105 protein-coding genes (1 of these 105 cut by a window edge) are annotated in these 114,481 nt (G+C 72.0%); 63 read left to right on the top strand and 42 right to left on the bottom strand.

The window, feature by feature from the left end; translation table 11 throughout:
* On the bottom strand, positions 1–34 hold the 5' portion of the coding sequence (locus TAE01_RS05700) for a sulfurtransferase TusA family protein (protein WP_147064314.1). The gene continues 230 nt to the left of window position 1, outside the view; only the first 34 of its 264 coding nucleotides appear in the window; the start codon lies at positions 32–34; the stop codon falls past the left edge of the window.
* The gene (locus TAE01_RS05695) at positions 31–1,143 is read right to left on the bottom strand and encodes a cysteine desulfurase family protein (protein ID WP_246111163.1); all 1,113 of its coding nucleotides are present in this window, start codon (positions 1,141–1,143) and stop codon (positions 31–33) included. Before TAE01_RS05695 ends, TAE01_RS05700 begins: the two co-directional genes overlap by 4 nt.
* A 303-nt stretch (positions 1,144–1,446) precedes the next feature.
* Here TAE01_RS05695 and ctaC point away from each other — a divergent pair, with 303 nt between their 5' ends.
* Genes ctaC through TAE01_RS05680 form a run of 3 tightly spaced genes read left to right on the top strand, consistent with a single transcriptional unit; the run spans position 1,447 to position 4,546 of the window.
* A complete protein-coding gene (gene ctaC, locus TAE01_RS05690; protein ID WP_307723825.1) occupies positions 1,447–2,373 on the top strand; it encodes an aa3-type cytochrome oxidase subunit II in 927 nt (308 codons plus the stop codon).
* 41 nt (positions 2,374–2,414) lie between these two features.
* Complete coding sequence (gene ctaD / locus TAE01_RS05685) at positions 2,415–4,139, top strand: aa3-type cytochrome oxidase subunit I (protein WP_246111174.1); 1,725 nt, start codon at positions 2,415–2,417, stop codon at positions 4,137–4,139.
* A gap of 5 nt (positions 4,140–4,144) precedes the next feature.
* Positions 4,145–4,546 carry a cytochrome c oxidase subunit 4 gene (locus TAE01_RS05680; protein ID WP_147064311.1) on the top strand — a complete coding sequence of 134 codons (402 nt, stop codon included), beginning with the start codon at positions 4,145–4,147 and terminating at the stop codon, positions 4,544–4,546.
* A gap of 94 nt (positions 4,547–4,640) precedes the next feature.
* On the opposite strand, the gene TAE01_RS05675 is transcribed toward TAE01_RS05680, so the two are convergent.
* The 6 genes from TAE01_RS05675 to ctaE form a co-directional block, all read right to left on the bottom strand.
* Entirely contained in the window at positions 4,641–5,498 is an 858-nt protein-coding gene (locus tag TAE01_RS05675) for an NAD-dependent epimerase/dehydratase family protein (RefSeq protein ID WP_246111161.1), read from the bottom strand.
* 305 nt (positions 5,499–5,803) lie between these two features.
* A complete protein-coding gene (locus TAE01_RS05670) occupies positions 5,804–6,157 on the bottom strand; it encodes a metallopeptidase family protein (protein WP_147064309.1) in 354 nt (117 codons plus the stop codon).
* Between the two features lie 111 nt (positions 6,158–6,268).
* Positions 6,269–8,032: a cytochrome bc1 complex cytochrome b subunit gene (qcrB, locus tag TAE01_RS05665; RefSeq protein ID WP_147064307.1), complete on the bottom strand. Its 1,764-nt coding sequence runs from the start codon at positions 8,030–8,032 to the stop codon at positions 6,269–6,271.
* On the bottom strand, positions 8,029–9,138 hold the full coding sequence (qcrA, locus tag TAE01_RS05660) for a cytochrome bc1 complex Rieske iron-sulfur subunit (RefSeq protein WP_147064305.1): 1,110 nt from the start codon (positions 9,136–9,138) through the stop codon (positions 8,029–8,031). Before qcrA ends, qcrB begins: the two co-directional genes overlap by 4 nt.
* A gap of 49 nt (positions 9,139–9,187) precedes the next feature.
* Positions 9,188–9,997, bottom strand: a complete 810-nt coding sequence (gene qcrC / locus TAE01_RS05655; protein ID WP_147064303.1) for a cytochrome bc1 complex diheme cytochrome c subunit — start codon at positions 9,995–9,997, stop codon at positions 9,188–9,190.
* Positions 9,998–10,058: 61 nt separating this feature from the next.
* A complete protein-coding gene (gene ctaE, locus TAE01_RS05650) occupies positions 10,059–10,721 on the bottom strand; it encodes an aa3-type cytochrome oxidase subunit III (protein ID WP_186815055.1) in 663 nt (220 codons plus the stop codon).
* 214 nt (positions 10,722–10,935) lie between these two features.
* Between ctaE and TAE01_RS05645 the strand changes: the two genes are divergently transcribed.
* Complete coding sequence (locus TAE01_RS05645; protein WP_147064301.1) at positions 10,936–11,406, top strand: PleD family two-component system response regulator; 471 nt, start codon at positions 10,936–10,938, stop codon at positions 11,404–11,406.
* 3 nt (positions 11,407–11,409) lie between these two features.
* Positions 11,410–12,459: an anthranilate phosphoribosyltransferase gene (gene trpD / locus TAE01_RS05640; protein ID WP_147064299.1), complete on the top strand. Its 1,050-nt coding sequence runs from the start codon at positions 11,410–11,412 to the stop codon at positions 12,457–12,459.
* Positions 12,460–12,579: 120 nt separating this feature from the next.
* On the opposite strand, the gene TAE01_RS05635 is transcribed toward trpD, so the two are convergent.
* A complete protein-coding gene (locus TAE01_RS05635; RefSeq protein ID WP_147064297.1) occupies positions 12,580–12,864 on the bottom strand; it encodes an Lrp/AsnC family transcriptional regulator in 285 nt (94 codons plus the stop codon).
* A gap of 4 nt (positions 12,865–12,868) precedes the next feature.
* Complete coding sequence (locus TAE01_RS05630; RefSeq protein ID WP_147064295.1) at positions 12,869–14,713, bottom strand: DEDD exonuclease domain-containing protein; 1,845 nt, start codon at positions 14,711–14,713, stop codon at positions 12,869–12,871.
* Positions 14,714–14,985: 272 nt separating this feature from the next.
* On the opposite strand from TAE01_RS05630, the gene TAE01_RS20455 reads away from it, so the two are divergent.
* Complete coding sequence (locus tag TAE01_RS20455) at positions 14,986–15,264, top strand: hypothetical protein (RefSeq protein WP_186815054.1); 279 nt, start codon at positions 14,986–14,988, stop codon at positions 15,262–15,264.
* Positions 15,265–15,310: 46 nt separating this feature from the next.
* Positions 15,311–16,660 carry a hypothetical protein gene (locus TAE01_RS05620; protein WP_147064293.1) on the top strand — a complete coding sequence of 450 codons (1,350 nt, stop codon included), beginning with the start codon at positions 15,311–15,313 and terminating at the stop codon, positions 16,658–16,660.
* A 4-nt stretch (positions 16,661–16,664) separates the two neighbouring features.
* Here the strand turns inward: TAE01_RS05620 and TAE01_RS05615 are convergent, their stop codons facing one another.
* Positions 16,665–18,455: an AMP-dependent synthetase/ligase gene (locus tag TAE01_RS05615; RefSeq protein ID WP_147064291.1), complete on the bottom strand. Its 1,791-nt coding sequence runs from the start codon at positions 18,453–18,455 to the stop codon at positions 16,665–16,667.
* Positions 18,456–18,675: 220 nt separating this feature from the next.
* Between TAE01_RS05615 and TAE01_RS05610 the strand changes: the two genes are divergently transcribed.
* Genes TAE01_RS05610 through TAE01_RS05595 form a run of 4 tightly spaced genes read left to right on the top strand, consistent with a single transcriptional unit; the run spans position 18,676 to position 21,395 of the window.
* A complete protein-coding gene (locus TAE01_RS05610) occupies positions 18,676–19,119 on the top strand; it encodes an SRPBCC family protein (protein WP_147064288.1) in 444 nt (147 codons plus the stop codon).
* A gap of 6 nt (positions 19,120–19,125) precedes the next feature.
* Positions 19,126–19,716: a hypothetical protein gene (locus TAE01_RS05605; protein WP_147064286.1), complete on the top strand. Its 591-nt coding sequence runs from the start codon at positions 19,126–19,128 to the stop codon at positions 19,714–19,716.
* Entirely contained in the window at positions 19,713–20,681 is a 969-nt protein-coding gene (locus TAE01_RS05600; protein ID WP_147064284.1) for an ROK family glucokinase, read from the top strand. The genes TAE01_RS05605 and TAE01_RS05600 overlap by 4 nt, the downstream gene beginning before the upstream one ends.
* Before the next feature lie 39 nt (positions 20,682–20,720).
* Entirely contained in the window at positions 20,721–21,395 is a 675-nt protein-coding gene (locus TAE01_RS05595; protein WP_147064282.1) for an endonuclease/exonuclease/phosphatase family protein, read from the top strand.
* On the opposite strand, the gene TAE01_RS20450 is transcribed toward TAE01_RS05595, so the two are convergent.
* A complete protein-coding gene (locus TAE01_RS20450; protein ID WP_186815053.1) occupies positions 21,392–22,102 on the bottom strand; it encodes a hypothetical protein in 711 nt (236 codons plus the stop codon). The genes TAE01_RS05595 and TAE01_RS20450 overlap by 4 nt on opposite strands.
* Before the next feature lie 177 nt (positions 22,103–22,279).
* Here TAE01_RS20450 and TAE01_RS05585 point away from each other — a divergent pair, with 177 nt between their 5' ends.
* The 5 genes from TAE01_RS05585 to TAE01_RS05565 all read left to right on the top strand — a co-directional run bounded on the left by TAE01_RS05585 (position 22,280) and on the right by TAE01_RS05565 (position 27,723).
* A complete protein-coding gene (locus TAE01_RS05585) occupies positions 22,280–23,161 on the top strand; it encodes a lysophospholipid acyltransferase family protein (protein WP_147064280.1) in 882 nt (293 codons plus the stop codon).
* A 4-nt stretch (positions 23,162–23,165) separates the two neighbouring features.
* Positions 23,166–24,428: a MacS family sensor histidine kinase gene (macS, locus tag TAE01_RS05580; RefSeq protein ID WP_147064277.1), complete on the top strand. Its 1,263-nt coding sequence runs from the start codon at positions 23,166–23,168 to the stop codon at positions 24,426–24,428.
* Positions 24,429–24,442: 14 nt separating this feature from the next.
* Positions 24,443–25,135, top strand: coding sequence for a response regulator (locus tag TAE01_RS05575; RefSeq protein WP_147064520.1), 693 nt, complete (start codon positions 24,443–24,445; stop codon positions 25,133–25,135).
* A gap of 191 nt (positions 25,136–25,326) precedes the next feature.
* The gene (locus tag TAE01_RS05570; RefSeq protein WP_147064518.1) at positions 25,327–26,655 is read left to right on the top strand and encodes a class II 3-deoxy-7-phosphoheptulonate synthase; all 1,329 of its coding nucleotides are present in this window, start codon (positions 25,327–25,329) and stop codon (positions 26,653–26,655) included.
* Between the two features lie 3 nt (positions 26,656–26,658).
* Positions 26,659–27,723, top strand: coding sequence for a threonine aldolase family protein (locus TAE01_RS05565; RefSeq protein ID WP_147064275.1), 1,065 nt, complete (start codon positions 26,659–26,661; stop codon positions 27,721–27,723).
* 67 nt (positions 27,724–27,790) lie between these two features.
* On the opposite strand, the gene TAE01_RS05560 is transcribed toward TAE01_RS05565, so the two are convergent.
* From TAE01_RS05560 to TAE01_RS05550, 3 genes are all read right to left on the bottom strand, one after another.
* A complete protein-coding gene (locus TAE01_RS05560) occupies positions 27,791–28,690 on the bottom strand; it encodes a DMT family transporter (RefSeq protein ID WP_147064272.1) in 900 nt (299 codons plus the stop codon).
* Between the two features lie 7 nt (positions 28,691–28,697).
* Positions 28,698–30,638, bottom strand: a complete 1,941-nt coding sequence (gene pknB, locus TAE01_RS05555) for a Stk1 family PASTA domain-containing Ser/Thr kinase (protein ID WP_246111160.1) — start codon at positions 30,636–30,638, stop codon at positions 28,698–28,700.
* A gap of 172 nt (positions 30,639–30,810) precedes the next feature.
* On the bottom strand, positions 30,811–31,755 hold the full coding sequence (locus tag TAE01_RS05550; protein WP_147064270.1) for a lytic transglycosylase domain-containing protein: 945 nt from the start codon (positions 31,753–31,755) through the stop codon (positions 30,811–30,813).
* Positions 31,756–32,176: 421 nt separating this feature from the next.
* Between TAE01_RS05550 and TAE01_RS05545 the strand changes: the two genes are divergently transcribed.
* Positions 32,177–32,593 (top strand): Rv2175c family DNA-binding protein, encoded by a 417-nt coding sequence (locus tag TAE01_RS05545; RefSeq protein ID WP_371860825.1) that lies wholly within the window; start codon positions 32,177–32,179, stop codon positions 32,591–32,593.
* 70 nt (positions 32,594–32,663) lie between these two features.
* Here the strand turns inward: TAE01_RS05545 and TAE01_RS05540 are convergent, their stop codons facing one another.
* Positions 32,664–33,758, bottom strand: a complete 1,095-nt coding sequence (locus TAE01_RS05540; RefSeq protein WP_246111159.1) for a polyprenyl synthetase family protein — start codon at positions 33,756–33,758, stop codon at positions 32,664–32,666.
* Between the two features lie 107 nt (positions 33,759–33,865).
* Between TAE01_RS05540 and metF the strand changes: the two genes are divergently transcribed.
* A complete protein-coding gene (gene metF, locus TAE01_RS05535; RefSeq protein WP_147064266.1) occupies positions 33,866–34,774 on the top strand; it encodes a methylenetetrahydrofolate reductase [NAD(P)H] in 909 nt (302 codons plus the stop codon).
* A 170-nt stretch (positions 34,775–34,944) separates the two neighbouring features.
* Here metF and TAE01_RS05530 read toward each other — a convergent pair whose 3' ends face one another.
* Positions 34,945–35,460 (bottom strand): hypothetical protein, encoded by a 516-nt coding sequence (locus TAE01_RS05530; RefSeq protein ID WP_186815052.1) that lies wholly within the window; start codon positions 35,458–35,460, stop codon positions 34,945–34,947.
* Positions 35,461–35,597: 137 nt separating this feature from the next.
* On the bottom strand, positions 35,598–36,395 hold the full coding sequence (locus TAE01_RS05525) for a DUF4126 domain-containing protein (RefSeq protein WP_147064264.1): 798 nt from the start codon (positions 36,393–36,395) through the stop codon (positions 35,598–35,600).
* Between the two features lie 535 nt (positions 36,396–36,930).
* Here TAE01_RS05525 and TAE01_RS05520 point away from each other — a divergent pair.
* The 6 genes from TAE01_RS05520 (at position 36,931) to TAE01_RS05495 (ending at position 44,413) form a co-directional block, all read left to right on the top strand.
* A complete protein-coding gene (locus tag TAE01_RS05520) occupies positions 36,931–37,272 on the top strand; it encodes a DUF6504 family protein (RefSeq protein WP_147064261.1) in 342 nt (113 codons plus the stop codon).
* A 33-nt stretch (positions 37,273–37,305) separates the two neighbouring features.
* Positions 37,306–37,758, top strand: a complete 453-nt coding sequence (locus tag TAE01_RS05515) for an SAV_6107 family HEPN domain-containing protein (protein ID WP_147064258.1) — start codon at positions 37,306–37,308, stop codon at positions 37,756–37,758.
* 8 nt (positions 37,759–37,766) lie between these two features.
* On the top strand, positions 37,767–41,768 hold the full coding sequence (locus TAE01_RS05510) for a DNA polymerase III subunit alpha (RefSeq protein WP_147064256.1): 4,002 nt from the start codon (positions 37,767–37,769) through the stop codon (positions 41,766–41,768).
* Between the two features lie 63 nt (positions 41,769–41,831).
* Entirely contained in the window at positions 41,832–42,596 is a 765-nt protein-coding gene (locus tag TAE01_RS05505) for a class I SAM-dependent methyltransferase (protein WP_147064254.1), read from the top strand.
* Between the two features lie 84 nt (positions 42,597–42,680).
* On the top strand, positions 42,681–43,940 hold the full coding sequence (gene dinB / locus TAE01_RS05500; protein WP_147064252.1) for a DNA polymerase IV: 1,260 nt from the start codon (positions 42,681–42,683) through the stop codon (positions 43,938–43,940).
* Between the two features lie 74 nt (positions 43,941–44,014).
* Entirely contained in the window at positions 44,015–44,413 is a 399-nt protein-coding gene (locus TAE01_RS05495) for an SCO2097 family morphological protein (RefSeq protein WP_147064250.1), read from the top strand.
* A 45-nt stretch (positions 44,414–44,458) separates the two neighbouring features.
* On the opposite strand, the gene TAE01_RS05490 is transcribed toward TAE01_RS05495, so the two are convergent.
* Both TAE01_RS05490 and TAE01_RS05485 read right to left on the bottom strand, forming a co-directional pair.
* Positions 44,459–44,947: a DUF456 domain-containing protein gene (locus TAE01_RS05490; RefSeq protein ID WP_147064248.1), complete on the bottom strand. Its 489-nt coding sequence runs from the start codon at positions 44,945–44,947 to the stop codon at positions 44,459–44,461.
* A 72-nt stretch (positions 44,948–45,019) separates the two neighbouring features.
* The gene (locus tag TAE01_RS05485; RefSeq protein ID WP_147064246.1) at positions 45,020–45,244 is read right to left on the bottom strand and encodes a DUF7455 domain-containing protein; all 225 of its coding nucleotides are present in this window, start codon (positions 45,242–45,244) and stop codon (positions 45,020–45,022) included.
* Between the two features lie 337 nt (positions 45,245–45,581).
* Here TAE01_RS05485 and TAE01_RS05480 point away from each other — a divergent pair, with 337 nt between their 5' ends.
* From TAE01_RS05480 to TAE01_RS05450, 7 genes are all read left to right on the top strand, one after another.
* On the top strand, positions 45,582–47,717 hold the full coding sequence (locus tag TAE01_RS05480) for a DNA gyrase/topoisomerase IV subunit B (protein WP_147064244.1): 2,136 nt from the start codon (positions 45,582–45,584) through the stop codon (positions 47,715–47,717).
* A gap of 454 nt (positions 47,718–48,171) precedes the next feature.
* On the top strand, positions 48,172–49,146 hold the full coding sequence (locus TAE01_RS05475; protein ID WP_147064512.1) for an AAA family ATPase: 975 nt from the start codon (positions 48,172–48,174) through the stop codon (positions 49,144–49,146).
* A gap of 25 nt (positions 49,147–49,171) precedes the next feature.
* Entirely contained in the window at positions 49,172–50,059 is an 888-nt protein-coding gene (locus TAE01_RS05470) for a DUF58 domain-containing protein (RefSeq protein ID WP_147064242.1), read from the top strand.
* Positions 50,046–50,528, top strand: a complete 483-nt coding sequence (locus TAE01_RS05465; RefSeq protein ID WP_147064240.1) for a hypothetical protein — start codon at positions 50,046–50,048, stop codon at positions 50,526–50,528. Before TAE01_RS05470 ends, TAE01_RS05465 begins: the two co-directional genes overlap by 14 nt.
* A complete protein-coding gene (locus tag TAE01_RS05460; RefSeq protein ID WP_147064238.1) occupies positions 50,519–51,508 on the top strand; it encodes a VWA domain-containing protein in 990 nt (329 codons plus the stop codon). Before TAE01_RS05465 ends, TAE01_RS05460 begins: the two co-directional genes overlap by 10 nt.
* On the top strand, positions 51,505–52,515 hold the full coding sequence (locus TAE01_RS05455) for a vWA domain-containing protein (protein ID WP_246111157.1): 1,011 nt from the start codon (positions 51,505–51,507) through the stop codon (positions 52,513–52,515). Before TAE01_RS05460 ends, TAE01_RS05455 begins: the two co-directional genes overlap by 4 nt.
* Positions 52,512–53,351, top strand: a complete 840-nt coding sequence (locus tag TAE01_RS05450) for a tetratricopeptide repeat protein (RefSeq protein WP_147064236.1) — start codon at positions 52,512–52,514, stop codon at positions 53,349–53,351. The genes TAE01_RS05455 and TAE01_RS05450 overlap by 4 nt, the downstream gene beginning before the upstream one ends.
* A 19-nt stretch (positions 53,352–53,370) precedes the next feature.
* On the opposite strand, the gene TAE01_RS05445 is transcribed toward TAE01_RS05450, so the two are convergent.
* The 3 genes from TAE01_RS05445 to TAE01_RS05435 are packed head-to-tail and all read right to left on the bottom strand — an operon-like array spanning position 53,371 to position 57,838.
* Positions 53,371–54,621, bottom strand: coding sequence for a ferredoxin family protein (locus TAE01_RS05445; protein WP_246111156.1), 1,251 nt, complete (start codon positions 54,619–54,621; stop codon positions 53,371–53,373).
* On the bottom strand, positions 54,618–57,161 hold the full coding sequence (locus TAE01_RS05440) for a DNA gyrase/topoisomerase IV subunit A (RefSeq protein ID WP_147064234.1): 2,544 nt from the start codon (positions 57,159–57,161) through the stop codon (positions 54,618–54,620). Before TAE01_RS05440 ends, TAE01_RS05445 begins: the two co-directional genes overlap by 4 nt.
* A gap of 56 nt (positions 57,162–57,217) precedes the next feature.
* Positions 57,218–57,838, bottom strand: coding sequence for a nitroreductase family protein (locus TAE01_RS05435; RefSeq protein ID WP_147064231.1), 621 nt, complete (start codon positions 57,836–57,838; stop codon positions 57,218–57,220).
* A 55-nt stretch (positions 57,839–57,893) separates the two neighbouring features.
* On the opposite strand from TAE01_RS05435, the gene TAE01_RS05430 reads away from it, so the two are divergent.
* The 4 genes from TAE01_RS05430 to TAE01_RS05415 are packed head-to-tail and all read left to right on the top strand — an operon-like array spanning position 57,894 to position 63,123.
* Positions 57,894–60,593: a bifunctional acetate--CoA ligase family protein/GNAT family N-acetyltransferase gene (locus TAE01_RS05430; RefSeq protein WP_147064229.1), complete on the top strand. Its 2,700-nt coding sequence runs from the start codon at positions 57,894–57,896 to the stop codon at positions 60,591–60,593.
* 58 nt (positions 60,594–60,651) lie between these two features.
* Positions 60,652–61,251, top strand: a complete 600-nt coding sequence (locus tag TAE01_RS05425; protein ID WP_147064227.1) for a DUF5998 family protein — start codon at positions 60,652–60,654, stop codon at positions 61,249–61,251.
* 10 nt (positions 61,252–61,261) lie between these two features.
* Positions 61,262–62,419, top strand: a complete 1,158-nt coding sequence (locus tag TAE01_RS05420) for an alkaline phosphatase family protein (RefSeq protein ID WP_147064225.1) — start codon at positions 61,262–61,264, stop codon at positions 62,417–62,419.
* An 11-nt stretch (positions 62,420–62,430) separates the two neighbouring features.
* Complete coding sequence (locus tag TAE01_RS05415) at positions 62,431–63,123, top strand: thymidine kinase (RefSeq protein WP_147064223.1); 693 nt, start codon at positions 62,431–62,433, stop codon at positions 63,121–63,123.
* A gap of 109 nt (positions 63,124–63,232) precedes the next feature.
* On the opposite strand, the gene sepH is transcribed toward TAE01_RS05415, so the two are convergent.
* Positions 63,233–65,005 carry a septation protein SepH gene (gene sepH, locus TAE01_RS05410; protein ID WP_147064222.1) on the bottom strand — a complete coding sequence of 591 codons (1,773 nt, stop codon included), beginning with the start codon at positions 65,003–65,005 and terminating at the stop codon, positions 63,233–63,235.
* A gap of 162 nt (positions 65,006–65,167) precedes the next feature.
* Between sepH and TAE01_RS05405 the strand changes: the two genes are divergently transcribed.
* The 3 genes from TAE01_RS05405 to TAE01_RS05395 all read left to right on the top strand — a co-directional run bounded on the left by TAE01_RS05405 (position 65,168) and on the right by TAE01_RS05395 (position 67,915).
* Positions 65,168–65,803 (top strand): trimeric intracellular cation channel family protein, encoded by a 636-nt coding sequence (locus tag TAE01_RS05405; RefSeq protein WP_147064220.1) that lies wholly within the window; start codon positions 65,168–65,170, stop codon positions 65,801–65,803.
* A 77-nt stretch (positions 65,804–65,880) separates the two neighbouring features.
* Positions 65,881–67,020 carry a ferrochelatase gene (locus tag TAE01_RS05400; RefSeq protein ID WP_147064218.1) on the top strand — a complete coding sequence of 380 codons (1,140 nt, stop codon included), beginning with the start codon at positions 65,881–65,883 and terminating at the stop codon, positions 67,018–67,020.
* A 7-nt stretch (positions 67,021–67,027) separates the two neighbouring features.
* Positions 67,028–67,915: an inositol monophosphatase family protein gene (locus TAE01_RS05395; RefSeq protein WP_147064216.1), complete on the top strand. Its 888-nt coding sequence runs from the start codon at positions 67,028–67,030 to the stop codon at positions 67,913–67,915.
* Positions 67,916–68,032: 117 nt separating this feature from the next.
* On the opposite strand, the gene TAE01_RS05390 is transcribed toward TAE01_RS05395, so the two are convergent.
* Positions 68,033–68,218 (bottom strand): hypothetical protein, encoded by a 186-nt coding sequence (locus TAE01_RS05390; protein ID WP_147064215.1) that lies wholly within the window; start codon positions 68,216–68,218, stop codon positions 68,033–68,035.
* 346 nt (positions 68,219–68,564) lie between these two features.
* Between TAE01_RS05390 and TAE01_RS05385 the strand changes: the two genes are divergently transcribed.
* The 5 genes from TAE01_RS05385 to TAE01_RS05365 all read left to right on the top strand — a co-directional run bounded on the left by TAE01_RS05385 (position 68,565) and on the right by TAE01_RS05365 (position 71,512).
* Positions 68,565–68,864, top strand: coding sequence for a DUF4193 domain-containing protein (locus TAE01_RS05385; protein WP_030146251.1), 300 nt, complete (start codon positions 68,565–68,567; stop codon positions 68,862–68,864).
* Between the two features lie 53 nt (positions 68,865–68,917).
* The gene (gene dut, locus TAE01_RS05380; RefSeq protein ID WP_186815051.1) at positions 68,918–69,415 is read left to right on the top strand and encodes a dUTP diphosphatase; all 498 of its coding nucleotides are present in this window, start codon (positions 68,918–68,920) and stop codon (positions 69,413–69,415) included.
* A gap of 100 nt (positions 69,416–69,515) precedes the next feature.
* Positions 69,516–70,310 carry a DUF3710 domain-containing protein gene (locus TAE01_RS05375; protein WP_147064213.1) on the top strand — a complete coding sequence of 265 codons (795 nt, stop codon included), beginning with the start codon at positions 69,516–69,518 and terminating at the stop codon, positions 70,308–70,310.
* Positions 70,311–70,401: 91 nt separating this feature from the next.
* Positions 70,402–70,797, top strand: coding sequence for an OB-fold nucleic acid binding domain-containing protein (locus TAE01_RS05370; RefSeq protein WP_147064211.1), 396 nt, complete (start codon positions 70,402–70,404; stop codon positions 70,795–70,797).
* The gene (locus TAE01_RS05365) at positions 70,790–71,512 is read left to right on the top strand and encodes a DUF3159 domain-containing protein (RefSeq protein ID WP_147064209.1); all 723 of its coding nucleotides are present in this window, start codon (positions 70,790–70,792) and stop codon (positions 71,510–71,512) included. Before TAE01_RS05370 ends, TAE01_RS05365 begins: the two co-directional genes overlap by 8 nt.
* Before the next feature lie 62 nt (positions 71,513–71,574).
* Here the strand turns inward: TAE01_RS05365 and TAE01_RS05360 are convergent, their stop codons facing one another.
* Both TAE01_RS05360 and TAE01_RS05355 read right to left on the bottom strand, forming a co-directional pair.
* Positions 71,575–72,264: a potassium channel family protein gene (locus TAE01_RS05360; protein ID WP_147064207.1), complete on the bottom strand. Its 690-nt coding sequence runs from the start codon at positions 72,262–72,264 to the stop codon at positions 71,575–71,577.
* 23 nt (positions 72,265–72,287) lie between these two features.
* Positions 72,288–72,950 (bottom strand): potassium channel family protein, encoded by a 663-nt coding sequence (locus TAE01_RS05355; protein WP_147064205.1) that lies wholly within the window; start codon positions 72,948–72,950, stop codon positions 72,288–72,290.
* Positions 72,951–73,154: 204 nt separating this feature from the next.
* Here TAE01_RS05355 and TAE01_RS05350 point away from each other — a divergent pair, with 204 nt between their 5' ends.
* The 6 genes from TAE01_RS05350 to TAE01_RS05325 all read left to right on the top strand — a co-directional run bounded on the left by TAE01_RS05350 (position 73,155) and on the right by TAE01_RS05325 (position 82,642).
* Positions 73,155–75,116: an APC family permease gene (locus tag TAE01_RS05350; protein WP_186815066.1), complete on the top strand. Its 1,962-nt coding sequence runs from the start codon at positions 73,155–73,157 to the stop codon at positions 75,114–75,116.
* Positions 75,113–76,372 carry a class I SAM-dependent RNA methyltransferase gene (locus TAE01_RS05345; RefSeq protein WP_147064201.1) on the top strand — a complete coding sequence of 420 codons (1,260 nt, stop codon included), beginning with the start codon at positions 75,113–75,115 and terminating at the stop codon, positions 76,370–76,372. Before TAE01_RS05350 ends, TAE01_RS05345 begins: the two co-directional genes overlap by 4 nt.
* Before the next feature lie 49 nt (positions 76,373–76,421).
* A complete protein-coding gene (locus TAE01_RS05340; protein WP_147064199.1) occupies positions 76,422–76,847 on the top strand; it encodes an acyl-CoA thioesterase in 426 nt (141 codons plus the stop codon).
* Positions 76,848–76,992: 145 nt separating this feature from the next.
* Entirely contained in the window at positions 76,993–79,797 is a 2,805-nt protein-coding gene (gene acnA / locus TAE01_RS05335; RefSeq protein ID WP_147064197.1) for an aconitate hydratase AcnA, read from the top strand.
* Positions 79,798–80,020: 223 nt separating this feature from the next.
* Positions 80,021–81,172, top strand: coding sequence for a C39 family peptidase (locus tag TAE01_RS05330; RefSeq protein WP_147064195.1), 1,152 nt, complete (start codon positions 80,021–80,023; stop codon positions 81,170–81,172).
* A gap of 129 nt (positions 81,173–81,301) precedes the next feature.
* Positions 81,302–82,642: a C39 family peptidase gene (locus TAE01_RS05325; RefSeq protein ID WP_147064193.1), complete on the top strand. Its 1,341-nt coding sequence runs from the start codon at positions 81,302–81,304 to the stop codon at positions 82,640–82,642.
* A gap of 72 nt (positions 82,643–82,714) precedes the next feature.
* Here the strand turns inward: TAE01_RS05325 and TAE01_RS05320 are convergent, their stop codons facing one another.
* Complete coding sequence (locus tag TAE01_RS05320; protein ID WP_147064191.1) at positions 82,715–83,482, bottom strand: VOC family protein; 768 nt, start codon at positions 83,480–83,482, stop codon at positions 82,715–82,717.
* A gap of 31 nt (positions 83,483–83,513) precedes the next feature.
* Here TAE01_RS05320 and TAE01_RS05315 point away from each other — a divergent pair, with 31 nt between their 5' ends.
* The 3 genes from TAE01_RS05315 (at position 83,514) to TAE01_RS05305 (ending at position 86,281) form a co-directional block, all read left to right on the top strand.
* Positions 83,514–83,903, top strand: a complete 390-nt coding sequence (locus TAE01_RS05315) for a hypothetical protein (RefSeq protein ID WP_246111155.1) — start codon at positions 83,514–83,516, stop codon at positions 83,901–83,903.
* Positions 83,904–84,024: 121 nt separating this feature from the next.
* Complete coding sequence (gene dxs / locus TAE01_RS05310) at positions 84,025–85,890, top strand: 1-deoxy-D-xylulose-5-phosphate synthase (protein WP_147064189.1); 1,866 nt, start codon at positions 84,025–84,027, stop codon at positions 85,888–85,890.
* A gap of 100 nt (positions 85,891–85,990) precedes the next feature.
* Complete coding sequence (locus TAE01_RS05305) at positions 85,991–86,281, top strand: hypothetical protein (protein ID WP_147064186.1); 291 nt, start codon at positions 85,991–85,993, stop codon at positions 86,279–86,281.
* A 107-nt stretch (positions 86,282–86,388) separates the two neighbouring features.
* On the opposite strand, the gene sigJ is transcribed toward TAE01_RS05305, so the two are convergent.
* Together sigJ and TAE01_RS05295 are read right to left on the bottom strand one after the other, a co-directional pair.
* On the bottom strand, positions 86,389–87,366 hold the full coding sequence (gene sigJ / locus TAE01_RS05300) for an RNA polymerase sigma factor SigJ (protein ID WP_147064184.1): 978 nt from the start codon (positions 87,364–87,366) through the stop codon (positions 86,389–86,391).
* Positions 87,363–88,328, bottom strand: coding sequence for an NAD-dependent epimerase/dehydratase family protein (locus TAE01_RS05295; RefSeq protein ID WP_147064182.1), 966 nt, complete (start codon positions 88,326–88,328; stop codon positions 87,363–87,365). The genes sigJ and TAE01_RS05295 overlap by 4 nt, the downstream gene beginning before the upstream one ends.
* Positions 88,329–88,586: 258 nt before the next feature.
* On the opposite strand from TAE01_RS05295, the gene TAE01_RS05290 reads away from it, so the two are divergent.
* From TAE01_RS05290 to TAE01_RS05265, 6 genes are read left to right on the top strand one after another with little or no spacing between them, the layout of a single operon-like run.
* Positions 88,587–89,807: a substrate-binding domain-containing protein gene (locus TAE01_RS05290; RefSeq protein WP_147064180.1), complete on the top strand. Its 1,221-nt coding sequence runs from the start codon at positions 88,587–88,589 to the stop codon at positions 89,805–89,807.
* A 16-nt stretch (positions 89,808–89,823) separates the two neighbouring features.
* The gene (locus TAE01_RS05285) at positions 89,824–90,558 is read left to right on the top strand and encodes an ABC transporter ATP-binding protein (RefSeq protein WP_147064178.1); all 735 of its coding nucleotides are present in this window, start codon (positions 89,824–89,826) and stop codon (positions 90,556–90,558) included.
* A complete protein-coding gene (locus TAE01_RS05280; protein WP_222594070.1) occupies positions 90,555–91,307 on the top strand; it encodes an ABC transporter ATP-binding protein in 753 nt (250 codons plus the stop codon). The genes TAE01_RS05285 and TAE01_RS05280 overlap by 4 nt, the downstream gene beginning before the upstream one ends.
* Entirely contained in the window at positions 91,304–92,188 is an 885-nt protein-coding gene (locus TAE01_RS05275; RefSeq protein ID WP_147064176.1) for a branched-chain amino acid ABC transporter permease, read from the top strand. Before TAE01_RS05280 ends, TAE01_RS05275 begins: the two co-directional genes overlap by 4 nt.
* The gene (locus TAE01_RS05270) at positions 92,185–93,321 is read left to right on the top strand and encodes a branched-chain amino acid ABC transporter permease (protein WP_246111154.1); all 1,137 of its coding nucleotides are present in this window, start codon (positions 92,185–92,187) and stop codon (positions 93,319–93,321) included. The genes TAE01_RS05275 and TAE01_RS05270 overlap by 4 nt, the downstream gene beginning before the upstream one ends.
* A 40-nt stretch (positions 93,322–93,361) precedes the next feature.
* Entirely contained in the window at positions 93,362–94,291 is a 930-nt protein-coding gene (locus tag TAE01_RS05265; RefSeq protein WP_147064173.1) for an alpha/beta fold hydrolase, read from the top strand.
* 46 nt (positions 94,292–94,337) lie between these two features.
* On the opposite strand, the gene TAE01_RS05260 is transcribed toward TAE01_RS05265, so the two are convergent.
* From TAE01_RS05260 to TAE01_RS05230, 7 genes are all read right to left on the bottom strand, one after another.
* Positions 94,338–96,200, bottom strand: a complete 1,863-nt coding sequence (locus tag TAE01_RS05260; RefSeq protein WP_246111153.1) for a helix-turn-helix domain-containing protein — start codon at positions 96,198–96,200, stop codon at positions 94,338–94,340.
* Positions 96,201–96,252: 52 nt separating this feature from the next.
* Positions 96,253–97,074 (bottom strand): 3-hydroxybutyrate dehydrogenase, encoded by an 822-nt coding sequence (locus TAE01_RS05255; RefSeq protein WP_147064168.1) that lies wholly within the window; start codon positions 97,072–97,074, stop codon positions 96,253–96,255.
* A gap of 217 nt (positions 97,075–97,291) precedes the next feature.
* Positions 97,292–98,821, bottom strand: a complete 1,530-nt coding sequence (locus tag TAE01_RS05250; RefSeq protein ID WP_147064166.1) for a helix-turn-helix domain-containing protein — start codon at positions 98,819–98,821, stop codon at positions 97,292–97,294.
* A 140-nt stretch (positions 98,822–98,961) separates the two neighbouring features.
* Entirely contained in the window at positions 98,962–101,091 is a 2,130-nt protein-coding gene (locus tag TAE01_RS05245) for a 3-hydroxyacyl-CoA dehydrogenase NAD-binding domain-containing protein (protein WP_147064164.1), read from the bottom strand.
* Positions 101,088–102,317 carry a thiolase family protein gene (locus tag TAE01_RS05240; RefSeq protein WP_147064162.1) on the bottom strand — a complete coding sequence of 410 codons (1,230 nt, stop codon included), beginning with the start codon at positions 102,315–102,317 and terminating at the stop codon, positions 101,088–101,090. The genes TAE01_RS05245 and TAE01_RS05240 overlap by 4 nt, the downstream gene beginning before the upstream one ends.
* 157 nt (positions 102,318–102,474) lie before the next feature.
* Positions 102,475–103,782, bottom strand: coding sequence for an HRDC domain-containing protein (locus tag TAE01_RS05235; protein ID WP_147064160.1), 1,308 nt, complete (start codon positions 103,780–103,782; stop codon positions 102,475–102,477).
* A complete protein-coding gene (locus TAE01_RS05230) occupies positions 103,779–104,363 on the bottom strand; it encodes a DUF3000 domain-containing protein (RefSeq protein WP_147064158.1) in 585 nt (194 codons plus the stop codon). The genes TAE01_RS05235 and TAE01_RS05230 overlap by 4 nt, the downstream gene beginning before the upstream one ends.
* A gap of 95 nt (positions 104,364–104,458) precedes the next feature.
* Between TAE01_RS05230 and hemE the strand changes: the two genes are divergently transcribed.
* Both hemE and murJ read left to right on the top strand, forming a co-directional pair.
* The gene (hemE, locus tag TAE01_RS05225) at positions 104,459–105,511 is read left to right on the top strand and encodes a uroporphyrinogen decarboxylase (RefSeq protein ID WP_147064156.1); all 1,053 of its coding nucleotides are present in this window, start codon (positions 104,459–104,461) and stop codon (positions 105,509–105,511) included.
* Positions 105,508–107,190 (top strand): murein biosynthesis integral membrane protein MurJ, encoded by a 1,683-nt coding sequence (murJ, locus tag TAE01_RS05220; RefSeq protein ID WP_246111152.1) that lies wholly within the window; start codon positions 105,508–105,510, stop codon positions 107,188–107,190. The genes hemE and murJ overlap by 4 nt, the downstream gene beginning before the upstream one ends.
* Positions 107,191–107,216: 26 nt before the next feature.
* Here the strand turns inward: murJ and TAE01_RS05215 are convergent, their stop codons facing one another.
* Positions 107,217–108,476, bottom strand: coding sequence for a DUF4349 domain-containing protein (locus tag TAE01_RS05215; RefSeq protein WP_186815050.1), 1,260 nt, complete (start codon positions 108,474–108,476; stop codon positions 107,217–107,219).
* A gap of 153 nt (positions 108,477–108,629) precedes the next feature.
* Entirely contained in the window at positions 108,630–109,289 is a 660-nt protein-coding gene (locus TAE01_RS05210) for a DedA family protein (protein WP_186815049.1), read from the bottom strand.
* 67 nt (positions 109,290–109,356) lie between these two features.
* Here TAE01_RS05210 and hemG point away from each other — a divergent pair, with 67 nt between their 5' ends.
* Both hemG and hemQ read left to right on the top strand, forming a co-directional pair.
* On the top strand, positions 109,357–110,739 hold the full coding sequence (gene hemG, locus TAE01_RS05205; protein WP_147064150.1) for a protoporphyrinogen oxidase: 1,383 nt from the start codon (positions 109,357–109,359) through the stop codon (positions 110,737–110,739).
* Between the two features lie 31 nt (positions 110,740–110,770).
* Positions 110,771–111,472 (top strand): hydrogen peroxide-dependent heme synthase, encoded by a 702-nt coding sequence (gene hemQ, locus TAE01_RS05200; protein ID WP_147064148.1) that lies wholly within the window; start codon positions 110,771–110,773, stop codon positions 111,470–111,472.
* A 25-nt stretch (positions 111,473–111,497) separates the two neighbouring features.
* Here the strand turns inward: hemQ and TAE01_RS05195 are convergent, their stop codons facing one another.
* Both TAE01_RS05195 and msrB read right to left on the bottom strand, forming a co-directional pair.
* Positions 111,498–111,902 (bottom strand): DUF1707 SHOCT-like domain-containing protein, encoded by a 405-nt coding sequence (locus TAE01_RS05195; RefSeq protein WP_147064146.1) that lies wholly within the window; start codon positions 111,900–111,902, stop codon positions 111,498–111,500.
* 75 nt (positions 111,903–111,977) lie between these two features.
* A complete protein-coding gene (gene msrB, locus TAE01_RS05190) occupies positions 111,978–112,433 on the bottom strand; it encodes a peptide-methionine (R)-S-oxide reductase MsrB (protein ID WP_147064143.1) in 456 nt (151 codons plus the stop codon).
* Positions 112,434–112,516: 83 nt separating this feature from the next.
* Here msrB and TAE01_RS05185 point away from each other — a divergent pair, with 83 nt between their 5' ends.
* Positions 112,517–113,686, top strand: a complete 1,170-nt coding sequence (locus TAE01_RS05185) for an alpha/beta hydrolase family protein (RefSeq protein ID WP_147064141.1) — start codon at positions 112,517–112,519, stop codon at positions 113,684–113,686.
* Between the two features lie 20 nt (positions 113,687–113,706).
* On the opposite strand, the gene TAE01_RS05180 is transcribed toward TAE01_RS05185, so the two are convergent.
* The coding region (locus tag TAE01_RS05180) for a dihydrofolate reductase family protein (protein WP_307723824.1) at positions 113,707–114,481 on the bottom strand (775 nt) is incomplete at its 5' end.

The raw sequence follows: 114,481 nt of genomic DNA, 5'->3' as shown, positions 1-114,481 counted from the left end.
CGTCGACGACCTCCGACTCGTCCGCCCCGCTCACAGGTCGGCCACGCCGAGCTGGTCGCGGACGCCCCGGACCGTGGGCCCGATGGCCGCGGTGAACGCGGCGACGTCGTCGGCGAGGGCGGGGGAGACGGCGGGAAGGGGCAGGGTGACGCGCACGTTGCCGTGCGTCAGGACCCCCATCGCGGCCAGCACGTGGCTCGGTTCGAGCGTGCTCGACGTGCAGGCCGAACCGCTCGCGACCGCGAAGCCGGCGGCGTCGAAGGCCCCGACGACGGCCTCACCGTCGACGTACAGGCTCGAGAAGGTCACGACGTGGGGGAGCCGGTCGTCCGGGTCGCCGACGACCTCGGTGTCCGGGACCGCCGCGGCCGCTGCCCGGATCTCGTCGACGAGCGCGTGAGCGGTCCGCGCGTCGTCGTCGCGCGTGGCCGCCGACTGCTGCCACGCCTCGGCGGCTGCGAGCGCTAGTGGCACCCACGGCGTGACGTCGGAGCGTCCGTGCTCGACGTCGGCCCGGGCCTGCGACCACTGCCACCGCACGCCCTCGCGCACGACGAGGATCCCGAGCGGGGGGCCGCCCCACGACCGCGCGTCGCCGACGAGGACGTCCCAGGCGGCCGGCACGTCGTCGCGTCCCAGCGACGCCATCGCGTCGACGACGAGGGGAGTCCCGTGCGCCGCCGCTGCGTCGCGGGCCGTGGCGAGCGGCTGTCGGGTGCCGACCTCGCCGTTGGCGCTCTGCAGCACGGCCACGACGCTGCCGGGCACCGCCAGGGCGGCACGCCACGCGTCGAGGTCGAGCCGGCCGGCCCGGTCCACGCCGACCTCGGCCAGGAGTGCCGGGTCCTCGGCCGCGGCCGCCCGTGCGCGGCCCGGGACGAGCACCGCGGAGTGCTCCACCGCGGAGGCCACGGTGCGGGCGCCACGTCGACGGGCGGCATACGACACCCCGTCGACAGCCCGGGCGAGCGCGGTGGGTCCGCTGGGCAGGAAGCTCACCTCGGACGGGCGGACGCCGAGGCCGGCCGCCACCACCTCTCGCGAGCGGTCGAGCAGGGCCCGCGCCTGGCGCCCCTCGGCGTGGAGGCGTGCGGGGTCGGCCCAGCCGACCTCGGCGGCGGCCAGCAGGGTGTCACGGGCCACGGGATGGAGGGGCCCCGCGGCCGCGTCGAGCAGGCGCCGGGCACCTGTTCGGGGGAGCGGTCGGTGGCCCGTCGGCCGGTCGCCCGACGCCGGGCGGGAGCCTCCTGAGGGGACCTGAGGGGCAGGTCCAACGTTCGTGCCCGGATCGTGACTGACCACTCCGCAACGTTAGCCGCCCCCTGCGGACAGCGTGACAAGTGGGACGGTAGGGTTGCGCCGTGGGCCTTGCTGCCCAGACGGTTTGACGTGAACACGTTCGACGCGCGCCCTGCGCGCCCACGTACGGAACGAAAGGTGCACCTGGTGCCTGAGCACGAAGACACCCCAGCGGCGTCGCCGGTGGTGACGACGGTGGGAGGCGGGACCGGGCGGCGACGCACGGGTCTGCGCATCGCCGGGGTCGCCGGCCTCGCCGCACTGGCCCTCAGCGGTTGCCAGGGACAGGTGTCCAACGGATACCTGCCCCCCGTGGTGTCCGACAGCGGCCAGCGGGTGACCGACCTCTGGGTCGGCAGCTGGATCGCCGTCCTCGCCGTGGGTGCCATCACGTGGGGCCTGATGCTCTACGCCGCCATCCGCTTCCGCAAGCGCAAGGGTGACGAGACCCTTCCCGTCCAGCTGCGCTACAACGTGCCGATGGAGCTGCTCTACACCGTCATCCCGGTGTTCATGGTGGCCGTCTTCTTCTACTACACCGCGCGTGACGAGGCCGCCCTCGTGGACACGAGCACGAAGAAGGACCTCACGGTCAGCGTCGTCGCCAAGCAGTGGAGCTGGGACTTCAACTACGTCGACTCCGACGTCCACGAGACGGGCGTCCACACCGAGCTCGACGGCACCTACGGCAAGCGCGCCCAGATGCCGGTGCTCTACCTGCCCGTCAACAAGCGCGTCGAGTTCGTCCTCAACTCCCGTGACGTCATCCACAGCTTCTGGGTGCCGGCGTTCATGATGAAGATGGACATGCTCCCGGGCAAGACGAACAAGTTCCAGCTCACCCCGACCCAGGTCGGCACCTTCCAGGGCAAGTGCGCCGAGCTCTGCGGCGCCTACCACTCGCAGATGCTCTTCATGGTCAAGGTCGTCCCGCAGGCCGAGTACGACCAGGAGATGGTCCACCTCAAGGACATCGGTCAGGGTGGCCTCATCCCCGTCGACGCCAGCCGCGAGCACATGGTCCCCGGCGACGCCCAGAAGATCCCCGCACCAGCTCGCACCGGGAGCAACTGATGACATCCGCAACGCTCAACCGTGAGGCGCACGCGCCGGGCATGACGGCTGCACGGCCGCGCCTGGCCAAGGGCCAGACGTTCGTCAAGTGGGTGACGACGACCGACCACAAGGTCATCGGCAACCTCTACTTCATCACCTCGTTCGTCTTCTTCCTCTTCGGCGGCGTCATGGCCCTGCTGATCCGCGCCGAGCTCATGGCGCCGGGACTGCAGATCGTCGACAACCCGGAGCAGTACAACCAGCTCTTCACGATGCACGGCACGATCATGCTGCTGCTCTTCGCGACGCCGCTGTTCGCCGGCTTCGCCAACGCCGTGATGCCGCTGCAGATCGGGGCGCCCGACGTGGCGTTCCCGCGCCTCAACATGTTCGCGTACTGGCTCTACCTCTTCGGTGGCCTCATCGCGTCCATCGGCTTCCTGACCCCGCAGGGTGCGGCGGCCTTCGGCTGGTTCGCCTACGCGCCGCTGTCCGACGTCAGCTACTCGCCCGGCGTCGGCGGCGACCTGTGGGTCTTCGGTCTCGCGCTCGGTGGTTTCGGCACGATCCTCGGTGCCGTCAACTTCATCACGACGATCATCTGCCTCCGCGCTCCCGGCATGACGATGTTCCGCATGCCGATCTTCACGTGGACCGTGCTGATCACCTCGCTCCTGGCGATCCTCGTCTTCCCGATCCTCGCGGCCGCGCTCTTCGCCCTCGGCGGTGACCGGCGCTTCGGGATGCACATCTTCGACCCGGAGAACAACGGGGCGATGCTCTGGCAACACCTGTTCTGGTTCTTCGGGCACCCAGAGGTCTACATCATCGCGCTGCCGTTCTTCGGCATCATCAGCGAGGTCCTGCCGGTCTTCTCGCGCAAGCCGATCTTCGGCTACAAGACCCTCGTCTTCGCCACCATCGCCATCGCGGCGCTGTCGGCGAGCGTCTGGGCGCACCACATGTACGTCACCGGTCAGGTCCTGCTGCCCTTCTTCGCGGTGATGACGATGCTCATCGCCGTGCCCACCGGCGTGAAGTTCTTCAACTGGATCGGCACGATGTGGGGCGGCAAGGTCGTCATGGCCACGCCGATGCTGTGGGCCCTGGGCTTCCTCGTCACCTTCCTCTTCGGTGGTCTGACCGGCGTCATCCTGTCCAGCCCCGCCCTCGACTTCCACCTCTCCGACAGCTACTTCGTCGTCGCCCACTTCCACTACACCGTCTTCGGCACCGTGGTCTTCGCGATGTTCTCGGGCTACTACTTCTGGTGGCCCAAGCTGACGGGACGCATGCTCGACGAGCGGCTCGGCAAGATCCACTTCTGGATGCTCTTCATCGGCTTCCACATGACCTTCCTCATCCAGCACTGGCTCGGCATCGAGGGCATGGCCCGTCGCTACGCCGACTACCTGCCGGAGGAGGGGTTCCAGGCGGCCAACATCGTCTCGAGCCTCGGCTCGTTCCTGCTGGGCGCCTCGATGATCCCGTTCGTCTACAACGTCTGGAAGACGTGGCGCAAGGCTCCGCTCGTGGAGTCCGACGACCCGTGGGGCTACGGCGCCTCGCTCGAGTGGGCGACCTCCTGCCCGCCGCCGCGGCACAACTTCACGTCGCTGCCCCGTATCCGCTCAGAGCGCCCCGCCTTCGACCTGCACCACCCGGAAGCGGCTGCCGGGGTCGCACCCGTCGCCGACCAGGGCACCCTCGTGCAGGTCATGGGTCCGGCCGACGTCGCCGGGTCCGAGCGGTCCACCACCACCACCGAGAAGCGTGAGGACTGATCCCGATGCGCGTCGAGACCAAGCTCTTCCTCTACCTGTTCGTATTCTTCATCCCCGTGGTGCTCATCTACGGCTTCTGGTCCAAGTGGGAGGAGCCGATCGGCGTCACCGCGCTGATCCTGACGGCCCTGCTGTTCGCGCTCAGCGGGTTCTACCTCTACATGACCGGCAAGAAGCTCCCGCTGCGTCCCGAGGACAACGCGGCCGGTGAGATCGAGGACGCCGAGGGCAACTACGGCTACTTCGTCGCCAGCTCCTGGACGCCCCTGTGGCTCGCGGGTTCCGCGGCCGTCATGTTCGCCGGTCTCGCGATCGGCTGGTGGCTCTTCATCATCGGAGCCGTCTTCGCCATCGTGGCCGTGTGCCTCTGGGTCTTCGAGTCCTTCTCGGGCGAGTACTCCATCTGACCCACCGTCCGCTCGGACGAGCAGAGGGCCCCGGTCGTCGACCGGGGCCCTCTGTCGTGCTCAGGCGTGGCGCGCCCGCACCTGCAGGTCCGGCTCAGGCGGGCCGTCCCTGCCGCCACCCGTGCTGCGGCTCGAAGCCGATGAGCCGGCGCGCCCGGGCGTTGGACAGCAGCGTCTGGTGCCCGGTGACGTCCCCGCGCACCTCGACGTCCGGGAAGACCTCCGAGAGCAGGTCGGCGCTCGGGCGCTCCATGATCGTGTCGTCGTTGGCGATGATGAGGTTGAGCGAGCCCGTCGTGTCGGCCTCCAGGGCGTTGCGGCACGAGGCCGCCGCGTCACGCACGTCGATGTAGCCCCAGAGGTTCCACATGCGGGCCGTGGCGTCGTCCTGGAAGCTCGCCACCCGGCGGTAGTCCTCGTCCGTGAAGATGTTGGAGAAGCGCAGCCCCACGAAGGGGATGCCGCTCCAGGTGCTGATGTGCTCGGCCATCGTCTCGGAGAGCACCTTGGACAGGGCGTACGTCGACTCGGGGTGGGGGTAGTGGTCCTCGTCGACGGGTGCGTAGCGCGGGGGAGCGTCGGGACCGAAGGCGAGCCCGAGCGTCGTCTCGCTCGAGGCCCACACGACCTTCCGGAGCCCGAGCGTCTGGGCCGCGAGGAAGACGTGCGCGTTCATCGTCGTGTTCTCGGTGAGCGTGCGGGCCGCGGGGCGCAGACCGGGGGCGGGGATGTTGGCCAGGTGCACGACCGCGTCGGCCCCGGTCAGGACGTCGACGACCTGCCCGTGGTCGGTGAGGTCGGCCCTGAGGTATGCCGTGTCGAGGCCCTCGGGGGCCTGCGTGAGGTCGGTGGCGAGGACGTCGTAGCCGTGCTCGAGCAGGTGGGCCACGGCGGCCCTGCCGGCCTTACCGGCCGCTCCGGTCACGACGATGGGTGCGTTGGTGGTGGTCACTCCAGCACCCTAGTCGCGCCACCTCCGGCGCCGGACAGCGCGAAGGGGAAGGCCATCCGGCCTTCCCCTTCGATCCGTCATGGGCCTTCACGGCCCGTGCGGCTCGCAGTGCGATCGTGTGGGAGAGAACATCGGGGCGCACCTCCATCCGATCGGTTGAACGGTATCTCGACCGTAGCTCCGGTGCGGATCGACGTAAAGGGGCGCTCCGCCCGCACCCGACAAACCGTCCCGGATGCGAGACGCCGGAACGGGTGGGGTCGAGCCGGGTGTCGCGACGGACGAGCGCGCGAGAGCGCCGGACCTCAACCCCAGCCGAGCTCGTGCAGGTGGGCGTCGTCGATGCCGAAGTGGTGGGCTATCTCGTGCACGACCGTGATGGCGATCTCCTCGCGCAGCTCCTCTGCGGTGGCGCACAGCCGCTCCAAGGGGCCCTGGAAGATCGTGATGCGGTCGGGCAGGGCCCCGGCGCCCCACCAGCCGTCCCGCTCGGTCAGGGGAGTCCCGTCGTAGACACCGAGCAGGTCGGGGTCGTCGGCCGGAGGCTCCGTCTCCACGAGGACGACGACGTTGTCCATGGCCTGGGCGAGCTCCGGTGGGATCGAGTCGAGGGCGTCGCCGACCGCCTCCTCGAACTCGGCCTCGGACAGGTGGTGCATGGTCACGAGTCTGTCATGAGCTCGGCGACCGACCGTGAGCCCCGCATGCCGAGAGGGACCCCCTGCTCAAAGGAGGTCCCTCTCGGTGGTGCTGCGAGTGTCCGCTGCTCGTCAGTCGAGCTGCTTGTCCGCCTTGATCGTCTCGCGCTCCCGGCCCGCGCCGGCTGCCTCGATGGCCTCGTGCGCACCGTCAGGGGCGCTGCCGTGGTCGTGCTCGTGGTGGGCGGCCTCGAGCTCGGACGGCGTCGGGGGCGCCACGCGGTCACGGAAGTAGAAGTTCGAGAACTTCGCGCGCAGCTGCTCCTTGCGGGCGATCGGGCTGTCCACGCCGTTGGCGTCCTTGGCGGACGTGAGCTGGAGGGGCTCGCGGGACTCGTGCTGGACGAGGACCCAGCGCTCCTCCGGCGTCAGGGGTGCGTGCACCTCTTCGAAGCGGCCGTCGGCGTAGCGCCAGATGGTGCCCGTCTCGCGTCCGTGCAGGACCTTCTGGCGGTCGGCGCGCTGCAGGCTGAGGCAGATGCGCTTGGTGATCCAGAAGGCGACCGGGGGAGCGACGAAGAAGAGCACCCGCAGCGTCTGCGTGATGTCGTTGATCGACAGGTGCAGCTTGATCGCCATGAGGTCGTTGCCGGCGGCGAGGAAGAGCACGACGTACATCGAGATGCCGGCGATGCCGATCGCGGTGCGGGTCGGCGCGTTGCGCGGGCGGTCGAGCAGGTGGTGCTCGCGCTTGTCGCCGGTCACCCAGGACTCGACGAACGGGTAGGCGCCGATGATCGTCCACATCACGGGGAGCAGCACGAGCGAGCCCGGGAAGATGTTCATGCTCCACGTGAAGTTGCCCCACGAGACGAACTCGAGGAAGCCGGGCAGCAGTCGCAGTGCACCGTCGGCGAAGCCCATGTACCAGTCGGGCTGCGAGCCGGCCGTGATGGGGGACGGGTCGTAGGGACCGTAGGCCCAGATCGGGTTGATCGTCACGACGGCCGAGATGAGCGCGATGACGCCGAACACGATGAAGAAGAAGCCACCGGCCTTGGCGATGTAGACCGGCAGGAGCGGGTAGCCCACGACGTTCTTGTTCGTGCGGCCCGGGCCGGGGAACTGGGTGTGCTTGTGCAGGAACACGAGCAGGATGTGCGCCGTGAAGAGGCCGACGAGGATGGCCGGGATGAGCAGCACGTGCGCCGAGTAGAGGCGCGGGATGATCGCCTCGCCCGGGAACGCCCCGCCGAAGATGAAGTACGACATGTACGAGCCGATGATCGGCGCGGACTGCATGAAGCCGTTCATGGCGCGGATGCCGGTGCCGGAGAGCAGGTCGTCGGGCAGCGAGTAGCCGGCGAAGCCCTCGACGCAGGCCAGCAGCGACAGGATGGTGCCGAAGACCCAGTTGATCTCACGCGGCTTGCGGAACGCACCGGTGAAGAAGACGCGGGCCATGTGCACGAAGACCGAGACGACGAAGATCAGCGCGGCCCAGTGGTGGATCTGCCGGATGAGCAGCCCGCCGCGGATGTCGAAGGAGATCGCCAGCGTCGACCGGTAGGCGTCCGACATCGTGACGCCCTGGAGCGGCACGTAGGAGCCGTCGTAGACGACCTGGGTGGCGCTCGGGACGAACCAGAAGGTGAGGAACGCGCCGGTCAGCAGGCAGACGATCATCGAGTACATGGCGATCTCGCCGAGCATGAACGACCAGTGGTCCGGGAAGACCTTCTTCGCGAGGAAGGAGACGCCCTTGGCGCCACCGAGACGGTCGTCCATCCACCCGGCGATACCGCCGAGCGGCTTGGTCGACGAGGCTCGCTCGTCGGCCTGGCGGTCGCCGGCGCGGAGCGCGTCGGCAGGTCGAGTCTCGTTGATGGTGCTCATCGCGCACGCTCCCAGAAGCTCGGTCCCACGGGCTCGGCAAAGCCCTGGGGGGCGACGAGGTAGCCCGCGTCGTCGACGGTGATCTTGAGTTGCGGCAGCGGCCGCTTGGCCGGACCGAAGATGACGGCGCAGTCCTCGGTGAGGTCGAAGGTCGACTGGTGGCACGGGCAGAGCAGGTGGTGCGTCTGCTGCTCGTACAGGCCGACCGCGCAGCCGACGTGGGTGCAGATCTTGGAGTAGGCGACGACACCGTCGATGCCCCAGTCCTTGGCCTTCTGCACCTTGATCAGATCAGGGTCGAGGCGGATGAGGATGACGGCCGCCTTGGCCTTGGCCTCGAGGACGTGCTTGCCCTCGTCGATGTACTTCTGGAGCGTCTCGGGCATCACGTGGAAGACCGAGCCGTTGGTGACCTCGTCGAAGCGGATCGGCGTCATCTCCGGGTCACGCATGAGCCGGATCGGCTTGCCGCCGTTGTCCTTCGGGTCCCAGATCGTGTGCTTGAGCTCCTCGACGTTCACGGGGCCGAGGGAGCCGGCGACCTGGAGCCCCAGGGGGAGCGCGAACAGGCCGAGCGCACCACCGAGGGAGTACTTGATGAGGGGACGTCGCGGCAGCTGCGTCGAGGCGACGCCCGCGCTGACGACGGCCACGGCCTTGGCGCGCTCCTCGGCCGTCGAGGCCTGCTCGTGACGCTCCTCGACGATCTCCTCGTCGGACATGAGGGTCTTGGCCCAGTGCACGGCTCCGATGCCGATGAAGAAGATGGCGAAGCCGAGGGACAGGCCCAGCACGACGTTCTGCGTCTTGGCGATGCCGATGCCGGGGAAGAAGAAGGTCGCCTCGTCGGGCACCGCGAAGTAGCTGACGATGAAGACGAGCGTGCCGAGCATCGACAGGCCGAACATCGTCGCGACCTGGCGCTCGGCCCGCTTCGCGGCGGCGGGGTCGTCGTCGGCCGCACGGTGGACGTGCGGCGGCAGACCCGGGTTCTCGAACTGGTCGACGCCGGTGATCAGCGACGCCGGCAGCAGGTCGTGGCCGTCTCCGGACGCAGGGACGAGCGCGCGGTTCGTGCCCTGGTCCGTGGTCTCGTTGTCGTTCATCGGGTCGTGGTCCTGTCGTCGTTCGTGAGCGTGTCGGTGCAGCGCGTGGTCATGCGGCCTTCTTGCCGAGCCAGACCGCACAGCCGATGAGGATGCCGAGCGCGAACACCCAGGCGAAGAGACCCTCGGACACCGGTCCCAGGTTGCCGAGCGTCAGGCCACCGACGTTGGTCTCGTTCTCCTGCGCCTTGAGGTAGGAGATGACCTTCTGCTTGGCCTCGGGCGTCAGGTTCATGTCGTTGAAGACGGGCATCGACTGGGGTCCCGTGACCATGGCCTCGTAGATGTGCTTGGGCGTCGTGCCCTCGAGCGCGGGAGCGAACTTGCCTCGCGTCAGGGCGCCGCCGGCGCCGGCGAAGTTGTGGCACATGGCGCAGTTGACGCGGAAGATCTGTCCGCCCTCGGCGATCGCCTTGTTGTTCTCGGGGGTGCCGGGCTGGATGACCGTCGTGTACTTGTCCTCCGGGACGGACGGGCCGGGGCCGAGGGACGCGACATAGGCGGCGAGCGCGGCGATCTGCGTGTCGTCGAACTTCACCTTGTTCTGGGGGGCCTGGATGTTCGGCCCGGCCAGCGGCATACGACCCGTGCCGACCTGGAAGTCGACCGACGCGGCGCCGACACCGACGAGCGAGGGGCCGGACTTGGTGCCCTGCGCGGCGACGCCGTGGCACGAGGCGCAGTTGGCGATGAAGAGGTCCTTGCCCTTGGCGACGTCGTCGGCGGCGACGGTGGTCGCGGCGGCGTTGGCGTCCTTGGGGGCGAGGAAGGAGTAGGCGCCACCGGTCACGAGGAGGCCGAGCAGCAGCAGCACCGCGATCGCGGCGGGGTGTCGGCGTCGGGCGGCCAAGGCGTTCACTGTGGGTTCCTGTCGTCCATGGAGGTGGGGTTCGGGTGGGGGCGTGAGCTCATGCCGGAGGTCAGCGCAGGATGTAGATGGTCGCGAAGAGTGCGATCCACACGACGTCGACGAAGTGCCAGTAGTACGACGTCACGACGGCGCCGGTGGCGTTCGCGTGGGTGTAGCGGCGCGTCGTGAAGGTGCGGGCGATGATGAGCAGGAAGGCGATGAGGCCACCCGTGACGTGCAGGCCGTGGAAGCCGGTCGCCATGTAGAAGACCGAGCCGTACGCGTCGGAGCTCAGCGTGATGTTCTCGTGGACGAGCTCGGAGTACTCCATGACCTGGCCGGAGATGAAGAAGGCGCCGAAGAGGTAGGTCAGGACGTACCACTCACGCATGCCCCAGCTCTTGAGGTCGAGGAGCTTGCCGGTGCGGGCCTTCTGGCCACGCTCGGCCTTCCAGACGCCGAGCTGGCACCACACGGAGGAGATGACGAGCACGAGGCAGTTGACGCTCGCGAAGGGGAGGTTGAGCTTCTCGGTCTGCATGGCCCAGAGGTCGCCACGGACCGACCGGAGCTGGAAGTAGACCGCGAAGAGACCCGCGAAGAACATGAGCTCGCTGGAGAGCCACACGATGGTGCCGACGGCAACCATGTTGGGGCGGGTCGCCGGGCCGTGATGGGCCGGGCTCGCCACGGTGCTTGAAGGAACTGCCGATGCTGTCGCCACGTTGGACATTATTCCCACATTCCTGTCCGGCTGTGCGAGGGACCCCCCGCTACGGGGCCCTTTCTCGCGCGGGTGTAGAGGATTCGTGACCATACCGACACGAACCCTGAACAGCCGTGCCGCAGGCCGTCCGGGAACACCCTCCCACGACCCTCGTCACCGCTGTCCTGCGGGTGGGAGGTCGGTGCGCTGCGCCGCGCTCGACCCCGGTAGCATCGGGCGCATGACCGCCTCGAACGACAGCGCAGCGCAGGCCCCGTCCACCGCCATCTCGACGACCTCGGGGTCGCAGCGTCCGGTGGCACGGGTCAGCGTGCTGCTCTACAGCGACGACTTCACGACCCGCGACGCGGTGCGCGCAGCAGTCGGCCGTCGTCCCGCCAAGGACGTCGAGGTGGTCCGCTGGCACGAGTGCGCTACCGCGGACGCCGTCATCAGCTCCGTCGAGGCCGAGCGCTTCGACATCCTCGTCCTCGACGGAGAGGCGGCCAAGGTCGGGGGCCTGGGCCTGGCCCGCCAGCTCAAGAACGAGATCTTCGAGTGCCCGCCGATCATCGTGCTGACCGGTCGCCCGCAGGACAGCTGGCTCGCCGCCTGGTCCCAGGCCGACCTGGCCGTCCCGCACCCGCTCGACCCGATCGCGCTGACGTCGGCCATCGCCACGCTCGCGCGTTCGGGCGTGCCGACGGCCTGACGCATGGCGTCGCAGACGACGACCTGGCCCTCGGTCCTCAGCGACCTCATCTCCGGTCACGACCTCGACCGAGCCACGGCTGAGTGGTGCATGGGTCAGATCATGAGCGGCGAGGCCACCCCCTCCCAGGTCGCCGGGTTCCTCATCGGCCTGCGCGCCAAGGGCGAGAGCGTCGAGGAGATGACCGGCCTCGCCGAGCAGATGCTGGCGCACGCGAAGCGCATCGAGGTCCCCGGCCCCAGCCTCGACATCGTCGGCACCGGTGGCGACCGGGCGCACACCGTCAACATCTCGACGATGTCCTCGATGGTCGCCGCGGCCGCCGGCGTCCGTGTCGTCAAGCACGGCAACCGTGCGGCGTCGTCGTCCTCCGGCTCGGCCGACGTGCTCGAGGCGCTCGGCGTCGACCTGTCGTTGCCGCCCGAGCGTGTCGTCGAGGTGGCGTCGCAGGCCGGCATCACCTTCTGCTTCGCGCAGACCTTCCACCCGTCCTTCCGGCACACGGCCGTCCCCCGGCGTGACCTCGGCATCGGGACGGCGTTCAACTTCCTCGGGCCCCTGACCAACCCGGCCCAGCCGACGTATGCCGCTGTCGGCTGCGCCGACGCGCGCATGGCGCCGCTCCTCGCCGGCGTCTTCGCCGACCGGGGCAAGGACGCCGCGGTCTTCCGCGGCGACGACGGACTCGACGAGGTCACGGTCTCGACGACGACGCACGTGTGGTGGGTGCGGGACGGGGTCGTCTCGGAACGCTCGCTCGACCCCACGCGGCTCGGGCTGGAGCGCCACCCCTTGGAGGAGCTGCGGGGCGGCGACGCGGCGCACAACGCGGGGGTCGTCACCGACGTCTTCGCCGGCGCCACGGGCGCGGTGCGCGACGCCGTCCTGCTCAACGCCGGCATCGCGCTGGCCGTCACCCAGCCGGACTCGGGTCCGTCGGAGGCCGACTTCGACGCCGACCTCCGGGCGGGCATGGCGCGGGCGGCTCAGGCGATCGACAGCGGCGCCGCCACGGCCCTCGTCGAGCGCTGGGTGACCGCCACCCGCGGCTGACCGGTCGCCAGGGCCCGACGGGTCGCCCGGTCCTGCCGGTCACCAGGGGCGCAGGTCGCCCTCAGCTGAGTGTTCACTCGAGCGGGCCCCGGCAGGTGCCCGCTGCGGACCGCTCTCGGGCTACTCGCCCTCGAGGCCTAGGCTGAAGGCCGCCTCGAGGTCGTGGGAGGAGTAGGTGCGGAAGGCGATGTGCGTCGAGGTGCCGACGACGCCCTCCACCTTGTTGAGCCGGCCGGCGATGACGTCGGCGAACTCCTCGTGCGCCTTGACCCGCACCATGGCGATGAGATCGGCGTCGCCCGTCACCGAGTAGACCTCGGACACGGCCGCGATGTCGGCGACGGCCTCGGCGACCTCGGGGATCCGGTCGACCTCGCAGCTGATCATGACGATGGCGGTGATCACGGGGTCAGCCTAGCCGGGGCTCGCCCGTCCGACGCAGGCCGCCGCCCCGACGGCCGGTCCCCGGCCGGCCGCCGTGTCGACCGGGTCCGACACCGGCAGGAGTCCCGACGGCAGCGCCTGCGCGTCCGGCCGGGCTCGGCACGTCGTGGTCGAAGCCGATGACGTCGTGGGCCGACGCCACTGCCGGCTCGAGCTCGCTGCGCACCGAGCCTGCGCCACCGACCGGGCACGTCCAGGAGCCGTCGAGCTCGACGATGCGCACGCCCGGCGCCTCGAGCCACCGCAACAGGATCTCCGTCTCCTCGGTGAGAGCGGACGGGCGTTCCGGGGTGGGCGCCGGGACCACCTCGGCCGTCGCCTGCAGGGACCGGACGAAGGGCATGGGGTCGGCTCCCCGGGGGCTCACGGCCGTGCCCGCAAGGCGTCCGTGGCGGATGGAGACGAGCTCCCAGCCGCCGACGTCGCTGCGCCGTGCGGCGACGATCTCGGGGGAGCGGACGAGGGGAGCGAGCCGTTGGGCCCGCGCCGCGCCCCGGACGAGCTGGAGGAAGCGGTCCCGCACGCGGGCGGCGTCCTCGAAGCGTTCCTGCGAGGCGAGCTCCTCGAGCCGCGACCGCAGCAGCTCGGCGCCGGGACGGGCGTCTCCGGTGAAGATCGCTTGGCACTCGGCGACGACCACGGCGTAGTCGTCCTCCGACTGGGCACCGGTGCACGGGGCGCCGCAGCGACCCATGTCGGCCAGCGCGCAGGCGGTGCCGTGACCGGTGAGCCGTCCGGTGCACTGACGCAGGGGCACCACCTCGTGGACCGCGTCGATGGCCGACTGGGCCGTGACGCGCGAGCGGAACGGGCCGATGTGGTGCGCCGCGTCGTCCTTGACCTGCTTGACGATCGACAGGCGCGGGAAGCGCTCCTGCGTCAGCTTGACCCACACGAGCTTGCGGGCGTTCTTGGATCGGCGGTTGAACCGCGGCTTGTGCTCGTCGATGAGCCGCAGCTCGCGGACCTGGGCCTCGAGGGAGGTCTGGCACACGACCGGGTGGACCACGTGGGCGAGACGCACCATCTCGGCCATGCGACTGCGCTGCTCGGACGCCGTGAAGTAGCTGCGCACGCGCGTGCGGATGTCGCGGCTCGTGCCGACGTAGAGGACGCGGTCGCTGCCGTCCTTGAAGAGGTAGACCCCCGGCGCGCTCGGCAGCGGGTCGGCGAGGAACCGCTTGCGGCGCTGGGACGGCGTCACCCGCGAGCTGTAGCTGGAGAGCTCCTCGAGCGTGTGGACCCCGAGGTTGCCCACGCGCTCGATGAGGCCGTGGAGCACGTCGACGGTGGCGCGGGCGTCGTGCAGGGCGCGGTGGTCGGGCGTGGTCGGCGAGCCGAACACCTGGGCCAGGGAGGAGAGCCGGTGGTTGGGCGACTCGTCCCGGACGACGAGCTGGCGGGCCAGCTGCAGGGTGTCGAGGACCGGGAAGCCGGGCCACCCCGCCCCGGTGCGTGCCGCGGCCGCCTTGAGGAAGCCGATGTCGAAGCCGGCGTTGTGCGCGACGAGCACGCTGCCTGCGGCGAACTCGAGGAAGGCGGGGAGCGCGCTGTCGATGCGAGGTGCGTCGCGGACCATGGTGTCGGTGATGCCGGTCAGCACGGAGATGAACGCCGGGATGGGCTCCGAGGGGTTGACGAGGGTCTGGAACTCGCCGAGCACCTCGCCACCGCGGACCTTGACGGCGCCGATCTCGGTGATGCCGCACTGCGCCGGTGTGCCGCCGGTCGTCTCGAGGTCCACGACGACGAACGTGACGCCGGCAAGGGGGGTGCCGAGGTCGTCGAACGTGGACTGGATGGCTTGCATGACCCCGACGCTATGCCGGGCCGCCGACAAGGCCGCGAAGGCGCGCGACGGGGCCGAGGTGGTGCCCCGATCAGGCATCCGTTCTGCCGCAAGGGCGCTCGGGATGCCGGGGGCCGGTCCGGTCGCGTCCGCGGCGTCGGGCGGAGGGACTGTCGGTGGGGGCACCTAGCGTCTTTCACGACAGATCGCAACGAGAGACGAAGGGTTGGACCGAGATGATGCTCGTCGACTGCCAGACCTGCCCGGTGCGGGACGTCCACTGCGCAGACTGCATGGTGACCGCCCTGAACATCGCGACCACGATCCCCCTGCGGGCCGTCACGCACCGACTCGACGCCGACGGCGGTGAGCCTGCGACCGCCGCGCTCGACCGCGCCGAGCGGCGTGCCGTGTCGGCCTTCCTGGCCGCTGGACTCGTGACGACGGCGACGGCCAACGCCGCCCGGGCCGAGCTCGACCCGGCCGAGGCCCGCCCGGTGGTCCCTGCTGCCCACCGGGCCGACCCTGCCCACCGGGCCCAGGCGTCGCACCGGGCCCGCAGGGCCGTCTGACCCGCGAGCCGGGCCTGCTGCCACGGACGCATGGCACGATGACGCCGTGTCCAGCCCGAGTCGTCGCGCCGCTGCACGGCTGACGGTCGTCGCGTGCGCGACGACGGTGGCGATCGGCCTGGGGGCGTGCACCGGGGAGCAGGCTCCTGTCTCCGGGACCCGCGGGACGGTCTCGGCGGACGCCGCGCGCACCGTCCCGACCGTCGCCGACCTCGCGCCGCAGGCATGGGCCGCCGCCCGCACCGATGCGGTGACGCGGCTGCTCCGGGACCGCGTGGGCGCGGCGGACCGGGGCGACGAGGCCGGTTGGCTGGCGCCCCTGGGAGGGGCCTCCGTCACGTCGCTGCGCACCACCCAGTCCGCCGTCTTCGCCCGGATGCGCGCCATGCAGGCCGGGGACCTCGAGGTGACTGGTGTCCGTGAGGTGACCGAGCCGGTGGCGGCCCCGCGTGGAACGCAGGTCGAGTGGGACGTGAGGGCGAGCTTCACCTATCGCCTTCGGGGGTTCGACCGGGGGGCGCGGACCTTCGACCTCGACCTCACCTTCAGGGCCGACCCGGCGCATCCCGGTGATCTCGCCATCACGGCCTCCGCCCCGTCGGACCGCCCGCAGCCCTGGGACCTGGCCGGGCTCGTCGTGCGCCGGTCGGCCACCGCGCTCGCGCTCGTCGTCGGCACGCCCTCCCGGGTCGCCGAGGTGGTGGCGCGGGCGCGGACGGCGGCGTCGCGCGTCGCGGCCGTCTGGGGGGACTCCCGGCCGGCCGTGTGGGTCTCGCCGGCGACGGACGCCGACGCCGCGCGCCTGCTCGGGCGCTCCGCCGACGACCTCCGGGGCGTGGCCGCCGCGACGGACGGCCCGCTGACCCCCGGTCAGCCGGCTGGAGCCGACCGCATCGTCCTCGTCCCGGGCGCGTGGACGTCGCTGCGCCCTGACGGCCGGGACGTCGTCATGACCCACGAGCTGACCCACGTCACGGTCCGGGCCTCGACGACCCGCGCCGTGCCGGTGTGGCTGTCCGAGGGCTTTGCCGAGCTCGTCGCCTACGACCCGATCGACCTGCCGGAGGCCACCGTCGTCGCGCCGGCGCTCGAGCGCGTCAGGACATCGGGGCTGCCGGCAGCCCTGCCGGCCGACGCGGACTTCGAGCCCGGCACCCAGACCCTGGCTGCGGCATACGGCCTGTCACTGCTGGCCCTGCGCACCCTGGCCGACCGGTACGGCACCCAGGCCGTCGTCCGGCTCTACCGTGCCGCCGCGGGCGGGCTCGTCGAGCCGACCGACCGAGTCGACGACCGTGAAGGGGCTGTCGACGACGCCCTGCGCTCGACCGTGGGGACCACCCGTGCCGCACTCGTGCAGCAGTGGCAGGCGCGGCTGCGTGGCCTCGTGCGATGACGCCTCAGGCGTAGAGCTTCTCGACCTCGTCGCCGAAGTCCTTCATGACGACGTTGCGCTTGAGCTTGAGCGACGGTGTCAGGTAGCCGTTGGCCTCGGTGAAGTCCCCGGGAAGCACCGCGAACTTGCGGATCGACTCGGCCTTGGACACGGCGTCGTTGGCCCGGTCGACGGCCTCCTGGAGGGCCTCGAGCACCTTCGGGTGGGTGCGCGCCTGCTCGAGCGTGACGCCCTCGACGCCGTGGGTCTTGGCCCAGAGCGGCCACATCTCCTCGTCGAGCGTCACGAGCACCGCGACGAACGGCTTCTGGTCGCCGACGACGATGCACTGCGACACGAGCGGGTGCGAGCGCAGGCGGTCCTCGAGCACGGCGGGGGCGACGTTCTTGCCGCCGGCCGTCACGAGGATCTCCTTCTTGCGACCCGTGATGCGCAGGTAGCCGTCGTCGTCGAGCTCGCCGATGTCGCCGGTGTGGAACCACCCGTCGACGATGGCGTCGGACGTCGCGGTCGGGTTGTCGTGGTAGCGGGTGAAGACGCCGACGCCCTTGAGCAGGATCTCGCCGTCGTCGGCGATCCGGATGCCGGTGCCCGGCAGGGGCGGGCCCACGGTGCCGATCTTGATCCGGTCGGGGGTGTTCACCGCGACGGGGGCGGTGGTCTCGGTGAGGCCGTAGCCCTCGAGGATGACGACCCCGATGCCGCGGTAGAAGTGCCCGAGGCGCGTCCCCAGGGGCGCGCCTCCGGACACGGCATAGCGCACCTGGCCGCCCATCGCCGCGCGCAGCTTGCCGTAGACGAGCCGGTCGAAGACGGCGTGCTGGACCCGCAGCGCCAGGCCGGGACCTCCGGCGTCGAGGGCCTCGCTGTAGGCGATCGCGACCGTCGCGGCCCGGAGGAAGATCTTGCCCTTGCCCTCGGCCGACGCCTTGGCCTCCGCGGAGTTGAAGATCTTCTCGAAGACGCGCGGGACCGCGAGCACGAAGGTGGGCTGGAAGCCGGCGAAGTCGTCGAGCAGGTTCTTGATGTCGGCCGAGTGCCCCATCCGGGCCCGGCCGGCGACGCAGAGCACCTCGATGAAGCGTGCGAAGACGTGGGCGAGCGGCAGGAAGAGCAGGGTCGAGGCGTTGTCGGTCAGCACGACCTGGCCGAGCTTCTCGATGGCGTTCTCGGCGAGGTCGAGGAAGTTGCCGTGCGTCAGCTCGCAGCCCTTGGGACGGCCGGTGGTGCCCGAGGTGTAGATGATCGTCGCGACGGACCGGCGGTCGAGGCCCGCTCGGCGGGCGGCGAGGTCGGCGTCCGGGACCGAGCGGCCCTTCTCGCGCAGCGCGTCGAGTCCTGCGCCGTCGATGGTGACGATCTCGCGGAGCGAGGGCAGCTCGTCACGGATCTGCTCGACGGTGGCGCGGTGGGCGTCGGTCTCGACGACGGCGACGTGGGCGTCGGAGTCGGAGAGGATCCACTGCACCTGCTCGGCGGAGGAGGTCTCGTAGATCGGCACGACGACGGCGCCTGCCGTCCACGCGGCGAAGTCGACGAGGGTCCACTCGTAACGCGTGCGCGACATGAGGGCCACCCGGTCCCCGGGCTCGACGCCCGAGGCGAGCAGGCCTCGGGCCACCGCGGCGACGTCGTCCGCGAACTGGGTCCACGTCACGTGGGTCCAGCCGCCGGAGGGGGTCTTGCGCGAGAACGCCGTCTCGGCGGCGTTCTCCTTCGCGTTGCGCACGGGGAGGTCCGCGAGGCTTCCCTCCGTCGTGACGGGGGCAAGTGGTGCGACGACGTTGTCCTTCACTGTCACTCCTGATCGCGGGGGTCGGGACTCTGCTGCACCTTACCGATCGGTAACCGTGACGGCCACGTCACGATGATCACAGGCCGTGTGCCGCCGACCGGGCTCGTCGCGCGTCGCGCAGGGGGTGCCCTCGCCACCATCTTGGCACGCAGCCGACGCGCGTCGGCGTCGGCCGGACGATGGGCCGTCCGTACGGGGTCGACGCGATAGCCTTCGGCGCATGGCCGATCGCACCGAGTCCTCCATCGTCATCGACGCCCCTCCCGGCGAGGTGCTCGACGTCATCGCGGACTTCGAGGCCTACCCCGAGTGGGCGGGCGAGGTGAAGGACGTCGCCGTCCTCGCCGAGGAGGGTGACGGATGGGCCGACCAGGTCCAGTTCACCCTCGACGCCGGCGCCATCAAGGACACGTACGTGCTCGACTACGAGTGGGACGTCGTCGAGGACGGCACCGGGGTCGTCTCGTGGTCGCTCGTCTCGGCCCAGGTCCTCAAGGCGATGAACGGCTCCTACACCCTGAGCTCGGACGGCGCCGGCACCAAGGTGACCTACCGCCTCGCGGTCGACGTCAAGATCCCCATGATCGGGCTGCTCAAGCGCAAGGCGGAGAAGGTCATCGTCGACACCGCGCTCAAGGAGCTGAAGAAGCGCGTCGAGGCCTGACCGCCCGTGACCCCGACCGACGGTCCCGCCGCGCCCTCCGACCGGGCCGAGCCCACTCCCGCCGCCCCACCTCCGGGGAGCGTCGCCGAGGAGGCCGCCCTCCTCGTGGACCTGCTCTCCCGGCGGAGCTGGGCGGGCTCCTCCGGTATGCCGTCACCCGCGTCCCACGGGGACGGGTCCGACGGCGCCCCTCACGGTCACGACAGCGCTGCCGGCCAGGGCCCGCACGCCGGTCACGGTGGCGACTCCGGCGGGCGGACCCGCTCGAGCGGCCGTCCGGACGCGAGTCCCGGGGAGTGCACGTGCGGAGGGACGACACCGGCGGCGTGCCGGGTGTGCCCGGTCTGCCAGCTCATCGCCTTCGTGCAGCAGGTCAACCCCGACACGATCGACCGGGTCGCCGACTTCATCGGCTTCGCGGCCACGGCCCTGCGCGACCTGGCCACGACGCAGCGCGAGCGGCGCGCGGAGCCCCGTCCGGAACCCGCCGAGGCTCCGGCCGGGGCTGCCGACGAGCCCGCCGACGAGCCCGCCCGGCAGGCGGCACCCCCCACCGCATCCGCCTCGGACCGAGCCCGACCGGGAGACAGCGCATGACCAGACGACTCGCCATCGGCATCGACATCGGGGGCACGAAGGTCGCCGGCGGCGTCGTCGACGAGGCAGGGGCGATCACGCACCGCACGCGTCGCGACACCCCGCACCGCTCGACCTCACCACGCGTGGTCGAGGACACGATCGTCGAGTCGGTCGAGGAGCTGCTGCGCCAGGTCGACCCCGACGACGTCGTCGCGGTGGGCATCGGGGCGGCCGGCTTCGTCGCGGAGGACCGCGCCACCGTCGTCTTCGCGCCGCACCTGTCGTGGCGCAACGAGCCGCTGCGCGACGCCCTCACCCAGCGCATCGAGCTGCCGATCACCGTCGACAACGACGCGAACGCCGCGGCCTGGGCCGAGGCCTGCTTCGGGGCGGCGCGCGGGGAGTCGCACGTCGTCGTCATCACCCTCGGCACGGGCATCGGCGGGGCGCTCATCATCGACGGTCACGTCGAGCGCGGCCGCCACGGCATCGCCGGCGAGTTCGGCCACATGCAGATCATGCCCGGGGGCATCCGCTGCGAGTGCGGCAACCGCGGGTGCTGGGAGCAGTACGCGAGCGGCAACGCCCTCGTGCGCGAGGCGCGGGCCATGATCGAGGCCGGGTCGCCCGTCGTGGCCGACCTGCTCGCCCGTCTCGGGGGCGACGCCTCGGCCCTGACGGGTCCGTTCATCACGGAGGCCGCGCGCGAGGGAGACCCGACGGCCCGGGAGCTGCTCGCCGACATCGGTGAGTGGCTCGGCATCGGTCTGGCCAACCTCGCCTCCGCCTTCGACCCCGGCCTGTTCGTCATCGGGGGTGGCGTCAGCGCCGCGGACGAGATGCTCATCGGCCCGGCGCGCGAGGCCTTCCGCCGCCAGCTGCCCGGCCGTGGCTACCGACCCGAGGCCCGGATCGTGCGCGCCGTCCTCGGCAGCGACGCCGGTCTCATCGGGGCGGCGGAGCTGGCGCGCACCGGTCGCTGAACCGTGCCGCCCGCACGACCGCAGCACGTCCTGCGCGTCATGAGCTACAACGTGCACGACCTGCTCGACGACCGGTCGGCGGCGGCTCGGGCGGTCCGCGCCGTGGCCCCGGACGTGCTGTGCCTGCAGGAGGTGCCGCGCCGGCTCACGACCGAGCTGAGGCTGCCACCGTTCGCGCGCGAGTGTCGCCTGCTCTGGAGGGGCGGGCGCCTCGGCACGGGTGGGACCGCGGTCCTCACGGCCCCGAGGGTGGTCGTCCACGACGTCAGCCGCGGTCGCCTGAGGGTCCGCTTCCCCGACCGTACGCGGGGGTATGCCGCCGCGACCGTCTCGCTCGGCGGCGACGGTCCGCGAGCGCGTCCCGTCACCGTCGTCAGCGTGCACCTCGGCCTGCGGGCGCCGCAGCGCCTGCGGCACGCCGAGGTCGTCCTCGACCGAGTGGGCGACCGGGCCGTCGTGGCGGGAGACCTCAACGAGGGGCCCGGCGGCGCGGCACACACCCTCATCGCAGCGCGCCACCCGCTCGCGTCCGCGACCACGCCGACCTACCCGGCCGACCTCCCGACCGTGACGCTCGATGCGATCTTCGCCGGGCGTGACCTGGTGGTCCTCGGCGCCCCCGAGGTCGATGTGGACGAACGCGACCTGGCGGCCGCATCGGACCACCGCCCGGTCTGGGTCGACCTCGACCTGTCCGGGCCGCAGCCGGTCTAGAGGCGCGTGCCGTCGTCGAACGGGTCGCGCTCGTTGCCGCCGCGCAGGACGAGCAGGACGAAACCGACGACGACCATCGTCAAGGCGGTCACGACCCACCAGTCGCTGCCGTCGCGGTCGAAGAAGAGCACGTAGAGCAGCAACAGGGGACCGCCCACGAGGCCGCCGACGATGGCCCAGAACATCGGGTCCGTCTCGGCCGACGGGAGGTCGATGTCCGACGGCGGGACGAAGTGGTCGTCGTCGGCCACGAGGTCGTCGGCGTCGTCGCGACGCGGGGTGCTGCCGCGCCAGGCGTGCGACGTCGTCGGCGCGATGGGCAGCTCGAGCAGGCCCGAGGAGCTCGCCGGGCTCGGCGGGCCGGAGGGGCCGGAGGGGCCGGAGGGGCCGGAGGGGCCGGAGGGGCCGGACGGGCCGGCAGGGGTGCCGGGGGTGGTCGGGCCGCTCGTGGGCGCGGGGCCGCCCGGCCGGTGGGGGTCCGGCGCGTCGGTGCGGGCGGCGTCGCCGCCGTCCGACGTGCCGGTGCTGCGGTCGGTGTCTCGGTCGGCGTCTTGGCCGGTGCCTCGATCGGTGTCGTGGTCGGTGTCGCCCTCGTCGGCGACGTGCCGGACGTCCGCCACGGTGGCACGGGGCAGCGGGTCGGGCGCCTCGGCGTCCCACCCGGCGACGATGCGCGCGAACTCCGCGTCGAGGTCGGGGTCGCTCATGACGGCGTGCTCCAGCTCCGTCGCGCGGACAGCCGGCACGGGGCTGCGGCGTCGGAAGGGACCGTCACGATGGGGCTCCTCGGTGGAGGCGACTGAACCCACTGATCCTCGCATGCCCCGCCGGGCGAGCGCGAGTGTCGTAGAGTTCGAGCCGTCACGGACGGAAGGCGGACACGGTTGTTCTACTGGTTCCTCAAGACGATCGTCATCGGGCCGATCGTCAGGCTCGTCTTCCGCCCCTGGGTGGAGGGCGAGGAGCACATCCCCGAAGAGGGTGCCGCGATCTTCGCGAGCAACCACCTCTCCTTCTCCGACTCGATCTTCCTGCCGCTCGTCGTCTCCCGGCGGGTCACCTTCCTCGCCAAGAGCGACTACTTCACCGGTCGCGGCATCAAGGGTCGTCTGACGGCTGCCTTCTTCAAGGGCGTCGGGCAGCTCCCCGTCGACCGCTCGGGGGGCAAGGCGAGCAACGCCGCCCTGAGCTCCGGCCTGAAGGTCCTGCGCCGCGGTGAGCTGCTCGGCATCTACCCCGAGGGCACGCGCTCGCCCGACGGTCGCCTCTACCGCGGCCGCACCGGTGTCGCCCGGATGGCTCTCGAGGGCAAGGTCACCGTCATCCCGGTCGCCATGATCGGCACGGACAAGGCGCAGCCCACCGGCAAGGTCATCCCGCGGATCATGCGCGTCGGGGTCCGGGTCGGCAAGCCCCTCGACTTCTCGCGCTACGAGGGCATGGAGGACGACCGCTTCGTCCTGCGGTCGATCACCGACGAGATCATGTACGAGCTCATGCTCCTCTCGGGCCAGGAGTACGTCGACATGTACGCCACGTCGATGAAGGACCGGCTCGTGTCCGCCGCGCGCGCCAAGGCGCGTGAGCTGCAGGATGCCGCCAAGCCCGGGAGCGCCGCGCCCGAGCTCGAGGAGGCGCTGGACGCCGCCGAGGGCAAGGCCCGTCCGTCGCGGGACGCCACCGACGACCGCGCAGACGACGGCGACGACGAGAACCGCGCCGACGGCGACGCCGACGGCGACGCACCTGTCGTGGCGGCCTCCTGAGGCCATGGCCGACGACGCACCCACGCCCGCCGTCGCCGCGACGACGAGGGCGGTCCTCGACGACGAGCACGTCATCGTCCGTGGACTGTGGCGTGGCATCGACGTCTTCCGCTGGCTGGCCCTGGCGTATGCCGCGTGGTCGACCTGGGAGCGGCACGAGCAGATAGCCCACCCGGCCCTCGCGGTGGCGGTCCTCGGGGTGCTCGCCGGCTGGACCCTGGCGGTGACGCTGCGTCCCGTGCGCACGGTGCGGGCCTACGCGATCGAGCTCGTCATCGGCTGCTCGGCCATCCTCGCGACGCGCCTCGTCGACGACCCCGGGGTCATCACGGCCGGCGCCAAGACCATCCCGTCGATCTGGCCCACGGCGGCCGTCGTCGGGTTCGCCGTCCTGCGCGGCTGGCGGGGTGGCCTCGCCGCTGCGTCGCTCGTCGCCGCGAGCTCCTTCGTCGAGGTCGTCGAGCCGACGCCCAACACGGTCACCAACTCGATCTTCGGTCTCCTCCTCGGCGGCTGCATCGGCTACTGCGTCGACCTCGCGCGCACCAGTCACGAGGCGCTCGCCGAGGCGATGCGGCTCGACGCCGCCCGCGCCGAGCGTGACCGGCTCGCACGCACGGTCCACGACGGGGTGCTCCAGACGTTGGCGTTCATCAACCGTCGGGCCAGCGACCTCGGGGGAGAGGCGGCTCGGCTCGGCGCGATGGCCGGTGAGCAGGAGCGGATCCTGCGCACCCTCGTCAGCCAGACCGACCTCGCCGAGGTCGGGCGAGCCGTCAGCGGCGACGCCGACCTGCGCGGACTGCTGCGCCACGTCGAGCGCGACGGCGTGCAGCTCGTGTCGCCCGCCGACGCGGTGCTGCTGCCCCGGCGCGTGGCCGACGAGGTCGTCGCGGCGGTCGAGGCGGCCCTCGACAACGTCCGCCAGCACGCCGGCGACGACGCCCGTGCCTGGGTGCTGCTCGACGACGCCGGCGACGAGGTGGCGGTGACGATCCGCGACTCCGGGCGCGGGGTGCCCTCGGGACGGTTGCAGCAGGCCGTGGCGCAGGGGCGCCTCGGTGTGTCCTCGAGCATCCTCGGCCGCCTGGCCGACCTCGGCGGCACCGCCACCGTCTCGTCCGGTCCGGCCGGCGGCACGACCGTGGAGATGCGGATCCCGAATCAACGGACGGGGCGGCACCCGAGCCGTCACCATGGTCGTCAACCGGAGCGCGGCGCCGACAGGCAGGCGGACGCTCGGAGCAGGGGACGAGGAGCACCGTGACGGAGCAGGACGCCATGCCGCAGCAGGGGAGCAGCACGCCGCCCGAGCACATCCGCGTCGTCGTGGCCGACGACCACCCGATGTGGCGCGACGCGGTGGCCCGCGACCTCGCCGACGCCGGGTTCGAGGTGCTGGCGACGGCCGACGACGGGCGCTCGGCCGTGGCGCGCACCCGGGCCACGGCGCCCGACGTGCTCGTCCTCGACCTCAACCTCCCCGGCCTCAGCGGCGCCGAGGTCTGCGCCGCACTGGCCGCCGCCCGGGTCTCGACCCGCGTCCTCATCCTCTCCGCGAGCGGCGACCACCAGGACGTGCTCGACGCGGTCAAGGCCGGGGCCCTCGGCTACCTCGTGAAGTCGGCCGGGCGCGAGGAGTTCCTCGCAGCCGTGCGGGCCACGGCGGCGGGTGAGCCGGTCTTCACCGCGGGGCTGGCCGGTCTGGTGCTCGGAGAGTTCCGTCGCGTCAAGGCGGAGGGCGGCGGCAGCCCCGAGCGCCCCATCCCCGAGCTCACCGACCGCGAGACGGAGATCCTCAAGTACGTCGCGACGGGCATGGGCTACAAGGAGATCGCGGCGACGCTCTTCCTCTCGCACCGGACCGTGCAGAACCACGTGCAGAACATCTTCGGCAAGCTGCAGATGCACAACCGCGTCGAGCTCGTCCGCTTCGCCATGGAGCGCGGCCTCGACCTCACCGACCCGACCTGAGCCACGGCGACGCGGCGGGTCGTGCCGGTCCGCGCCACACGGCATACGCCCTCGGTGGACCAGCGGGTCGCGAAGGTTTCGGGATGCGGACCCGTGCGGGGGCACCCGTCGGCGACGTCTAGGCTGACGGGGTGAACACGAGGACCGTCACTGCCGATGCCGGCCTCGAACCCGTTGACGGGTCCGAGGCCCTGGCCGCCCTCACGGCTGCCGCCGCCGAGCTCGAGGCCCAGCAGCAGCCTGCCTGGCCCGACACGGCCGCGCTCGCCGAGGTGATCGAGACCCTCGCCTCGTATCCTCCGCTCGTCTTCGCCGGCGAGTGCGACATCCTCACCGACCGCATGGCCAAGGCCGCCGTCGGCGAGGCCTTCGTCCTCCAGGGCGGCGACTGCGCCGAGACCTTCGCGTCCGCGACCGCCGACAACATCCGCGACCGCATCAAGACGATCCTGCAGATGGCAGCCGTGCTGACCTACGGCGCGTCGGTCCCGATCGTCAAGATCGGGCGCATGGCCGGGCAGTACGCCAAGCCGCGCAGCTCGACCGTCGAGACCCGTGAGGGCGTCACGCTGCCCGCCTTCCGCGGCGACATGGTCAACGACTTCGCCTTCCACGAGAGCGCGCGCATCCCCGACCCCCAGCGCCTCGTCCGCGCCTACCACGCGAGCTCGGCCACCCTGAACCTCGTGCGCGCTTTCACGACAGGCGGCTTCGCCGACCTGCGGCACGTGCACGACTGGAACCGCGGGTTCGTCGCCAACTCGGCCAACCAGCGCTACGAGAAGATCGCCAAGGACATCGACAAGGCGATGCGCTTCATGTGGGCCTGTGGCGCGGACTTCGACGCCATGCGCACCGTCGAGTTCTACGCCGCGCACGAGGCACTGCTGCTCGACTACGAGCGCCCGCTGACGCGCATCGACTCACGGTCCGGACGCCTGTACGACACGTCCGGCCACTTCGTGTGGGTCGGCGAGCGCACCCGTCAGCTCGACGGCGCGCACGTCGACTTCGTCTCGCGCATCAGCAACCCGATCGGCGTCAAGCTCGGGCCCAAGGCCGACATCGACGAGGTCCTGCGCCTCATCGACAAGGTCGACCCGAACCGCACGCCGGGCCGCCTGACCTTCATCACCCGCATGGGCGCGGGCACGATCCGCGACGCCCTGCCGGCGCTCGTCGACAAGGTGACGGCGTCGGGCGCCACGGTGACGTGGATCTGCGACCCGATGCACGGCAACACGTTCGAGAGCCCGTCCGGCTACAAGACGCGGGACTTCGAGGACATCGTCGAGGAGGTGCGCGGCTTCTTCGAGGTGCACCAGTCCCTCGGCACGATCCCCGGCGGCATCCACGTCGAGCTCACCGGCAACGACGTCACCGAGTGCCTCGGCGGCGCGGAGAAGATCATCGACTCCGACCTCGAGAAGCGCTACGAGTCGGTCTGCGACCCGCGCCTGAACCACCAGCAGTCGCTCGAGCTCGCGTTCCTCGTCGCCGAGATGCTCGGCCAGGCCTGATCGGTGGCGACGACGAGTCCCTTCCGGGCGGACCTGCTCAGCGACACCCTGACCCGACCCTCGGAGGCCATGCGCGACGCCATGGCGCGCGCGGAGGTCGGCGACGACGTCTTCGGCGAGGACCCGACGCTGCGCGCCCTCGAGGAGCGCGTCGCCGGGATGCTCGGCCACGAGGCGGCGCTCTTCACGCCGTCGGGCTCCATGGCCAACCAGCTCGGGGTGCGCCTGCACGTCAAGCCGGGGGAGGAGCTCATCGGCGACTCCCTCGCCCACGTCGTGCGGGCCGAGCTGGGCGCGGCAGCGGTGCTCTCCGGCATCTCGTCGCGCACCTGGGTCTCCGAGCGGGGCCGGTTCCGCGCCGACGACGCCGCCTCGCTCATGATCACCGGCGTCGGGCCCTACCAGGTCTGCACGTCGCTCGTGATCGTCGAGAACACCCACAACTTCGGGGGTGGCACCGTCCAGTCGCTCGACGAGATCCGCCGGGCCCGTGCGGTGACGCGCGACCGGGGCGTCGCCATGCACCTCGACGGGGCGCGGCTCTTCAACGCCCATGTCGCCTCCGGGGTGCCGGTCGGCGACTACGGGCGCGAGTTCGACACCGTCTCGATCTGCCTCAGCAAGGGCCTCGGCGCCCCGGTCGGCAGCGTCCTCGTCGGGTCGGACGAGGCGATGGCCGAGTCACGCATCTGGCGCAAGCGCTTCGGCGGAGGCATGAGGCAGGCCGGGATCCTCGCTGCTGCAGGGCTTTTCGCGCTCGACCACAACGTGGACCGGCTCGCCGACGACCACGCGCGCGCACGGCGGGCTGCCGTGGCCGTGGCCGAGGCCGCTCCCGCCTCCGTCGACCTCGCGACGATCGAGACCAACATCGTCATCGTCGACGTGGCGTCGGTCGGGTGGACCGCTGCCGCCTTCGTGGACGCCGCTCTCGCCGCGGGCGTGCGGACGTATGCCGTGGGGCCGGGTGCCGTGCGCCTCGTCTGGCACCTCGACGTCGACGACGCCGGCACGGACGCCGCGATCGACGTGCTCACCGGACTGCTCCGCACACCGCCCACGGCCTGATCCCGACCCCGACCCGGCCACGCGCCTTCGGCACCGAACGCCCCGTTCGGTGCCGGGAGCGAGTGGGTCACACCTCGTGGTGGAGGACCTCGGCGGGTAGCTCACCCGGACGTCGACGCGCCAGGAGCTCGACCGCGTACATGGCCGTCAGCACGAGAGCACCACCGACCACCATGCGCAGCGTCGCGCTCTCGTCACCGAACGTCACGGCGAAGAACGCCGCGAAGACCGGCTCCAGCGTCATGACGATCGCCGCGCGGGTGGCCGGAAGGTGAGCCTGCGCCCACGTCTGCACCCACAGGGCGAGAATGCTCGCGAAGACCACCATGTAGAGCACGGTGGCCCACTGGCGCGGGGTGTGCGGCAGGACGATGCCACCGGGGGCGGCGCCGACGAGGCAGATGACCGCGATGACGACCATCTGCACGACGGACAGGCCGGTCGCGATCTCCGACGCGCTGTGACGACCCAGCCCCACGATGTGCAGGGCGTAGAGCGCGGCGGCGAGCAGCGTGATCGCCTCGCCGGCACCGACCGACAGCCCGTTGAGCGACAGCAGCGCGAGGCCACCGGTCGCGAGCCCCACTGCGGCCCAGGTCGATCCGGGCACGCGCTCGCGCAGGATCACCGCCGTGAAGACGGGTGTCAGCACGACGTAGGTGCCCGTGACGAAGCCGGAGACCGAGGCCGGGGTCGTGGCGAGCCCGACCGTCTGGAAGATCTGGGCCAGCCCGTAGAGGACGCCCAGACCCACCCCCACGAGGACCTGACGCCTGCTGAGGGCCCGGACCGGGCGCCAGAAGACGACGGCCATGACGACCGCCGAGATGCTGAAGCGCACCGCGAGGAAGTCCATCGCCGGCAGGGTCTGGACGAGGTCCCGGACGAGGAAGAACGTCGAGCCCCAGACGGCCGTGAGCGACACGAGCAGGATCGTCGCGAGGCGCGAGCGCGCCGAACCGGTCATCCGCGCCTCAGACGACGGTCAGGACGATGGTGCTGCCCTTCGGGGCCGAGTCCCCGCCGTTGACGCTCTGGTGCTGCACGAGGTCGAGGACGGGACCGAAGAGTCCGGCCTCCTTCTTCACCGTGAAGCCGAGGTCGGTCAGCGCCTTCTCGGCATCGGCGGACGAGCGGCCGACGACGTTGGGCACGGGCACCATGACCGGGCCCTTCGACACGACGAGCGTGACGGTGTCACCCTGGTGGAGCGTGCCCTTGTCGGGTGACTGCGACACGACCTGACCGGCCGGCACGGTGTCGCTGTTGACGTCGGTGCCGCGTTGGACGGTGAGCCCCGCCTTGGTGAGGGTGGCCGAGGCTGCGTCGAAGGACGCACCCGTCACGGTGGGCACCTCGATGGGCCGACGGCCCTTGGAGACGACGACCGAGACCTGGGTGTTGCGCTTGACCGACGCCCCCGGCGCCGGGTCCTGGGAGATGACGGTGCCGGCCGGCACCGTCTCGCTCCAGGCCTGCGAGGTGTCCCCGAGCCGAAGGGTCAACGGGGACAAGGCAGCTCCCGTGTCGCCCACCTTGACTCCCACGAGGGTCGGGACGGCATACCTCTCCTTGCCCTTGGACACGACGACGCGCACGGTCGAGTCCTTGCCGAGCTCGGTGCCCGCGCCGGGCTCGACGCGCAGGACGACACCCTGGGCCTTGCCCTCGGAGAACTCCTCGACGGCGTCCATGGACAGCGAGGCCCGCTGCAGCTCCCCCTGGGCCTGGGAGAGCGGCTCGCCGACGACGGTCGGCACCACGGTCGATCCGCCGGGACCGGCCGTGAACCACCAGCCGCCGAAGGAGGCGGCACCCACGAGCAGGACCGCCGCGATCCAGAGCGGCCAGCGCCGGCGTCCGGCCCTGCCTCGGCGTCGCTCGACCGGCATGGCCGTGGTGTGCTCGAGCGACGGCCCGTCCTCGTGGACCGGCAGGCCGGACAGGGCGGCCGCGCCGTCGACGCGCGTGACGGGGGAGAGCCGTGTCGTCGACGAGACGGCCGTCGGCAGCGCCGTGGTGCGATCGCGGTCGACACCGGTGGCGCGGCGGTCGAGCTCCTCGGGAGTGAGCCCCCTCCTCACCTCGCGCAGCGCGGTCACGAACGCCCCCGCGGAGTCGAAGCGGTCGTCCGGCTCGAGGGCGGTGGCGCGGGCGACGAGGTCGTCGAGCACCGTCGGGACGGCGGGCACGAGCGTCGAGGGGGCGACGATCGAACCGTGGACGTGGTTGTACGCGATCTGGATCGGGGTCGTCCCCGTGACCGCCTTGCTGCCGGTGAGCATCTCGAAGAGGAGCAGGCCCGCGGCGTAGACGTCGCTGCGCACGTCGGCGACGCCGCGCTCGACCTGCTCGGGCGAGAGGTAGGAGACGGTGCCGAGCAGCACGCCGGTCTGGCTCGTCGTCGCCTGGTTGGTGATGGCGCGCGCCAGACCGAAGTCGGCGACCTTGACCTCGCCGTCGCGACGCACGATGACGTTCTCGGGCTTGACGTCGCGGTGGATCATGCCGGCGGTGTGGGCCGCCCGCAGGGCCAGCAGGATGGGCTCGAGGATGGCGAGCGACTCGCGGGCAGTGAGCGGGGCCTCCTCGTGGATGACCTCGCGCAGGGTCTTTCCGGCGATGAGCTCCATCGCGAGGAAGACCTCGCCGGCGTCCTCACCCTGGTCGAAGACTGCGACGACGTTGGGGTGGCTGAGCCGGGCCGCCGACCGCGCCTCGGCCCGGAACCGCTCGACGAAGACGTCGTCGGTGGCGAGGCCCGGGCGCATGATCTTCAGGGCCACCTCGCGGTCGAGGCGTCCGTCCAGCGCCACGTAGACAGAGGCCATGCCTCCGTCGGCGAGGTGGGAGAGGATGCGGTACCTGCCGTCGATCACCCGACCGACGAGGGCGTCCGCCACGCTGGACGTCACGGAGCGAAGTTTACGGGCTGAACCCTGTCATCCCGCGCAGGCCGGCCCCGTCGGCCCGCCGCCGACCGACCCCTCGCTGGCGGCCGACCGGCGGTCGGGCCCGCACCCGTCGACCGCGCCGCGGCCTGCCGACGGGCTGCGAACCCCGGCCCTGCTCGAGGCCTGCGGTGGTTCAGAGGCGGTTGTACTCCGCGAGGACGGTGGCGACGTAGCGCTTGGTGTCGTCGTACATGCCCTTGGTCCGCACCGAGTAGAGCCCCTGGTAGTAGCCGGCGATGGCCTGCTCCCGAGAGTCGGCCGTGGCCAGCAGGGACCGGATGATGAGGACGCCGCCCGTGATGTTGTCCTGGGTGTCGTAGCGGTCGAGCGAGCGACCGGCGAGCTGGGAGGCCCAGGTCTCGGCGACCGGCATCAGCTGCATGACGCCGACGGCGTTCGTGTACGACACGGCGCGCTGGTACCACCCGGACTCGATCCAGGCGATGGCGAGCGCCAGCTTGGGATCCACGCCGTTGCGGGTGGCCGTGGCCCGGATCATCGCCGTCGTCTCGGTGCGGCTGGGCACGGACGTGGCGGAGAGCTTGGCCTTGCTCTCGGCGACGGCCTGGGCCGTCTTGCTCGGGTACTGGTAGCCCGCCGGAGGAGTCGGCGCAGGCGTCGGGGTGGTGGGCGTGGCCGAGGACGCCGTGCCGGGGACGGTGATCCGCTGTCCGACGAAGATGACGGTCGTGCTGCTCATCTTGTTGGCGGCGAGCAGCTTCGTGAGGGAGACCCCGAAGCGCAGCGCGATGGCGCCCATCGTGTCGCCCGAGCGCACGACGTAGACCCCGTTCTTGACGGAGGACTTCGACGGCGTGGCGGGACCGGGCTTGGGGGCCGTCTTGACCGCGGAGGCCCGGGCCGGCACGAGCAGCTTCTGGCCGGGCATGATCAGGGCCCCGCCGCCGCTGAGGCGGTTCTTCTCGACGATCGCCTGGATCGTCGAGCGGTGCGCGATGGCGAGGTGCCAGAGCGTGTCACCGGGGCGGACCGTGACGGTCGTCCAGGGCGTCGTGGCCACGGGGGCGACGGCGGTGTGGGCGGGTGGTGCGAGCGCGGTGACGTCGGCGAAGGGCATGGGGCGTGGAGTCCTTTCCTGGGGCCCGAGCTGAGTTCGAAGAGCGTGGAGGGGCGTTCGGAAGGGGCAGTCGAGTTCTCGGTGACGGTTCCCGGTCCGCGGAGCGTGCGGAGCCGGGGTAAGCAGGTGCGTGCGGGTCTGGAGGTGCTGCGTTCGCCCTGAGCGTCGCTGTGGGACCCTTGTGAACGAAGTGGCGCCTGTGACGATAGCGCACAATTGAGCACTAAACTAAAAATACAGCGGTGTAATTCACGACCTTTTTGTCACCCCTCGTGCCGACCTGCGAGGCCACCGGCAGGCGCCGACGGGGTGCTGACCGGGCGCACCGACGGCGCTCGCGGCACCGGCCGTGACGTCCGCGTCGGCCCGCCGCCCCGGCGGGTGCGCGGTCCGCGCGGCGTCGGTGGCAGACTCTTGCCCCGTGAGCGACACCCCCGCACCTCAGCCCGACACGTCCGACGAGTCCATCGACCGCGACGTCCCCGACCTCGAGTCCCTGGTGGGGACGTGGCTGACCGTCCCGGACGCCGCCGAGCTGATCGGCGTGCCCCTGTCGCACGTGCGACAGCTCATCGCCGACCGTGAGGTCCTGGCCGCGCGCATCGGCGAGCGCCGGGTCGCCGCCATCCCGGCGAAGTTCCTCGACGAGACCGGCCCTCGTCCTGAGCTCAGGGGCACCTTCACCGTCCTCGCCGACGGCGGCATGGACGACGACGAGATCATCGCGTGGCTGCACACCCCCGACGCGACGCTGCCCGTCGAGGGCGCGCCCATCGACGCGATCCTGGCCGGTTTCAAGACCGAGGTCCGCCGGCGCGCCCAGGAGCTCGCGCTCTGACCCGTTCGCGTCCGACGGTGAGCCCGCCCCGGGCTCGCCGACCGCCGGTGGGTGCCTCGTGGCGGCCTCTTCAGGAACGGCGTGCCGTGGAGACGGCCACGAGGGCCTCGAGCACGTCGAGGGACGACGCGTCGTAGGCTCCGGTGTCCCTGGCCCGGTCGACCGCTCGGCAGGCGTCGTCGGCCAGGTCCGTGATGAGGCTCTCGACCCGGTCGACGGCCCCGGTGTCGACGAGCACCTGCCGGATCGACTCGACCCCGTCGAGCTCGAGGTCGTCGCGACCCAGCAGGCTTTCGACGACGTCGCGCTGGGAGTCGGACGCCGCATCGAGGGCGTGCGCGACGAGGACGGTGCGCTTGCCCTCACGCAGGTCGTCACCGGCCGGTTTGCCGGTGGCCTCGGGGTCGCCGAAGACGCCGAGGATGTCGTCGCGCAGCTGGAACGCCTCACCGAGGGCGAGGCCGTAGTCCGACAGCGGCGCGAGCGCCCCGTGGGGGGCGCCGCCGACGAGGGCGCCGATGAGCAGAGGGTGCTCGATGGTGTACTTCGCGCTCTTGAAACGGATCACCTTGCGGGCCGAGGCGATCCGGGCGTCGAGATCGAGCCCGTCCCAGCCGCGCGCCGACTCGAGCAGGTCGAGGAACTGGCCACCCATCAGCTGCGTGCGCATCGAGTCGAAGAGCTGCCGACCACGGGCCAGCTCGTCGGCGGGCAGTCCGCACGTCGCGTACAGCTCGTCGCACCAGGTCAGGCACAGGTCGCCGGCGAGGATCGCCGTGCCCTCGCCGAAGCGGTCGGCATCACCCGCCCAGCCACGCTCCTGGTGCAGCGAGGCGACCGCCCGGTGGGCGGACGGCATACCCCGTCTGGTGTCACTGCGGTCCATGACGTCGTCGTGGAGCAGGGCCGCGCCCTGGAAGAACTCCATGCTCGCGGCGAGGCGCACGAGCGCGTCGGAGTCGGCGCCACCCGCGGCGCGGTAGCCCCAGTAGAGGAAGCCGGCCCGCAGCCCCTTGCCGCCCGTCAGCAGCCCGGTGACCGCGGAGACGAGCGGCGCCGTCTCGTCGCCGATCGCGGCGAGCGACTGGGTGGCCCCGGAGATCTGCCCGTCGATCGCCTGCTGCACCCGACGGCGCAGCACGTCGAGGTCGGTGGGGGTCTGCACGGGGTCCTCCATCGAGTCGCGGGAATCGTTGGTCAGCCTACGCGGCGCGCGGGTGTGTCCGTGAACAGCCCGGGCACCGCGGACGCGCTCGGCCTATGGTGTGCGGCATGGCACACGGCACGGCATCCTCGATGGCGCGGGCGGAGCGGTTCACGCGGTCCATCCCGGCGATGATCGAGGCCGACACCCCCACCTTCAGCTTCGAGTTCTTCCCGCCCAAGGACGACGCGTCCGAGGCGCAGCTGTGGGACGCCATCCGGCGCCTCGAGAAGGTCTCGCCGAGCTTCGTGTCGATCACGTACGGCGCCGGGGGAGGCACTCGAGGCCGCACCGTGCGCCTGACCCAGCGGGTCCTCGAGGAGACGTCCCTGACCCCGATGGCGCACCTGACCTGCGTCGGCCACTCCGTCGCCGAGCTGCGCAGCATCGTCGGGTCGTATGCCGCCGCCGGGGTCCGCAACATCCTGGCCCTGCGCGGTGACCCCCAGGGCGGGCTCGGCCAGCCGTGGGTGGCCCACCCGGAGGGACTCGACCACGCCGACGAGCTCGTCGCGCTGGTCCGCGGGCTCGGCGACTTCACCGTCGGCGTCGCGGCGTTCCCCGACGGGCACCCCGAGTCGTCCGACATCAGCGAGGACGCCGAGACCCTGGTCCGCAAGGAGCAGGCCGGCGCCCAGTTCGCGATCACCCAGATGGTCTTCGACGTCGACCACTACCTGCGGCTGCGCGACGAGCTGGCCCGCCGCGGGTCCCGGCTGCCGGTCGTCCCCGCGATCATGCCGATCACCAACGCCCGCCAGGTGGCGCGCATGGCCGAGCTCGCGGGTCAGCCGATGCCGGCCGCGGTCACCGAGCGGCTGGAGCGGCACGGCGACGACGCGGATGGCGTGCGAGCCGAGGGCATGGCCATCGCGACCGAGTCGTCGCGTCGCCTGCTCGACGAGGGCGCTCCCGGCATCCACTTCATCACGATGAACCGCTCGTCGGCCACGCTCGAGGTGTTCGGCAACCTCTGAGACGGACCTCCGGTCCGGCCGACCGCGTCGGGTCTTCGGGCGCCGACGTGTGACGTCGGGTGCGGCGCCGTCGCGGAGGACGACCGGCCCCCAGGGAAGGGCCGGCCGTCCGGTTCGCGAGGCCCGCAGGCTCGGTGCCCGGGTGGGTCAGGGACTCGGGTCGAGTCAGGTCAGGTGGTGCTCGACGGGGTCGCCGTGCCGCTGGGGGCGGTGGGCGTCTGGCCCTGCTGGGGGCCGTCACCGTCGTGGTCGCCGCCCCGGCCGCCGGGGCCTCCGGGTCCGCCCACCTCGACCGCCGTGACGGCGAAGGAGGCGTCGACCTTCACCGTGACGTGCGTGCCGTCGGTGCGCACCATGTGCGCCTCGTAGACGCCGTCCGAGTCGGTCTCGACGCGTTCGATCGTCGCCGTCGTCTCCTTGGCCTTGGCGGCGGCCGTCACCTTGGCGGCGGTGTCGCCGGTGAGCAGGTTCTCGTCGGAGCGCATGGGCTTGCTCGGGTCGGTGTTGCCGTTGCCGTTCTGGCCCGGGCCGCCCCGGGAGCCCTCGTCGACCTGCCCGTAGATGCCCGTCGTCGCGGTGCCCGTGCTGCCTGTCTCGTCCGCGCTCGCGAGGGCTGCGCCGCCGAGCGCGAGCGCCGATGCGGCCACGATGCCGGCGCCTGCCAGCGCGATGGTCTTGTTCCTCATGCGTTCCACTCCTTCGATGGGCCGGCCTCGTGCCAGCTGTGTCCACCGTCGGTCGTGGCCCTGTGCCTGCCCCTTCGTCAGGGTGGGGAGGTCCTGTGAAGGGAGCGCCGACCTGTGGGCCTCGTGGCGCGGGGCGGTCAGGTCTCCTGGTCGAAGGGACGGTCGAGCCGTGCGTCCAGCCGCATGTCCTGTCGTGTGTCCTCCCGTGCGTCCTTCTGGGCCTCGCTGCGCGGCGGTGGGGGAGCCGTGGCTCCGGGTCCTGTGCCCGGGTCGGGGTCGCGCCACCCGTGTCGCCCTGGTCGCCCGGGTCGCTCTGGTCGCCCTGGTCGCCCGGTCGGGGCGGAGATGCCCAGGCGCTCGCCCCATGCGTCGTAGCGCTGCTTGTAGCGACGGATCCGACCGGCGAGCTTGTAGACGAGGAAGGCGCCGAGTGCGAGGAGGAGGAAGGCGATGGCCGCGGCCCACCACGGGTGGGCGATGGCCAGAGCCGTGACCCCCGTGACCGTGACGTCCTCGGTCGTGCTGACGAGGATGTTGCTCGCGGGTTCGGGGGAGGTGTTGACGGCAGCGCGCAGGCCGGCCTTGATGCCGTGCGAGATGAGGGCGGTGACGCCGCCCGTCGCGGCGCCGACCGCGGCGTCGAGGCTCGCCGTGTCGTGGCCGATGAGGTAGCCGATGGTCGCCCCGACCGCCGGCCTCACGACGGTGTGGACCGAGTCCCAGACGGAGTCCACGTAGGGGATCTTGTCGGCGAGCATCTCGATGGCGAAGAGGATGCCGGCGCCGACAAGCACGTCGGTGCGGGCCAGGGCGTCGGGGATCTGGCCGAGGTGGAAGATCTTGTCGGCGAGCCCGAGGACGAGCACGACGGCGTACGCGTTGATGCCGCTGCCCCACCCGGTGGTGAAGGCCATGGGGATGAGCTCGGCGCCCACGACACTCCTTCGGTCGTGCGCCGGTCGCGGGTGCGCCGGTGCGTCTGCTGCCGGGCCGGACGGCCGAGCACGGGTCCAACGCCACTGACGCTCCCGCATTCCCGGGGGCCACGCAACGGACCACGCAACGGGCCACGGGGCGAGCCACGGGGCGGGGAGGTGCCGCCGTCGTGTTCCGGGCAGCGGAACGGGCCCGATCCGTGAGCGGACAGGACCCCTGCACCTCTCCGTTCGCGGACCGGACCCGCGGCCCCACTCTGCCCCGGGAGCGACGGGCCGACCTGAGCACGGGTACTCAGGTCGGCCCGTCCACGACGCCCGCGGGGGCTCGTCGGTCGTATGCCGTGTGCCCGGTCGAGCGGGTCCCAGCCCTTCTTGACACGGTGTCGGCGGCGGGGGTTAGGGTTGTCCTATCGAACACGTGTTCGAATCAAGAGATCAGTTCAGTCGTCGGTTGGTTGTCGGACCGCTCGTGTGGGGCGCGGGTGGTTCGGGTCGTGATGTCCGGCCTCGACGTGTCCGAGGGAGACGTGTCGTGGTGCGCAGGTTCAGTGATTCCGTGCAGGTGAGAGTGCACGAGCGGGAGCAGTCCGAGGTGTCGGCCCGGCCCGAGGCCTTCATCTGGCGCGGCCGGCTCTACGTCGTGCGTGGCGTCCTCGCCCAGTGGCGCGAGCGACGGGCGTGGTGGCACGACGCGCTCGACGCCGACGAGGGCCAGGTCCGTCCCGGCGAGACGCTCGTCGCCGCGGCGAGCGAGCAGCACGTGTGGCGCGTCGAGGCGAGCCCGGGATGGTCCTTCGCCCCCGGCGTCTACGACCTCGCCCACGACGAGTCCCCGCGTGACGACCGGTGGTCGCTCGTCCGGGTCGCCGACTGAGACGCCATGAGACGAGAGAGGAGAGGAACCACCATGACCGCTGCCCACGACGTGCGCCGTCCACCCATCTCGGCCGCCGTCCTCGACCTGCTCGAGCGAGGCCGGACGACCCTCGAGTCGGCGTGCCGTACGAGCGACGCGTCCGAGCGCTACCGGGACGCCCACCTCGGTGCCCTGCGTGCCGCCGCGGCCCTCGTCGCCTCCCGCACCGTCCCCTCTCCGCGCTCGCGACCACGCAGCGTCTGGCAGGTGCTGCCCGGCGTGGCACCCGAGCTGGGGGAGTGGGCCGCCTTCTTCGCCGCGTGCTCGGCCCACCGGTCGGTCATCGACCGGGGTGGTCACATCAGCGCGCGCGAGTCCGACGACCTGCTGCGCCAGGCCGAGATGTTCCTCGAGATCGTCCAGGACCTGCTCGGCGTCCCCCTGACGGTCCCGCTCCCGCAGTCGATCACGCCCGTCTCGAGGAGCCGGGCGACCGGGGCGTGACGACGAGCATGACCACCAGCACCCTGAGCACCGTGAGCACCGGCGGCGCCGGCGAGAGCTTCGTGCACCTGCACGTCGCCTCGGGCTACTCCATGCGCTACGGCACGGCGCAGCCACGCCAGCTCGTCGAACGGGCGGCCGCGTTCGGGCAGCCGGCCCTCGCCCTGACCGACCGCGACGGGCTCTACGGGGCGGTCAAGTTCGTGCGCGCGTGCATGGACCACGACGTCGCTCCGATCCTCGGCGTCGACCTCGCCGTCGGCCCCGAGCACCCCGAGCGTCGCCGACCCGTGCGCACCCCGGTGCGCGGTGGAGCGCTCGTCGACCCGAGGCTGCCGCGCGTCACGGTGCTGGCCCGAGGCGGCAGCAGCGGCCTCGCCCCCGGCGAGGGCTGGGCGGCGCTCTGCCGCCTCGTGACCGCCACGCACCTGCGCGGCGAGCGCGGCAACCCCGTCACGACCGCCCGCCTCGTCGCCGAGCACGCCCGCGCGCTGCCCGAGGCATCCGAGGGGTACAAGGGGTCTGAGGCGTCCGAGGGGTCCGACCCGGCGGACGGGCGACCCGACGAGCCTCGCAGGCTCCGCGTCCCGGCGGTGGCGGACGGTCGTCCCTCCCGGCTCGTCGTGCTCCTCGGGCCTGACTCCGACGTCGGTCGGGCGGTGCTCGCCAAGCGGCGCGACCAGGCTCGCGCGGCCCTCGAGCGCTGGGTCGCCCTCCTCCCGCGCGGCGCGGTCGTCGTCGAGGTCGTGTGCCACGGCGGACCGGAGCACCAGCCCGGGAGCCTCGGCCAGGCCGCCCGCATGCTCGCGCTGGCCCGCGAGGTCGGGGTGCCGAGCGTCATCACGGCGGCGGTGCGCCACACCGACCCGCAGGACGCAGCCATCGTCGACGTGCTCGACGCCGCCCGTCGGCTCGTCGCCCTCGACGCCCGCCACCTCGACCGCGTCACGACGGCAGGGCACCTCGCACCGACCCCGCTCATGCACGCGCTCGCCCTCGACGTCGTGCAGGTCTCCGGGCCGGGCCTCGTCGGTGGGGGCGCGCTCGCCCGCGAGCAGGCCCGCGAACTGCTGGCCCGCACCACGGCGCTCGCGGCCGAATGCGTCCAGGACCCCCGAGCCGACCTCGGCATCGGATCGGTCCACCTCCCCGAGCCCGGGGTCCTCGGCATCCGACCCGGCACCAACCCGCACCGGGTCCTCGCCCGCCGGTGCCGCGAGTCGATCCCGGCCCGCTACCCCGGGCGCACCGAGAGCGAGCTCGTCGCGGTCAGCGACCGGCTCGAGGACGAGCTCGGCGTCATCGAGACCCTCGGTTACGCGACCTACTTCCTCACCGTCGCGCAGGTCTGCGACCTCATCCGAGAGATGGGGGTCCGGGTCGCGGCCCGCGGGTCCGGCGCGGGGTCGCTCGTCAACTACCTCCTCGGCATCTCCGGCGTCGACCCGATGCGCCACGGCCTGCTCATGGAGCGCTTCTGCTCGCCCCTGCGCGCCGAGCTGCCCGACATCGACATCGACGTCGAGTCGGCTCGTCGCACCGAGATCTACGAGCGCATCCTCGAGCACTTCGGCGGTGACCGCGTCACGTGCGTCTCGATGATGGACACCTACCGGGTGCGCCACGCGATCCGCGACGCCGGGGCCGCACTCGGACTGCCGCCGCCCGAGATCGACGCCATGGCCAAGGCCTTCCCGCACATCGCCGCCCGCAACGTGCGCAACGCCCTCGCCGAGCTTCCCGAGCTTCGGGCGAGCGGACTCGACGTGCCGCGCCTGCAGCTGATGTTCGACATCGTCGAGCGGCTCGACGGGCTGCCCCGGCACATCGCGCTGCACCCGTGCGGCGTCGTGCTGTCCGACTCCGTCCTGCTCGACCGCACGCCCGTCGAGGCGAGCTGGCTCGGCTTCCCCATGAGCCAGTTCGACAAGGACGACGTCGAGGAGATGGGGCTGCTCAAGCTCGACGTCCTCGGCATCCGCATGCAGTCGGCGATGGCCCACGCGATCGACGAGGTCGAGCGCGTCGACGGCGACCACATCGACCTCGACGACGAGGACCAGGTGCCGTTCGACGACGAGCCGACCTTCGAGCTCGTCCGGTCGACGAAGACCCTCGGGTGCTTCCAGATCGAGAGCCCCGGGCAACGAGAGCTCATCGGCAAGTTCGGGCCACGCAGCTTCGACGACCTCATCATCGACATCTCGCTCTTCCGGCCCGGGCCGGTCAAGAGCGACATGATCATCCCCTTCCTCAACGCGAGGCAGGGATGGAAGGACCCCTCCTACCTCCACCCCACCCTCGTGCCGGCGCTCGAGGAGACCGAGGGCGTCGTCGTCTTCCACGAGCAGGTGCTGATGATCGTCGCCGAGACGACCGGCGTGACCCTGGCCCAGGCCGACGAGGTGCGCCGTGCGCTCGGCACGCCCGACGGGCAGAAGCGCATCGAGGCGTGGTGGCGACCCGCCGTCCGGGACCGCGGCTACGCCCCCGACGTCGCGGACAAGATCTGGGAGGTCCTCAAGGCCTTCGCGTCGTTCGGCTTCTGCAAGGCCCACGCCGCGGCCTTCGCGCTGCCGACCTACCAGTCGGCGTGGCTCAAGACGCACCACCCCGCGGCCTTCCTCGCCGGGGTGCTCACCCACGACCCGGGCATGTACCCCAAGCGCCTCATCCTCGACGACGCCCGCACCTTCGGCATCACGATCCTCGGGCTCGACGTCAACGTCTCGACCGGCGCCTACCGGTTCGAGCGCACCGACGACGGCGGCGAGGCCATCCGGCTCTCGCTCGCGGACGTCCACGGCATCAGCGAGGCCGAGGTCGCGCAGATCGTCGCGGGCCAGCCCTACTCCAGCCTGTCCGACTTCTGGCAGCGCGCCCACGTCTCCCGCCCGATCGCCGAGAAGCTCGTGCTCGCAGGGGGATTCGACACCCTGCACGACATCCACCTCGGTGGTCCGTCCCGACGGGGAGAGAGCGGTTCCGACGTCGTGGGACGCGCCGGTGCCGGCCTCGGCCGTCGTGGTCGGGTCACGCGGCGCGACCTGCTGCTCCACGTCGCCGAGCTCGACCGCTGGTCGGCCTCGCAGCGATCGTCGCGCCGCACCTCCTCACGCGTCTCCGCCGCGAGCCGGTCCAGCGCGACCAGGGGGCGCGTCACGTCGGTCTCGGCCACGGGTGACATCCGGGCCCTGGCCGCCGCGCAGTCACAGGCCTCCGCCGGAGCACCCCAGCACCTCGCGACCCAGCTGACGCTCGACCTCGGCGACACACCACGACTCTCCGCGACGAGCGGGCTGCCCGAGATGACCGGCCCCGAGCAGGTCCGGGCCGAGCTCGAGGTGCTCGGCCTCGACGCCAGCGGGCACGTCGTCGACTTCTACGCCCCGCTGCTCGACGCGCTCGGCGTCACCCGGGCGCGTGACCTCCTCACCGGACGCAGCGGGCGTGAGGTCCTCGTGGCCGGGGTCAAGGTCGCCACCCAGACGCCACCGATCCGCACCGGGCGCCGCGTCGTCTTCCTCACCCTCGACGACGCCACGGGTCCCTGCGACCTCACCTTCTTCGAGGACGTCCAGGGTCCGTATGCCGCCACCGTCTTCCACTCGTGGCTGCTCCTCTGTCGCGGGGTCGTGCGACGCACCGGCCCGCGCGGCGTCTCGATCCGGGCCACCGGTGCGTGGGAGCTGTCCGCGCTGCAGGAGGCGTGGACCTCCGGCGGGGTCGTCGCCGTCCGCGACGCGCTCGACGCCGCCGACCGGGCGGCGTGGGAGCGGGCCAACGCACTCTCCGGATCCACCGGACCTGCCGGGGTGGGTGAGGGGCCGGACGGTCGACGTGTGCTCGTCCACGCCTCGGGGTTCAAGCAGTCGCCGTACGCCGACATCAAGCCGGCCGGTGACGATGTCAGGGGACCCCGCGGCACGAGCGGGCTCGTTCCCACCGAGACCGTCGGAGGGCCACCGCGCAAGCTGTGGCACGCGAGCCCGGGAAGCTCGGGGCACTAAGGTGAGGACGCACACGAACCCCACGCGGCACCACGCGTACCACGTTCCCAGACGGAGGATCCCGTGCCCGACGAGCAGCGCCCCCAGCGACGTGGAGGGGCCCGGCCGTCCGCCGTCGTCTCGGCCGTGGGTCGCATCGCCGACGAGTGCGGTGACCGCCTCGGCCGTCCCCTCGAGGTGCTCGACCTCGGTGGCGGCACCGGTGGGGTCGCCGTCCCGCTCGCCGAGGCCGGCCACCACGTCACCGTCGTCGACCCCAGTCCCGACGCGCTCGCCTCGCTCGGCCGCCGAGCCCGCGAGGCCGGCATCGTCGACCACATCACTGCCGTCCAGGGCGACGGTGACTCCCTCGGAGCCGTCCTCGCCGGCCGTCACGTCGACCTCGCCTGCTGCCACGGCACGCTGGAGTTCGTCGACGACCCCGGCGCCACGCTCCACGCCATCGCCCAGGCCCTGGGAGAGGGCGGGGTCCTCTCGCTCCTCGTCTCCGGGCGGTTGTCCGTCGTCTTCGCCAAGGCCATCGCCGGCGAGTTCGGCCAGGCCCGGGCCGCCCTCGTCGACCCGTCCGGCCGGTGGGGGAGCACCGACCCGCTGCCGCGCCGTTTCGACGTCGACCAGCTCGAGACCCTGCTGGCCGACGCCGGTTTCACCGACGTCCGGGTCCGCGGGACCAACATCCTCGGACACCTCGTGCCCGCCTCGCTCATCGACTCCGAGGCCGACCGCACCGCCCTCGCCGAGCTCGACGAGCTGCTCGTCTCCGGCCCCGGACGCGAGTTCCTCCGCACCCTCGGCAATGCCCTCCACGTCGTCGCCCGTCGCGACTGACCCCCTCGCGACCGACCACGCGCCGGTGCCCGCCGAACCGGTGGGCGCCGACACCCGACGGGCGACCCGACGGGAGGTGAGGCGATGAGCCGCCGGCAGTTCGCCGCGCCGACCCGCGGGGGCAGCGAGCCGCCCGACGACACCGGCTGCACCGTCCTGCACGTCGACATGGACGCCTTCTACGCCTCGGCGTCGCTCATCTCGCGGCCCGAGCTGCGGGGCCGTCCGGTCATCATCGGGGGTGCGGGCGGCCGCTCCGTGGTCCTCTCCGCGACCTACGAGGCGCGCGCCTTCGGCGTCGCCTCGGCCATGCCGATGGCCCGGGCCCGACGCCTGTGCCCGCAGGCCGTCGTCATCGAACCGGACCACCGCCGGTACGCCGCGATCTCCGAGGCGGTCATGGCCACCTTCGCGACGATCACCGACAGCGTCGAACCGCTCTCGCTCGACGAGGCGTTCCTCGACGTCTCCGGGGCCGTGCGGCGTCTGGGGCCTCCCACGCAGATCGCCGAGCAGCTGCGCGACACCATCGCCGACGAGCAGGGCATCACCTGCTCGGTCGGGGTGGCCTCGACGAAGTTCGTCGCCAAGCTGGCCTCCACCCTCGCCAAGCCCGACGGGCTCATCGTCGTGCCTCGTGAGGAGGTCGTCTCGTTCCTGCACCAGCTGCCGGTCGGTGCCATCTGGGGGGTCGGCGACAAGACCGAGGAGCACCTGCACCGCCTCGGCCTGCGCACGGTCGCCGACCTCGCCCACACGCCACTCGAGACCCTCCAACGGGCCCTCGGCGACGTGGCCGGCCGCAGCCTGCACGACCTCGCCTGGGGACGCGACCCCCGGTCGGTCGTCCCCGAGCGACGCGAGAAGTCCATCGGCGCCGACGAGACGTTCGCCCACGACATCGACGACCCCGTCCGCATCCACCGCGAGCTGCTGCGCCTCGCCGACCGCACCGCAGCCCGGGCCCGGTCCGCCGGCATGACGGGACGCACGGTCTCGATCAAGGTCCGGTTCTCCGACTTCACGACGATCACCCGGGCCAAGACCCTGCGCCACCACACCGACGTCTCGCGCGACATCTTCGCCACCGCCCGCGAGCTCTACGACCGACTCGGCCTCCAACGGGCCCGGATCCGGCTCGTCGGGGTGCGCCTCGAAGGGCTCGTGCCGTCGGCCGTGGCACCCATCCAGGCCACCCTCGACGAGCCCGAGCACGGGTGGCGCGAAGCAGACCGTGCGGTCGACCGGGCGAGCGCGCGCTTCGGTGCCGGATCGGTGCGTCCAGCGTCACTCATGCCTGACCGACCCTCGGGTTCCCAACGCGAGCGGCGCGACTTATCCTGAGGGAAAGAAGTCCGTGTCGGCCGTTTCCGACATACGATTCGGGCACAGTCGATTTCGCACCAGGGAGGTGCCGGGTGGCACTCTCGGAACACGAGGAAGCACTCCTCCAGCAGATGGAGGAAGCCCTCTACGCCGAAGACCCTCGATTCGCTTCGCGCATCGAGAAGACGAAGTCGCGCGGTCTCGGCCGTGGGCGCGTCGTCGTGGGCGTCGTCGCCGGGGTCGCAGGACTGGCGCTGGTCGTGTTCTCCGCCATGAGCAGCAACATCTGGCTCGGCGCGGGTGGGTTCGCGATCATGGTCGCGGGCATCGTCTACGCCATCACCCCCTCCAAGACCAAGCTGGCCGCCGTCGCCGCCGACGGCACGACGAAGCCCCGTCAGGGCAAGGTCAAGGCGAGCGCCCCCAAGCAGGGCACCTTCATGGAGCGCCTCGAGGAGCGTTGGGAGAAGCGTCGCCGCGACCAGTGGTGACGACCGATCCAGTCCCCGGTCCCACCCTCGGGACCACCCGCCGGCTCAACCGCTGGTGACGTAGACCGCGACGCTCCACGTCGCGACGATCGCGAACGCGGTCGCCAGCTCGATGCCGATGTTGAGACCCACGGCCCGGATGGCCGAGAGGGTCGCCCGCCAGGCACCCGCGTGCTCCCGCCGCTTCGCCAGCTCGAGCACGTAGATCGCCAGGACGAAACCGACGGGACCGCCGACGACGGGAACGACGAAGAAACCCACGACGGCGACGACCAGGGCCACCGCCACGATGACACCGTCCACCCCTGCAGTCCTCATCCGACGCCCGGGCAGCAGGTACTTCGCGACGAGGCCCACGGCATACACGATCGTCGCGATGCCGAGAGCGAGCCACCCCGGCCCGTCCTGACGCCCGATCGCCCACACGAGCACGGCGCCCCAGACCACGACGAGTCCCGGCAGCACCGGGACGACGATGCCGACGGTGCCCACGACCATGGCGAGCAGAACGAGGACGTTCGTCGCCGTGATCACCGGGCAGCCGTCGGCAGCGTTCGGATCAGGATGGGGTCAGGAAGGGGCCGGGTCGCAGATCGCCTGTCGGGCTCAGCGTTCTTCCACGGGCGCCGAGCCCGGGATGTCGCTGAGTCGGTCCGTCTCGTCGCGGATGTCGAGAGCCTTGTCCTTCAGCGCCGGGAGGTGCTCCCGTCCGTGGTGCGCGCAGAAGAGCAGCTCTCCGCCGGAAACGAGGCGGGCGCGGATGTAGGCCTGAGCCCCACACCGGTCGCAGCGGTCAGCAGCGGTCAGTTCTGGTGCCAGTGCTGTCGTCATCGTATTTCGCCTCTTTCCTCCCTCGGGGGTTCCCCGGAGGGTAACCCTGCCATGTGTCTGCGACGCTCGTGATGGTCCATTCGGTGGACCACTCGTGCCTCGCGGACGTTCCAACAGTGAATCACGTGGAATCCTTCCCGACGATGAGGCTCGGTCGGTGAGACGCCGGTCGCACCAACATCGTTACGTGTCGGTGATTCGCCGCGGTGCCCGTCCCGGATGGCCGGCCGGCCCAGCGAGCCTGCGAGGGACCGTCGGCGACGGTGGCTAGGCTTCCCCTGCCAGCCCTCCACAGCCCGACCGCTGGCCGCTCCCGACCGAAAGAGAACGACACCCCGTGGCTTCCGCCTCCCGTCCTGCTCCCTCCGGCAACGGCGACTACACCGCGCGCCACCTCCAGGTCCTCGAGGGCCTCGAGGCCGTGCGCAAGCGCCCCGGCATGTACATCGGCTCGACCGACCAGCGCGGTCTCATGCACTGCCTGTGGGAGATCATCGACAACGCGGTCGACGAGGCCCTGACGGGCGTGTGCACCGGCATCGAGGTCATCCTCAGCGGCGACGGCTCGATCGAGGTCCGGGACAACGGGCGAGGCATCCCCGTCGACGTCGAGCCGCGCACGGGGCTGTCCGGTGTCGAGGTGGTCTTCACCAAGCTGCACGCGGGTGGCAAGTTCGGCGGTGCGTCGTATGCCGCCACAGGTGGCCTGCACGGTGTCGGCGCGTCCGTCGTCAACGCCCTCTCCGCCCGGCTCGACGTCGAGGTGGACCGCGGCGGCAAGACCTACGGCATGAGCTTCCGCCGGGGTGAGCCCGGCACGTTCGGCGACGCCGCCGGAGCCGTGCACTCGCCCGAGTCGCCGTTCACCCCCTACGAGAAGAAGAGCACGCTCGCGGTCGTCGGCAAGGCCAAGCGAGGCGTCACCGGTTCACGGGTCCGGTTCTGGCCCGACCGTCAGATCTTCCTCAAGGACGCCGAGCTCGACTACGACGCCATCCTCGGCCGCGCGCGCCAGACCTCCTTCCTCGTTCCGGGGCTGCGCCTCGTCATCCGCGACGAGCGCCGCCTCAAGGGCACGCCGGGGCAGGACGGGCCGATCGAGGAGGTCTTCCAGCACGACGGGGGCATCACCGACTTCGTCGAGTTCCTCGCGCCCGACACCCCGATCACCGACGTCTGGCGCCTCGAGGGGTCCGGCACCTTCACCGAGACGGTGCCGGTCCTCGACGTCAACGGCCACATGACCCCGACCGAGCTCGAGCGCGAGTGCGGTGTCGAGGTCGCGCTGCGCTGGGGCCAGGGCTACGACACGAAGGTCCAGTCCTTCGTCAACATCATCACGACGCCCAAGGGCGGCACCCACGTCACGGGCTTCGAGCAGTCCATCGTCAAGGTCTTCCGCAAGCAGATCGAGGTCAACGCTCGTCGCCTCAAGGCCGGCAACGACAAGCCCGAGAAGGACGACATCCTCGCGGGCCTGACGGCCGTCGTCACGGTGCGCCTGGCCGAGCCCCAGTTCGAGGGTCAGACCAAGGAGGTGCTCGGCACCAACGCCGTGCGCGCCATCGTCGCCAAGGTCGTCGAGCAGGAGCTGACCGAGCGGCTCACGTCGAGCAAGCGGGGCGACAAGTCGCAGTCGGCGCTGCTGCTCGAGAAGGTCGTCTCCGAGATGAAGTCGCGCATCAGCGCGCGGCTGCACAAGGAGACCCAGCGCCGCAAGAACGCCCTCGAGAGCTCCACGCTGCCCTCCAAGCTGCGTGACTGCCGCACCACCGACGTCGAGCGGTCCGAGCTGTTCATCGTCGAGGGGGACTCGGCCATGGGCACGGCCAAGGAGGCGCGCAACTCCGAGTTCCAGGCGCTGCTGCCCATTCGCGGCAAGATCCTCAACGTCCAGAAGGCGTCGGTCGCCGACATGCTCAAGAACGCCGAGTGCGCCTCGATCATCCAGGTCATCGGAGCCGGGTCGGGGCGCAGCTTCGACCTGTCGGCGGCCCGCTACGGCAAGGTCATCATCATGACCGACGCCGACGTCGACGGCGCCCACATCCGCACGCTGCTGCTGACGCTCTTCTTCCGGTACATGCGTCCCCTCGTCGACGCCGGTCGCGTCTACGCCGCGATGCCGCCGCTGCACCGGCTCGAGGTCATCAACGCCGGCGCCAAGAAGAACGAGCTCATCTACACCTTCAACGAGGCCGAGATGCGTCGCACGCTGACCCGCCTCGAGAGGTCGGGCAAGAAGATCAAGCAGCCGATGCAGCGCTACAAGGGCCTCGGTGAGATGGACGCCGACCAGCTCGCGGACACGACGATGGACCCGCGGCACCGCACGCTGCGCAAGGTGACGATGCGTGACCTCGAGGCCGCCGAGCGGGTCTTCGAGCTGCTCATGGGCAACGAGGTGGCGCCGCGGAAGGACTTCATCATCGAGTCCGCGGCCGAGGTCGACCGGGAGCGCATCGACGCCTGACGGTCCTCCCGGAGGGCCGGCCACCGGCCCTCCGGGCGTCGGCGCGGTGTGGGGACGGTCGGCGCGCCACAGCAAGCAGTGCTTACGATGTGTCCCTGCCGGCGAGACTCCCTCCGCCGGCACACGTCGAAGAGGGGAATCGATGGTGGGCAACGTCAACGCCGAGGAGTCCGTCGCCGACGAGCAGGACGGCGGCCCTTCGGAGCGCACCGAGGCCGACGAGTCCACGGTGGGCGGCCACGACGGCCAGAGCTTCACCGTGGTGCTCCCGGGCTCCGGGCGTGATGACGCCGGGCAGGACGACCGGGTCCAGGACGACCGGGTCCAGGACGATGCCGCCGTGCCCGAGGAGCCCAGCAGCCTCGCCGGTGCTCCGGAGACCTCCGACGACGACGTCGCCGTCGTCGGCATCGACACGGTCCCGAGCCGCACCGCCCCCGCACCCGCGCGCTACCTGACGCCGGACGAGCTGCACTGGGCCGGCGAGACCGTCGAGGCCATCTCGACGGCTTTCGCCTCCAAGGTCGTCGGCCAGGCGCGGCTGCAGGAGACGCTCCTCATCGCCCTGCTCACCGGTGGCCACGTGCTGCTCGAGAGCGTGCCCGGACTGGCCAAGACGACCGCCGCCCAGACGATCGCCCAGGCCGTCGGCGGCAGGTTCCACCGCATCCAGTGCACGCCCGACCTGCTGCCGAGCGACATCGTGGGCACGCAGGTCTACAACCAGCACTCCGGCACCTTCGAGACCCAGCTCGGTCCGGTGCACGCCAACTTCGTGCTGCTCGACGAGATCAACCGCAGCAGCGCCAAGACCCAGTCCGCGATGCTCGAGGCGATGCAGGAGCGGCAGACCTCCATCGGCGACAAGAGCTACGCCCTGCCCGACCCCTTCCTCGTCCTCGCGACGCAGAACCCCATCGAGCAGGAGGGCACCTACCCGCTGCCCGAGGCCCAGATGGACCGCTTCATGCTCAAGGACGTCCTCGACTACCCGTCGCCGGCGGAGGAGGCCGAGGTGCTCCGGCGCATCGACTCCGGGGTCTTCGTCACCCCGTCCGAGCCCGTGGTCTCGGTGGCCGACGTCAAGCGCCTGCAGGCCCTCGTGGGCCGCGTCTACATCGACCCGGCGATCGTCAACTACGTCGTCGGCATCGGCTACGTCACCCGGCACCCGCGCGACTACATCGAGCCGCGCCTGGCGGGCTACGTCGACTTCGGTGCGAGCCCCCGCGCGAGCATCGCCTTCACGAGCGCGGCCCGCGCACGCGCCCTCATCGACGGCCGCAACCACGTCGTGCCCGACGACGTCAAGGCCCTGACGCACCGGGTGCTGAGGCATCGCGTCACGCTCGGCTTCGAGGCGGCCGCCGACGAGGTGGCCGTCGAGAGCATCATCGACGCGATGGTCAACGGGATCCGCACTCCCTGACCGGGGCGCCTGACGAGGACTCGAGATGACGACGACGCTGCTGACACGGGTGAAGAGCAAGCTCTTCGTCCATGCGCGCAGGCGGTCCCGAAACCTCCTCGAGGGTGAGTACGCCTCGGTCTTCCACGGTCGCAGCCTCGACTACGACGACCTGCGCGACTACGTCCCCGGCGACGAGGTGCGCGACATCGACTGGCGCGCGACGGCGCGCCACCAGTCGCCGCTCGTCAAGCGCTACGTCGCGACCCGCAAGCAGAACCTCATGCTCGTCGTCGACACGGGTCGTGGCATGGCGGCGACGACGCGCAGCGGCGAGCCCAAGAAGTCGGTGGCCGTCGCAGCCGCAGGCCTCGTGGGCTACCTCGCCCAGCGCCACGGTGACCTCGTGGGCCTCGTGCGGGGCACCGCCGGGTCGACCGTCGCGCACGAGATGCGCGGGTCGGAGGCCCACCTCGAGCTGCTCCTGCGCGCCGTCGACTCGGCGACGGTGCTCGACGGCGACCAGAGCAACCTCGCGACACAGCTGCGGTGGATCGTGCGCCATGTCCGCCGTCGTCTCGTGCTCCTGGTCGTCGCCGACGACAAGGAGCTGGACCCTGAGCTCGACGAGCTGTTGCGCCGCCTGCACGTGCAGCACGAGATCCTCTGGATCACGGTCGAGGACGCCGACCCCACCGCCGTGGACGGCAGCCGCACGACCTACGACGTCGCCGACACCTACACGCTGCCCACCCTCGTCAGGCTCGACCCTCGCGTGCGTGCGGCGTATGCCGCGTCGGTCCGCGACCGGGTCGAGCGCACCAGCGCGCTGCTCGACCGCCGCGGCATCAACCACGCCCGCCTCGGGTCGTCCGACGAGGTCGTCGCGACGGTGTTCGCCCTGCTCGAGAGGCAGCGCCGTGCACGCCGCTGACGCGCCGCCGCCGGGCTTCTACGCCCCCGACCCGTATGCGGCGAAGTGGCTGTGGATCGGCGTCGGCGTGCTCGTCCTCGTGGCCGCCTGGTACGCCTGGGTGTGGTGGTCGACGCGCGAGCGCCCGGTCGTCGTGCCGCCGCGGCTCACACCCGACCGGCTGACGCGGCTGCGGGCCGACTACACCCGGCAGATCGACCTCGTCCTGGGACGCGCGGCGGCGGGCGAGATCAGCCAGCGCCGGGCGCACCAGCAGCTGAGCGTCCTCGTGCGTCATTTCGTCCAGGAGGTCTCGGGGATCGACGCGCCCACGATGACGCTCACCGAGCTCACGGCGGGTGGCTCCCGTCTCACGCCGGTCTCCGAGGTCGTCGGCACGCTCTACCCCGGCGAGTTCGGCCCTCGCGAGACGGCGACGCTCGCCGGAGCGGGCACCGTCGCCAAGCAGGTGGTGGCCCGATGGAGCTGAACGGTCCCGACCTCAAGTGGCCGGGGGTCCTCGTCGTCGGCGCGCTGCTCGCGCTCGCGCTGGCGTATGCCGTGTACCGCCTCATGTCGCGCCGGCAGGCTCGCGCTTCGGCGGCGGTCGCCAACTCCGGCGCCCTGACCGAGCTCCCGGAGTACCGCCGGGCGCTGCGCCGCCACCGCATCCGCATGGCGGTGCTCGCCGCCAGCGCGGCGCTGCTCGGCGGAGCGGCCCTCGTCGGGGCGGCCCGACCGCTCGACACGACCGTCGACAAGCCGCAGTCGCGCAGCCGAGACATCATGCTGTGCCTCGACATCTCCGGCTCGATGGCGGCCTACGACGCGACGCTCGTGTCGACCTTCAAGACGCTCGTCAAGAGCTTCGAGGGCGAGCGCATCGGTCTCGTCATCTTCAACAGCTCCGCGGCGACCGTCTTCCCGCTCACCGACGACTACGACTTCATCAACGAGGAGCTCGACGCGGCGGGACGTGCGCTCACCGGCGACCCGGCCTACGACTCGTTCTTCGCGGGCACCTTCAACGGCCGCGGCACCTCGCTCATCGGCGACGGGCTGGCGACGTGCGTCTCGAGCTTCGACAAGGTCGACCTGCAACGGGCCCGCTCGGTCGTCTTCGCCACGGACAACCACCTCGCCGGTCGACCCATCATCGACCTGGGCGAAGCGGCCGCGCTCGCGCGGACCAAGGGCGTGCGGGTGTACGGGCTGAACCCGGAGGAGGACGGCCCCGACCAGGAGGCCGCGGACATGCGGACGATCGTCACGAGCACGGGCGGCCGGTACTTCGCCATGAGCGACCAGTCCGCCATCAAGGACATCGTCGGCTCGGTGGAGGCCCAGGAGGCCACCCTCATCGACTCCGCCTCGCGCTCGCTCCACTCCGACGACCCGACCCTTCCGATCACCCTGGCGGGCATCGGCCTCGTCGGGGTCATCGGCGCCACGCGGAGGTGGGCGTCGTGAGCCTGCTCCCCGTGGCGCCCTGGCCCGTCCTGCTCGTCGTCGTGGTCGCGGCCCTCGCTGCTGTCTGGTGGAATCCCTCGTCCCGGTCGCTTCCCGACGAGTCGCGGGCCACGCACTGGCGCCTGACCGTCGCGGTGCTGCTGCTCGGGACCGCCGCGTTCCGGCCGGCCGTGCCGGGGGAGCAGGTCGACACGACGGCCGCCAACCTCAACGTCTACTTCGTCGTCGACACGACGAGCAGCATCATCGCCGAGGACTACGGCGACGCCCGTCCGCGGATCGAGGGGGTCTCGTCCGACATCTCGGCGATCGCCGCGGCCCTGCCCGGCGCCCGCTACTCGGTCGTGACGTTCGACCAGGCGGCGCGGGTACGCCTACCGCTGACGACCGACACCACGGCCCTCGACGCGGCCGTCGAGACCCTGCTGCCCGAGTCCTACGAGGTCTCGCGCGGCACGTCGGTCAGCGAGGCCAACGACCGCCTCAAGGCGCTCCTCGAGCAGGCCGACCAGCGCACCCCTGAGCGTGGTCGCGTCGTCTTCTACTTCGGCGACGGGGAGCAGACAGCCTCCGAGCCGCCGGCGCCCTTCGACATCGACAAGCGGCTCGTCAACGGTGGCGCGGTGCTCGGCTACGGCACGACCGAAGGAGGCCGGATGAAGGCCACGCGGTCGCGGTTCGACACGACGAACGACTACATCAAGGACCCCGCCACCGGGGAGGACGCCCGGTCGGTCGTCAGCGAGGCCACGTTGCGCTCCATCGGGGACCAGCTCGGACTGACCTACGTCCACCGCGCCGCCGGCGACGGCATCGGCCCTGTCGTCGACGGCATCGACCTCGAGAAGTTCGGCACGAGCGAGCAGATCGAGAGGCAGAAGGTCATGGCCCGCCGCGAGCTGTACTGGCCGCTGCTCATCGGGGTGGCGGGGATCGCCGCCTGGGAGCTCGGCGCCGGCGTCACCGCGCTGGTGCAGACCCGTCGTCGCAGGGAGATGCGCCCATGACCCTGCTCGAGGACCGCATCGATCGCGCGGAGCCGGTTCCGGAGGCGGGCGTCCGCCGACGGCTGGGGTTGGGCGGCCGGCGTCCCCTGCCCCCTCACCTGCGCCGGCGGCGGAGACGGCTGCTCCTGGCGTCGGCGCCGGTCGTCGTCCTGCTCGTCCTCGTCGCGGCGCGCCTGGTCTCCCTCAACCTCGTGCATGCTCAGACCCTGGACGCTTACACCGCCGGCGACGAGCCGCGGACCCTCGTCTGGGGCGAACGCCAGGGCTGGGTCAACGTCGTCGAGCAGTTCCGATCGCCCTTCGCCATCGGTGACGCGCACGTGCTCTCGGGGCACTTCGAGCTCGCCCGCCCGTGGTTCGAGCAGGCCTTCGCGCAGGTCCCCAAGGGCGGCATCGACGACTGCAAGGTGCGGGTCAACCTCGGGCTGACCTACGAGGCCCTGGGCGACGCGGCGAAGGCGCGCGAGCGCACCGACGAGTGGAAGCAGTACTACGACAAGGGCATCACGATCACCAAGGAACGGCCGCCGCTGTGCGACGCCCCCGAGGGCGGCCGGACCGGCCAGCAGCTGCAGCAGGCGCAGCAGCGTATGGAGCAGAAGAACGCCGATGCGCCGCCCCAGGGCCAGCCCCAGCCGAGTGCACCGCAGGCGCAGCCCAGCCAGCCGGCGGACCCGACGCCGGACCCGGGCAACACCCCGAGCCAGGAGCAGCAGGACTACCTCAAGGAGCAGCAGCGCCAGAACACCATCGAGCGCAACCAGGAGCAACAGCAGCAGGGCACCGACGGCACGGTCCCCGGTGACAGCTCGCAGACCGTCCCGAAGCCGTGGTGACCGGCGCCCCGCTCACGTCCTAGAACCACGCCTCGAGGATCGTGGCCCGGTGCTCGAGGACCTCGATGGCCTTCTTCCCGCAGGACTCGGGCCGCTGGTGACCGACCGGCTCGCGCGAGACGCCGACCCGCCACCGCCGCCCGTCCGCGTGCGTGACGATGACCTCCCAGCCGTCCTCGCCCTGCTCCGGGAGGTCGGCCCACAGCGCAGCGAGCCGGGTCTCCCCGATCTCCGCGCGGACGTGCGACTCGGCGCACTGGGAGGCGGCGGGCACACCGGAGCGCCCCCGGTCGTGCAGCGGCCCGAGCAGCTCGGCCGGCAGATGACCCGTCTCGCTCGCGGAGAGCACCCACTCCGACGCCCGTTCGTCGACGCGGGCGAGCGTCTGGCCCCACGGGAGCAGGACCGCGGTCGGGGCGAAGCGGTGGCCGCCCGTGTGCGACACCTCCCACGCACGCCCCGGGGCGAGGCGGGCAGCATGCGCGGCCAGCGGTCGCCCGCGGACGGCGCAGCACACGTCGCGGCGGCCGTTCGTGCAGACCAGGAGCGTCGCCGGGCCGGGACGCGAGCCGAGCAGCGAAGCCTGCACGAGGGAACGGCTACCCCGGGAGAGGGCTCCCCAGTCGAGCCCGAGCAGGTCCCCGACCTCGTCGACCTCGGCCGTGAGGAGCCAGGCGTCCTCGGGCCGGGCGCCGGCGTGGGCCACGAGGACGGTGCGGGGACCCTCGTGGGCCGGATGCCCTCCGGGACGGCGCATCAGCATGAAGCGACCACCGGCCCGGCTCGTCCGGGCGTCGAGCTCGGCCCCGAGCTCGCGGTCGAGATGGGACTCACGAGCCGCGTCGCGACCCCATGGCCCGGACTGCTCGACGATGACGAAGAACGTCGCGGTGGCCGCGGTGCCGTAGGCACTCGTGCCGTCGTGATCCCACTGGACCGAGCAGGCACCGGATGCCGGGGTGCCGTAGCCGGTCGTGGCCGGATGCTCGGCGTGCTCGGGTCCTGCGGCCGCCACCTCGCGGGCCGTTTCCGCCGTGCTCTCGTCAGCCGTCACGTCAGCCGTCACGTCGGTGCTCCCGACGATGCCCTCTGCGGTGGACCTGTCGGCCGAGGCCTCGGAAGCCGAGCCATCACTCCCCGTGCTGGTCATGGTGGCGCTCACGGCACCCGTCACGGCGTCGACGACCGACGCCACCGTCGCCGAGGCGGCCGCTCCGGCCGCGGCCGCGGCTCGTCGAGCGGCCTTGCCGCCGCCGCCCGACGTGCTCACGCGGGACCGCCTTCCGGGCTGTCGTCGACCGGCCCGGGGCCGCTGACGCCGGTCTCGACGTCGGGCGCGGAGGCCGTCGACTGCTGGCCGTCGGCAGGCGGGCCGGCCACGTGGGCGATGACGGCGGTGGTCGCCACACCGGACCCGTCACGTCGACCGTCCGCTGGTGGCAGCTCGATGGCGACCCCGTTGGCGGCCGCCGCCCTCGCCGGCTGGTTGCCGGCGAAGGCGAGGACGAGCGTGTCCTCACCGCGGAGGAAGCGGTGGCAGCGGACGCCTCCGGTGGCGCGACCCTTGGCCGGGTACTCGGCATACGGCGTCACCTTGAGGGAGCCGCCCTCGGTGCCCGGCAGGGCACCCGACGAGCCGGAGGACGTGACGACCACACCGTCACGCGAGGGGTCGGCGACTCCGAAGAACACCACCCGTGCACCGGGCGCGAGCTTGATGCCGGCCATGCCGCCGGCCGAGCGGCCCTGCGGGCGCACGGACCTCGCGGCGAAACGCAGCAGCTGGGCGTCGCTGGTCACGAAGACGAGGTCGAGGTCCTCGCGGTCGGCGACGGCCGCCCCGACGACGCGGTCGCCGTCCTTGAGGCTGATGACGTCCCAGTCGTTGCTCTTCGGGGCCTCGGAGGTGACGCGCTTGACGACGCCGGCGGCCGTGCCGAGGGCGAAGACGGGCGCGTCCGCGCCGATGGGCACGATGGTCACCGGTTCCTCGCCCTTGCCCAGGTCGACGTAGGCCGCGAGCGGCGCGCCTCCCGAGAGGCTGGGCGCCCCGTTCGTGGGCGGGAGCGTCGGCAGGTCGAGCGCCGAGAGCCGCACCATCCGGCCGGCGCTCGTGACGAGGCCGAACTCACCCCGCGCCGTCGTGCGCACCGAGCCGATGACGACGTCGTGCTTCGAGCGGGATCCCTCGGCGGTGACCGGCTCGGCGGTGCCGGTGCGAGCCAGCAGCCCGGTCGAGCTGAGCAGCACCCAGCACGGGTCGTCGGCGATCTCGAGCGGTGAGGCGGACGTCGCGGTCGCGTTGGCGCCCGAGCTCTCGAGCAGCACGGTGCGTCGCGGCGTGCCGTGCGCCTTGGCGACGTCGGCGAGCTCGGTCGACACGAGCTTGAGCAGCAGCTTCTCGTTGTCGAGCAGGGCCCGCAGCTCCTCGATGGCGCGCTCGAGCTCGCTCTTCTCGTTCTCGAGCTCGATGCGGGAGAACTTCGTGAGGCGGCGCAGCTGGAGGTCGAGGATGTAGGTCGCCTGCGCCTCAGAGAGGTCGAAGACCTCCATGAGCCGTGCGCGGGCCGTGCCGGCGTCGTCGGAGCCGCGGATGACCTGGATGACCTCGTCGATGTCGACGATGGCGATGAGCAGGCCCTCGACGAGGTGCAGGCGCTCCTCGCGCTTGGCGAGCCGGTGGGCGGTGCGGCGGCGCACGACGTCGGTGCGGAAGTCGACGTAGACCTGGAGCAGCTGCTTGAGGCCCATGGTGCGCGGCTGGCCCTCGACGAGGGCGACGTTGTTGATGCCGAAGTTCTCCTCCATCGGCGTCAGCTTGTACAGCTGCTCGAGCACGGCGTCGGGGTTGAAGCCGTTCTTGATCTCGATGACGAGCCGCAGGCCGTGGGCGCGGTCGGAGAGGTCCTTGAGGTCGGCGATGCCCTGCAGCTTCTTGCCCTGGACGAGGTCCTTGACCTTGTCGATGACCTTCTCGGGCCCGACGAGGTAGGGCAGCTCGGTGACGATGATGCCCTTGCGGCGCGGGGTGATCGACTCGATGCGGGCCGTGGCCCGGGTGCGGAAGCTGCCCCGGCCGGTGAGGTAGGCGTCGCGGATGCCCTCGAGCCCGACGATCTTGCCGCCGCAGGGCAGGTCGGGCCCCGGGACGAACTTCATGAGGTCCTCGAGCGAGCACGTCGGGTTGGCGATGAGGTGCCGCGCGGCGCCGATGACCTCGACGAGGTTGTGCGGGGGCATGTTCGTGGCCATGCCGACGGCGATGCCGGCCGCGCCGTTGACGAGCAGGTTGGGGTATGCCGCGGGCAGCACGCCCGGTTGCAGCTGGGTGTCGTCGTAGTTGGGGACGAAGTCGACGGTGTCCTCGTCGAGCCCGGCCACCATGAGCAGGGCGGCGCTGGCCATCCGTGCCTCGGTGTACCTCGCCGCGGCCGGGCCGTCGTCGAGGGAGCCGAAGTTGCCGTGGCCGTCGACGAGGGGCAGGCGCAGGGTGAAGGGCTGGGCCATGCGCACGAGGGCGTCGTAGATCGCCTGGTCGCCGTGCGGGTGGTACTTGCCCATCACCTCGCCGACCACGCGCTGGCTCTTGACGTGCCCGCGGTCGGGACGCAGGCCCAGCTCGTTGGCGCCGTAGAGGATCCGGCGCTGGACGGGCTTGAGCCCGTCCCGGGCGTCGGGCAGCGCCCGGCTGTAGATGACGCTGTAGGAGTACTCGAGGAAGGCGTTCTGCATCTCCTCCTCGACGTCGATGCCGACGATCTTCTCCTCGAAGTCCTCCGGTGGAGGCGGGGGGGTCTTTCCACGGGCCATGCCGGGTGGTGCTCCTTGCCGCTAGCGGGTGAACACCCCATCTTCGCGCAGGCGGCTCACGCCTTCTCACCTGCCACGCCGAAACGGCCCCAGTGGGCCACCTCGTCACCGGTGCGCCGGTGCCGGCGCAGGCTCGGGCTCCTGGGTCCCGGGACGGCATACCCCAGCGACACGACCCCGACGATCGTGCGGCTCGCGGGGACGTCGAAGGCGGCGCGGACGGCGTCGTGGCGCTCCGGGGGCACCCCGAAGAAGAGGCTCCCCAGCCCCTCGTCGGTGGCGGTCAGCAGGATGAGGAGCGAGGCCATGCCGGTGTCGACGTCCCAGTAGGGGACCGGCCAGCGCGCCTCGTCCCGGTCGGTCCAGCCCTTGTCGGGCGCCGCGTACCGGTCGAGGTAGGCGTCCTTGTGCGAGAGGCACACGACGAGCACGGGGGCAGCACGTATGCCGTCGAGCCACGCATCGCTCGCGGCGCCCGGTTCCGTCGTGGCCGCCCAGAAGGCCTCGCGCTCCTCCGGCGTCGTGAGCACGAGGAAGTCCCAGCCCTGGCTGAACCCGGCACTGGGGGAGCGGACCGCGTTGGCGAGGCAGCGCTGCACCACGTCACGGGCAACCGGCCGGTCGGGGTCGTAGCGGCGGACCATGCGTCGGGAGCGGACGACCTCGGTGAACTCCATGCGACCAGACTCCCATCTCCCGGGGTCGCGGAGCCCGGCGTGACACGATGACCCCATGGAGGGTGGCGAGCTCGACGACGACACCGGTGTGACCCAGCGGATCTCGGCGCGGGCCACCGGGGCCCCGGTCGAGTGGGAGGCCGATGTCGTCCTGCGCGACGGCACGGTCGCCCACGTGCGCCCCATCACCCCCGAGGACGCGGAGGGCATCCGGCACTTCCACAGCCTGCAGTCCGCCGAGTCGATCTACCTCCGCTTCTTCGCGCCGCTGCGCGAGCTGAGCGACCGCGACATCCACCGGTTCACGCACGTCGACCACCACGACCGGGTGGCGCTCGTGGCGACCCTCGACAGCGAGATCATCGGGATCGGCCGCTACGACCGCATCGACCCCAGGTCGGCCGAGGTCGCCTTCAACATCTCGGACCACTACCAGGGCAAGGGCATCGGGTCGGTCATGCTCGAGCACCTGGCGGCCATCGCCCAGGAGATGGGCATCAACCGGTTCGTGGCCGAGGTCCTCCCGCAGAACCGCAAGATGCTCACCGTCTTCAAGGAGGCGGGCTACGAGGTCACCCACCACATCGAGGACGGCGTCGTCGAGGTGTCCTTCGACATCTCGCCCACCGAGCAGAGCAAGGCGGTCCAGCTCTCGCGCGAGCACCGCGCCGAGGCGCGGAGCATGCACACGATCCTCTTCCCCGAGCGGGTCGCCGTCATCGGCGCGAGCCGCCGTGAGGAGTCCATCGGCGCCCTCGTCATGCGCAACATCCTCGCGGCGGGCTTCCAGGGCGAGCTCTACCCCATCCACCGGGTGGCCGACCGGATCCAGGGGCTGACGGCCTACCCGACCATCCACGACGTGCCGCAGCCCGTCGACCTCGCCGTCGTCGTCGTCCCCGCCGCGCAGGCCATCGAGGTCGTCAAGGACTGCGGCAAGGCCGGGGTCAAGGCCCTCCTGGTGCTGTCGGCGGGCTTCGCCGAGGCCGGCGAGGAGGGGATCCGCCTGCAGGAGAAGCTGCGCCGCCGGGTGCGCCGGGCGGGCATGCGCATCGTCGGGCCCAACAGCTTCGGCCTCATCAACAACGACCCGTCGGTGCGGCTCAACGCGACCCTCGCCTCGGTCATCCCCGAGTCGGGGCGCCTGGGCCTCTTCGCGCAGAGCGGCGCGCTCGGCGTGGCCGTGCTCGCCTCGGCGGCCCGACGCGGCCTCGGGATCTCCGTCTTCGCCTCGGCCGGCAACCGCGTCGACGTGTCGGGCAACGACCTCATGCAGTACTGGATCGACGACCCTGAGACCGACACGGTCGGGCTCTACCTCGAGTCGATGGGCAACCCCCGCAAGTTCTCGCGCATCGCGCGGGCGCTCGCCGCGGTCAAGCCGGTCGTCGTCGTCAGCTCGGGCGTCTCGAGCTTCGCCGCGCCTCCCGGCCACCGCACTCGCGTCACCAACGTGCCGCCACAGGCCTTCGACGCCCTCCTGCGCCAGGCCGGCGTCATCCGGGTCGAGAACGTGCACCAGCTCTTCGACGTCGCGCAGCTGACGCTGCACCAGCCGTTGCCCAAGGGCGACCGCGTCGCCATCGTCGGCAACTCCGACGCCCTCGGGGCGCTGAGCGCGAGCGCCTGCGTCAGCTGGGGCCTCCGGGTCACCCACGGGCCGGTGTCGCTGCCGCCCCAGGCGTCGGCCGAGGAGTTCGCGGCGGCGCTGGACGCCGCCTTCGCCGACCCGGAGGTCGACAGCGTCGTGGCGGCGTTCATCCCGCCGCTCGTCACGCAGGACGAGGAGGTGCACCAAGCGGTTCGCAACATCGTCGCCGATCACGAGAAGCCCTGTGTCGCAACGTTCCTCGGTATGCGTGGGGTCGGCGACGACCTGTCCTACGAGCAGGACGGCGTGCGTCGGTCGGTGCCCGCCTACTCGATGCCCGAGGACGGCATCCGCGCGCTCAACGCGGTCACGAGGTATGCCATGTGGCGCCAGCGCGACCGTGGCACCCAGGTGGCGCCCGTGGGCATCGACCGGCTCCGGGCCGAGGCGCTCATCGACGGCTTCCTCGCGGACAGCCCCGACGGGCGGGCGCTGACGCGAGAGGAGGCCCGCGAGCTGCTCGGGGCCTACGGCATACGCGTGTGGCCCGCGGTGGAGGTCTCGGGCGTCGACGCCGCCGTCGCCGCCGGCACGGAGCTGACCTTCCCCGTCATCCTCAAGTCCACCTCGCCCGTCGTGCGCCACCAGCCGGGTCTCGTCGGTGTGCGCGGCGACCTCGTCGACGCCGAGGCGGTGCGCGACGCGTACGCCTCGCTCACCCAGCGCCTGGGGCCGCTGGGCGCCGACCGCTTCGTCGTGCAGCGCATGGCCGTGCCCGGTGTCTCCTGCGTCATCCGCGCGAGTGAGGACCCGCTCTTCGGCCCCGTCGTCAGCTTCTCCGTCGCCGGACCGCCGACCGAGCTGCTCGGGGACGTCGCCCACCGCATCCCGCCCCTCACCGACGTCGACGTCACGGACCTCATCGACGGGGTCAAGGCCGCGCCGCTGCTCAGCGGGCACCGTGGCGCGGCGCCGGTGCACCGAGCAGCTCTCGCCGACCTCATCGCCCGGCTCTCCGTGCTGGCCGACGACCACCCGGAGCTGTCGTCGGTCGAGCTCAACCCGGTCAACGCCTGGACCGGGGGCGTCGACGTGCTCGGCGCCGAGGTCGTCGTCCGGCCGGCTCTCGTGCGCAAGGATCCGGGCCGCCGACGGATGACGTGACCGGCACGGTGGGGACGGCCGGGAGGGGAGCCGGCCGCGCTGGTGCAAGGATGGGTCCATGCGACGCGCCATCCCGGGCACCGGCCGGGCCCTTCCCGAAGACCTCACCGAGGCGATCACCCGTGCCGGCTACTACCCCTCGCTCGTCTGCGACGTCGTCGAGTCGGCCATCGCCGACGACGAGGTCGTCGCGCACCTCGTGCACCAGGAGACGACCTTCGACCACGAGACGGTGCGCCGCCACGTGACCGTCCTCGTCGTCACGCCACTGCGCCTCGTCATCGCGCACGCCGACGACCACGCCGAGTCCGAGGACAAGCTCATGGCGACCGCCACGACCGAGACGGTGCCGCTCGCGGCCGTGCGCGGCGTCATGCTGACCCACGTCGTGGCGCAGCCCGACACGTTCACCCCCGGCACGCACGGTCGAGACCTCACGCTGACGCTCGGGTGGGGCGCCGTGAGCCGCCTCGACATGATCCCCGCCGCGTGCGGGGATCCCGACTGCGCGGCCGACCACGGCTTCGAGGGCACCATCGCCTCCGACGACATCTCGCTGCGCATCAGCTCCGCCGCCGACGGCGAGGACGCCGTGGGCCGGGCCATGCACTTCGCCCGCGTGCTCTCGGCGAGCATCGGCGGCGGCACGGCCCACTGATCCGACGGCCGTGGCTCCCGACCTGACCTCCGACGCTGCGCCGACCGACTGGTCCGCAGGCACCCTGGCCTCGGTCCTCCCGTCGATCGCCGACCGGTTGGGAGTCCGGTCGTATGCCGGGCGCGACGTCTTCGACCTGCCCTCGGTGCCGCGCACCGTCGTCGTGCTCGTCGACGGGCTCGGCCACGACCTGCTGCGCCAGCGCAGCGGCCACGCACCCTTCCTGCGCAGCCTGCTGGGCAGCGCACACCGGGTGCCGTGCGGCTTCCCCACGACGACGGCCACGTCGATGGGCACGTTCGGCACCGGACTGCCGCCGGGGTCGCACGGTCTCGTCGGCATGCAGGTGCTCGACCCGGCGACCGACCGCCTGCTCAACGAGCTCTCGTGGGAGGACGGGCCCGACCCGCGTGCCTGGCAGCCCAACGAGACCGTCTTCGAGGCGGCCGAGAACGCCGGCGTCAGCGTGACGATGGTCGGGCCGCACTACTTCGACGGGTCGGGGCTGACCCTCGCCGCCCTGCGCGGAGGCCGGTTCCGGGCGGCGCGTTCGCTCGAGGACCGGGTCGACGCCGCCGTCGCGGCGGTGCGCGCGACACCGCGAGCGCTCGTCTACCTCTACTGGGGCGAGGTCGACAAGGTCGGTCACGTGCACGGGTGCCAGTCCTGGCAGTGGGGCGACGAGGTGGAGTCGGTCGACGCGGCGCTGCGACGGCTCGCGGCCCGGGTGCCCGACGACACGTCGATCGTCGTCACCGCCGACCACGGCATGGTCGACGTGCCCTTCCACGACCGCATCGACCTCGTGAACGAGCCGGCCCTCATGGCCGGCGTGCGCCACCTCGGCGGCGAGCCGCGCAACCTGCAGCTCTACACCGAGCCCGGGGCGGACGGTGACGTCGGCTCGGCCTGGACCGTTCGCCTCGGGGACCGCGCTCGCATCCTCACCCGCGAGCGAGCGGTCGACGAGGGCTGGTTCGGACCCGTGCGCTCCGGTGTCGAGGGACGCATCGGCGACCTCGTGGTCGTCATGGACGGCTCGCTCGCCGTCGTGCACTCGGGCCTCATGCGTCGGGAGGTCGTCGCGCTGCTCGGCCTGCACGGCTCGACGAGCGACGCGGAACTCGCGGTGCCGGTGGTCGTGGTGCCACCTCGCCGGGGAGCCTAGGGTGGTGCCTCGTGGCTGAGCTCGTCTTCTTCTCCGGAACCATGGACTGCGGCAAGTCGACCCTCGCCCTCCAGATGGATCACAACCACGGCGCGCGGGGGAGGGTCGGTCTGATCTTCACCAAGATGGACCGGGCCGGGAGCAACGTCCTCAGCTCACGCCTCGGTCTGTCGACGGGCGCCCTGGAGGTCGGTGACGACCTCGACTTCTGGGAGGCCATCGTCGGGCGTGCCACGGCCGGCAACCGCATCGACTACCTCATCTGCGACGAGGCCCAGTTCTACACCGGTGAGCAGGTCGAGCAGCTGGCGCGCATCGTCGACGAGATGGACGTCGACGTCTTCGCCTTCGGCATCACCGCCGACTTCCGCACGGAGCTCTTTCCCGGCAGCAAGCGACTCATCGAGCTGGCCGACAAGGTCCAGGTGCTCCAGGTCGAGGCCCTGTGCTGGTGCGGTCGGCGGGCCACGACCAACGCCCGCGTCATGGACGGTGTCATGGTCGTCGAGGGCGAGCAGGTCGTCGTCGGGGATACGAAGCCGGGGACCGCCGGCATCGTGGAGTACGAGGTGCTCTGCCGGCGCCACTACATGCGCCGGATGACCTCGCACGCCGCCAAGGCCGCCGCGGTCTCACCCGAGGTGCTGCCCTTCGACCTCGACGTGTGCCCGCTGCCGCCGCTGCCGATCACCCAGGCCGACTGAGCCGACCCCGAGGGCGTATGCCGTCCGTCCGGTCCCGCGCAGCGGCCGGCGTGGTGCCGGCCATCGGTCGGTCCCGGCGTGGTGCAGCCGGGTGGTCGAGCGCGGGCGCTCAGTCGTTCTTGCGGCCGAACATGATGTCGTCCCAGCTCGGCACGCTCGGACGCCCGGACTTGCGGGCCGGGGGAGCCGGCCGGGGCGGGCGAGGTGCCGGCTTGGCGCGGGTCGCCGGCACGCGCTGCTCGACGACGTCGTCGCCGTCCTCACCTGCGGAGGAGCCGGACGGGAGGGGCGACCCGGCCCGCGGCGCTCCGGCGCCACCGGGACGACGATCGGACGGGACACGAGTCGCCGGACGCTGGTCCGGCCGTCGACGGGCCGCCGGTCGAAGGGGCGGGTCCTCGTCGTGGGCGTGGTCGGACTCCACTGGATGGTCGGCACGCGGCTCGTCGTCGATGGACAGGTCGCGCACGGCCGGCCCGTCGGACGAGGTGGCCGGCCGGGCGACGTCCTCACGAGCCCTGCGGGCAGGCTCGTCGTCGTCGTCCTCCTCGGCGGCGGGGTCGCCGACGGCCCCGTCACGGGAGGCAGGGTCGCCGCGGAGCGTGTCGTCGTCAGCCTCCTCGTCGAGAACGTCGTCGAGAACGTCGTCGACATCGTCGTCCAGCCCGTCATCGAGCCCGTCATCGAGGCCGTCATCGAGGCCGTCGTCGAGGTCGTCGTCGAGCTTGTCGTCGAGCTTGTCGTCGACGTCGGCGTGGGCCGCAGCGGTCGCGGCGCGGGCAGGGTCGGGCTCCGTGGGCTGGGGCTGCTCCGCGGCCTGACGAACGGGCTGCGTGGGCTCGGTCCGGCGCACCCGTCGCTGGGCGGCCTCGACCCCCACGCGCTCCTCGAGGGTGCCGGTCTTGACGACCTCGGGGTCGTCCTCGGGGTGCGTGTGGGCCGGGGGAGGCAGCTCGTCGCGGGGGTCGGCCGCCAGCTCCTGCAGGGGCAGGGCCTCCTCCGGGGCCTCGTCGAGCCCGGGGACCTCGGTGGACCGCGGTCGGCGCCGCCGCCCGCGCTGGGTGCTGCGCTCGCGCATGGCCGCCATGAGATCGACGGTCTCGCCGTCGCGTCGGCCGGTCTCGACCTCACGCCGACCGGTCTGGCCGTCGCGCCGACCGCTCTCGCCGTCCCGCCGTCGGGTCTCCCCGTCCCGGCGACGCGTCGCCGACGCGCCGACGCCCCCCTCGGCCTCGACGTCGTAGACGCGGCTCGGGCGGTTCGACGCGGCGAGGTGCGGGGCGGGGATGGGGCCCGGTGCCTGCTGGTCCTCGTCCTCGCTCAGCCATCGGGCCTCGTCGTCGACGGCCGACACGGTGCGGGCGAGCGGGTCGAAGTGCCAGGCCGCCTCGCGTTCGCGCCCGCCGGCGTTGAAGAGCAGCAGCACGGTCCAGGCGCCCTTGTCGGTGCGTCGGGAGTCCCATCGGGCGCCGTCGGCGTCGATCTGACGCGTGCGCAGCCGCTCGGACACCCGGGCGTCGAGCGTGGGGGCGCCGCCGTGCGACCCGCCCCGGGGACGCAGCCGGACCTGTCGGGCCAGGCCGGCGACGTGCTCGCGCTCGGCGAGGATCGGACCCTCGTAGCGGTGCACCTTCTCCACCGTCCACCCGGCGCGCTCGGCGACCTCCTCGGCGGTGAGTCCGGCGCGGATCATGGCCTGGACGTCCTTGGGGCGCAGACCGCCCGAGACCTCGATCTGGAGCTGACCGAGCCGTGGCCGGTCGCGTCGCACGGCGGCACGGAGCGCCTCGTCGAGCGGGACGGAGAAGCGGCTGCCCTCGTCGTCGGCCAGCAGCAGGTGCATTCCGTCCTCGTGGACGCCGACGAGCCTGAGGTGCTGCATGGGTGGGTCTCCCGGTGCCGAGTCTGCGTGGTCGTGCCTGGTCTGCGCCGACACCCCGGGTGGCCGCGTGACGTGCTCGCCGGTGCGTCGTGCAGACGAGCATGCCACCGGGCCGGGTGCTCGCCAAAGCGCCCACGCCGCACAGGTACCGTTTGCTCTGGCATGCCTACCTCCTTCGCGTCCGCGCAGCTCGCCCTCGACCTCGTCGGCGTGTTCGTCTTCGCGCTCTCCGGAGGGCTGGTCGCCGTGAAGAAGCGCTTCGACCTCTTCGGCGTCCTCGTGCTCGCCTGTGCCGCGGCCCTCGGTGGCGGCATCGTGCGCGACCTGCTCATCGGGGACATCCCGCCCGTGGGGATCAGCGACTGGCGCCTGCTGACGGCGGCTGCCCTCGGCGGACTCGTCACGTTCCTCTTCCACCCCGGCGTCGAGCGCATCACGAGGTTCGTCCGCGTCCTCGACGCGGCCGGCCTCGGGGCCTTCGCCGTCGCGGGCAGCCTCAAGGCCGTGACCACGCCGGGGGTCTCACCCGTCGCCGCGGTGCTCGTCGGTGTCATCACCGCCGTCGGCGGAGGCGTCGTGCGCGACGTGCTCGCGGGTCAGGTCCCCGAGGTGCTGCGCCGCGAGCTGTATGCCGTCCCCGCCATGCTCGGGTCGGTGGTCGTCGTCGTCGCGGCACAGCTCGGATCGCTGCAGGACTGGGTGCTCTGGACGGCGGCCGGGGTCGTCTTCGCCCTGCGCATGATCGCCGTGCGCCTGCACCTCAACGCCCCGACACCGCTGCGCTCCAATCCCCTGTAGCCCGTGCGGCGAACCCATCCGCACCCTCTCGATTCCTGTTTCGTCCCACCCATCCCTCGACCACCGACGGCGGAGACATGACACCAGACGCAGCACCGACCCCCGACCCCACCGAGGCCCCCGCCGTGCGTCCACCGCTCGAGCCGTACGACGCCGTGCTGCTGCTCGGCTTCGGCGGACCCGAGGCGCCCGACGAGGTCATGCCCTTCCTGCGCCGGGTCACGGCCGGTCGCGGCATCCCGGACGAGCGCCTCGAGGCGGTCGGTGAGCACTACCACCATTTCGGTGGCCGCAGCCCGATCAACGACCAGAACCGCGCCCTCATCGCCGCCCTGCGCGCCGAGCTCGACTCGCGCGGCATCGACACCCCGATCGTGTGGGGCAACCGCAACAGCGCGCCGTTCATCGACGACGCCCTGCGCGAGTCCCACGCCGCCGGGCACCGTCGCGTCGTGGCGCTGACGACGAGCGCCTACTCCTGCTACTCGTCGTGCCGGCAGTACCGCGAGAACCTCGCGGACGCCGCCGCCGCGGTCGCCGAGGAGGGCATCGAGCTGCAGATCGACAAGGTCGCGCAGTACGCCCGCCGCCCGGGCTTCGCCGAGGCCAACGCCGGCGAGCTCGTGCGGTCCCTGCGGGCCCTCGACGGCGCGCCGGACTCCGAGGTCGCCCTGCTCTTCGTCACCCACTCCATCCCGGACGCCATGGACGACACGTCGGGCCCGGGCGACGGCGAGGGCAACCTCTACCAGCGCCAGCACCTGGCCCTGGCGTCCCGGCTGACCGAGGAGGCCAACCGGGTCCTCGGCCGCGACCTGACCGGCGAGCTCGTCTTCTGCTCGCGCTCCGGGCCGCCCAGCCAGCCGTGGCTCGAGCCGGACGTCAACGACCGGATGCGCGAGCTGGCCGCCGCCGGCGTGCGCACGGTCGTGACGGCGCCGATCGGTTTCGTCAGCGACCACATGGAGGTCGTCTACGACCTCGACACCGAGGCGCAGGAGACCGCCGACGAGCTGGGCCTGACGCACGTCCGCGTCCCGACCGTGGGCACCGACTCCGTCTTCGTGCGAGACCTCGTCGACGCGCTGCTCGAACGGGCCGCCGAGGCCCGCGGTGAGGACGTCCCGCAGTTCGAGGGGCGCATGCCCTCGGTGTGCGCGCCGGGGTGCTGCCCCAACCTGCGCCGGGCGCGTCCCGCCCTGTGCGGCAGCGACTGAGGCCCCGATGAGCACCCATCCAGTCCCCGTCCTGCCCGCCGGCATCACCGTCGCCGAGCTCGAGCGGCTCTGCATCGGCTTCGCCACCGAGGCGGCCCGCTTCATCCGTGACGAGCGCCCCGCGGGGGTGGGCGTCTCGGCGACGAAGTCGAGCGAGACCGACGTCGTCACGGTCATGGACCGTCGGTCGGAGGAGCTGCTGCACAGGCTCATCCAGTCGGCCCGCCCGGACGACGGCATCCTGGGCGAGGAGGGCGCCGACGTCGCAGGCACGTCGGGCCTGACGTGGGTGCTCGACCCCATCGACGGCACCGTCAACTACCTCTACGAGGTGCCCGCGTATGCCGTGTCCGTCGCCGTCGTGGTCGGTGACCCGCACGTCCAGGGCGGCTGGACCCCGGTCGCCGGAGCGGTCGCCGACCCGTCGCTGCGCCTCGTCCACCACGCGGGCCGCGGGACGGGCGCCTGGACCAGTCCCGAGGACTCGTCTGGCGAGGTCGCCCCGTCCCGGCTGTCCGTGTCGGCGGAGGACCGGCTGGGGCGCACCCTCCTGGCCACCGGCTTCGGCTACGACGCCGAGGTGCGGGCGCGTCAGGCCGAGGTCCTGCTGCGGGTCCTGCCCCTCGTGCGTGACATCAGGCGCATCGGCAGCGCCGCGCTCGACCTCGTGCGGGTGGCCCAGGGTTCGGTCGACGCCTACGCCGAGACGGGCCTCAACGCCTGGGACCTCGCGGCCGGGTGGCTCGTCGTCGAGGAGGCCGGGGGAGTCGTCGTCGGGTCGGGCGAGGACGTCGCGCGCCGGGCTCCCGGCAAGGCCCTCACCGTCGCGGCCGGCCCGGCCCTCGTGGAGCAGGTCCGCAGCCTCTTCGTGTCCGGGGACGACACCCCGCGCTGAGCTCCCGGGGCTCGCGGCGCACGAGCGACGCCCCACCCGGCCGTGCCGGGTGGGGCGCTCGTCGTCCTCGTGGAGCGGACGGCATACGTCCGCGGATGGGTGGTGCCGGGGACCGGCTCAGGCCGCCTGGAACGGCTCGAGCTCAGGGACGCGGATGCCGTTCTCGGCAGCCAGCCGGGCGAAGGACTCCAGCTCACCGGTGTGCACCTGCACCCGGTAGTCGTCGCCCGCGCTCTGTGCGTCGGCTAGGTCGCCCAGCGCGTCGTTGACACGTTGCCTGATCTGGTCGACGAACTCGGTCATGGGTGCCACCTCCGGGCCTGGGTCGTGATCGGTCGAGTCCGGAGACCCTACCGCGCCGTAGGACCACCAATGTGCACCCGCGGGGGTCGGAACAAGGCAAAGCGCTGGTGAACTCTTGGTCCGAAAACGGCAGGTGTGGGAGGTGCGTCCCGCCCGTGTCTCAGGCCTTGGCTCGGGCGACGTGACAACGCGTTGGGGATCGGGCACCATACGCGCCAGCGGACATGTCTCGTCGCCGTCGTGATACCGACGGCGGTATGGGGATCCCGGGAACAAGCAGGGCCTCGCGAGCGTTCTCCGCGTCACAGACCGCAAGGCGCATCACAAGTAGAAGTGAGACAACGAGATGGCAACTGATTACGACGCGCCACGCAAGACAGACGACGACCTGAACGAGGACTCCATCGAGGAGCTGAAGTCACGTCGGGTCGACAAGACGTCGTCCAGCGTGGACGTCGACGAGACCGAGCAGGCCGAGGGCTTCGAGCTTCCCGGCGCCGACCTCTCCGGCGAGGAGCTGTCGGTCCGCGTCCTGCCCAAGCAGGCCGACGAGTTCACCTGTGGACGCTGCTTCCTCGTCCACCACCGCAGCCAGCTCGCCAAGGAGAGCAACGGCATGATGATCTGCACGGAGTGCGCGGCCTGAGCGCGTCTCCGACCAGGCAGCCACACCGCCTGGAGCCAGTAGGGTCGGTCCTCGTGACCGACCCTTGTGCCGTCCCGGTCCGACTGCTCGAGCCGGACCTGCCGCTGCCCGCCTACGCCCATCCGGGCGATGCCGGGGCCGACCTGTGCGCGCGGGTCGACGTGACGATCGAGCCCGGCGAGCGTGTGCTCGTGCCGACCGGCGTGGCGCTCGCCCTGCCTGCGGGTCACGCCGGGTTCGTGCACCCCCGGTCGGGGCTCGCGGCCCGCCACGGCATCTCGATCGTCAACGCCCCCGGGACCGTCGACGAGGGCTACCGCGGCGAGATCCTCGTCAACCTCGTCAACCTCGACCCGCGCGAGCCCTTCACGGTCCGCCGCGGCGACCGGATCGCCCAGCTCGTGGTCCAGCGCGTCGAACGCGTGCACTTCGTCGAGGTCGATTCGCTCGACGAGACCGTACGGGGGGACACTGGACACGGATCCACCGGTGGCTTCGGTCCCGGGGGCTCCGCCTCGCCGACATCGGGGGAGACGCCCAGCGAGGCGTGATCATCGGATACGGTTCGCCGGGCGCTGCGTCGGCGCCGCGACCACCTCCCCGCCCGGGCACGACGCCCGCCGGGCAGCAGGACTCAAAGGACGGAATGACGTGGGACTCTTCAGCCGGGGCAAGTCGAAGGACCGCCCGGACGCCGCCGCGGCGGACGCAGACCTGACCGACGACGGTCTCGACCGCGACGAGCAGGACGAGGTCACGCGCGAGGCGCACGGTGACACCGAGGGCACGGACGCCGGCGCCGGCGCCGGCTCCGACCGCTCGTCCGGTCCGTTCGACCGCACCGAGGTCGACGACGACAGCGACTACCTCAACCTCGGCGCCATCTGGCTGCGCGGGCAGCAGGGCATGGAGCTGCGCCTCGAGGTCAACGAGCAGGAGCAGCAGATCACGGGCGTCACCGCCGTCATCGGCGAGTCCGCCGTGCAGCTGCAGGCCTTCGCCGCGCCCCGCACCGAGGGCGTGTGGATCGACATCCGCAACGAGATCGCCGCGAGCATCGTCGACGCGGGGGGCACGGCCGAGGTGCTCACGGGCGAGTTCGGCGAGGAGCTGCTGACCCGCATGCCCCAGGCCGACCCCGACGGCCGAACCGTCTTCATGCCCGCACGCTTCGTCGGTGTCGACGGGCCCCGCTGGTTCCTGCGGGCCGTCGTCTCCGGGCGCGCCGCCATCGAGCCCACTGCTGCCGAGGGCGTCCACGACGTCATCCGCACCGCCGTCATCGACCGCGGCGACGAGGCGATGCCGCCGCGCGAGCTGCTGCCGCTGCGCCTGCCCGACGCCGAGGGTGGCGTCCAGGCCGACGGCACCGAGGCGGACGGCGCCGAGGGTGGCCCGGACCTCAACCCGTTCGAGCGCGGCCCCGAGATCACCGAGGTTCGCTGATGACCGGCCCGGGTCAGCCGTCTCGCCCCGTCACCACCCGACCCGTGCACCGAGGGGTGCACCGGCGGGTGCGTCGAGGCGGGGTGCGCGCGTGACCACGGGCCAGCCCGGCGCCCTGCGGCGCCTCACCGAGCGCCTGACGCGCTCGGCGCACGAGATCGAGGCCGCCGAGCTCCGGCGCGAGTCCTCCGACCTCGTCGGAGTCGTCCACATCGGCGAGGCCCCCCAGCGCACCACCGTGACCGTGTGCGGCGAGGTGCGTTCGGTGACGCTGCGTCCCCGCGAGGAGACTCCCGCCCTCGACGTCGAGGTCTGGGACGGCACCGAGTCGCTCCACCTCGTCTGGCTCGGACGGCGTCGCATCGCCGGCATCGTCCCCGGCATCAAGGTGCGCGCCACCGGCCGCATCACCAACCGGCGCAAGGTCATGACGATGTTCAACCCCGCCTACGAGATCGTCGGCCGCCCGGGGCAGGCGCATGGCTGACGTCGACGCCAGCGTTCCGGGCGCGGGCGACGCCGACGGCGTCGTGCGCTCCGAGGCCGACCTGCGGCGCTACGACACGGTCGAGGAGCTGCTGCGCGACAAGCTGTCCGAGGCCCTCGGCGGCTGGAGGGGCGCCGTCGAGTCGGCCGTGCCCACCCTCGCCTTCGCCCTGGTGTGGGCGCGCACCGAGAACCTCCGCACGGCCCTGGTCGTCGCCGGGGTCTGCGTCGCGGTCCTGCTCGTGGTGCGGCTCGTGCAGCGCCAGGACCCCCGGTTCATCGCGTATGCCGCCGCGGGAGTGGCCATCTCGGCCTTCTTCGCCCTCCGGTCGGGCAAGGCCGAGGACGCCTTCCTGCCGGGGATGCTGCAGAACGCGGGCCTGCTCGTGCTCCTGCTCGTGACGAACCTGACGCGGTGGCCCCTCTTCGGCTTCGTCGTGGGGGTCGCCGAGCCCGAGGCCTTCGCGGAGAACCCCACCTGGTGGCGGCGGCACCCCGGCATCGTCACCGTCGCGGCGCGACTGGCGTGGGTCCTGATCGCCCTCAACGTCGTGCGGCTCGCGATCATGGTGCCGCTCTACCTCGCCGAGCAGGTCGCGGCCCTCGGGGTTGCCAAGGTCGTGCTGGGCTGGCCGGCCTACCTCCTCGGCATCACGGCGATGGGCGCGATCCTGCTGCGCGGGCACACGCCGATCGACCCCAACCGCACGGCCTGACCCCTCCAGGGCGGCAGAGCCACGGGTCGCGACCGGAACAGGATCCGGCCGCCCGAGCCGGCTCAGCTGTCGGCGTCTCCGGCGTGGTGCCGCTCGCCGGGGGCCACGAGGTCCTGCAGGCGGTCCTCCTGCTCGGTCGTGGTGATGAAGAGCAGCTCGTCACCCGCTTCGATGGCGTCGTCCGGCGTCGGTGCGAGCGGTCGCTCCTCGCGGATGATCGCGACGAGCACGGTGTCGGTGGGCCAGTCGACGTCACCGACGCGGCGACCGGCGAAGGGGCTGCCCTCGGGCAGGGTGATCTCGACCATGGAGGCGCGCCCCTGCTGGAACTCGAAGATGCGCACGAGGTCGCCGATGCTCACGGCCTCCTCGATGAGCGCCGTCATGAGGCGCGGGGTCGACACGGCCACGTCGACGCCCCACGACTCGTCGAACATCCACTCGTTCTTCGGGTTGTTGACGCGCGCGACCGTGCGGGGGACGCCGAACTCGGTCTTGGCGAGCAGCGAGAGCACGAGGTTGGCCTTGTCGTCGCCGGTTGCGGCGACACACACGTCGGACTCCTCGAGCCGGGCCTCCTCGAGGGCGGCCAGCTCGCAGGCGTCGGCGAGCAGCCACGACGCCTCGGGCACGCGGGAGGCCTGGACGTCGTCGGCGTCCTTGTCGATGAGCAGCACCTGGTGCCCGTTGCCGAGCAGCTCACGGGCGATGGACCGGCCGACGCTTCCGGCTCCGGCGATGACGACGCGCATGGGGGATTCTTCTCCTGTGCCGGTCAGTGGGGGGCCGGGGCCTGGTCGCAGAGCCGCTCGACGCGAGCGAGGTCGTCTCGCGGGACGGTGAGGTGCACGAGGTCGCCCTGCTGGACGACCATGTCGGGCCGGGGGAGGGTGCCCTCGCCGAGACGGGTGACGTAGGCGACGCGGGCGCCGGTCTGCTCCTCGACCTCCGTCAGGTGGCGACCGACCCAGCCCTCGTCGAGGGGGACCTCGGCGATGACGATCTTGCCGCTGGGGTCGGTGAGCTCGGGCACGGCCCCCTGGGGCAGCAGCCGCTGGATCATCTGGTCCGAGGTCCAGCGCACGGTGGCCACGGTCGGGATGCCGAGCCGCTGGTAGACCATGGCGCGCTGCGGGTCGTAGATGCGGGCCGCGACGTGCTCGACGCCGAACGTCTCGCGCGCCACGCGGGCGGCGAGGATGTTGGAGTTGTCGCCGCTGCTGACGGCCGCGAAGGCGTAGGCCTCGCGGATGCCGGCGGCGATGAGGGTGTCGCGGTCGAAGCCGATGCCGGTGACGGTCTGGCCCTCGAAGGAGGTGCCCAGGCGGCGGAACGCCGAGGCGTCGGCGTCGATGATCGCCACGTCGTGGCCGCCTCGGCCCAGGGTGCGGGCGAGGGTCGACCCGACGCGGCCGCATCCCATGATGACGAAGTGCACGGACGCGACGCTACACCGTGACGGGGTCGCCGACCCCGCGGGCCGCGCAGGGCGCCCAGCCCGTGAAACGGCCGTGACGGCATACCTTCTCGGGGTGCTCTCCGCGCTGTCCGGAGTGGGTCGGTGCGGGGTGCCGATCCGTCATACAGTGTCGTCGTGCCCGGTACCGGTTCGCTGTTCAAGCGCCTCCTGCTCGGTCGTGCGATGCGCAGCGACAAGCTCGGCGAGACGCTGCTGCCCAAACGGCTCGCGCTGCCGATCTTCGCGAGCGACGCCCTCTCGTCGGTGGCCTACGCCCCGGACGAGATCCTGCTCATGCTCGGCCTCGCCGGCGGTGCGTTCGTCGCGACGCACAGCTGGCAGATCACCGTGGCCGTCGTGCTCGTCATGGTCGTCGTCGTGGCCTCCTACCGCCAGAACGTGCACGCCTACCCCTCCGGCGGCGGCGACTACGAGGTCGCGACGGTCAACCTCGGCCCGCGCGCCGGACTCACCGTGGCCAGCGCGCTGCTCGTCGACTACGTGCTGACCGTCGCCGTGTCGATCTCCTCCGGCGTGCAGAACGCCGCCACCGTGCTCGGCTTCGTCCGGGGCCACGAGGTCATCGTCGCCGTCGCGCTCATCGCGTTCCTGACCGCCATGAACCTGCGCGGCGTCCGCGAGTCCGGCAAGGCCTTCGCCGTGCCCGTCTACGCCTTCATGCTCGCGATCATCGGCATGGGCGTCTACGGGTTCGTCCAGCACTTCACCGGCACGCTGACACCGGCCGAGAGCGCCGGCCTGACGCTCAAGCCGGAGGAGGGTCAGGGCCTCACCGGAATCGCCGCGGCGTTCCTGCTGCTCCGGGCCTTCTCCTCGGGCTGCGCGGCGCTGACCGGCGTCGAGGCCATCAGCAACGGCGTGCCGGCCTTCAAGAAGCCCAAGAGCGACAACGCCGCCACGACCCTGCTGCTCATGGGCACGCTGTCGGTCGTCATGCTCGGCTCGATCATCACCCTCGGCCAGTGGACCGGCGTGAAGATCGCCGACGACCCGGGTGCGCAGCTGCTGCGCAACGGCCAGCCGGTCGGCGACTCGTACGTGCAGCACACGGCGATCGGCCAGCTCGCCGAGTCGGTCTTCGCGCACTTCCCGGTCGGCGTCGTCTTCGTCTCGATCGTCACCGGTCTCATCCTCGTGCTCGCCGCCAACACGGCCTTCAACGGCTTCCCGGTGCTCGGCTCGATCCTCGCGCGGGACGGCTACCTGCCCCGCCAGATGCACACGCGCGGCGACCGGCTCGCGTTCAGCAACGGCATCCTCATCCTCGCCGGGGCTGCCATCGTCCTCGTCATCGTCTTCAAGGCCGAGGTGACGGCCCTCATCCAGCTCTACATCGTCGGGGTGTTCGTCTCGTTCACGACGAGCCAGATCGGCATGGTGCGGCACTGGACGCGCAACCTCCGGCTCGAGCGCAACGCCAAGGAGCGCGCCCGCATGCAGCGCTCCCGCATCATCAACGCGGTCGGCGCAGCGATGTCGGCCACCGTCCTCGTCGTCGTCCTCATCACCAAGTTCCAGGCGGGCGCCAAGTACGCCATCCTCGCGATGGTCGTCCTCTTCGTGCTCATGCTCGGCATCAAGAAGCACTACAACCGCGTCCGCGACGAGCTCGCCATCGACTGGGACGTCGAGCGGCCGATGCTCCCGAGCCACGTGCACGCCATCGTCTGCATCTCCAAGGTGCACAAGCCGACGATGCGTGCGCTCGCGTACGCCCGGGCCAGCCGCCCCTCCTACCTCGAGGCCGTCACCGTCGACGTCGACCCCGACGAGACCCAGTCCCTGCTCGACGAGTGGGACCGGCGCGACATCCCCGTCCCGCTCAAGGTGCTGAGCTCGCCCTACCGCCAGATCACCAAGCCGATCCTCGACTACGTGCGCTCGATCCGCAGCGGCAACCCGCGCGACATCGTGACGGTCTACCTCCCCGAGTACGTCCTCGGGAAGTGGTGGGAGCAGATCCTGCACAACCAGAGCGCCCTGCGCCTCAAGGCGCGCCTGCTCTTCACCCCCGGCGTCATGGTCGTCAGCGTGCCCTGGCAGCTCCAGTCGTCCGAGGGCGCCGAGCGCGACTGGATCGACGAGCCGCCGATCAGCGGGTCCGTGCGCGGAGGTGCCCTGTGAGCGCGCGCCAGACCCGTGAGCGGGCCGCCGGCGGCGAGTCACTCGTGGGCCAGGAGTGGACCGTGGACGTCGGGCCCGTCGCCCACGGCGGCCACTGCGTGGCCCGCCACGACGGCCAGGTCCTCTTCGTGCGCCACACGCTGCCCGGAGAGCGCGTCGTCGCCCGGGTCACCGAGGGCAGGGTGGGTGACAGCTTCGTGCGCGCCGACGCCGTCGAGGTGCTCGAGGGCGCGCCCGGCCGTGTCCCCGCGCCATGCCCGTATGCCGCCCCCGGCCTCTGCGGCGGGTGCGACTTCCAGCACGCGTCGCTCGGGACGCAGCGCGAGCTCAAGGCCGCGGTCGTGCGCGAGCAGTTCGCGCGCGTGGCCGGTCTCGACGTCGAGGTCGACGTGCACCCCGTGCCCGGCGACGAGGACGGGCTGCGCTGGCGCACCCGGGTCGAGTTCGCCGTCGACGGGTCCGGCCGTGCCGGTCTGCGCGGACACCGCTCCCGGGACGTCGTGCCCGTCGAGGACTGCCTCATCGCGACCCGCGGGGTCATCGACTCGGGAGTGCTCGACACCGAGTGGCCCGACCTCGAGTCGGTCGACGTCGTCGACGCAGCGCACCCGGACGAGCCGGTGCTCGTCCCGCTGCCCGCGCCGGAGGGCGCGGCCGCGAGCGGCGGGCTCGTCGGCGAGCTCGCCCGCGACGGTGACTGGGAGGGTGAGTACGTCGTCTCGGCACGGGGTTTCTGGCAGGTGCACCCCGGGGCGGCCTCCACGTTCCTGTCCCGCGTCACCGCCCTCCTCGGCGCTCGGCCCGGCGACCGTGTCGTCGACCTGTATGCCGGCTCGGGCCTGTTCACCATGCGCCTGGGCGAGCTCGTCGCGCCCGACGGTTTCGTCCTCGGGGTGGAGGGTGACCGGGGCGCCGTCGAGAACGGCACGACCAACACCGAGCACCTCGACAACGTCGAGTGGCGCGCCAACCGCGTCGACCGCGAGCTGCGCTCCCTCGTCGGGCAGGACGTCACCGCCGACCTCGCGGTGCTCGACCCGCCGCGCACCGGGGCGGGCAAGGACGTCATGGCGCTGCTCGCCCGGATGTCGCCGCGGCGGGTCGTCTACGTCGCCTGCGACCCCTCGGCCCTGGCCAGGGACGTCAAGGCCGCCGCGGGGCACGGCTACGGGCTCGTGTCGCTCGAGGCCTGGGACGCCTTCCCGATGACCCACCACGTCGAGTGCATCGCCGTGCTGGAGCCCCGCGAGGCCTGACGGCAGGGGGCCTGTGGGGGGCGCGTCCCGGGCACGAGACGATGGGACCATGTCGTTCAGCTATCCCGTGGCCGTGAAGTTCTCCGAGATCGACCTCGCGGGTGTCGTCTTCAACTCGCACTACCTGACGTGGTGCGAGGACGCGAAGATGGCCTTCCTCGAGAGCGTGGGCTACGGCCCCTACTGGTTCACCGATCACGGCCGCCTCGGTCTCGTGCGCCACGCTGAGATCGACTGGACCGCGAGCCTCAAGCCCCTCGACCACGCGGACATCCGGGTGTCCGTCGACCGGCTCGGCACGTCGTCCTTCTCGCTCCGGCACGAGATCTGGCGTCGCGGCGAGGAGCCGCTGCTCGCGGCGACCTGCGTCATCACCTACGTGTGGTTCGACACCGCCGCCGGCGCCAAGTCCGAGCTCGACCCGTCCTTCCGGGCGGCCCTGGAGCAGTCCGTCGGCGAGGCGGCGCCGGCGTGAGACCGAGGGCGACAGGAACGCGAACGGGGACGAGGATGGACGGGTAGGGGAGGGACTGACAGGGCGGAGCCCATGTGGTTAGATATATCTTGACGTCAAGATAAATCGAGCACCGTGACATCAGTGTTGCTGGAAGGAGCCCGACGTGGGCAGTGTTGACAGCTTCAAGGCCAAGGGGACCCTCGAGGTCGGTGGCCAGTCCTACGAGATCTACCGGCTCGCCGGGGTCGAGGGTCAGGAGACCCTGCCCTACAGCCTCAAGGTCCTCCTCGAGAACCTCCTGCGCACCGAGGACGGCGCGAACATCACCGCCGACCACATCCGCGCCATCGGCTCCTGGGACGAGAACGCCGACCCGTCGACCGAGATCCAGTTCACGCCCGCGCGCGTCATCATGCAGGACTTCACCGGCGTGCCCTGTGTCGTCGACCTCGCGACGATGCGTGAGGCCGTCGCCGACCTCGGCGGCGACCCGGCCCGGATCAACCCGCTCGCCCCCGCCGAGCTCGTCATCGACCACTCCGTCATCATCGACGTCTTCGGCCGTGCCGACGCCTTCGAGCGCAACGTCGAGATCGAGTACCAGCGCAACCGCGAGCGCTACCAGTTCCTGCGCTGGGGCCAGACCGCGTTCGACGACTTCAAGGTCGTCCCCCCGGGCACCGGCATCGTCCACCAGGTCAACATCGAGCACCTCGCCCGCACCGTCATGGTCCGCGAGATCGACGGAGAGCGCGTCGCCTACCCCGACACCTGCGTCGGCACCGACTCGCACACGACGATGGTCAACGGCCTCGGCGTGCTCGGCTGGGGCGTCGGCGGCATCGAGGCCGAGGCGGCCATGCTCGGCCAGCCCGTCTCGATGCTCATCCCGCGCGTCGTCGGCTTCAAGCTGAGCGGCTCGATCCCGGTCGCCGCCACCGCCACCGACGTCGTCCTGACGATCACCGAGATGCTCCGCAAGCACGGCGTCGTCGGCAAGTTCGTCGAGTTCTACGGCGAGGGCGTCTCGCAGGTGCCGCTGGCCAACCGCGCGACCATCGGCAACATGAGCCCCGAGTTCGGCTCGACCTGCGCCATCTTCCCGATCGACGAGGTCACCCTCGACTACCTGCGCCTCACCGGCCGGTCCGACGAGAGCGTCGCCCTCGTCGAGGCCTACGCCAAGGAGCAGGGCATGTGGCTCAAGGCCGGGCCCGACCAGCCGGAGTCCCGGTACAGCGAGTACCTCGAGCTCGACCTGTCGACCGTGGTCCCTTCGATCGCCGGCCCGAAGCGTCCCCAGGACCGCATCGCGCTCAGCGACGCCAAGGACGCCTTCCGCAAGGTCCTGCCGACCTACGTCGCCCACGACGAGGGCGACGCCGGCGCCGCGTCGTCGTTCCCGGCCAGCGACCCCTCGCCGCAGGGCACGTCCGACGGCACCAACGGCGGCTCGAAGCCGGCCGACGAGGGTGACGGCAACGGCCGCCCCTCGAAGAAGGTGACGGTCACCGACGCCGAGGGCCGCGAGTTCGAGATCGACCACGGCATCGTGTCCATCGCCTCGATCACGAGCTGCACCAACACGTCCAACCCGTCGGTCATGATGGCCGCCGCGATGCTCGCCAAGAACGCCGTCGAGAAGGGCCTCTCGGTCGCCCCGTGGGTCAAGACGTCGATGGCGCCCGGCTCCAAGGTCGTCACGGGCTACTACGAGAAGGCCGGCATGTGGCCCTACCTCGAGAAGCTCGGCTTCCACCTCGTCGGGTACGGCTGCACGACGTGCATCGGCAACTCGGGCCCGCTCAACGAGGAGATCTCCGCGGCGATCAACGACAACGACCTCGCGGTCACGTCGGTCCTGTCCGGCAACCGCAACTTCGAGGGACGCATCAACCCCGACGTCAAGATGAACTACCTCGCGAGCCCGCCGCTCGTCATCGCCTACGCCCTCGCCGGCACCATGGACTTCGACTTCGCGTCGCAGCCCCTCGGCCAGGACACCGACGGCAAGGACGTCTTCCTCGAGGACATCTGGCCGGCCCCGGCCGACGTCGAGCGCACCATCGCGAGCTCGATCAACCAGGAGATGTTCACCGAGGACTACGCCGACGTCTTCGCCGGTGACGAGCGCTGGCAGTCGCTGCCGACCCCCGAGGGCGACACCTTCGCCTGGGACGGCGAGTCGACCTACGTGCGCAAGCCCCCGTACTTCGACGGCATGTCGATGGAGACGACGCCGGTCGCCGACATCGAGGGTGCGCGCGTGCTCGCCAAGCTCGGTGACTCCGTCACGACCGACCACATCAGCCCCGCGGGCGCCATCAAGAACGACAGCCCGGCCGGCCGGTACCTCGCCGACCACGGCATCGAGCGCAAGGACTTCAACTCCTACGGCTCGCGTCGCGGCAACCACGAGGTCATGATCCGTGGCACCTTCGCCAACATCCGCCTGAAGAACCTCCTCCTCGACGGCGTCGAGGGCGGATTCACGCGCGACTTCACCAACGGTGGCGAGCAGAGCACCATCTACGACGCCGCCCAGAGCTACGCCGCCGCGGGCACGCCGCTCGTCATCCTGTCGGGCAAGGAGTACGGCTCGGGCAGCTCGCGTGACTGGGCCGCCAAGGGCACGAGCCTGCTGGGCGTCAAGGCGGTCATCGCCGAGAGCTACGAGCGCATCCACCGCTCCAACCTCATCGGCATGGGCGTCATCCCGCTGCAGTACCCGGCCGGCCAGAACGCCGAGTCGCTCGGGCTCGACGGCACCGAGACCTTCTCCATCACCGGCATCACCGCCCTCAACGAGGGCACGACGCCGAAGACCGTGAAGGTCGTGGCGGCCAAGGAGGGTGGCGAGAGCGTCGAGTTCGACGCGGTCGTGCGCATCGACACCCCCGGGGAGGCCGACTACTACCGCAACGGCGGCATCCTGCAGTACGTCCTGCGGTCGCTGGTCAACAGCTGACGCTGCATCACCGGTCAGTCCGACGGGCCCCGCACGCCGCCTCTCGCGTCGTGCGGGGCCCGTCGGCGTCCCGGGTCCGGTCGGCCGGGGGCGTATGCCGTCCGCCCGCTCGGGCGCGACCGCGCCCTCCCGTGGTGAGCCGTCTCGCGGTGGCTCGTCGGGCGGTGGGTCGTCGCTCGGACCCGGCCGGACGGCATACGCGGGCGGATGGCATGCTCGTCGCGTGACCGAGCGACACGCGATCCTGACCGTCTGGGAGTCCGGTTTCGACTGGTCACCCGGGGCTGACGTGGACCACACCGACGTGCACGTCGAGGGAGCCGTAGCGGTCACCTTCGCGTCACGGGTCTGGGAGTCACCGGTCGTCGAGTTGCCTTTCGCGGCAACGGAGCTCATCCCGTCGTGGAACGCGAGGACGCCCGCGGGCACGTGGCTCCTCGTCGAGGGCCGCGTCGGCGAGGAGGACGTGTGGGGGCCCTGGTTCACCTTCGCCCGGTGGGCGGAGGACGACCCGACGGGCGAGTCGCCCGTCACCCGCACGACGGTGCGCGACCAGCACCTCGAGTCGGGCCGGGTCGAGACCGACACCTGGCTGGCGGCGCCCGGCCACGGGGTCGAGCGTTGGCAGCTGAGGCTGACGGCTCTTGCGCTGCCGTGCGACGAGATCGTCTGGCCCACGGTGACGCTCGTGGCGGGGGCGGCGTCCCGTTTCGACATCCGGCCGGACGAGCCGACGAGCGTGCGGGGTGTGGGGCGAGGGAGCGAGGTGGCGGTCCCGCCGCACTCCCAGCGGCTGCACGTCGACACCTTCCCCGAGTGGGACAACGGCGGACAGTCGTGGTGCTCGCCGACGTCGACGACGATGCTGCTCGAGCACTGGGGCCGGGGTCCCGAGCCCGACGAGGTGGCCTGGGTCGGGCACGCCGTCGACCCCGAGGTGGTCCACGCCGTGCGACGGGTCTTCGACCGCGCCTACGGCGGCGCCGGCAACTGGGCGTTCAACACGGCCTACGCCGGCTCCCGCGGCCTGCGCGCCTACGTGACGAGGCTGCGCGACCTGGGGGAGGCCGAGGCGTTCGTCGCGGCGGGGGTGCCGCTCGTCGTGTCGGTGACCTTCCGCGAGGACGAGCTCGACGGAGCCGGATACGCGACCAGCGGGCACCTGCTCACGATCGTCGGCTTCACCGCGGAGGGTGACGTCGTCAGCAACGACCCGAACTCGCACCGCATCGCCAGCAACGACGAGGTCCGGACCGTCTATGCGCGGGAGCAGTTCGAGCGGGTGTGGCTGGGCAGCGACGGCGGCCTGGCCTACGTCATGCACCCGCGGGACGTGGCCCTGCCCGCACCGCCGTCGGAGCCCAACTGGGTCTGACGGTGGTCAAGCGGCTGTAAATTCTTTCCGGGAGTCGGCCACATCGCGAGAATTGTTGCCACGCCAGCCCCCTAGGACGGACGACGCGGTGTTGACTGACCGCGCCCAGCCCCGTCCGGAAGGTGTGCCATGTCGCGATCCCTCGTCCCCAGCAGCGGCTACCCGAGCCGCCGCGTCGTCCTCGCGTCGGCCACCGGTGCCGCCCTCGTGGGCACCGCCGGCACCGGGCCGGCCTCCGCGCAGTCCGTGCAGTCCGCGCAGTTCGTGCAGTCCGCGCAGTCCGCGCCGGGGTCGTCCGACACCTCGGACCGGCACGTGGCCTACCGCGAGTGGAGCGGTCGCCAGATCACCGTTGGTCCGTTCGACGGCCGGCGCGACCACGTGGACCCGTTCGACCCGAGCGCGACCTCCCGGAGCTACGACGTCGCCACCTGGGTGTCGCCCGTCGTTCGACCCGGTTTCGGGCTCACCGAGCTCGTGTCGTCGTGGAACGCCGACACGCCGGGCGGGTCGTGGGTCGAGGTCTGCGTGCGCGGGACGAGTGCCGGGGCAGCCACCAAGGAGTACGTGCTCGGTCGCTGGTGCCGCCACGACCCGGCCCAGGGCGGGGCCATCCACCGCACCTCGGTGGGCGGGCAGGGCGACGCGGTCGCGACGGTCTACACCGACACCCTCGCTACCCGCACGGGGCACGTGCTCGACGCGTGGCAGCTCGTCGTCCGGCTGATGCGGCCCACCGGCACCCGGGAGACGCCCCGGCTGCGGTCGGTCGGCGCCATGGCGTCGGCCCTGCCCGACACCGAGCACGTGCCGCGCAGCCCGCTCGGACGTGCCCGTGGCCGGGTCCTCGACGTGCCGACCTTCTCGCAGGAGACGCACATCGGCCACTTCCCGCAGTGGGACAACGGCGGCGAGGCGTGGTGTTCGCCGACCTCGACCTCGATGGTCCTCGCCTACTGGGGGGCCGGACCGCGCCGCGACGAGACGGCCTGGGTGACCGAAGCCCTGCCGGCAGAGACGGATCCGCAGGTGGACTTCGCTGCGCGCAACGTCTACGACTACACCTACGACGGCGCGGGCAACTGGCCGTTCAACGCCGCGTACGCCGCCAGCCGTCCGCGGATGCGTGCCTTCGTCACGCGGCTGCGCTCGTTGACCGAGGCGGAGGAGTTCATCGCGGCAGGCATCCCGCTCGTCACGTCGGTCTCCTTCGCCAAGGGCGAGCTCGACGGAGCGGGCTACGGCACGAACGGTCACCTCATGGTCGTCGTGGGCTTCACCCGCTCGGGCGACGTCGTGTGCAACGACCCCGCCTCGCACCTCGTCCGTGACAACGCCCAGGTGCGCGGCGTCTACGACCGCGAGCAGTTCGAGAACGTCTGGGTGCCGCACAGCGGAGGCATCGTCTACGTCATCCACCCCGAGCGTCACTGCCTGCCGCGTGCGCCGCGGCACGAGCCGAACTGGTGACTCGCCCGCTCGCGCCTCCAGCCCCGCCTTCCCCGCAGCCCCCGCAGCCCCCGCAGCCCCCGCAGCCCGGTGTCAGCGGCCGAGACCGGAGCGCGGGTCGCGGTCGGTGATGCAGTAGGACGCGCCGGCCGGGTCGCGCAGCGTCGTCCAGCCGCCGCCGTGGTCGGCCACCACGGTCGCGCCGAGGCCCACGTGCCGCGCCACCTCGGTGGGTCGGTCGTCGCAGGCGAGGTCGAGGTGACCGGTGACCGGCCCGTCGGGCGACGGGCCGAGCCGCTGGAGCAGCAACCGGAGCGGGATGCCGTCGGGTCGCACGAGGTGGCGGAACTCCGGCCGGCTCACCGAGCCCCTGACCGGCCACCCGGTCAGCGCCGACCAGAAGGCGCACTCGACCTCGTAGTGCTCCGCGGGGATGTCGAGACACACCTGGTCGACGACGCTCTCGTGCTCCTGGGGCCAGCGCGTCGGCCACGGCCGGTCCGACAGCGGCTCGTGCACGAAGCAGAACGTGAAGCCTCCGGGCGAGTGCAGCACGACGTAGCCGTGCTCCGAACGGTGCACCACCCGGGCACCCAGCCCCTCGGCCCGTTCGGTCGAGGCGGCCGCCGAGGTCACGTGCAGGTCGAGGTGCAGGCCGGGGGTGGTGGGGCCGTCTCCCGTCGTGCGCTGGATCTTGAGGAACGGGTCGCCGACGGGTGGGAGCAGGGTGGTGAACTCGGCCTCGGCCCCTCGAGGGGGTGACACGGCATACGCCGTCACCGCCGACCAGAAGCGGGTGCCGGCCTCGTGGACGTCCGGCGGCAGGTCGAGGAAGGCCGTGACCCAGCTGACCGTCGTCATGGTCCGAGACTAGGCGAGGCAGACTGTGAGCATGCAGTCCCCGCCTCCCGCCGCGACCGGACACACCCCTCCTGGGTGGCCGCCCGGCGTCCCCCCGGCGCACACGCCGGGCTGGGAGGAGCGGGCCGTGCTCTGGCTCCTCGACCAGTGCCCCCCGGACTACCGGGCGTATGCCGGGTGGCGGCGTCACCCCATCGCGCTCGCCTGGCTGGCCGGCCGGCACATCGACGGGCAGGTCGTCGCCATGCGCGACGCGTGGCGCGAGGCGCGCGTCGCGATCGGCCCGCACGTGCCGGCCGAGGCGCTGACCGAGATCCTCGGGCAGATCGAGGCCGAGGGCATCCGACTCATGGCCGCCTCGCGCTCGGCGCGGCTGCTGCACGAGGCCCTTCAGGGCAAGGTCTTCGCGCCCCGGTTGTGAAGGTCGTGTGACGAGGTCGACAGCGTGCTGCGCGCACTGTTGGGAGCGCCCCATCGTTGACCCGTAGACTCGACCGACCCACCGTGTGGGTGAGCACCGACCCCCGAGAGGACGACACAGCGTGGCCCTGCTGGAGACGATCACGAGCCCCGCGGCGCTCAAGGCGCTGCCGGCGGACCAGCTGCCGGCGCTGGCGGAGGAGATCCGCACCTTCCTCGTCGCCGAGGTCTCCAAGACCGGCGGACACCTCGGCCCCAACCTCGGGGTCGTCGAGCTGACGATCGCCCTGCACCGGGTCTTCGAATCGCCCCGCGACACGCTCGTCTTCGACACCGGGCACCAGTCGTACGTCCACAAGCTCCTCACCGGGCGCCAGGACTTCAGCAAGCTCAAGAAGAAGGGCGGCCTGTCCGGCTACCCGAGCCGCAGCGAGTCCGAGCACGACGTCGTGGAGAACTCCCACGCCTCGACGGCGCTCTCGTGGGCCGACGGCATCGCCAAGGGACGGCGCCTCAGCGGCGAGAGCGACCGTCACACGGTCGCGGTCATCGGCGACGGAGCCCTGACCGGCGGCATGGCCTGGGAGGCCATCAACAACATCGCCGTCGACAAGACGCTGCCCCTCGTCATCGTCGTCAACGACAACGAGCGCTCCTACGCGCCGACGATCGGCGGTCTCGCCGACCACCTCGCCACCCTGCGCACGACCCGTGGCTACGAGCGGTTCCTCGACTGGGGCAAGCGCTCGCTCGCCCGGACGCCGGTCGTCGGAGGCGCGATGTTCGAGACGCTGCACGGCGTCAAGAAGGGCATCAAGGACATCGTCGCGCCGCAGGGCATGTTCGAGGACCTGGGCCTGAAGTACCTCGGCCCGGTCGACGGGCACGACGAGCAGGCGCTCGAGCGGGCGCTGAGCAAGGCCAAGGACTTCGGCGGGCCGGTCATCGTGCACGTCATCACCCAGAAGGGCCGCGGCTACCAGCCCGCCATCGACGACGACGCCGACCAGTTCCACAGCGTCGGCAAGATCAACCCCGAGACGGGGCTGCCCTTCGAGGTCGGCGGCCGCATCTGGACCGACGAGTTCAACGACGAGATGGTGGCGATCGGCCGGGACCGCCCCGACGTCGTGGCCCTCACCGCGGCCATGCTCATCCCGGTCGGTCTCGACGGTTTCGCCGCCGCGTACCCCGACCGCGTCTTCGACGTCGGCATCGCGGAGCAGCACGCGGTGACGATGGCCTCGGGGCTCTCCTACTCGGGGCTGCACCCGGTCGTGGCGGTCTACGCGACGTTCCTCAACCGCGCCTTCGACCAGCTGCTCATGGACTGTGCGCTGCACCACGCGGGCGTCACGTTCATCCTCGACCGGGCCGGCGTGACCGGCAGCGACGGGGCGTCGCACAACGGCATGTGGGACATGACGCTCACCTCCATCGTCCCGGGCCTGCGGCTGGCCGCGCCGCGCGACGGCGAGCAGGTGCGCAAGCAGCTGCGTGAGGCCGTCGACGTCTCGGACGGGCCGACGGTCATCCGCTTCCCGAAGGGCGACGTGGCCGACCCCGTGACCGCCGTGCGTGCGGTCGGGGACGTCGACGTGCTCTTCGAGAACTCCGGCGACGAGGTCGACCTGCTCGTCGTGGGCGTGGGCGCGTTCGCCGGGCTCGCCATCGAGGCGGGCGAGAAGATCGCCGCGCACGGCCGCTCGGTACGGGTCGTCGACCCCCGCTGGGTCATCCCCGTCAGCGACGACGTCGTCGGGCTCGCCCGTCGGGCCGCCGCCGTGGCGGTCATCGAGGACAACCTCGTCAGCGGTGGTGTCGGGGCGGCGGTGACGCTCGCCCTGCGCGACGCCGGCGTCGACGTGCCGGTGCACACCTACGGCATACCGAAGCGCTTCCTCGACCACGCGTCCCGGGTCCAGATCCTCGAGGAGCTCGGGCTCACGGCCGACCAGGTCGTGCTCGACCTCGAGAAGCGCCTCTGAGCGCCGCTCGCCCGGCCACCGGTCGGCGAGGGGCTCCGCCCAGCCCTCGCACAGCACGCCTGCCTAGGATCGAGGGCATGCAGCTACGCACGTAAGCGATGTGACGACAGCCCCGATCGCCGCCCTCGGGCTCGTCGGTGGCTACGTCGCCGCCCGCGAGAGCGGTGTCCGGCCCCTGGGTGGCATCGTGCTCGGTGCGGCCGGCCTCTACGCCGGGCGCACGTGGGTCGTCAAGGCCGGGGGAGCCGGAGCCGCGGGGCTCGCGGCCGTCTACCTCGGCGGGTTCGGCGCGTCGCACGTGCTGGCGAAGAAGATCGGCGCGTGGCCCTCGGTCCTCGTCGTCGCCGCGGTGAGCGCGACGGCGTCGTGGGTCGTCGCCGACCGGCGCTGAACCTCGCTGGTCCGGCGCGCGCAGAGTGCCTGGCCAGGCCGGCGCGGCGACGTCATCACGACCCCTGACACCACCAGGTCGTCCCGGCAGCGGTCACAGGCCGCACCTCAGTCGGCGGCGCGTGCACCACCGCCACCGAGCCGGCGGATGAGGGCGTTGGCGTCACCCACCGGGCCGAGGTGCACGAGCTTGTCCGGGTTGACGATCGCCCGGACGCCTGCGACCTCGCCGTCCCTGATGTCGAGGGCCCAGACCGCGAGCAGCCGACCCTCGACGAGGAAGGTCGCGCCCGGGTCGCCGTTGACCTCGGTGGGACGGATCTCCATCTCGGGCAGGCGGCGAAGTGCACGCAGCCAGTTGGTGAGGGTGTGCGCGACCCGGCTGCGGCCGCGCTGCGCGCGGGCGAGCGACGGCGCCTTGCCGCCGCCGTCGCCGACGAGCTCGACGTCATGGGCGAGCAGGGACTCGAGGCCGGCGAGGTCGCCCGTCCGGGCTGCCGTGAAGAAGCGGCTCGCCAGCTCGCTCTGCCGTTCCGGACTCGTCGTGAACCGGGGCCGGCGGTCCTGCACGTGGCGTCGCGCGCGGACCGCGAGCTGGCGCACGTTGGCCTCGCCCTTGCCCACGATCGTCGCGACCTCGCCGTAGCCGTAGCCGAAGACGTCGTGCAGCAGCAGGACCGCGCGCTGCTCGGGTGACAGGGTCTCCAGCAGCACGAGCAGCGCCATCGACAGGGAGTCGGCGGTCTCCGCCTGTCGGGCAGGGTCCTGGGCGGCGCCCTGGCCCCCGGTGAGGAGGGGTTCCGGCAGCCAGTCCCCGACGTACCGCTCACGGCGCACGCGCGCCGAGCGGAGCTCGTCCATGGCGAGGCGCGTCGTCACGGTGGCGGTGAACGCCCGCGGGGACGAGATCTGCTCTCCCGACTCGAGCGCGCCGTGCACTCGGATCAACGCCTCCTGGACGACGTCCTCGGCCTCGCTGACGCTTCCGAGCATCCGGTAGGCGATGCCGAAGGCCACGGGGCGCACGTCGGCCAGCAGCTGCTCCCGGTCGGCAGCCGGTTCCCGAGACCCGGTCTCGTGGGTCACGCCGCCGCACCACTCCCGGCGCGCACCTGGGCGCCGAGCTCGCGGAAGCCCTCGCGCCAGCTGGCGTGCTCCGGGGACCAGGCCAGGTCGCGGCGAGCCTTGGCGTTGGACGCGCCCCGGAGCTCGGTCATCATCACGGCGCCAGTCTCGCCCGCCAGCAGCCTCGCCACCAGCCGGGGCACGCGCAGGGGAGGCTTCGCGCCGAGCGACTGCGCCAGGAGCGGCAGCCACGTCGCCACGCTCGCCGGCTCGTCGTCGACGACGTTGTAGACACCGGGTGCGCCGCGCTCGACGGCCGCCACCGTGGCGTCGGCCGCGTCGCCGATGTGGATGAACGACCAGATGCCGCCACCGTCGCCGACCACCGGGAACGTGCGTCGCCGGACCGCCTCGGTCTGTTCTCCGTCGGGTCCGAGAGAGGTGTGGGGGCCGTAGAACCCGCCGTACCTCAGCACGAGGCCCTGCGTCCACGAGGCCGCGAGCACCTGCTCCTCGAGGTGCCGGATGGCTCCGACGGTCTGGTGCATCCCCGCGGCTGGTGCCGTGCCGAACGGATCCTCCTCGGACTTCACGCCGCCGCCGACCCGGTCGTAGGCGGCGAAGAAGCTCTGCGCGACGAAACGCCTCACCCCGGCTGCCCGGGACGCCGAGAGGAGGTTGTCGGTGCCCTCGGTCCGGAGCCGGTTGGTCATCGTGAAGGCCCGGTCGAAGTGGCGCAGGTCCATCGGGCCGATCGAGGTCAGCTGGTGCACCACCACGTCCGGTTCGGCGGCGGCGACGGCTCGCCCCACCTGGTCGGGGTCCAGGGCGTCCGCCACGACCGGCAGGGCGCCGAGCTGCCGGAGGAGAGCCTGCTTCGACTCGCTGCGTGTCATGCCGTGGACCTCGTGCCCGGCCCGCACCAGCCGCGGCACCAGCTGGCGACCCATCGCACCGGTCGCTCCTGCCACCAGAACCCTCATCACGTGCTCCTCGCCTCGTCGACTGCGTACACCCCTAGGACGAGACAGCGCGGCGTCCTGTGACACCCCGACGCCAGCGCGTTCGGGACCTGACGTTCGGGCCGGTGGTGGGCGCGAGGCACATGCAGACGCCCTCTTTGTGGTGGCCGATCCCACCGGCGACCGTGAGGGGCTGAACTACTTTCGCCGAAACGGTTGGGCGTCAACGGATCTCGTTGCAGCAAAGGCGCGAGCGCCCGCCAGAGGTGGAGGACATCGGTGTCCAAGCGGTGGAGTCTCGCGCTCGCGAGCGTCATGATCACGCTGTCGGTCGCGGCCTGCGGCTCACCCGGCCAGCCCGGTGCACCGGCTGCCGACAACGGCGCGGGAGGCGCCTCCGGCGGCGCCGGGGCCCCGTACAAGGTGGGACTCGTCTACTCGAAGTCCGGCCCGCTCGCCACCTACGGCGCTCAGTACCGACAGGGCCTCACGGCCGGCATCGACTACGCCACCAAGGGCACCGGCGCGGTCGCCGGACACCAGATCCAGATCACCGAGCAGGACGACGCGGGCGACCCCGCCAAGGCCGTCGCCTCGGCCACCGACCTCATCGGGCAGGGCAACAAGATCATCGCCGGCTCCACCTCGAGCGGGGTGGCGCTGCAGGTCGCGCCCCTCGCGAAGGACAACAAGATCCTCTTCATCTCCGGTCCGGCGGCCGCCGATGCGGTGACGGGCGCCAACCGCTACACGTTCCGATCGGGTCGCCAGACCTACCAGGACGTCGCGACCGCCGGCAGCATCCTCGGTGACGTCAAGGGCAAGAAGGTGACGGTGCTCGCGCAGGACAGCGCCTTCGGCAAGGCCAACGTCGCCGCGGTGACCGCCATCCTCGGGGCGAAGGGCGCAACCGTGACCTCCGTCGAGGTGCCGGCGGCCGCGACCGACCTGACCCCGTTCGCGACCAAGGTCAAGGACGGCTCACCGGACCTGCTCTTCGTCGCGTGGGCCGGCGCCAACGCCACGTCCATGTGGACCACGCTGGGCCAGCAGGGCGTCTTCGACTCCACCAAGGTCGTCACCGGGCTCGACATCAAGGCGACGCACGCGCTCTTCGGCGCGGTCGCGACGAAGATCAACTTCCTGTCCCACTTCTTCGAGGGCGCCGCCGACAACGCGGCCTACCGGGCGCTCGACGCCGGGCTGAAGAAGCAGGGCGCCACGGTCGACCTCTTCACCAACGACGGGTTCGTCGCGGGGCAGATGATCGTGCACGCTCTCGAGGCGGGTGGGGGCGACGTCGAGAAGATGGTCACCTCGCTCGAAGGGTGGAAGTTCGACGGTCCCAAGGGTTCGCTCGAGATCCGCGCAGAGGACCACGCCCTCCTGCAGCCGATGTTCACGGCCACGCTGAAGAAGGACGGCAGCAACGTCGTCCCGCAGCTCGTCGACACGCTCGGTGCCGACGCCGTGGCACCGCCCGTGACGCCCTTCAAGTGATCGGACACCCTCCGTCGTGATCAGCGCAGAGGCCGTCGGCTGGAAGGTCGGTGGCGCCCAGATCCTCGAGGACGTCTCCCTCACCGTGGGGGCCGGTGAGCTCGTCGGCATCATCGGCCCCAACGGGGCGGGCAAGTCATCGTTCGTCAACATCCTGAGCGGGGTGACCCGACCGTCCAGTGGCCGGATCAGCCTGAGGGACAAGGACGTCACGCAGGCGAGTGCCACTCGGCGTGCCCGGATGGGGCTGGCCCGGTCGTTCCAGACGTCGGCCCTCTTCGACGGACTCACCGCGGGGGAGAACGTGCGTCTTGCGGTGCAGGCAGCGGGGACGGCGTCCTTCTCGCCGTTCCGCGGGGCCGGGTCGTCGACGACCCACGTCATCGACGAGCTCCTGGGCCGGGTGCGTATGCCGGGCCGCTCCCGGACACTCGCGCGTGACCTCTCGCACGGGGACCGTCGCAAGCTCGAGCTCGCCATGGCCCTGGCCTCGGAGCCGGCGGTGCTGCTCCTCGACGAGCCGATGGCGGGCGTCTCTGCCGAGGACGTGGACGGCCTGACCGAGATCATCGGTGAGGTGCGCGACGCCGGCGTGGCCGTGGCCATGGTCGAGCACCACATGCATGTCGTCCTGGGGCTCGCCGACCGCGTCGCCGTGCTGCACCACGGGCAGCTGCTCGCGGTCGGTGCCCCCACCGAGGTGACCGCCGACGAGCGAGTCCAGCAGGCCTATCTGGGAGAAGCACTGTGACCGCTCAGCAACCGGAGAGCCGTGGTGCGGCCGTGTCCGCGCCGGTCCTGGAGCTCGACGACGTCCACGTCCGCTACGGCGGCTCGCACATCCTGCAGGGCGTCTCGTTCGAAGTGGCGGCCACGGGTGTCACCGCACTGCTGGGGCGCAACGGAGTGGGCAAGACGACGACGCTCAAGGCGATCATCGGCCTCGCGCCCAGGTCCGGTCGCATCATGCTGCGGGGCAGCGAGATCCAGACGATGGCCACGTCGCGGATCGTGCGGTCCGGCATCGGCTACGTCCCGGAGGACCGAGAGGTCTTCGGCGGCCTCACCGTCGACGAGAACCTCCGGCTCGTCGCGCCGGACCAGGGTGCCGACGCGCCGGTGGTCGGGCGGCTCTTCCCCGACCTCGTGACGCGTCGTGGGCAGCGGGCCGGCACCCTGTCAGGTGGCCAGCAGCAGATGGTGTCGCTCGCGCGGGTGCTCCTGCGCGAGAACGCCCTCCTGCTCGTCGACGAGCCGACCAAGGGTCTGGCTCCCAAGCTCGTCACCGAGGTCGCCGACGTGCTCGCCGAGGTGGCGCGAACGAGGCCCGTCCTGCTCGTCGAGCAGAACCTGCCCCTCGTGCGGCGCATCGCCGACCGGGTCGTCGTCCTCGACGCCGGCGCCGTGGTGCACCGGGGCGCGGCAGCGGACCTCGTCGCCGACGTCGACCTGACGCGCGAGCTGCTCGGTGTCTCGATGCGGCGGGAGGGGGCCGCATGAGCGACCTCGTCCTGCTCATCGTGACGGGCCTCGGCCTCGGAGCGCTCTACTTCATCGCCGCCAGCGGACTCAGCCTCATCTACGGGCTCATGGGCGTGCTCAACTTCGCGCACGGCGCCTTCATCACCGCGGGGGCGTATGCCGCGTGGCTGACGATGGGAGCGCTGCCCGCTGGCTGGCCCGTCGTCCTCAGACTCCTCGTGGGTGTCCTCGTGGCCGTGTGTGTCGGAGCCGTCGTCGGCCGCGTCGTCGAGGTCGTGCTCATCCGGCCGCTCTATCGTCACCACATCCAGCAGGTGCTCGTCACGGTAGGCCTCTCGCTCGCGGGCGTCGCTGCCGCACAAGGGATCTGGGGCTCCGACCCTCGGGCTGTCGAGTCGCCCGCCTGGATCGGTGGGACGACCGACATGCTGGGCGCTCGGTTGCCCGACGACCGCTTCGTCTACGTCCTCGTCGCCGGCGTGCTCTTCGTCGGCCTCCTGGCCCTGCTGCACCTGACGCGCCTCGGGCTCGTCATCCGGGCCGGTGTCGAGAACCGCACCATGGTCGAGGCGTTGGGCATCGACGTCCACCGCACATTCACCGTGGTCTTCGCGCTCGGCGGGGCCGCGGCGGCCCTGGCCGGCGCGCTCTACTCGCAGTACGCCGGGGCGGTGTCGCCGGCGCAGGGCGGGTCGCTGCTCATCTACGCCTTCATCGTCGTCGTCATCGGCGGCATGGGCTCCCTGACCGGAACCGCGGTCGCCGCCGTGGCCGTGGGGCTCGTGCAGCAGCTCGCGAACTACTACGCGGCGACCGGGGTCGGCGACCTGTCCGTCGTGCTCCTGCTCGCCCTGGTGCTCCTGCTCCGACCGACCTCGCTGAAGGGAGCGACGGCATGACGTCGCCCACCGACCACGTGACCGACCATCCTGCGGGGGTACGCCCCGCAGGCGAGGACCTCGTCGGTGACGACACGACCGGCACCCCGCCGGTGACGCTGGGGGAGCCGACCAGCCCGGCCCGCGGCCCGGGCCGTCTGCTCCGCATCCTCGCGCCACTGGTCGGGCTCGCGGTCCTCGCCTACCTTCCCTACGTCGCGGTCGAGCTGCCCGGAGTCCTGCCGGACCGTGTCAACGGCCCCGGTTCGCTGCAGCTGCTGGCCACGTGTCTCGTCGTCGGCGGCATCGCCCTGAGCTACGACGTCCTCTTCGGGCGCACCGGTCTGCTCTCCTTCGGGCACGCCCTCTTCGTGGCTGCCGGCAGCTACCTGCTCACGGTCTCGCTCTCGACCTGGGCGCTGCCGCTCCCGGTGGCGGTGCTCGCAGCCCTGGGCCTGTCGACGCTCCTGGCCCTCGTGGTCGGCGCCGTGGCGCTGCGGGTCGGCGGCATCGCCTTCGCCATGGTGACGCTGGCGTTCGCCCAGGCCGCCTCGATCATCGTCATGCGCAACCCCGGGGGAGTGACGGGCGGCGAGGAGGGTCGACCGTTGGACCGCGACGCGGTGCCCGACCTGCTCGTCGGTGTCGCCAACGCGCCGTACCGGTACTGGTTGGCGCTCGCCCTCGTCGTCGTCACGTGGGTGGCCGTCGCCGTCCTCGTGCGGTCCCGCGCGGGGCACGCCATGGCCGCCGTGCGGGAGAACGAGCAGCGCGCCGCGGTGCTCGGGTTCGGCACCTACCGCGTCAAGCTCCTCGCCCTCGTCGCGGGCTCGTTCCTCGGCGCCCTCGGTGGCGTCGTGCACGCCCTCGTTCTCGGCGGCTCGAACCCCCACCTGACCACGTCCGAGTTCACGCTGTCCCTGCTCGTCATGGTCGTGCTCGGGGGAGCGGGCAGCCGCTGGGGCGCCCTCCTCGGCGGAGTGCTCTACACCTATGCCGACGCCCGCCTCGTCGAGGTCAGCAACGCCGCGTTCCTGCAGGGCCTGCCCGACGTCGTGCGTCAGGTGCTCTCGCAGCCGCTCTTCATCCTCGGCGCGTTCTTCGTCGCCGTCGTCTACTTCGCGCCGTCGTCTACTTCGCGCCGTCGGGCCTGACCGGCCTGGGCGGCAGACTGATCCGGAGGTCAGGGTCCCGATGAGCACCACACCGTCCGCCTTCGTCATCGAGCTCCCCGAGGGCAGTCTCGCCATCCACGACCTCAGCCTGGGGGCGCCCGCCGCCGACGCTCCCGTCGTGCTGGCGGTGCACGGCATCACCGCGAACGGCTTGTCCTGGGCCCGCGTCGCCGACGAGGTCGGGCGGCGCCACGGGCCCGGCAGCGTCCGCTTCCTCGCCCCGGACCTGCGCGGCCGCGGGGACAGCCGGTCGGCCCCGGGTCCGTACGGGCTCGGCGCCCACGTCGCGGACCTGACGTCCATGGCCACGGTGTTCGGCTCGGCCCCCGTGCTCGTCGGGCACTCCATGGGCGCCTTCGTCGCCGCCCTGGCCGCAGCCCGCCACCCGGAGCGCTTCCCGGCGGCGGTGCTGGTCGACGGCGGCCTCGCCTTCCCGGTCCCCGACGAGCTCGACGTCGACGCGGCCCTGCAGTCGGTGATCGGGCCGGCCATGGACCGGTTGTCGATGCGTTTCGCCGACCCCGCGGCATACCTCGGCTTCTGGTCCGGCCACCCGGCCCTCGGGCCGGTGCTGCACGGTCCCGGCGGAAAGGCGGCCCGGGGCTACATCGAGCACGACCTCGTCCAGGATGGCGCCGACGGCCGGTGGCGCAGCACGTGCGTCCTCGAGGCCGTCCGTGCCGACGGCGCCGACGTCATGGCCGACCGGGAGACCCACGCAGGACTCCGGGTCGCGGTGGGTCAGGGCGTGCGAGCCGAGCTGGTCTGGGCCGAGAGGGGGCTGCTCGACGAGCCGCAGGGGCTCTACGACGAGACGCGGCTGGCGGCACTCGGGGTGCCGGAGGGTGTCCGGGCGACCCGGGTCGACGCGAACCACTACGACGTCATCCTCGGTGACCGGGGCGTCACCGCCGTCGCCGACGCCGTCGACCGCCTGCTCGCCGGCTGACGACCAGACGCGCTGACCGTCACGTTTCGGCCGCGGGTCAGGCCGGTCAGGCCGGCGCCTGCAGGGCGCGCAGGCGCAGGGCGATCTGCAGCTCGAGCGCGTGGTCGGGGTGCTGCCACGACTCCCCGAGGAGGGCTGCGATGCGCTCGAGCCGCTGCGAGACGGTGTTGACGTGCACGTGGAGCGTCCCTGCCGCGTGGCGGGGACTGCCACCGGCCGCGAAGTAGGCCGCGAGGGTGCCGACGAGGTCGGTCCCGCGCCGTTCGTCGTAGTCGAGCACGGGACCCAGGAGCTTCCGGACGTAGTCGTCGACGTCGGGGTCGGAGCCCACGATGAGTCCGGCGAAGCCGAGCTGGGTGGCGGCAGCGCCCTTGCCGCGGTGGCCGAGGGCGATGAGGGCACCGACGGTCCGATGCCCCTCCTCGTGGGCCTCGGCGATGGCGTCGACGTCGCTCACCGGTCCGACCCCGGCGACCGTCACGCAGGTGCGCTTGCCGATGCGCGCAGCGACCGCGCGGGCCAGGCCGTCGGCGTCGAGCCCCGGCACGAGGGCGACGACGTCACCGTCGTGCGCGCCGACGACCGAGGCCTCGCCGGTGGCCGCGCTGGCCGAGATGAGCAGCGCCCGGTGACCGCTGGGGTCGTCACCCCGGAGGACGAGCAGGCTGAACGGCCTCTGCGGGTCGAAGCCGACGGTCCGGGCCAGCGCGAGCCGCTCCTCGCGCGACCCGCGCCGGCTGACGAGGTCGCTGACGAGGCGGTTGCGAGCGGACTGGCGCGCGTCGGCCGCCTGGCGCTCGAAGAGGAGCACGAGTGCGGTGACCACCCCGGCCCGCTCGACGGTCCGCTGGTCCGAGTCCTCCAGGGTCAGCCCGCCGACGTAGATCGTGCCGAGGCGCTCGCGGGCCGCCGTCACGGCCACGGCATAGATGCCGTCGCGCTCGACGAGTCGCCCCGTCCCGAGCCCCGGCATGGCGTCGACGGCGGCGACGGGGTCGTGCCCCGACGCGTCTGGCTCCGGCGCCGGTCCCGCTGCGCTGTTGCGTGTGCCGTTCTCGTCGACGAGGACCGCCCAGCCGCCGAGGAGCTCGGCCAGGGCGTGGGTGATGTCGTCGACCCCGCCGCCGCCCAGCACGAGCGAGGCGAAGCGGTCGTGGGCGGCGGCGGCCTTCTCGACGCCGTCGGCGTAGTGCCGGACGGTCTCGTGGGCGTCGGACAGCGCTGCGAGCGCGTTCTCGGCGTCGGCCAGCGCGCGGGTCTGCACGAGGGTGACCGCGGCCAGCGTGGCGAGGTTGCCGAGCAGGCCCACCTCCTCGCGGGTGAAGGGGCGCGAGGACCGGTTGGCCGCGAAGAGGACCCCGACGAAGTGCTTCTCCACGATGAGCGGTGTGCCGCAGATCGCGATGATGCCCTCCTCGCCGACCGCACCGTCGATGTCCGTCGTGTGCCGGAAGCGCTCGTCGGCCCAGTAGTCGGCGGTCCAGTACGGCTTGTGCGTCGAGGCGACGAGGCCACCGAGCCCCGCACCGAGCGCGAGCCGCACCGACTGGAAGACGGCCGAGACGGAACCGTCGGTGGCGCGCATGAAGGTGTCGCCGGCCTCGGGATCGTAGAGGGTGAGGTAGGCGAGGTCGGTCCCGACGAGTCGCCGGGCCCGGCGCACGATGGCGTCGAGGACGGACCCCGGGTCGCTCTCGGTGGCCAGCTCCCGCGCGGTGTCGAGGAGGGCGGCGAGCCCGGCCTCGCGGTGCTGGTGGACCTCGCGTGCGCCGGTGATCCGCAGGGCGAGGTCCCGGGCCTCGGCCGGGGCCTCCGCAGCAGCGACCTCGGCGACCGAGGCGTCCGCCGCCAACAGCTGGAGCAGGTGGATGACCTGGTCGGCTGTCGACGTCTCGCTGCGGGTGACCACGGGGCAGATCCTAGGCGGGTCGAGTCGGTTGGTGGGCGCGCGGAGCTCGTGGTCAGTGGGCGGTCCAGCCGCCGTCCATGGAGAAGGACGTGCCGGTGACCGAGCCGGAGGCCGGCCCGCAGAGGAAGAGCGCCAGGGCCGCGACCTCGTCCGGCTCGACGAGACGCTTGACGGCGACCGGCGCGAGCATGACCTTCTCGACGACCTCGGACTCGGGGATGCCGTGGGTCCGGGCCTGGTCGGCGATCTGGGCCTCGACGAGCGGGGTCCGGACGTAGGCCGGGTTGATGCATGTCGACGTGACGCCGTGGGGGCCGCCCTCGAGGGCCACGACCTTCGACAGGCCCTCGAGACCGTGCTTGGCCGTGACGTAGGCCGACTTGAAGGCGCTGGCCCGCAGGCCGTGGACGCTGGAGATGTTGATGACCCGACCCCAGCCCCGCTCGTACATGTGGGGCAGGCTCTGCCGGATCAGACGGAACGGCGACACGAGCATCAGGTCGAGGATGAACTCGAACCGGTCGACGGGGAAGCCCTCGATGGGGCTCACGTGCTGGATGCCCGCGTTGTTGACGAGGATGTCGATGTCGGTCGGCAGCTGCGCAAGCGAGTCGAGGTCGGCGAGGTCTGCAGTGACGGTGTCGAGGTCGTAGCCCTCGGCCATGGACGCGAGGCCGTCGGCGTCCCGGTCGACGGCGTGCACCCGGGCGCCGGCGCCGGCCAGAGCCCGGGCGACGCTCGCCCCGATGCCGCTGGCGGCTCCGGTGACGAGGGCGGTGCGGCCGGTGAGGTCGATGGCGAGGTTGACCGCCGAGGGAGCTCCGAGAGGGGAGTCCGGGGCGTCGTCGCGGGCGTCGTTGCGGGCGTCGGGCATGCGGGAAGACTAGGTACGCGCGCCAGGAACGCCTGTGTGCTCACCGAACACAAAAGCGCCGATCTCATGTGGAGACCGTCCGCACGGTTTCGCGCCCCGAATCCCACTGTGCCGTCGCGATGGTGCTGCGGATGGTGCTGCCTCCGGTGGGGTCATCGCCCCACCGGCGGCAGCACCATCCGGCACGTCATCGGCAGCATCGCCTGCCGGGCGTGGATCAGATGTCGCGGAAGACCTCGATGGTCGCGCCGAGGGCGTTGAGGCGCTCGGCGAGGTCCTCGTAGCCGCGGTTGATGACGTAGACGTTGCGCAGCACCGAGGTGCCCGGGGCCGCGAGCATCGCGAGCAGCACCACGACACCGGGACGCAGCGCGGGAGGACACATGACCTCGGCCGCGCGCCACCGGGTCGGGCCCTCGACGATGACGCGGTGCGGGTCGAGCAGCTGCACCTTCGCGCCGACCTTCGTCAGCTCGGTGAGGTAGATGGCGCGGTTCTCGTAGACCCAGTCGTGGATCATCGTGCTGCCCTCGGCGACGGCGCCGATGAGCGCGAAGAAGGGCAGGTTGTCGATGTTGAGCCCGGGGAAGGGCATCGGGTGGATCTTGTCGGTCGGTGCCTGCAGCGGGCCGGGGATCGTCGTGAGGTCGACGAGGCGGGTCTTGCCGTTGGCCGAGGTGTACTCACCGCTGAGGTTGTACTTCATTCCCATGCCGTCGAGCGTGGCGAGCTCGATCTCGATGAACTCGATGGGCACGCGGCGGATCGTGATGGCGCTGTCGGTGACGACGGCGGCCGCGATGAGGCTCATCGCCTCGATGGGGTCCTCGCTGGGGGAGTACTCGACGTCGACGTCGATCTCGGCGACGCCGTGGACGGTCAGCGTCGTCGTACCGATGCCGTCGATGCGCACGCCCAGCTTCTCGAGGAAGAAGCAGAGGTCCTGGACCATGTAGTTGGGGCTCGCGTTGCGGATGACCGTCGTACCCGCGTGACGGGCGGCCGCCATGAGGACGTTCTCGGTGACGGTGTCGCCGCGCTCGGTGAGCACGATGGCCCGCTCGGGATTGACCGAGCGGTCCGAGCGCGCCTCGTAGAAGCCGTGCGTCGCGGTCACCTCGAGACCGAAGGACCGCAGGGCGGCCAGGTGCGGCTCGACGGTACGGGTGCCGAGGTCGCAGCCACCGGCATACGGGAGCTGGAAGCTGTCGTGCTCGTGGAGCAGCGGCCCGAGGAACATGATGACGGTGCGCGTGCGGCGGGCCGCCGCGACGTCGATGTCGTCGAGGTTGAGCTCGGCGGGCGGGATGATCTCGAGGTCGCTGCTGTCGGGCAGCCACCGGGTCCGGACGCCGATCGAGGCGAGGACCTCGAGGATCCGGTTGACCTCCTCGATGCGGGCCAGGCTGCGCAGGGTCGTGCGGCCCCGGTTGAGCAGGGCGGCGCAGAGCAGCGCGACGGCCGCGTTCTTCGAGGTCTTGACGTCGATGGAGCCGGTGAGCTTCTGGCCGCCGACGATGCGCAGGTGCTGCGGGCCGGAGTGGCCGAGGGAGACGAACTCGGAGTCGAGCGCGTCACCGATCTTGGCGAGCATGTCGAGGCTGAGGTTCTGCTTGCCCTGCTCGATGCGGGTCACGGCGCCCTGGGACGTGCCGAGCAGCTCGGCGAGGTCCGACTGGGTCATCCCCTTGTGGCGTCGCGCGTCGCGGATGAGTCCGCCGATCCGGGTCAGGTAGGTCTGAGACACGGCTTCGAGGCTAACTCATATATGAGTTATGGCAAATCGCCCCCGCCGCGGCGAGGCCACGGACCCGTCGGGTGGGTCCGTGGCCTCGCGGTGGCATCTGACGTATGCCGGGTGGTCGCCACCGGGGCGACCGTGACCGGTCAGGCGGGCGCGTTGGCCACCCCGGCCGGGAGGAAGCGCGAGCCCGTCACGGCCTCGGCGACGCCCGTGCGGTCGAGCAGGGGCGTGATGCCGCCGTTCCAGAACTGGAAGCCGGCGCCGGTGATCATGGCGAGGTCGATGTCCATCGGCGCCTGGGCGACGCCCTCGTCGAGCATCCGGCGCGACTCGTCGGCGAGGACCGTCAGCACCCGCTGGCGCACCTGGGCCAGGTCGAGGATCACCGGCTCGGACGGCTTCTCGATGAGCTCGGCGACCTCGGGGTCGAGCACCGGCCGGCCGGAGCTGAGGTCGTAGAAGCCGCGCTTGCCCGCCGCGACGATGCGCTGGAGTGTCGGCGAGGCGTAGAAGCGGTCGGGGAACGCCTTCACGAGCGTCTCACCGTTGTGCAGCGCGATCGCCGGCCCCACGAGCCCGATGAGGACGAACGGCGGCATCGGGGCCAGGCCGGCGAAGGCGCGGTCGACGACCTCGATCGGCGTGCCCTCGTCGAGGATCTTGGCGGCCTCACCCATGAAGCGGCCGAGCAGCCGGTTCACGATGAACGACGGCCGGTCCGCGGCCCGGATGGACGTCTTCTTCAGTGCCTTGCCGACGGCGAAGGCCGTTGCCAGAGTGGGGTCGTCGGTGCGCTCGCCGGGGATGATCTCGAGGAGCGGCATGACGGCCACCGGGTTGAAGAAGTGGAAGCCGACGACGCGCTCCGGGTGCTGGAGCGCCCCGGCCATCTCGGCGATCGACAGGCTCGAGGTGTTCGTCGCGAGCACGCACTCCGCCGACACGACGGCCTCGACCTCGGCGAAGACCTGCTGCTTGACCGACATCTCCTCGAAGACCGCCTCGATGACGAAGTCGGCGTCGGCGAAGCCGTCCTTGCTCTTGGAGCCGGAGACGAGAGCCTTGTAGCGGTTCAGCCGGTCGGGGTTCAGACGGCCCTTGCCCGCGAGCTTGTCGAGCTCGGCGTGGACGTAGCCGACACCCTTGGCGACACGCTCGTCGTCGACGTCGGTCAGGACGACGGGCACCTGGAGGCGCTGGATGAAGAGCAGCGCGAGCTGGCTGGCCATGAGGCCGGCGCCGACGATGCCGACCTTCGTGACGGGTCGGGCGAGCGCCTTGTCGGGGGCACCGGCGGGGCGCTTGGCGCGCTTCTGCACGAGGTCGAAGGCGTAGAGCCCGGCCCGCAGCTCGTCGCTCATGAGCAGGTCGGCGAGGACCTCGTCCTCGGCCGCGAAGCCCTCCTCGCGGGTCGCGGTGCGCGCGGCAGCGAGCAGGTCGAGGGCGGCATACGGGCTCCTGGCCTGGCGCCCGGTCTTGACGTCGGCGAGGCCTCGGGCCTTGGCGATCGCGGCGTTCCAGGTGGTCTCGTCGCGGTCGACCTCGGGTCGCTCGACGGTGACCTCGCCGGACAGGACGCGTGCGGCCCAGGCGATCGACTCCTCGAGGAAGTCGGCCGGCTCGAGCAGCGCGTCGGCCATCCCGAGCTCGTAGGCCTGGGTGCCCTTGAGCATCCGGTTCTGGCTCAGCGGGTTGTCGATGACGACGGTGAGGGCCTTGTCGATGCCGACGAGGTTGGGCAGCATCCAGCACCCGCCCCAGCCGGGGACGAGGCCGAGGAAGACCTCGGGCAGCGCGACGGCGGGCACCCCGGCGCTCATCGTCCGGTAGGTGGCCGACAGGGCCAGCTCGACACCGCCGCCCATGGCGGCGCCGTTGACGAAGGCGAACGTCGGGACCGGCAGGTCGGAGAAGGCGGCGTATGCCGCGTGGCCGGCCCGGGCGATCTCGAGCGCCTGGTCGCGTGCGCCGATGAACGGCACGCCGGTGAGGTCGGCGCCGACGGCGAAGATGAACGGCTTGCCCGTGACGGCGACGGCGACGATCTCGCCGGCCTCGGCCCGCTCCCGCAGGCGCGCGACCGTCTGGGCGAGACCGGCGATCGACTGCGGGCCGAAGGTGTTGGGCTTCGTGTGGTCGAACCCGTTGTCGAGGGTGATGAGGGCGAGCCTGCCGCCGCCACCCGGGAGGTCGATGTCGTGGACGGGCGTACGGGTCACGACCTCGCTCGCGAAATCGGCTGCAGCCGTGGGCTTCTCGGTCGTGGCGGTCACGCGACGTCCTCCTTCTCGATCGAGGCGACGTAGTCCTCGTGGTGCGGGTTCTCCCAGATGACGGCGCCGCCCATACCGATGCCGATGCACATCGCGGTCAGGCCGTAGCGCACCTCGGGGTGCTCCTCGAACTGGCGCGCGAGCTGGGTCATGAGGCGGACCCCGGAGCTGGCGAGGGGGTGTCCGGTGGCGATGGCGCCGCCGTACTCGTTGACGCGGGGGTCGTCGTCGGCGATGCCGAAGTGGTCGAGGAAGGCGAGCACCTGCACGGCGAAGGCCTCGTTGAGCTCGAAGAGGCCGATGTCCTCGATGGTCAGTCCGGCCTTGGCCAGGGCCTTCTCGGTGGCCGGCACCGGCCCGACGCCCATGACCTCGGGCTCGACCCCGACGAAGGAGAAGGAGACGAGGCGCATCCGGACGGGCAGGCCGAGGTCGCCGGCTGCCTGCTCGGAGGCGAGCAGGCAGGCCGTGGCGCCGTCGTTGAGGCCGGCGGCGTTCCCGGCGGTGACGTTGCCGTGGGCGCGGAACGGGGTCTTGAGCTGTCCCAGGTCCTCGACGGTCGTGCCGGGGCGCGGCGGCTCGTCGGCCGTCGCCAGGCCCCAGCCCTTCTCGGCGTGGCGCGTGGCCACGGTGACGAGGTCGCGCTGGATCTTGCCCTCGGCATAGGCGCGAGCGAGCTTGTCCTGGCTGCCGACGGCGAAGGCGTCGGAGCGCTCCTTCGTCAGCTGCGGGAAGCGGTCGTGGAGGTTCTCGGCCGTCTTGCCCATGACGAGCGCGTCGGGGTCGACGATCCGCTCGGACACGATGCGCGGGTTCGGGTCGACGCCCTCACCCATGGGGTGGCGGCCCATGTGCTCGACGCCGCCGGCGATGGCGATGTCGTAGGCGCCGAACGCGATCGAGCTGGCGGTGTTGGTGACGGCCGTCATCGCGCCGGCGCACATGCGGTCGACGGAGTAGCCGGGGGTCGTGTCGGGCAGTCCCGAGAGCAGCGCGGCCGTTCGGCCGAGGGTGAGGCCCTGGTCGCCGATCTGGGTGGTCGCGGCGATGGCGACCTCCTCGACCTTGTCCTTGGGCAGGTTGGGGTTGCGGTGCAGCAGCTCGCGGATGCACCGGATGACGAGGTCGTCGGCGCGGGTCTGGGCATACATGCCCTTGTCGCCGGCCTTGCCGAACGGCGTCCGGACGCCGTCGACGAAGACGACCTCATGTAGTGCGCGGGGCACAGTGCCTCCCAGTGGATCGAGGGTGATCGTGGTGGATCAGGGTCGACGGGCCGGCGTGGACACCGGCGTCGGGCCGCGACAGGACGCGGCCTCCTCGATACTACTTCTCGGTAACTTCCGGGCCAACGGACGTCCGGGTGACCATCCTCACGAACCGTCAGGCAGGCGGGTTCTCGCCGCAGGCCAGGGAGATCAGCGGGGCCGTGATCGTCGTCTGCCACCGTCGGGCGCCCATGGCGGCCAGGGCCTGGGCCACGTCGGCCGTCGTCGGTGCGGCCGGTCCCTCCCAGAGGAAGCGGCGCAGCAGGTCAGGCGTCAGGAGGTTCTCGACGGGAACCGCCAGCTCCTCCGAGACGGCGCCGAGCAGCTCGCGCGAGCGCGCGAGGCGGGCAGCCGCCACGGGGTCACGGTCGCCCCAGGCCTTGGGTGGCGGAGGGCCGCTCGGCGGCAGCGACAGCACGGGCAGGTCGGTCTCGGGCAGCTCCAGGGCGTGCGCGACGACCTCGATGATCGCCTCCTGGTGGCGCCGCACCGAGCGGGCGAGCCTCGGCTCGGCTGACCCGACCGTGCGGGGCGGCTTGGTCGCGCGCTGGTTGGCGATGGCGATCTCGCTGATCGCGGCGTCGGGCAGGATCCGACCGGGCGAGGTGTCGCGCTGCTGCGCCATCGCGTCGCGCCACAGCCACAGCTCGCGCACGATGGCGAGGCCACGACGGCCCCGGACCTTGTGCATGCCGGACGTGCGACGCCACGGGTCGACCCGTGGCTCGGGACCGGTGAAGTCGAGCAGGTGCTCGAACTCCTCCGTGGCCCAGGCGATCTTGCCCTGCGCGGTGAGCTCGGCGGCCACCGCGTCACGGAGGTCGACGAGCACCTCGACGTCGAGGGCGGCATACCGCAGCCACGGCTCCGGGAGGGGACGCACCGACCAGTCGACCGCGGAGTGCTCCTTGGCGAGCTGGAGGCCGAGGTAGTGCTCGACCATGGCCCCGAGGCCGACGCGGGGGAGCCCGGCCAGGCGGCCGCCCAGCTCGGTGTCGAAGAGCGACTGCGGACGCAGTCCCACCTCGGCCAGGCAGGGGAGGTCCTGGGTGGCGGCGTGCAGGATCCACTCGGCATCGCCGATGGCCTCGCCGACGGGAGACAGGTCGGGACAGGCGATGGGGTCGATGAGCCACGAGCCGGAGCCCTCTCGCCGGATCTGGACGAGGTAGGCGCGCTGGCCGTAGCGGTAGCCCGAGGCGCGCTCGGCGTCGATGCCCACCGGGCCGGTGCCCGCACCGATGGCCTCAGCGGCACGCATCAGGGTGCGCTCGTCGACGACGACGTCGGGCACGCCGTCGCGCGGGTGCGTCAGGGGGACGAGATCGGGGACGAGATCGGGGACGAGGTCAGGTGCGAGATCTGGTGCGAGGTCGTCGGCGACGTCGAGGTCCTCGGTGGGCTCGTCCGGCTCTGCCGTCACCGTCGCTGCCCCGGGAGGGGGACGACACCGTCGGGCAGGGGAGGGATGCCGGCGATGGTGCACAGCATGTCGGCCCAGGCGCGCAGGTGGTCGGCGACGTCCCCGGCCGCCGGCGTCCACGACGCACGGATCTCCATCTCGACGCTGGCCTCGCGGTCGGCCAGGCCGGCGAAGCTCTCGCTGACGACGCGCGTGACCGTGCCCGCCTCGGCCGTCCAGCCGAGGTCGCGGTGGGTGAGGGAGTCGGTGAGCCAGGACCAGCCGACCGCCCCGAGCATGGGGTCGCCGGCCAGCTCGGGCTCGAGCTCGGCCCGGGCGAAGGTGACGATGCGCCACTGCCCGTCCCACGTCTCGGGGGCCGCCGGGTCGTGGAGCACGACGAACCGCCCGGTGGCCAGGTCGTCGTCGGGGTCGGCGATGTCGATGACGTCGGCGGTCAGGGCGGCGGCGTACGGCGCGATGCGCGTCGGGGCCGGCACCTCGGTCAGGCGCACCTCGGAGCGCAGACGGACGTCTCGCAGGGCGCTGAGCGTCCGTGCGAAGACCGCGCCGTGGTTGCCCGGCAACGTTCGCGTGTGCACCAGATGAGGGTATGCCGGAGTCGGGCGATCTGTCCTCAGGGCGCGCCGGACGCGCGTGGCGCGGGGCCCCCCGCCCCCCGTGGCAGGATTGACCGGTGCCGACCCCTGCCCCGCCATCCACCCGCCAGAGCGACCTCGTCCGCGCGGCGCGCCGCGAGTCGGTCACCCGGACCCCGGTGTGGTTCATGCGTCAGGCCGGCCGGTCGCTGCCCGAGTACCGCGCCGTCCGTGAGGGCATCCCGATGCTCGAGTCATGCATGCGCCCCGACCTCGTCACGGAGATCACGCTGCAGCCGGTGCGCCGCCACGGCGTCGACGCCGCCATCTTCTTCAGCGACATCGTCGTCCCCCTCAAGGCGATCGGCGTCGACCTCGACATCGTCCCCGGCGTCGGCCCGGTCGTGGCGCGGCCGATCCGCTCCGCGGCGGACCTCGACCAGCTCGTCCCGCTGACACCCCAGCACGTGCCCTTCGTCACCGAGGCCGTCCAGCAGCTGGTGCGCGAGCTCGGCGACATCCCCCTCATCGGTTTCGCCGGCGCTCCCTTCACCCTCGCCTCCTACCTCGTCGAGGGCGGTCCCTCGAAGAACCACGAGAAGACCAAGGCGCTCATGCACGGCGACCCGGGCCTGTGGGACGCCCTCTGTGCCCGGCTCGCCCAGATCTCCGGCGAGTTCCTGCGCGTGCAGGCCCAGGCCGGGGCGAGTGCCGTCCAGCTCTTCGACTCGTGGGCCGGCGCCCTGTCCAGGGCCGACTACGCCGCGCGGGCCATGCCGCACTCCGCCGTCGCGCTCGGCGCCGTCGCGGACCTCGACGTGCCGCGCATCCACTTCGGGGTGGGCACGGGCGAGCTGCTGGCCCTCATGGGTCAGGCCGGCGCCGAGGTGGTCGGGGTCGACTACCGGGTGTCGCTCACCGATGCCGTCGAGCGGCTCGGGCCGACGTATGCCGTCCAGGGCAACCTCGATCCAGCCCTGCTGTTCGCGCCGTGGGACGTCCTCGAGCGTCGTGTGCGCGAGATCGTCGAGGAGGGCCGGCTCGCTCCCGGCCACATCTTCAACCTGGGCCACGGAGTGCTGCCCAGTGTCGACCCCGACGTGCTGACGCGGGTGACCGAGCTCGTCCACGAGTGCTCGAGCCGCCGATGACGACAGCGGCTCCGTCGGTCGCACGCTCCAGCCTCACCATGCTCGGGGGGTCCGTGGCCTCACGCGTGCTCGGTGTGGTGCGCAACGGCCTGCTGACCGCCATCATCGGAGCACAGCTGGCCGGTGACGCGTTCTCCCTCGCGAACACCCTGCCCAACGTGCTCTACGTCCTCGCGGCCGGCGGCATCCTCAACGCGGTCCTCATCCCGTCGCTGGCGCGGGCCATGAAGCTCGAGGACGGCGGCCAGGAGTTCACCGACCGCGTCATCACGGTCGCCCTCGCCGGAATGGCGGTCATCACCGTCGTCGTCATGGCCGGCGCCGGCGGGTTCGTGTGGCTGCTGGCGCGCAACTCCTCTCCGCAGTTCAAGGATCTCGCCCTCGCCTTCTCCCTCATCTGCCTGCCGCAGATCTTCTTCTACGGCCTCTTCGCGCTGCTCGGCCAGATCCTCAACGCGCGGGGCCGGTTCGGCGCGTTCGCGTGGGCCCCCTTCATCGCCAACGTCGTCGCGGTCGCCGGCCTCGTCCTCTTCCTCATCGTCTTCGGGCGCCCGGACGACGGGGCCGGGGGACACCAGCGCCCCCGCGCCCCGTCCGAGTGGACCGGGCCGATGATCTGGCTCTTCGCGGGGTCGGCGACGCTCTCCGTCGTGGTCCAGGCGCTCTCGCTCGTGCCGGCCCTGCGACGGACCGGATTCCACTACCGCCCCCGCTGGGGTCTGCGCGGCGTCGGGCTCGGCGGGGTCAGCCGGCTGGCCCTGTGGGCGTTCGCGGGTCTGGCGGTCTCGCAGATCGGCTTCTTCATCAGCCAGGGCGTGCTCAACAACGCCACCGCCTCCGCGCAGTCGCTCGGACTGGAGCAGGCGGCGCGCGGGCCGGCGGCCTACGGCATCGCCTTCACGCTCTTCATGCTGCCGCACGCCTTCGTCACGGTCTCGATCATCACGGCGCTCTTCCCGCGCTTCTCGGCAGCGGCGGCCGCTGGTGACACGGCGAGCCTGCGGCGCGACTTCCGCACGGGGCTGACGATGCCCCTCGTGGCCAACGTGCCGATCATGGTGGCCGTCATCGTGCTCGCCAACCCCATCGTCGCGCTGCTCAACCCGGGCATCGACACGCGCTCGGTCGAGGTCTCCGGCAGCGTCCTGATCATCATGATCCTCGGACTCGTGCCGTTCGGCCTCGACCTGCTCTGCTACCGGATGTTCTTCGCGCTCGAGGACGGCAAGCCGACCGTCGTGATGCAGGCCCTGCTCACCGGTATCAGCGCGCTCGCCGGTGTCGTGACGCTCTTCGTCAACCCGGTCTGGGCCATCGGGATCATGGCGATGGGCCAGACCGTCGGCAACGTCGTGAGCTCTGCGGTGGGCCTGTACCTCCTTCGACGACGCACCGGGCCACTCGGCCTCTCGAGCGGCATCGTCACCACGGCGCGCGTCGGCGTCGCCGCGACCGTCGCCGGACTCGTCGCGTCGGGGGTCACCCTCGTGCTGCACCCCATCACCGGGGCGGCCATCGACAGCTCGTCGTCGGACCTCAAGCGGATGTTCGCCAGCGCCCTCGAGATCGGTCTCGTCGGGCTCGTCTTCGGCGTCATCTACGTCGGCATCGCCCACGCCCTCCACGTGCGTGAGGTGCGCCAGGTCGCCGACCTGCTGCGCCAGCGGCTCGGTCGCTGACCGAGCCGCCGGCACCGTCACGCCGCTCAGTCGTCCGACGAGGACGGGCCGGAGACCCCGGCGCCCGCCGACGGCCCGGGGCCGGACGCTGTCGTCGCGGCGGACGGCGTGGCGGGCTGGACGGTCGGAACGGCGACGGCTGGAGAGGTCGCGGGCACCGCGGAGGTGGCGGACGGCACACCCACGCCCCGCCGGCGCCGCAGCCGCAGGCCGAGCAGGGCGATCGGCACGAGCAGGACGAGCCACGGCAGCAGCACGGCCAGGCCGGTGACGATGACGGTGACCGAGCCGAGCAGGCCGTCCCAGGCCGTGCGCAGACCGCCGGGGACGCCGTCCTGGGTCGCCACGGGCGTCGTCGCATCGGTCCAGAGCGCCACCGTCACGTCGCTCATCGTCGTCATCGCGTCCAGCTGAGCGAGGCGCTGCTCGAGAGAGTCCAGGTCGGCCTGACGACGGCTCAGCTCGCTCTCGAGGGTGATGACCTGCTGGAGGTCGGTCGTCTTGGCGAGCAGCGCACGCACCCTGTCGATCCCGTCACGCATGGGCTGGATGCGGGCCTTGGTGTCGATGTAGGTGTCGGTGACGTCCTGCGACTGGGACGAGCGGTAGCTCACCGTCCCGATCGCCGACAGCCTGGTCAGCACGTCGTCGAGGGTCTTGGCCGGCACGCTGATGACGAGCCGCGCCTCGTCGAGCCCGATGACGGAGCTCGAGGGGCTCAGGGATCCCGAGGAACCCGTGGAACCCGAGGAGCTCGCCCCGGAGCTCGGGTCGACGCCGCCCGGCCCCATCGGTCCGCCCACCGGTCCGCCTGTCGGGTCGACCGCGGTGACGACGTTCTCGGACGTCACCTGCCCGCCGACGTCGGTGGCGACGACGCGGACGCGGGCCGCCGATCCCGTGAGGTCGCCGACCTTGATCCCGAGCCAGGCCGACCGGGCGATCTTCGTCTCCACGACCGTGACCGAGCCCAGGCCGGCCCCCGGGACGGCGCCGGCGTCGGCGGGGGCCTTGACCCCCGCCCCCGCGTTCGCGTCGGTCTGCCTGCCGGCACCCGGAGCCACTGCCCCGTCGCGGGTGAGCGCCCCGGGACTCACCTCACTCGCCGACGAGCCGCCCGATGACGCTCCTGAGGAGGACGAGGACCCGTGGAGCGCTCTGAGGCCCAACGGGATCGAGAGCGCGAGGACGGCCGCGACCACGAGGAGCACGGGGAGGAGCCGCCGTCGCGCAGGGGGTCGGGACGTCAGACGCGGCAGCGGTGGCAGGTGGGACGCAGCGGTCATGGCAGGCCTTCCGACGGGTCGCCTCCGCGCCGGAACGGGACGGTCCCGGGCCCGCGGGAGTAGTGGCGACGTGCTTGTCTGTGAAGACACGCGGGCGGTCCCGATCGTTGCGGTCGTAGTCCGCGGGACCGTGGCCGCGGTCCCCATGACGCCTCAGCTGCTGCGTGCCTCGCGCCCGCGGCGCACCCGGCGCACCACGAGCCAGCCGAGGAGCGCGAGCACCGCGCCCCTGACGACCCAGTCGAGCACCGACGAGTACTGGTCGACGAGCTCGTAGCGGGAGCCGAGCAGCCAGCCGAGCCCGATGAGCAGCCCGTTCCAGACGGCGCTTCCCGCGACGGTGAGGACCGAGAACCGCGCGAGCGGCATGCGGACCGCACCCGCCGGCAGCGACACGAGGCTGCGCACCCCGGGCACGAGCCGGCCGAAGAAGACCGAGCGCCGGCCGTGGTCGGTGAACCACTCCGTCGCGCGCACGAAGTCGTCGCGGTCGACGAGAGGCAGACGGCCCATCACGTCGACGGCCCGCTCCTGTCCGAGACGAGCCGCCAACAGGTAGAGGGCGAGCGCTCCGACGTACGAGCCGATCGTGCTCGTGACCACCAGCAGCGTCAGGTCGAGCCCGCCCTGGCGGGCGATGAATCCGGCGAGCGGGAGCACGACCTCGCTGGGGATCGGGGGGACGACGGTCTCGAGGAAGGTCAGGGCGGCGACACCCCACTCACCGAGCCGCTGGATGACGCGGTAGGCGATCCCGACGAGACCGGACAGCTCCGCGGTTGGCTGGGCGACGAGCAGCGCGGGGGTACCCATGCGCCCAGCCTCCCTCAGGGGCCGGGCCACGGACAAACCGCCGGCCTCCGGGTGAAAGAGTGGCCACATGGTCAGGTCGGTCGCAGTCATCGGTGGCGGGATCAGCGGCCTCGCGGCCGCCTGGGAGCTGTGCCGGATCGATGGCGACGTCACCGTCACCGTCCTCGAGGGCTCGGACCGGCTCGGCGGGAAGCTCCGTCTCGAGGACGTCGGGGGCGTCCGCATCGACGTCGGGGCCGAGTCGGTGCTGGCCCGTCGCCCCGAGGCTCTGGCCCTCTTCGACGAGCTCGGCGTCGACGACCTCGTCACGCACCCCGGTCCGGCCGGCGCCTCCATCGTCTCGAGGGGGAGGCGCTGGGCGATGCCGCGCGGGACCCTCATGGGCGTGCCGTCGGACCCGTCGTCGGTGCGGGGGCTCCTCACGGACGAGGAGGTCGACCGTCTCGCCCACGAGATCGTCACGGGTCCCGTGACGGGCGACCTCTCGGTGGGCGATCTCGTCGATGCCCGGCTCGGTGCGGCCGTGACCGACCGACTCGTCGAGCCGCTGCTGGCCGGGGTGTACGCCGGCCACTCGCGAGAGATCTCGGCGGAGCTGGCCGTGCCGGCGCTCGCGGCCGCGGCGCACGACGGACGCCCGCTGCTCGACGTCGCCCGGGCCGCTGCGGTCGCCGCGGCGAGCGGGCCGCAGGCCGGCCGTCCCGTCTTCGCCACCCTCACCGGTGGTCTCGGGACGCTGCCCGAGGTGCTCGAGCGCCGGCTTCTCGCCGCAGGCGTGCAGATCCGAACGTCTGCGATGGCCCGCACGCTCCGTCGCGACGGGGCGGGATGGGTCGTCTCGACCGGACCCACGACCGCCGTCGTCGACGAGCGCTTCGACGCCGTCGTCCTCGCGGCCCCGGCGGCCCCGGCGTCCCGTCTCCTGCGTGACGTGGCCCCTGCCGCAGCCGCCGCTCTCGGCGCCCTGGAGTACGCCTCGATGGCCATCGTGACCCTCGCCCTCGACGGTCCCGCGCCGGCCGTGCTCGACGGCAGCGGCTTCCTCGTGCCCCCCACCGAGGCGCTGACGATCAAGGCGTCGACCTTCAGCACGGTGAAGTGGCCCTGGCTCGCCGCCGCGCACGCCGACCGGACGTTCCTCCGGGCCTCCGTCGGGCGCCACCGCGAGGAGGCCGGCCTCCAGCGGCCGGACGACGACCTCGTCGACGTCGCGCTCGCGGACCTGAGGACCGTTCTCGGGCCGGGCTTGCCCGATCCCGTCGCCACCCACGTGCAGCGCTGGGGCGGGGGGCTGCCGCAGTATGCCGTGGGGCACCGTGCGCGTCTGGCTCCCACCCGCCTGCTGCCCGAGGGGCTCGCACTGTGCGGCGCGGCCTACGACGGCGTCGGGATCCCGGCGTGCATCGCCTCGGGGCGATCGGCGGCCCGTGCCGTCGTGACCCCCGGGTGAGAGCCTCCGGAGCACGGGGGATGATGGACCCATGAGCGAGCGCCTGACCCCGGCCCAGATGCGAGAGATCAACGACACCATCCGCTACTGCATGTGGTCGGTGTTCAGCAGCGTCACGCCGCTCGGCGACGACCGCGGCAAGGTCACGGCCGAGCTCGAGGCGTTCCTGGCCGACCTCGCCGAGGAGGGCGTCGTGGTGCGGGGCCTCTACGACGTGGCCGGCCTGCGTGGCGACGCCGACTTCATGGTGTGGTGGCACGCCGAGACGATCGAGCAGCTCCAGTCGGCCTACCACCGGCTCCTGCGCACCGAGCTCGGTCAGCACCTCGAGCCGGTCTGGAGCAATGCGGCGCTGCATCGTCCGGCCGAGTTCAACAAGAGCCACATCCCCGCCTTCATGGCCGACGAGGTCGCCCGCAAGTACATCTGCGTCTACCCCTTCGTCCGCTCCTACGAGTGGTACCTCCTCGAGGACGGCGAGCGCCGCGACCTGCTGCGTGAGCACGGCCAGATGGCCCGGGACTTCCCGGACGTGCGGGCCAACACCATCGCGTCCTTCGCCCTCGGCGACTACGAGTGGCTCCTGGCCTTCGAAGCCGACGAGCTTCACCGCATCGTCGACCTCATGCGCGAGCTGCGCGCCTCCCGGGCGCGCATGCACGTGCGTGAGGAGATCCCGTTCTTCACCGGTCCGAAGGTCGAGCCCGCCGAGCTCGTCGCCAACCTGCGCTGACACCCGCCCGAGGACGCGGGCGCGCTCAGTCGTCGAGCGCCCTGGCCATGATCGCGATGATCGGCACGAGCAGGAACGCGAGCCAGCTCTTCGTGGTGAAGAAGGCTGCGAGGGCGATGAACGGCGACAGGCTGACGAGCGTGCGGCCGATCCTGCTCCGAGCCGACCTCCCCGGCGCCGTCCCGCCCGGGTTCGGCGCCCGCGTCACGCCTGCGCCCGGCGCGGCCACGGGGCGGAGGGCCGGCCGCGGCTCCGGCAGATCGGTGAAGAGCGAGGTCAGCTCGCGCCGGACGATCGCGTCCGTGGCCCGACCGCGCCGGTCCTCGTACTCGTCGGCGTCGAGGCGACCGGCCGCGTGGTGCTCGGCCAGCGCGGCCAGGGCCTCCTCGCGCTCGGCGGTGCCGATGCGGATGTCGCCGTCGTCCTCCATGGGACGAATCTAGGCGAGGAGACCCGTCGCCGCAGCGGGGTCGGTGGGGTCGGCGGGGTCGGCCGGCGACGGACGTCAGGCCTGGGGTGCCGTGTCGTCGTCCGGCTGGAGTCGCAGCGAGATGGAGTTGATGCAGTAGCGCTGGTCCGTCGGGGTGTCGTAGCCCTCACCCTCGAAGACGTGGCCGAGGTGGGAGCCGCAGTTGGCGCAGCGCACCTCGACGCGCTTCATCCCGAAGGCGCGGTCCTCGATGTACTCGACCGTGTCACCGGCGAGGGGGGAGTAGAAGGACGGCCACCCGCAGTGCGACTCGAACTTCGTGTCGCTGCGGAACAGCTCGGTGCCGCAGGCGCGGCAGGAGTAGACACCCTGGGTCTTCGTGTCGGTGTACTCGCCGCGGAAGGCCGGCTCGGTGCCGGCCTGTCGCAGCACCTGGTACTCGGCGGGCGACAGGATGGCGCGCCACTCCTCGTCGGTGCGCTGGACGGCATACGGCTTGTCGGAGGTGCTCGAGGCGTCGCGATGGCTCATGTCCACACCAACGCCACGCGGGCCGGGTTTGTGCCCGGCGAGCCGGTGACGTGCCGCCCGAGCTCCTTTGCGACGATGAGCGCGTGCAGGTGCGCCGACTCGTCTCGCGTCCGGTGCTCGTGGCGGCCGCCGCGGGCACCGGCTCCGTCGTGGGCGTGGCCGGCGGGACCGTCGCTGCGGCCGCCTACTTCGCCCGCAAGGTCATCACCCCGGACGAGCTGCAGCCCGACGACGTCGAGATCCTGCGTCACGACGCGGGGACGGTCACCTTCGGCCTGACCCCGGAGACGGCCGTTCCCGGGCGCTACGGCGTGTGGCTCGACGGGGGAGCGGGTCACGTGCGCGTGGGCGACATCGTCCGGACGGACGCCGTGTCGGTGACGCGACGGCTCCTCGCCGTCGACCGCGGCGTGCTCGAGGTCGGACCCGCACGCTGGAACCAGTACTACTACTGGGACCGGCCCTCGGTCAGTCTCGAGCTGCCCGACGAGGACGTCAGCATCCTGTCCGACGTCGGACCGCTGCCCGCGTGGCTGGTGCGTCCCGACGGCGGGTCGGCCGGTGGCGACTGGGCCGTGCTCGTGCACGGTCGGGGTGCCCGGCGGGAGGAGACGCTCCGCGCCGTGCCCGTCCTGCGCGAGGCGGGGTGGACGAGCCTGCTCGTGTCCTACCGCAACGACCGCGACGCCCCACGCGGGCCCGACGGCCGCTACAACCTCGGGCTCTCGGAGTGGCGCGACGTCGAGGCGGCGATGGGGTATGCCGTGTCGCACGGTGCGCGGCGCATCCTCCTGCTCGGGTGGTCGATGGGTGGTGCGATCGTGCTGCAGACGCTGGACCGGTCACCCCTGTCGAGCCGGGTCGTCGGGGTGGTGCTCGACTCGCCCGTCATCGACTGGGGGGTCGTGCTGCGCCACCACGGTCGCCTGCACCGGATGCCAGGGCCGCTCGTGCGCGTGGCCACCGACCTGCTGGGGTCGCGCCGCAGCCGTCGGCTCGTCGGCGTGCGTGAGCCGATCGACGTCGCGCGCACCGACTGGGTCGCCCGGGCGGACGAGCTGCGTCACCCGATGCTCGTCATCGCCTCCGACGGCGACGACTTCGTGCCGATCGGTCCGGCCGTCGCCCTCGCGGGGCGCCGTCCCGACCTCGTGGGGTTCGAGCGCTGGGACACCGCCCGGCACTGTCGGGAGTGGAACTACGACCCCGAGCGCTGGGAGCGGGTGCTCCGCGCCTTCGTCGAGGGCCGCTGAGCATCCCGTCCGCGGTCAGGTCACGACGCGTCGCGACGCACGAGCCAGCGGCCCATCAGGGTGCCGTCCTGCTCGACGAGCAGCTCGATGTCGAGGTCGACCGGGGTGCCGTGGGGCCCCACGGGGCGGGGGTGCTCGCCCCCGACGACCTGTGGCGTGATCGAGAAGCAGAGCTCGTCGAGCTGGTCGGCCGCGAGGAAGGAGGCGAGCAGGCTCGGTCCTCCCTCGGTCAGGACGTGGCTCCAGCCCCGCTCGCCCAGGGCGGAGACGAGGGCCGCGACGTCGAGCTCGGCGTCCCCGCAGACGATGACGTTGTCGTCGCCCAGGTCTCGCCGCGCCGCGGCGAGGCCCGGGGCCGAGGCCGGGACCGCCAGCAGGGCCCGACCGTCGCGGCAGCCGCTCAGCGTCGGCGGCACGTCGCCACGGTTGCTGACGGCGACGAGGGGCAGCGCGTCGGGCAGGCCGAGGCCGCGCCGGGTCTCGACGAGCGAGTCTGCGACGGACAGTGGGGGATAGCCCTCCGCGCGGATGGTTCCCGCCCCGACGACGACGACGTGGCTGAGCGCCCGGAGCATCTCGAACACGACGTGGTCCGCGTCGTTGTTGATCGATCCGGACCTCCCGTCGGCGCCCGTCGCAGCGCCGTCGAGCGAGGTGACCATGTTGCAGCGCACCCACGACCCGGCCGGGGCGGCATACGCGGTCGCCAGCGAGGCCGTGTCGAGGTGTGCCAGGGCGGGCAGGCCTGAGCGGCCGGGAACGAGCAGCTGCATCCGGCCAGTATCGGCGACCCCC

Source organism: Terrabacter aerolatus (assembly GCF_007991735.1).
Taxonomy (GTDB): Bacteria; Actinomycetota; Actinomycetes; order Actinomycetales; family Dermatophilaceae; genus Terrabacter; species Terrabacter aerolatus.
Note: the sequence above shows the minus strand (reverse complement) of the source record. Positions and strands in the feature narration are given on the sequence as shown.

What these genes read in the sequence shown, in the direction of transcription:
- TAE01_RS05405 (WP_147064220.1), top strand. Translation starts at nt 65,168, where the DNA reads ATGCCTACCTCCTTCGCGTCCGCGCAGCTCGCCCTCGACCTCGTCGGC.
- TAE01_RS05365 (WP_147064209.1), top strand. Translation starts at nt 70,790, where the DNA reads ATGGCTGACGTCGACGCCAGCGTTCCGGGCGCGGGCGACGCCGACGGC.
- TAE01_RS05275 (WP_147064176.1), top strand. Translation starts at nt 91,304, where the DNA reads ATGAGCGACCTCGTCCTGCTCATCGTGACGGGCCTCGGCCTCGGAGCG.
- TAE01_RS05320 (WP_147064191.1), bottom strand. Translation starts at nt 83,482, where the DNA reads ATGACGACGGTCAGCTGGGTCACGGCCTTCCTCGACCTGCCGCCGGAC.
- TAE01_RS05215 (WP_186815050.1), bottom strand. Translation starts at nt 108,476, where the DNA reads ATGACCGCTGCGTCCCACCTGCCACCGCTGCCGCGTCTGACGTCCCGA.
- msrB (WP_147064143.1), bottom strand. Translation starts at nt 112,433, where the DNA reads ATGAGCCATCGCGACGCCTCGAGCACCTCCGACAAGCCGTATGCCGTC.
- TAE01_RS05645 (WP_147064301.1), top strand. Translation starts at nt 10,936, where the DNA reads ATGACCGCCTCGAACGACAGCGCAGCGCAGGCCCCGTCCACCGCCATC.
- TAE01_RS05430 (WP_147064229.1), top strand. Translation starts at nt 57,894, where the DNA reads ATGGAGGGTGGCGAGCTCGACGACGACACCGGTGTGACCCAGCGGATC.
- TAE01_RS05270 (WP_246111154.1), top strand. Translation starts at nt 92,185, where the DNA reads ATGACGTCGCCCACCGACCACGTGACCGACCATCCTGCGGGGGTACGC.
- TAE01_RS05210 (WP_186815049.1), bottom strand. Translation starts at nt 109,289, where the DNA reads ATGGGTACCCCCGCGCTGCTCGTCGCCCAGCCAACCGCGGAGCTGTCC.
- metF (WP_147064266.1), top strand. Translation starts at nt 33,866, where the DNA reads ATGGCACACGGCACGGCATCCTCGATGGCGCGGGCGGAGCGGTTCACG.
- TAE01_RS05510 (WP_147064256.1), top strand. Translation starts at nt 37,767, where the DNA reads ATGACCACCAGCACCCTGAGCACCGTGAGCACCGGCGGCGCCGGCGAG.
- TAE01_RS05470 (WP_147064242.1), top strand. Translation starts at nt 49,172, where the DNA reads ATGACGACGACGCTGCTGACACGGGTGAAGAGCAAGCTCTTCGTCCAT.
- TAE01_RS05265 (WP_147064173.1), top strand. Translation starts at nt 93,362, where the DNA reads ATGAGCACCACACCGTCCGCCTTCGTCATCGAGCTCCCCGAGGGCAGT.
- dinB (WP_147064252.1), top strand. Translation starts at nt 42,681, where the DNA reads ATGAGCCGCCGGCAGTTCGCCGCGCCGACCCGCGGGGGCAGCGAGCCG.
- TAE01_RS05680 (WP_147064311.1), top strand. Translation starts at nt 4,145, where the DNA reads ATGCGCGTCGAGACCAAGCTCTTCCTCTACCTGTTCGTATTCTTCATC.
- macS (WP_147064277.1), top strand. Translation starts at nt 23,166, where the DNA reads ATGGCCGACGACGCACCCACGCCCGCCGTCGCCGCGACGACGAGGGCG.
- TAE01_RS05560 (WP_147064272.1), bottom strand. Translation starts at nt 28,690, where the DNA reads ATGACCGGTTCGGCGCGCTCGCGCCTCGCGACGATCCTGCTCGTGTCG.
- TAE01_RS05515 (WP_147064258.1), top strand. Translation starts at nt 37,306, where the DNA reads ATGACCGCTGCCCACGACGTGCGCCGTCCACCCATCTCGGCCGCCGTC.
- TAE01_RS05450 (WP_147064236.1), top strand. Translation starts at nt 52,512, where the DNA reads ATGACCCTGCTCGAGGACCGCATCGATCGCGCGGAGCCGGTTCCGGAG.
- TAE01_RS05390 (WP_147064215.1), bottom strand. Translation starts at nt 68,218, where the DNA reads ATGACCGAGTTCGTCGACCAGATCAGGCAACGTGTCAACGACGCGCTG.
- ctaD (WP_246111174.1), top strand. Translation starts at nt 2,415, where the DNA reads ATGACGGCTGCACGGCCGCGCCTGGCCAAGGGCCAGACGTTCGTCAAG.
- hemQ (WP_147064148.1), top strand. Translation starts at nt 110,771, where the DNA reads ATGAGCGAGCGCCTGACCCCGGCCCAGATGCGAGAGATCAACGACACC.
- TAE01_RS05315 (WP_246111155.1), top strand. Translation starts at nt 83,514, where the DNA reads ATGCAGTCCCCGCCTCCCGCCGCGACCGGACACACCCCTCCTGGGTGG.
- TAE01_RS20450 (WP_186815053.1), bottom strand. Translation starts at nt 22,102, where the DNA reads ATGAGCGACCCCGACCTCGACGCGGAGTTCGCGCGCATCGTCGCCGGG.
- TAE01_RS05395 (WP_147064216.1), top strand. Translation starts at nt 67,028, where the DNA reads ATGAGCACCCATCCAGTCCCCGTCCTGCCCGCCGGCATCACCGTCGCC.
- TAE01_RS05350 (WP_186815066.1), top strand. Translation starts at nt 73,155, where the DNA reads ATGCGCAGCGACAAGCTCGGCGAGACGCTGCTGCCCAAACGGCTCGCG.
- TAE01_RS05630 (WP_147064295.1), bottom strand. Translation starts at nt 14,713, where the DNA reads ATGCAAGCCATCCAGTCCACGTTCGACGACCTCGGCACCCCCCTTGCC.
- TAE01_RS05530 (WP_186815052.1), bottom strand. Translation starts at nt 35,460, where the DNA reads ATGAGGAACAAGACCATCGCGCTGGCAGGCGCCGGCATCGTGGCCGCA.
- TAE01_RS20455 (WP_186815054.1), top strand. Translation starts at nt 14,986, where the DNA reads ATGGTGACCGCCCTGAACATCGCGACCACGATCCCCCTGCGGGCCGTC.
- TAE01_RS05460 (WP_147064238.1), top strand. Translation starts at nt 50,519, where the DNA reads ATGGAGCTGAACGGTCCCGACCTCAAGTGGCCGGGGGTCCTCGTCGTC.
- murJ (WP_246111152.1), top strand. Translation starts at nt 105,508, where the DNA reads ATGACGACAGCGGCTCCGTCGGTCGCACGCTCCAGCCTCACCATGCTC.
- TAE01_RS05385 (WP_030146251.1), top strand. Translation starts at nt 68,565, where the DNA reads ATGGCAACTGATTACGACGCGCCACGCAAGACAGACGACGACCTGAAC.
- TAE01_RS05400 (WP_147064218.1), top strand. Translation starts at nt 65,881, where the DNA reads ATGACACCAGACGCAGCACCGACCCCCGACCCCACCGAGGCCCCCGCC.
- TAE01_RS05440 (WP_147064234.1), bottom strand. Translation starts at nt 57,161, where the DNA reads ATGGCCCGTGGAAAGACCCCCCCGCCTCCACCGGAGGACTTCGAGGAG.
- TAE01_RS05425 (WP_147064227.1), top strand. Translation starts at nt 60,652, where the DNA reads ATGCGACGCGCCATCCCGGGCACCGGCCGGGCCCTTCCCGAAGACCTC.
- TAE01_RS05575 (WP_147064520.1), top strand. Translation starts at nt 24,443, where the DNA reads ATGCCGCAGCAGGGGAGCAGCACGCCGCCCGAGCACATCCGCGTCGTC.
- TAE01_RS05255 (WP_147064168.1), bottom strand. Translation starts at nt 97,074, where the DNA reads ATGCCCGACGCCCGCAACGACGCCCGCGACGACGCCCCGGACTCCCCT.
- trpD (WP_147064299.1), top strand. Translation starts at nt 11,410, where the DNA reads ATGGCGTCGCAGACGACGACCTGGCCCTCGGTCCTCAGCGACCTCATC.
- TAE01_RS05360 (WP_147064207.1), bottom strand. Translation starts at nt 72,264, where the DNA reads ATGCGCGTCGTCATCGCCGGAGCCGGAAGCGTCGGCCGGTCCATCGCC.
- qcrB (WP_147064307.1), bottom strand. Translation starts at nt 8,032, where the DNA reads ATGAGCACCATCAACGAGACTCGACCTGCCGACGCGCTCCGCGCCGGC.
- TAE01_RS05600 (WP_147064284.1), top strand. Translation starts at nt 19,713, where the DNA reads ATGACCAGACGACTCGCCATCGGCATCGACATCGGGGGCACGAAGGTC.
- sepH (WP_147064222.1), bottom strand. Translation starts at nt 65,005, where the DNA reads ATGCAGCACCTCAGGCTCGTCGGCGTCCACGAGGACGGAATGCACCTG.
- TAE01_RS05340 (WP_147064199.1), top strand. Translation starts at nt 76,422, where the DNA reads ATGTCGTTCAGCTATCCCGTGGCCGTGAAGTTCTCCGAGATCGACCTC.
- TAE01_RS05595 (WP_147064282.1), top strand. Translation starts at nt 20,721, where the DNA reads ATGAGCTACAACGTGCACGACCTGCTCGACGACCGGTCGGCGGCGGCT.
- TAE01_RS05325 (WP_147064193.1), top strand. Translation starts at nt 81,302, where the DNA reads ATGTCGCGATCCCTCGTCCCCAGCAGCGGCTACCCGAGCCGCCGCGTC.
- TAE01_RS05550 (WP_147064270.1), bottom strand. Translation starts at nt 31,755, where the DNA reads ATGCCCTTCGCCGACGTCACCGCGCTCGCACCACCCGCCCACACCGCC.
- ctaE (WP_186815055.1), bottom strand. Translation starts at nt 10,721, where the DNA reads ATGTCCAACGTGGCGACAGCATCGGCAGTTCCTTCAAGCACCGTGGCG.
- TAE01_RS05485 (WP_147064246.1), bottom strand. Translation starts at nt 45,244, where the DNA reads ATGACGACAGCACTGGCACCAGAACTGACCGCTGCTGACCGCTGCGAC.
- TAE01_RS05195 (WP_147064146.1), bottom strand. Translation starts at nt 111,902, where the DNA reads ATGGAGGACGACGGCGACATCCGCATCGGCACCGCCGAGCGCGAGGAG.
- TAE01_RS05670 (WP_147064309.1), bottom strand. Translation starts at nt 6,157, where the DNA reads ATGCACCACCTGTCCGAGGCCGAGTTCGAGGAGGCGGTCGGCGACGCC.
- hemG (WP_147064150.1), top strand. Translation starts at nt 109,357, where the DNA reads ATGGTCAGGTCGGTCGCAGTCATCGGTGGCGGGATCAGCGGCCTCGCG.
- TAE01_RS05435 (WP_147064231.1), bottom strand. Translation starts at nt 57,838, where the DNA reads ATGGAGTTCACCGAGGTCGTCCGCTCCCGACGCATGGTCCGCCGCTAC.
- TAE01_RS05610 (WP_147064288.1), top strand. Translation starts at nt 18,676, where the DNA reads ATGGCCGATCGCACCGAGTCCTCCATCGTCATCGACGCCCCTCCCGGC.
- qcrA (WP_147064305.1), bottom strand. Translation starts at nt 9,138, where the DNA reads ATGAACGACAACGAGACCACGGACCAGGGCACGAACCGCGCGCTCGTC.
- TAE01_RS05295 (WP_147064182.1), bottom strand. Translation starts at nt 88,328, where the DNA reads ATGAGGGTTCTGGTGGCAGGAGCGACCGGTGCGATGGGTCGCCAGCTG.